This window comes from Campylobacter fetus subsp. fetus, assembly GCF_900475935.1.
Lineage (GTDB): Bacteria > Campylobacterota > Campylobacteria > Campylobacterales > Campylobacteraceae > Campylobacter > Campylobacter fetus.
In genome coordinates this window covers 631,478-746,820 of the sequence record NZ_LS483431.1, presented here as the reverse complement: position 1 = coordinate 746,820, position 115,343 = coordinate 631,478, and the positions used below count along the sequence as shown (strand labels likewise).

The 115,343-nt window shown below is 32.7% G+C and carries 114 protein-coding genes, 1 tRNA gene and 4 CRISPR repeat arrays (1 of these 119 cut by a window edge); of the genes, 29 read left to right on the top strand and 86 right to left on the bottom strand.

The window, feature by feature from the left end; all coding sequences use genetic code 11:
• The 18 genes from DQN38_RS03680 to yajC all read right to left on the bottom strand — a co-directional run.
• A protein-coding gene (locus tag DQN38_RS03680) for a two-partner secretion domain-containing protein (RefSeq protein WP_065843978.1) crosses the window boundary here: on the bottom strand, positions 1–488 show its 5' end (the start). The gene continues 4,750 nt to the left of window position 1, outside the view; 488 of the gene's 5,238 nt are visible here — the first part of the coding sequence; it begins with the start codon at positions 486–488; its stop codon lies off the left edge, out of view.
• Positions 489–750: 262 nt separating this feature from the next.
• On the bottom strand, positions 751–1,962 hold the full coding sequence (gene ilvA / locus DQN38_RS03675) for a threonine ammonia-lyase (protein WP_038453267.1): 1,212 nt from the start codon (positions 1,960–1,962) through the stop codon (positions 751–753).
• Complete coding sequence (locus DQN38_RS03670) at positions 1,946–2,344, bottom strand: CoA-binding protein (protein WP_182995123.1); 399 nt, start codon at positions 2,342–2,344, stop codon at positions 1,946–1,948. The genes ilvA and DQN38_RS03670 overlap by 17 nt, the downstream gene beginning before the upstream one ends.
• Positions 2,345–2,494: 150 nt before the next feature.
• On the bottom strand, positions 2,495–2,896 hold the full coding sequence (locus DQN38_RS03665) for a YgiW/YdeI family stress tolerance OB fold protein (RefSeq protein WP_065843976.1): 402 nt from the start codon (positions 2,894–2,896) through the stop codon (positions 2,495–2,497).
• Between the two features lie 56 nt (positions 2,897–2,952).
• Positions 2,953–3,624 (bottom strand): 3-methyladenine DNA glycosylase, encoded by a 672-nt coding sequence (locus tag DQN38_RS03660; RefSeq protein WP_392389625.1) that lies wholly within the window; start codon positions 3,622–3,624, stop codon positions 2,953–2,955.
• Positions 3,608–4,348 (bottom strand): DUF815 domain-containing protein, encoded by a 741-nt coding sequence (locus tag DQN38_RS03655; protein ID WP_225893283.1) that lies wholly within the window; start codon positions 4,346–4,348, stop codon positions 3,608–3,610. The genes DQN38_RS03660 and DQN38_RS03655 overlap by 17 nt, the downstream gene beginning before the upstream one ends.
• Before the next feature lie 27 nt (positions 4,349–4,375).
• A complete protein-coding gene (locus DQN38_RS03650; protein ID WP_011731931.1) occupies positions 4,376–4,981 on the bottom strand; it encodes a putative metalloprotease CJM1_0395 family protein in 606 nt (201 codons plus the stop codon).
• Complete coding sequence (gene mfd / locus DQN38_RS03645) at positions 4,978–7,935, bottom strand: transcription-repair coupling factor (protein ID WP_065844495.1); 2,958 nt, start codon at positions 7,933–7,935, stop codon at positions 4,978–4,980. The genes DQN38_RS03650 and mfd overlap by 4 nt, the downstream gene beginning before the upstream one ends.
• Entirely contained in the window at positions 7,916–8,329 is a 414-nt protein-coding gene (locus DQN38_RS03640; protein WP_002849161.1) for a bactofilin family protein, read from the bottom strand. Before DQN38_RS03640 ends, mfd begins: the two co-directional genes overlap by 20 nt.
• Positions 8,278–9,168: a peptidoglycan DD-metalloendopeptidase family protein gene (locus DQN38_RS03635; RefSeq protein WP_002849160.1), complete on the bottom strand. Its 891-nt coding sequence runs from the start codon at positions 9,166–9,168 to the stop codon at positions 8,278–8,280. The genes DQN38_RS03640 and DQN38_RS03635 overlap by 52 nt, the downstream gene beginning before the upstream one ends.
• Positions 9,158–10,327 carry a bifunctional folylpolyglutamate synthase/dihydrofolate synthase gene (locus DQN38_RS03630; RefSeq protein WP_065843715.1) on the bottom strand — a complete coding sequence of 390 codons (1,170 nt, stop codon included), beginning with the start codon at positions 10,325–10,327 and terminating at the stop codon, positions 9,158–9,160. The genes DQN38_RS03635 and DQN38_RS03630 overlap by 11 nt, the downstream gene beginning before the upstream one ends.
• Positions 10,327–11,871: a GGDEF domain-containing protein gene (locus tag DQN38_RS03625; RefSeq protein WP_065843716.1), complete on the bottom strand. Its 1,545-nt coding sequence runs from the start codon at positions 11,869–11,871 to the stop codon at positions 10,327–10,329. The genes DQN38_RS03630 and DQN38_RS03625 overlap by 1 nt, the downstream gene beginning before the upstream one ends.
• Positions 11,852–12,391 (bottom strand): LPS assembly lipoprotein LptE, encoded by a 540-nt coding sequence (gene lptE / locus DQN38_RS03620; protein ID WP_002849158.1) that lies wholly within the window; start codon positions 12,389–12,391, stop codon positions 11,852–11,854. Before lptE ends, DQN38_RS03625 begins: the two co-directional genes overlap by 20 nt.
• A gap of 1 nt (position 12,392) precedes the next feature.
• Positions 12,393–14,828: a leucine--tRNA ligase gene (gene leuS, locus DQN38_RS03615; protein ID WP_002849157.1), complete on the bottom strand. Its 2,436-nt coding sequence runs from the start codon at positions 14,826–14,828 to the stop codon at positions 12,393–12,395.
• A gap of 8 nt (positions 14,829–14,836) precedes the next feature.
• Positions 14,837–15,175, bottom strand: coding sequence for a DUF6394 family protein (locus DQN38_RS03610; protein WP_002849155.1), 339 nt, complete (start codon positions 15,173–15,175; stop codon positions 14,837–14,839).
• A gap of 9 nt (positions 15,176–15,184) precedes the next feature.
• Positions 15,185–16,156, bottom strand: coding sequence for a protein translocase subunit SecF (secF, locus tag DQN38_RS03605; protein WP_065843717.1), 972 nt, complete (start codon positions 16,154–16,156; stop codon positions 15,185–15,187).
• Positions 16,156–17,745 (bottom strand): protein translocase subunit SecD, encoded by a 1,590-nt coding sequence (secD, locus tag DQN38_RS03600; protein ID WP_038453241.1) that lies wholly within the window; start codon positions 17,743–17,745, stop codon positions 16,156–16,158. Before secD ends, secF begins: the two co-directional genes overlap by 1 nt.
• The gene (gene yajC / locus DQN38_RS03595; protein ID WP_002849151.1) at positions 17,738–18,019 is read right to left on the bottom strand and encodes a preprotein translocase subunit YajC; all 282 of its coding nucleotides are present in this window, start codon (positions 18,017–18,019) and stop codon (positions 17,738–17,740) included. The genes secD and yajC overlap by 8 nt, the downstream gene beginning before the upstream one ends.
• Between yajC and DQN38_RS03590 the strand changes: the two genes are divergently transcribed.
• On the top strand, positions 17,998–19,257 hold the full coding sequence (locus DQN38_RS03590; RefSeq protein ID WP_038453239.1) for an apolipoprotein N-acyltransferase: 1,260 nt from the start codon (positions 17,998–18,000) through the stop codon (positions 19,255–19,257). The genes yajC and DQN38_RS03590 overlap by 22 nt on opposite strands.
• Here DQN38_RS03590 and DQN38_RS03585 read toward each other — a convergent pair.
• The 5 genes from DQN38_RS03585 to metK form a co-directional block, all read right to left on the bottom strand.
• Positions 19,244–20,059, bottom strand: a complete 816-nt coding sequence (locus tag DQN38_RS03585; protein ID WP_065843718.1) for a metal ABC transporter permease — start codon at positions 20,057–20,059, stop codon at positions 19,244–19,246. The two genes, DQN38_RS03590 and DQN38_RS03585, sit on opposite strands and share 14 nt — an antisense overlap.
• Complete coding sequence (locus DQN38_RS03580) at positions 20,040–20,864, bottom strand: metal ABC transporter permease (protein WP_002849148.1); 825 nt, start codon at positions 20,862–20,864, stop codon at positions 20,040–20,042. The genes DQN38_RS03585 and DQN38_RS03580 overlap by 20 nt, the downstream gene beginning before the upstream one ends.
• Positions 20,839–21,681, bottom strand: coding sequence for a metal ABC transporter ATP-binding protein (locus DQN38_RS03575; RefSeq protein WP_038453236.1), 843 nt, complete (start codon positions 21,679–21,681; stop codon positions 20,839–20,841). The genes DQN38_RS03580 and DQN38_RS03575 overlap by 26 nt, the downstream gene beginning before the upstream one ends.
• Positions 21,668–22,540 (bottom strand): metal ABC transporter substrate-binding protein, encoded by an 873-nt coding sequence (locus DQN38_RS03570; protein ID WP_065843719.1) that lies wholly within the window; start codon positions 22,538–22,540, stop codon positions 21,668–21,670. Before DQN38_RS03570 ends, DQN38_RS03575 begins: the two co-directional genes overlap by 14 nt.
• A 271-nt stretch (positions 22,541–22,811) precedes the next feature.
• Positions 22,812–24,008, bottom strand: a complete 1,197-nt coding sequence (gene metK, locus DQN38_RS03565) for a methionine adenosyltransferase (protein WP_038453232.1) — start codon at positions 24,006–24,008, stop codon at positions 22,812–22,814.
• A 159-nt stretch (positions 24,009–24,167) separates the two neighbouring features.
• On the opposite strand from metK, the gene sstT reads away from it, so the two are divergent.
• The 3 genes from sstT (at position 24,168) to DQN38_RS03550 (ending at position 27,649) form a co-directional block, all read left to right on the top strand.
• Positions 24,168–25,397, top strand: coding sequence for a serine/threonine transporter SstT (sstT, locus tag DQN38_RS03560; RefSeq protein WP_002849141.1), 1,230 nt, complete (start codon positions 24,168–24,170; stop codon positions 25,395–25,397).
• A gap of 86 nt (positions 25,398–25,483) precedes the next feature.
• A complete protein-coding gene (locus tag DQN38_RS03555; protein ID WP_024305247.1) occupies positions 25,484–27,196 on the top strand; it encodes a M3 family oligoendopeptidase in 1,713 nt (570 codons plus the stop codon).
• 9 nt (positions 27,197–27,205) lie between these two features.
• A complete protein-coding gene (locus DQN38_RS03550) occupies positions 27,206–27,649 on the top strand; it encodes a hypothetical protein (protein ID WP_002849139.1) in 444 nt (147 codons plus the stop codon).
• On the opposite strand, the gene DQN38_RS03545 is transcribed toward DQN38_RS03550, so the two are convergent.
• Positions 27,639–28,511 carry a LysR family transcriptional regulator gene (locus tag DQN38_RS03545; protein WP_002849134.1) on the bottom strand — a complete coding sequence of 291 codons (873 nt, stop codon included), beginning with the start codon at positions 28,509–28,511 and terminating at the stop codon, positions 27,639–27,641. The two genes, DQN38_RS03550 and DQN38_RS03545, sit on opposite strands and share 11 nt — an antisense overlap.
• A 233-nt stretch (positions 28,512–28,744) precedes the next feature.
• Between DQN38_RS03545 and DQN38_RS03540 the strand changes: the two genes are divergently transcribed.
• The 14 genes from DQN38_RS03540 to DQN38_RS03475 all read left to right on the top strand — a co-directional run bounded on the left by DQN38_RS03540 (position 28,745) and on the right by DQN38_RS03475 (position 40,963).
• Positions 28,745–30,802: a UvrD-helicase domain-containing protein gene (locus DQN38_RS03540; RefSeq protein WP_002849133.1), complete on the top strand. Its 2,058-nt coding sequence runs from the start codon at positions 28,745–28,747 to the stop codon at positions 30,800–30,802.
• Complete coding sequence (gene truB / locus DQN38_RS03535) at positions 30,799–31,635, top strand: tRNA pseudouridine(55) synthase TruB (RefSeq protein WP_042960616.1); 837 nt, start codon at positions 30,799–30,801, stop codon at positions 31,633–31,635. Before DQN38_RS03540 ends, truB begins: the two co-directional genes overlap by 4 nt.
• Complete coding sequence (csrA, locus tag DQN38_RS03530; protein ID WP_002849131.1) at positions 31,619–31,846, top strand: carbon storage regulator CsrA; 228 nt, start codon at positions 31,619–31,621, stop codon at positions 31,844–31,846. Before truB ends, csrA begins: the two co-directional genes overlap by 17 nt.
• Complete coding sequence (locus DQN38_RS03525) at positions 31,843–32,583, top strand: 4-(cytidine 5'-diphospho)-2-C-methyl-D-erythritol kinase (RefSeq protein WP_065843720.1); 741 nt, start codon at positions 31,843–31,845, stop codon at positions 32,581–32,583. Before csrA ends, DQN38_RS03525 begins: the two co-directional genes overlap by 4 nt.
• Positions 32,584–32,795: 212 nt before the next feature.
• Positions 32,796–33,251 carry an SsrA-binding protein SmpB gene (gene smpB / locus DQN38_RS03520; RefSeq protein WP_002849128.1) on the top strand — a complete coding sequence of 152 codons (456 nt, stop codon included), beginning with the start codon at positions 32,796–32,798 and terminating at the stop codon, positions 33,249–33,251.
• 17 nt (positions 33,252–33,268) lie between these two features.
• Entirely contained in the window at positions 33,269–33,865 is a 597-nt protein-coding gene (locus tag DQN38_RS03515) for a thioredoxin domain-containing protein (protein WP_065843721.1), read from the top strand.
• Positions 33,855–34,154 (top strand): ATP-dependent Clp protease adaptor ClpS, encoded by a 300-nt coding sequence (locus tag DQN38_RS03510; protein WP_011731924.1) that lies wholly within the window; start codon positions 33,855–33,857, stop codon positions 34,152–34,154. Before DQN38_RS03515 ends, DQN38_RS03510 begins: the two co-directional genes overlap by 11 nt.
• On the top strand, positions 34,154–36,352 hold the full coding sequence (locus DQN38_RS03505; protein ID WP_065843722.1) for an AAA family ATPase: 2,199 nt from the start codon (positions 34,154–34,156) through the stop codon (positions 36,350–36,352). Before DQN38_RS03510 ends, DQN38_RS03505 begins: the two co-directional genes overlap by 1 nt.
• Complete coding sequence (locus tag DQN38_RS03500; protein WP_011731923.1) at positions 36,349–37,203, top strand: RsiV family protein; 855 nt, start codon at positions 36,349–36,351, stop codon at positions 37,201–37,203. The genes DQN38_RS03505 and DQN38_RS03500 overlap by 4 nt, the downstream gene beginning before the upstream one ends.
• Positions 37,200–37,862, top strand: coding sequence for a leucyl/phenylalanyl-tRNA--protein transferase (gene aat, locus DQN38_RS03495; RefSeq protein WP_002849121.1), 663 nt, complete (start codon positions 37,200–37,202; stop codon positions 37,860–37,862). Before DQN38_RS03500 ends, aat begins: the two co-directional genes overlap by 4 nt.
• 45 nt (positions 37,863–37,907) lie before the next feature.
• Positions 37,908–38,348 (top strand): flagellar basal body rod protein FlgB, encoded by a 441-nt coding sequence (gene flgB / locus DQN38_RS03490; protein ID WP_042960060.1) that lies wholly within the window; start codon positions 37,908–37,910, stop codon positions 38,346–38,348.
• A 9-nt stretch (positions 38,349–38,357) separates the two neighbouring features.
• Positions 38,358–38,852, top strand: a complete 495-nt coding sequence (gene flgC / locus DQN38_RS03485; protein ID WP_002849120.1) for a flagellar basal body rod protein FlgC — start codon at positions 38,358–38,360, stop codon at positions 38,850–38,852.
• Positions 38,853–38,855: 3 nt separating this feature from the next.
• The gene (gene fliE / locus DQN38_RS03480) at positions 38,856–39,143 is read left to right on the top strand and encodes a flagellar hook-basal body complex protein FliE (RefSeq protein WP_011731921.1); all 288 of its coding nucleotides are present in this window, start codon (positions 38,856–38,858) and stop codon (positions 39,141–39,143) included.
• Positions 39,143–40,963, top strand: coding sequence for a peptidoglycan D,D-transpeptidase FtsI family protein (locus tag DQN38_RS03475; RefSeq protein WP_024305147.1), 1,821 nt, complete (start codon positions 39,143–39,145; stop codon positions 40,961–40,963). The genes fliE and DQN38_RS03475 overlap by 1 nt, the downstream gene beginning before the upstream one ends.
• Here DQN38_RS03475 and hemH read toward each other — a convergent pair.
• The 3 genes from hemH to groES form a co-directional block, all read right to left on the bottom strand.
• A complete protein-coding gene (gene hemH / locus DQN38_RS03470) occupies positions 40,955–41,899 on the bottom strand; it encodes a ferrochelatase (RefSeq protein ID WP_002849117.1) in 945 nt (314 codons plus the stop codon). The two genes, DQN38_RS03475 and hemH, sit on opposite strands and share 9 nt — an antisense overlap.
• Before the next feature lie 157 nt (positions 41,900–42,056).
• Positions 42,057–43,694 carry a chaperonin GroEL gene (gene groL / locus DQN38_RS03465; protein WP_011731919.1) on the bottom strand — a complete coding sequence of 546 codons (1,638 nt, stop codon included), beginning with the start codon at positions 43,692–43,694 and terminating at the stop codon, positions 42,057–42,059.
• A 17-nt stretch (positions 43,695–43,711) separates the two neighbouring features.
• Entirely contained in the window at positions 43,712–43,975 is a 264-nt protein-coding gene (gene groES / locus DQN38_RS03460) for a co-chaperone GroES (RefSeq protein ID WP_002849112.1), read from the bottom strand.
• A 216-nt stretch (positions 43,976–44,191) separates the two neighbouring features.
• Between groES and DQN38_RS03455 the strand changes: the two genes are divergently transcribed.
• On the top strand, positions 44,192–46,741 hold the full coding sequence (locus tag DQN38_RS03455) for a translocation/assembly module TamB domain-containing protein (protein ID WP_111738181.1): 2,550 nt from the start codon (positions 44,192–44,194) through the stop codon (positions 46,739–46,741).
• Positions 46,742–46,748: 7 nt separating this feature from the next.
• Here the strand turns inward: DQN38_RS03455 and DQN38_RS03450 are convergent, their stop codons facing one another.
• Genes DQN38_RS03450 through DQN38_RS03440 form a run of 3 tightly spaced genes read right to left on the bottom strand, consistent with a single transcriptional unit; the run spans position 46,749 to position 49,854 of the window.
• Entirely contained in the window at positions 46,749–47,333 is a 585-nt protein-coding gene (locus tag DQN38_RS03450) for an NUDIX domain-containing protein (protein ID WP_002849107.1), read from the bottom strand.
• Positions 47,318–48,679: a magnesium transporter gene (gene mgtE / locus DQN38_RS03445; protein ID WP_002849105.1), complete on the bottom strand. Its 1,362-nt coding sequence runs from the start codon at positions 48,677–48,679 to the stop codon at positions 47,318–47,320. The genes DQN38_RS03450 and mgtE overlap by 16 nt, the downstream gene beginning before the upstream one ends.
• An 8-nt stretch (positions 48,680–48,687) precedes the next feature.
• On the bottom strand, positions 48,688–49,854 hold the full coding sequence (locus tag DQN38_RS03440) for a peptidoglycan DD-metalloendopeptidase family protein (RefSeq protein WP_002849103.1): 1,167 nt from the start codon (positions 49,852–49,854) through the stop codon (positions 48,688–48,690).
• A 747-nt stretch (positions 49,855–50,601) separates the two neighbouring features.
• On the opposite strand from DQN38_RS03440, the gene DQN38_RS03435 reads away from it, so the two are divergent.
• From DQN38_RS03435 to DQN38_RS03425, 3 genes are read left to right on the top strand one after another with little or no spacing between them, the layout of a single operon-like run.
• Positions 50,602–51,318, top strand: a complete 717-nt coding sequence (locus tag DQN38_RS03435) for a plasminogen-binding N-terminal domain-containing protein (protein WP_011731916.1) — start codon at positions 50,602–50,604, stop codon at positions 51,316–51,318.
• A 1-nt stretch (position 51,319) separates the two neighbouring features.
• Positions 51,320–52,699, top strand: coding sequence for an FAD-linked oxidase C-terminal domain-containing protein (locus DQN38_RS03430; RefSeq protein WP_065844098.1), 1,380 nt, complete (start codon positions 51,320–51,322; stop codon positions 52,697–52,699).
• Positions 52,700–52,708: 9 nt separating this feature from the next.
• Positions 52,709–53,509, top strand: coding sequence for a YihY family inner membrane protein (locus tag DQN38_RS03425; RefSeq protein ID WP_002849097.1), 801 nt, complete (start codon positions 52,709–52,711; stop codon positions 53,507–53,509).
• A gap of 5 nt (positions 53,510–53,514) precedes the next feature.
• Here DQN38_RS03425 and hemC read toward each other — a convergent pair whose 3' ends face one another.
• The 19 genes from hemC to DQN38_RS03325 all read right to left on the bottom strand — a co-directional run bounded on the left by hemC (position 53,515) and on the right by DQN38_RS03325 (position 73,289).
• A complete protein-coding gene (gene hemC / locus DQN38_RS03420; protein WP_011731915.1) occupies positions 53,515–54,426 on the bottom strand; it encodes a hydroxymethylbilane synthase in 912 nt (303 codons plus the stop codon).
• Positions 54,427–54,438: 12 nt separating this feature from the next.
• On the bottom strand, positions 54,439–54,831 hold the full coding sequence (locus DQN38_RS03415) for an FxsA family protein (RefSeq protein WP_002849094.1): 393 nt from the start codon (positions 54,829–54,831) through the stop codon (positions 54,439–54,441).
• Positions 54,828–56,531 carry a proline--tRNA ligase gene (locus DQN38_RS03410; protein WP_065844097.1) on the bottom strand — a complete coding sequence of 568 codons (1,704 nt, stop codon included), beginning with the start codon at positions 56,529–56,531 and terminating at the stop codon, positions 54,828–54,830. The genes DQN38_RS03415 and DQN38_RS03410 overlap by 4 nt, the downstream gene beginning before the upstream one ends.
• Positions 56,528–57,796 carry a glutamyl-tRNA reductase gene (gene hemA, locus DQN38_RS03405; protein WP_002849091.1) on the bottom strand — a complete coding sequence of 423 codons (1,269 nt, stop codon included), beginning with the start codon at positions 57,794–57,796 and terminating at the stop codon, positions 56,528–56,530. Before hemA ends, DQN38_RS03410 begins: the two co-directional genes overlap by 4 nt.
• Complete coding sequence (locus DQN38_RS03400; RefSeq protein WP_038453204.1) at positions 57,796–58,680, bottom strand: polyprenyl synthetase family protein; 885 nt, start codon at positions 58,678–58,680, stop codon at positions 57,796–57,798. The genes hemA and DQN38_RS03400 overlap by 1 nt, the downstream gene beginning before the upstream one ends.
• A complete protein-coding gene (locus DQN38_RS03395) occupies positions 58,681–59,106 on the bottom strand; it encodes a hypothetical protein (protein ID WP_002849086.1) in 426 nt (141 codons plus the stop codon).
• Positions 59,099–59,362, bottom strand: a complete 264-nt coding sequence (locus DQN38_RS03390) for a DUF2018 family protein (protein ID WP_002849084.1) — start codon at positions 59,360–59,362, stop codon at positions 59,099–59,101. Before DQN38_RS03390 ends, DQN38_RS03395 begins: the two co-directional genes overlap by 8 nt.
• A gap of 66 nt (positions 59,363–59,428) precedes the next feature.
• Positions 59,429–61,507, bottom strand: coding sequence for an FtsK/SpoIIIE family DNA translocase (locus tag DQN38_RS03385; RefSeq protein WP_238551711.1), 2,079 nt, complete (start codon positions 61,505–61,507; stop codon positions 59,429–59,431).
• A gap of 130 nt (positions 61,508–61,637) precedes the next feature.
• Positions 61,638–64,481 carry a flagellin N-terminal helical domain-containing protein gene (locus tag DQN38_RS03380; protein ID WP_111738180.1) on the bottom strand — a complete coding sequence of 948 codons (2,844 nt, stop codon included), beginning with the start codon at positions 64,479–64,481 and terminating at the stop codon, positions 61,638–61,640.
• A 71-nt stretch (positions 64,482–64,552) separates the two neighbouring features.
• Positions 64,553–66,034, bottom strand: a complete 1,482-nt coding sequence (locus tag DQN38_RS03375; RefSeq protein ID WP_046037358.1) for an inorganic phosphate transporter — start codon at positions 66,032–66,034, stop codon at positions 64,553–64,555.
• A 134-nt stretch (positions 66,035–66,168) separates the two neighbouring features.
• The gene (gene pdxA, locus DQN38_RS03370) at positions 66,169–67,092 is read right to left on the bottom strand and encodes a 4-hydroxythreonine-4-phosphate dehydrogenase (RefSeq protein ID WP_065844077.1); all 924 of its coding nucleotides are present in this window, start codon (positions 67,090–67,092) and stop codon (positions 66,169–66,171) included.
• On the bottom strand, positions 67,089–67,862 hold the full coding sequence (locus DQN38_RS03365) for a pyridoxine 5'-phosphate synthase (RefSeq protein WP_011731911.1): 774 nt from the start codon (positions 67,860–67,862) through the stop codon (positions 67,089–67,091). Before DQN38_RS03365 ends, pdxA begins: the two co-directional genes overlap by 4 nt.
• Positions 67,863–67,906: 44 nt before the next feature.
• The gene (locus DQN38_RS03360) at positions 67,907–68,731 is read right to left on the bottom strand and encodes an adenylosuccinate lyase (protein ID WP_011731910.1); all 825 of its coding nucleotides are present in this window, start codon (positions 68,729–68,731) and stop codon (positions 67,907–67,909) included.
• A gap of 56 nt (positions 68,732–68,787) precedes the next feature.
• Complete coding sequence (locus DQN38_RS03355; RefSeq protein WP_002849077.1) at positions 68,788–69,504, bottom strand: arginyltransferase; 717 nt, start codon at positions 69,502–69,504, stop codon at positions 68,788–68,790.
• Positions 69,491–69,727, bottom strand: coding sequence for a hypothetical protein (locus tag DQN38_RS03350; RefSeq protein ID WP_002849076.1), 237 nt, complete (start codon positions 69,725–69,727; stop codon positions 69,491–69,493). The genes DQN38_RS03355 and DQN38_RS03350 overlap by 14 nt, the downstream gene beginning before the upstream one ends.
• Before the next feature lie 6 nt (positions 69,728–69,733).
• Positions 69,734–71,179, bottom strand: a complete 1,446-nt coding sequence (locus tag DQN38_RS03345) for an acetyl-CoA carboxylase subunit A (protein WP_002849074.1) — start codon at positions 71,177–71,179, stop codon at positions 69,734–69,736.
• Positions 71,180–71,891: 712 nt separating this feature from the next.
• Positions 71,892–72,107, bottom strand: a complete 216-nt coding sequence (locus DQN38_RS03335) for a hypothetical protein (protein ID WP_002850371.1) — start codon at positions 72,105–72,107, stop codon at positions 71,892–71,894.
• A 29-nt stretch (positions 72,108–72,136) separates the two neighbouring features.
• Positions 72,137–72,601, bottom strand: a complete 465-nt coding sequence (locus DQN38_RS03330; RefSeq protein ID WP_065844128.1) for a hypothetical protein — start codon at positions 72,599–72,601, stop codon at positions 72,137–72,139.
• Positions 72,591–73,289, bottom strand: coding sequence for a hypothetical protein (locus tag DQN38_RS03325; protein ID WP_002849064.1), 699 nt, complete (start codon positions 73,287–73,289; stop codon positions 72,591–72,593). The genes DQN38_RS03330 and DQN38_RS03325 overlap by 11 nt, the downstream gene beginning before the upstream one ends.
• Before the next feature lie 117 nt (positions 73,290–73,406).
• Between DQN38_RS03325 and DQN38_RS08910 the strand changes: the two genes are divergently transcribed.
• Positions 73,407–73,562 (top strand): hypothetical protein, encoded by a 156-nt coding sequence (locus DQN38_RS08910; protein ID WP_162167551.1) that lies wholly within the window; start codon positions 73,407–73,409, stop codon positions 73,560–73,562.
• A 68-nt stretch (positions 73,563–73,630) separates the two neighbouring features.
• Here DQN38_RS08910 and DQN38_RS03320 read toward each other — a convergent pair whose 3' ends face one another.
• Genes DQN38_RS03320 through DQN38_RS08890 form a run of 5 tightly spaced genes read right to left on the bottom strand, consistent with a single transcriptional unit; the run spans position 73,631 to position 75,588 of the window.
• Positions 73,631–73,930, bottom strand: a complete 300-nt coding sequence (locus DQN38_RS03320) for a hypothetical protein (RefSeq protein ID WP_002849063.1) — start codon at positions 73,928–73,930, stop codon at positions 73,631–73,633.
• Complete coding sequence (locus tag DQN38_RS08905; RefSeq protein WP_170117938.1) at positions 73,920–74,372, bottom strand: hypothetical protein; 453 nt, start codon at positions 74,370–74,372, stop codon at positions 73,920–73,922. The genes DQN38_RS03320 and DQN38_RS08905 overlap by 11 nt, the downstream gene beginning before the upstream one ends.
• Positions 74,323–74,856 carry a P2 family phage major capsid protein gene (locus tag DQN38_RS08900; protein ID WP_170117937.1) on the bottom strand — a complete coding sequence of 178 codons (534 nt, stop codon included), beginning with the start codon at positions 74,854–74,856 and terminating at the stop codon, positions 74,323–74,325. Before DQN38_RS08900 ends, DQN38_RS08905 begins: the two co-directional genes overlap by 50 nt.
• Entirely contained in the window at positions 74,856–75,146 is a 291-nt protein-coding gene (locus tag DQN38_RS08895) for a hypothetical protein (protein WP_170117936.1), read from the bottom strand. The genes DQN38_RS08900 and DQN38_RS08895 overlap by 1 nt, the downstream gene beginning before the upstream one ends.
• Positions 75,147–75,204: 58 nt before the next feature.
• A complete protein-coding gene (locus tag DQN38_RS08890; protein WP_170117935.1) occupies positions 75,205–75,588 on the bottom strand; it encodes an XkdF-like putative serine protease domain-containing protein in 384 nt (127 codons plus the stop codon).
• Positions 75,589–75,719: 131 nt separating this feature from the next.
• Here DQN38_RS08890 and DQN38_RS03305 point away from each other — a divergent pair, with 131 nt between their 5' ends.
• From DQN38_RS03305 to DQN38_RS03295, 3 genes are all read left to right on the top strand, one after another.
• Positions 75,720–76,781, top strand: a complete 1,062-nt coding sequence (locus DQN38_RS03305; RefSeq protein ID WP_065844127.1) for a phage portal protein — start codon at positions 75,720–75,722, stop codon at positions 76,779–76,781.
• Between the two features lie 103 nt (positions 76,782–76,884).
• Positions 76,885–78,459: a terminase large subunit domain-containing protein gene (locus DQN38_RS03300; protein WP_111738178.1), complete on the top strand. Its 1,575-nt coding sequence runs from the start codon at positions 76,885–76,887 to the stop codon at positions 78,457–78,459.
• Positions 78,456–78,872, top strand: a complete 417-nt coding sequence (locus DQN38_RS03295; RefSeq protein ID WP_081303794.1) for an HK97-gp10 family putative phage morphogenesis protein — start codon at positions 78,456–78,458, stop codon at positions 78,870–78,872. The genes DQN38_RS03300 and DQN38_RS03295 overlap by 4 nt, the downstream gene beginning before the upstream one ends.
• 160 nt (positions 78,873–79,032) lie before the next feature.
• Here DQN38_RS03295 and DQN38_RS03290 read toward each other — a convergent pair whose 3' ends face one another.
• The 3 genes from DQN38_RS03290 to DQN38_RS03280 are packed head-to-tail and all read right to left on the bottom strand — an operon-like array spanning position 79,033 to position 80,340.
• Positions 79,033–79,239 (bottom strand): hypothetical protein, encoded by a 207-nt coding sequence (locus tag DQN38_RS03290; RefSeq protein ID WP_002850361.1) that lies wholly within the window; start codon positions 79,237–79,239, stop codon positions 79,033–79,035.
• A gap of 40 nt (positions 79,240–79,279) precedes the next feature.
• A complete protein-coding gene (locus DQN38_RS03285) occupies positions 79,280–79,597 on the bottom strand; it encodes a hypothetical protein (protein WP_002849067.1) in 318 nt (105 codons plus the stop codon).
• Complete coding sequence (locus DQN38_RS03280; protein WP_111738177.1) at positions 79,573–80,340, bottom strand: structural protein; 768 nt, start codon at positions 80,338–80,340, stop codon at positions 79,573–79,575. The genes DQN38_RS03285 and DQN38_RS03280 overlap by 25 nt, the downstream gene beginning before the upstream one ends.
• A 41-nt stretch (positions 80,341–80,381) precedes the next feature.
• Here DQN38_RS03280 and DQN38_RS03275 point away from each other — a divergent pair, with 41 nt between their 5' ends.
• Entirely contained in the window at positions 80,382–81,023 is a 642-nt protein-coding gene (locus tag DQN38_RS03275; RefSeq protein WP_081303791.1) for a DNA adenine methylase, read from the top strand.
• Between the two features lie 134 nt (positions 81,024–81,157).
• Here DQN38_RS03275 and DQN38_RS03270 read toward each other — a convergent pair whose 3' ends face one another.
• The 9 genes from DQN38_RS03270 to cas6 all read right to left on the bottom strand — a co-directional run bounded on the left by DQN38_RS03270 (position 81,158) and on the right by cas6 (position 93,868).
• The gene (locus tag DQN38_RS03270; protein WP_065844241.1) at positions 81,158–81,628 is read right to left on the bottom strand and encodes a hypothetical protein; all 471 of its coding nucleotides are present in this window, start codon (positions 81,626–81,628) and stop codon (positions 81,158–81,160) included.
• A 132-nt stretch (positions 81,629–81,760) separates the two neighbouring features.
• Positions 81,761–82,183: direct repeats of the CRISPR family, unit length 30 nt; unit sequence GTTTCAACACAAACATTGTCATTAGCAAAC.
• Positions 82,184–82,284: 101 nt separating this feature from the next.
• Positions 82,285–82,644: direct repeats of the CRISPR family, unit length 30 nt; unit sequence GTTTCAACACAAACATTGTCATTAGCAAAC.
• Between the two features lie 101 nt (positions 82,645–82,745).
• Positions 82,746–85,272: direct repeats of the CRISPR family, unit length 30 nt; unit sequence GTTTCAACACAAACATTGTCATTAGCAAAC.
• Positions 85,273–85,615: 343 nt separating this feature from the next.
• Entirely contained in the window at positions 85,616–85,915 is a 300-nt protein-coding gene (cas2, locus tag DQN38_RS03265; protein WP_011731902.1) for a CRISPR-associated endonuclease Cas2, read from the bottom strand.
• The gene (gene cas1b / locus DQN38_RS03260; protein ID WP_065844200.1) at positions 85,912–86,913 is read right to left on the bottom strand and encodes a type I-B CRISPR-associated endonuclease Cas1b; all 1,002 of its coding nucleotides are present in this window, start codon (positions 86,911–86,913) and stop codon (positions 85,912–85,914) included. The genes cas2 and cas1b overlap by 4 nt, the downstream gene beginning before the upstream one ends.
• An 8-nt stretch (positions 86,914–86,921) precedes the next feature.
• Positions 86,922–87,407 (bottom strand): CRISPR-associated protein Cas4, encoded by a 486-nt coding sequence (locus DQN38_RS03255; RefSeq protein ID WP_065844199.1) that lies wholly within the window; start codon positions 87,405–87,407, stop codon positions 86,922–86,924.
• On the bottom strand, positions 87,404–89,785 hold the full coding sequence (gene cas3 / locus DQN38_RS03250) for a CRISPR-associated helicase Cas3' (RefSeq protein WP_170117934.1): 2,382 nt from the start codon (positions 89,783–89,785) through the stop codon (positions 87,404–87,406). The genes DQN38_RS03255 and cas3 overlap by 4 nt, the downstream gene beginning before the upstream one ends.
• Positions 89,773–90,534 (bottom strand): type I-B CRISPR-associated protein Cas5b, encoded by a 762-nt coding sequence (cas5b, locus tag DQN38_RS03245; RefSeq protein WP_011731898.1) that lies wholly within the window; start codon positions 90,532–90,534, stop codon positions 89,773–89,775. Before cas5b ends, cas3 begins: the two co-directional genes overlap by 13 nt.
• Entirely contained in the window at positions 90,531–91,475 is a 945-nt protein-coding gene (locus tag DQN38_RS03240) for a type I CRISPR-associated protein Cas7 (protein ID WP_111738176.1), read from the bottom strand. Before DQN38_RS03240 ends, cas5b begins: the two co-directional genes overlap by 4 nt.
• The gene (locus DQN38_RS03235; RefSeq protein ID WP_065844232.1) at positions 91,459–93,162 is read right to left on the bottom strand and encodes a hypothetical protein; all 1,704 of its coding nucleotides are present in this window, start codon (positions 93,160–93,162) and stop codon (positions 91,459–91,461) included. The genes DQN38_RS03240 and DQN38_RS03235 overlap by 17 nt, the downstream gene beginning before the upstream one ends.
• Positions 93,152–93,868 carry a CRISPR-associated endoribonuclease Cas6 gene (gene cas6 / locus DQN38_RS03230; RefSeq protein WP_011731895.1) on the bottom strand — a complete coding sequence of 239 codons (717 nt, stop codon included), beginning with the start codon at positions 93,866–93,868 and terminating at the stop codon, positions 93,152–93,154. Before cas6 ends, DQN38_RS03235 begins: the two co-directional genes overlap by 11 nt.
• 610 nt (positions 93,869–94,478) lie before the next feature.
• Between cas6 and DQN38_RS03225 the strand changes: the two genes are divergently transcribed.
• Positions 94,479–94,724, top strand: coding sequence for a hypothetical protein (locus DQN38_RS03225; RefSeq protein WP_065844215.1), 246 nt, complete (start codon positions 94,479–94,481; stop codon positions 94,722–94,724).
• An 81-nt stretch (positions 94,725–94,805) separates the two neighbouring features.
• On the opposite strand, the gene DQN38_RS08885 is transcribed toward DQN38_RS03225, so the two are convergent.
• The 14 genes from DQN38_RS08885 to DQN38_RS03160 all read right to left on the bottom strand — a co-directional run bounded on the left by DQN38_RS08885 (position 94,806) and on the right by DQN38_RS03160 (position 105,653).
• On the bottom strand, positions 94,806–94,976 hold the full coding sequence (locus DQN38_RS08885) for a hypothetical protein (protein ID WP_158004964.1): 171 nt from the start codon (positions 94,974–94,976) through the stop codon (positions 94,806–94,808).
• Entirely contained in the window at positions 94,973–95,602 is a 630-nt protein-coding gene (locus DQN38_RS03220) for a Rha family transcriptional regulator (protein WP_065844216.1), read from the bottom strand. The genes DQN38_RS08885 and DQN38_RS03220 overlap by 4 nt, the downstream gene beginning before the upstream one ends.
• A gap of 410 nt (positions 95,603–96,012) precedes the next feature.
• Entirely contained in the window at positions 96,013–96,246 is a 234-nt protein-coding gene (locus tag DQN38_RS03215) for a hypothetical protein (RefSeq protein WP_038453194.1), read from the bottom strand.
• 20 nt (positions 96,247–96,266) lie between these two features.
• A complete protein-coding gene (locus DQN38_RS03210; RefSeq protein WP_065844217.1) occupies positions 96,267–96,566 on the bottom strand; it encodes a hypothetical protein in 300 nt (99 codons plus the stop codon).
• Positions 96,542–97,309 carry a structural protein gene (locus DQN38_RS03205; RefSeq protein ID WP_111738175.1) on the bottom strand — a complete coding sequence of 256 codons (768 nt, stop codon included), beginning with the start codon at positions 97,307–97,309 and terminating at the stop codon, positions 96,542–96,544. The genes DQN38_RS03210 and DQN38_RS03205 overlap by 25 nt, the downstream gene beginning before the upstream one ends.
• 10 nt (positions 97,310–97,319) lie before the next feature.
• A CRISPR array of direct repeats spans positions 97,320–97,872; the repeat unit is 30 nt; unit sequence GTTTCAACACAAACATTGTCATTAGCAAAC.
• A gap of 359 nt (positions 97,873–98,231) precedes the next feature.
• Positions 98,232–98,318: transfer RNA gene (locus tag DQN38_RS03200), tRNA-Leu, on the bottom strand.
• 108 nt (positions 98,319–98,426) lie between these two features.
• A complete protein-coding gene (locus DQN38_RS03195) occupies positions 98,427–99,164 on the bottom strand; it encodes a YaaA family protein (protein WP_011731891.1) in 738 nt (245 codons plus the stop codon).
• A complete protein-coding gene (locus DQN38_RS03190; protein ID WP_011731890.1) occupies positions 99,161–99,667 on the bottom strand; it encodes an HIT family protein in 507 nt (168 codons plus the stop codon). Before DQN38_RS03190 ends, DQN38_RS03195 begins: the two co-directional genes overlap by 4 nt.
• A complete protein-coding gene (trpC, locus tag DQN38_RS03185; RefSeq protein WP_065844171.1) occupies positions 99,667–100,443 on the bottom strand; it encodes an indole-3-glycerol phosphate synthase TrpC in 777 nt (258 codons plus the stop codon). The genes DQN38_RS03190 and trpC overlap by 1 nt, the downstream gene beginning before the upstream one ends.
• Positions 100,440–101,735 carry a tetratricopeptide repeat protein gene (locus DQN38_RS03180; RefSeq protein WP_042960227.1) on the bottom strand — a complete coding sequence of 432 codons (1,296 nt, stop codon included), beginning with the start codon at positions 101,733–101,735 and terminating at the stop codon, positions 100,440–100,442. Before DQN38_RS03180 ends, trpC begins: the two co-directional genes overlap by 4 nt.
• The gene (locus tag DQN38_RS03175) at positions 101,711–102,082 is read right to left on the bottom strand and encodes a YkgJ family cysteine cluster protein (RefSeq protein WP_002849046.1); all 372 of its coding nucleotides are present in this window, start codon (positions 102,080–102,082) and stop codon (positions 101,711–101,713) included. Before DQN38_RS03175 ends, DQN38_RS03180 begins: the two co-directional genes overlap by 25 nt.
• A complete protein-coding gene (locus DQN38_RS03170; RefSeq protein ID WP_065844170.1) occupies positions 102,076–102,771 on the bottom strand; it encodes a tRNA1(Val) (adenine(37)-N6)-methyltransferase in 696 nt (231 codons plus the stop codon). Before DQN38_RS03170 ends, DQN38_RS03175 begins: the two co-directional genes overlap by 7 nt.
• On the bottom strand, positions 102,768–104,690 hold the full coding sequence (locus tag DQN38_RS03165; protein ID WP_111738174.1) for a coiled-coil domain-containing protein: 1,923 nt from the start codon (positions 104,688–104,690) through the stop codon (positions 102,768–102,770). Before DQN38_RS03165 ends, DQN38_RS03170 begins: the two co-directional genes overlap by 4 nt.
• A gap of 9 nt (positions 104,691–104,699) precedes the next feature.
• The gene (locus tag DQN38_RS03160; protein WP_002849044.1) at positions 104,700–105,653 is read right to left on the bottom strand and encodes an NAD(P)-binding domain-containing protein; all 954 of its coding nucleotides are present in this window, start codon (positions 105,651–105,653) and stop codon (positions 104,700–104,702) included.
• Positions 105,654–105,731: 78 nt separating this feature from the next.
• Here DQN38_RS03160 and DQN38_RS03155 point away from each other — a divergent pair, with 78 nt between their 5' ends.
• Positions 105,732–106,955, top strand: a complete 1,224-nt coding sequence (locus DQN38_RS03155) for a glutamate-5-semialdehyde dehydrogenase (RefSeq protein ID WP_065844205.1) — start codon at positions 105,732–105,734, stop codon at positions 106,953–106,955.
• Between the two features lie 161 nt (positions 106,956–107,116).
• On the opposite strand, the gene DQN38_RS03150 is transcribed toward DQN38_RS03155, so the two are convergent.
• The 6 genes from DQN38_RS03150 to DQN38_RS03125 all read right to left on the bottom strand — a co-directional run bounded on the left by DQN38_RS03150 (position 107,117) and on the right by DQN38_RS03125 (position 115,318).
• The gene (locus DQN38_RS03150; protein ID WP_111738173.1) at positions 107,117–108,460 is read right to left on the bottom strand and encodes a class II 3-deoxy-7-phosphoheptulonate synthase; all 1,344 of its coding nucleotides are present in this window, start codon (positions 108,458–108,460) and stop codon (positions 107,117–107,119) included.
• A 258-nt stretch (positions 108,461–108,718) separates the two neighbouring features.
• Positions 108,719–110,527, bottom strand: coding sequence for an ATP-dependent DNA helicase RecG (gene recG / locus DQN38_RS03145; protein WP_010404052.1), 1,809 nt, complete (start codon positions 110,525–110,527; stop codon positions 108,719–108,721).
• The gene (locus DQN38_RS03140; protein ID WP_065844088.1) at positions 110,517–111,740 is read right to left on the bottom strand and encodes a M16 family metallopeptidase; all 1,224 of its coding nucleotides are present in this window, start codon (positions 111,738–111,740) and stop codon (positions 110,517–110,519) included. Before DQN38_RS03140 ends, recG begins: the two co-directional genes overlap by 11 nt.
• A gap of 15 nt (positions 111,741–111,755) precedes the next feature.
• Positions 111,756–113,201 carry a pyruvate kinase gene (gene pyk / locus DQN38_RS03135; protein WP_065844089.1) on the bottom strand — a complete coding sequence of 482 codons (1,446 nt, stop codon included), beginning with the start codon at positions 113,199–113,201 and terminating at the stop codon, positions 111,756–111,758.
• Between the two features lie 61 nt (positions 113,202–113,262).
• Complete coding sequence (locus DQN38_RS03130; protein ID WP_041738332.1) at positions 113,263–114,006, bottom strand: class I SAM-dependent DNA methyltransferase; 744 nt, start codon at positions 114,004–114,006, stop codon at positions 113,263–113,265.
• Complete coding sequence (locus DQN38_RS03125; protein ID WP_065844087.1) at positions 113,966–115,318, bottom strand: FAD-dependent oxidoreductase; 1,353 nt, start codon at positions 115,316–115,318, stop codon at positions 113,966–113,968. The genes DQN38_RS03130 and DQN38_RS03125 overlap by 41 nt, the downstream gene beginning before the upstream one ends.
• Positions 115,319–115,343 lie beyond the last annotated feature (25 nt).

The window sequence follows — 115,343 nt, the reverse complement described above, 5'->3', positions numbered from 1 at the left end:
TCATTAAACTTACCTGTGCTAAGCGTTACACCTTCGGTATTTAAAAAAGCTGCTCCATTAACGCTAAAACCGTTTTCATTTGCAAATACTAAATTAGCTTTTTTTCCAAAAACTTCTAAAATTCCATTAATTTGTGAAGCTTGTTTACTTGTAATCTCGCTCACTATAACACTAGCATTTTTTGTTAAATTAGGATTTTTTTCAATCGAACCGCCAATTTTTGAAATTCCGTCTTCTAGACTATTATTGAAAACAACGCCTTTGTGAATGTCAAAGGCATCAAATTGATTATGCGAAATTCCATTTTGACTCGGATTATTAATATTAATCACATCGGTATTATTGCTAGATAATGCCGTATTTTTAGATTTTGAAATAATAATATTTCTTTGTCTTAAATCCGCTGAAACTAGCAAACAAGGAAATAACACGTTAATAAGTGTTAAACTTAACGATAAACGAAATAATTTATTTGTACTTAATCTCATATTATTTTTCCTAAATTAAGATATTTGTAAAATAATCTTAATTTGCTTTAATAAATAAATTTAAAAAATTTAAAAAATGAAGTATGAATTTATATTTTATTCTGCAATATTCTTATTATTGTGTTTCATTTTTACACATTGCTACCTAATATCTGAGAATAATTTTAATTTTTTTTAGTTAGTAATTATAAAAGTTGTTTAAATATCTTTATAAAGAAAACATTTTAGCTTAGATTTTGATAATCCAAGCTAATTTTTCGTATTAGAATTCTTGAGTAAATTCGTATCCTGCTGATTTTAAAGCGTAAGCTACTTTTTCTTGATGATCCTTACCTTTAGTCTCAAGCGTGATGGTTATGGATGCGTCACCGTAACTTAGCTTTGTTGAAAATCTATCGTAGTCTATTTTTACGATATTTGCTCCGGAGCTTCTAAGAACATCTGTAAGTCCCATAAGTGCGCCCGGTTTATCGATCAAAGTAACGTTTATGATCATCTTTCTACAGCTTCTTATAAGACCTTTTTCGATGATAACGTTTAGCATTTGTACATCGATATTTCCACCGCTTAAGATGGCTCCTATTTTAGCACCTTTTTTAAATTTAAACTTATTTTCCAGCAAAGCCGCAACAGATACAGCTCCTGCACCTTCAACAACTATCTTTTGCTGCTCCAAAAGATATAGTATGGCGTTTGCTATCTCATCATCTCCTACTTGAACCATCTCATCGACGCTCTCGATGATATTTGCCAAAGTTATAGGACTAGCATCACGTACGGCGATACCATCGGCTATGGTTCTAACCGATTTTGAATTATGCTGTTTTTTATCTTTAAAACTATCAAACATAGCAGGAGCGCCTTTTGCGCTTACGCCGATAATTTTTATATTTGGATTTATCTGTTTAGCGCAGCTTGCCACGCCGCTTATCAGTCCACCTCCACCAACAGGAGCTACTATATAGTCTAAATCCGCCACTTCATCAAGCATTTCTAAAGCGATCGTTCCTTGTCCTGCTTGAACCAATTCATCATCGAATGGATGAACAAAAGTCATAGAGTTATCTTTTGCATATTTTAGAGCAAATTCATAAGCTTCATCAAAGTTATCACCGCTTAAAATGACCTCAGCACCCAAAGATTTTGTGCCAGATACCTTTGAAAGCGGAGCCGCTTCAGGCATAATTATAACTGCTCTAACGCCAAAATGTCTTGCACTGATAGCTACTCCTTGAGCGTGATTTCCGGCACTCGCCGCTACTACTCCGCACTTTTTGGAGTCATCACTTAAATTAGCAATTTTATTAAATGCTCCTCTAACTTTGTAAGCCCCTGTTATCTGTAAATTTTCTTTTTTTAGATAAATATCGGCTCCGCTTATTTTGCTAAGACGAGGAGCTAAAGCAAATGGGGTTTTAGAAATAAATCCGTCAACTGTTCTTTTTGCTTGAATTATTTTATTTAAGCTTACCATTGTTTTCCTTTTTGTGTTCGACCATAATGCATGCATTTTGAATGAAATTTATACCTAGAATCTCAGCTTTAGCCATAACTTCATCATTTTCAATACCAAGCTGAAGCCAGAGATTTTTCGCTCCTATATCATAGGCTTCATCAAGCAAACTAGAAGCAAACTCGCTCTTCCTAAACATTACAACAGTGTCTATAGGATCGTTTATATCTCTTAAACTTTTGTATATTTTTCTGCCATAAATTTCGCCCTCTTTTGGATACACCGGATATACATTAAAACCCTGCTTTATAAGATAATGACCAACCATATTGCTGGCTTTGGCAGGTTCTGGACTAAATCCTATAACGGCTATATTTTTCATACTATTTAGAATGTGCTGCATAGATCTCTTTTGAAGTAAATTTAAAAAATTGTAGCTAAAAAAAGGTAAAAGAATTATAAAAATATCGACATTTGGAAGCATTTAAAATAGTTTAAGCAGATAATTTTAAGCTTAAACTATTTTTAAAATTATATATATCTAAATTTCAAATTATTGATTAACTTTTGTAATAGTTTTTACATCTATTTCATTTTTTTTGAACATATCACTATCGACTTTGCCATAGATCGAAACAGTATCATTAGGACCTACAACCAATCCACGCCAGTCATCATCGTCTATCTCAACTATGATAGTATCTTTTCCATCTGTAAATTCATACTTATCGTGCTGAACTTGTCTTGTAAGCTTTCCTGTTAAATTCACTAAAGTATCATCTCTAGCACTAAGAGCAGCCGATACCGTAGTTACGCCATAAGCGCCTCCTGTATAACCACCACGGTACTGATTTGCAGGTTTATTGATCTGAGTATCGCTAAATCCTCCGTTAGTATTGTTGCTATTTGCAAAAGCAGCAACAACAACTGCTAAAGATATTAATATTTTTTTCATTTTAATTCCTTTTGACTTAATTTATGAAATAATAATAAAACTTTGTTAAAAGAATGTTAATAGATACTTCTTAAAAGTAAAGTCGCCTTATCATCAAATTTTCCACTTTTAAAATGAGCTTTACAAAACTCGACTATAAGCCCGTGATAACGAGCAAAAAGCTCATTGTCGCTTACTAGGCATATTGCTTTATAAACAGCGTTTCTATCGATATCTTCTAGCCACTGTCTAGCTTCATCGTAACTCTCAAAAGTAAAATCCAAAAACTCAAATATCCTAAGCGTGTATTTATCCACCACCATGATGTCACGCGAACAAGCATAACAAAGTATACTATCAACGCTCTCAAAACCCAAACCTTTTTGAGAGATCAGCCACTTTCTGCTGGCATTTTTTGCAAACTCTTCAAATGAGCCGAATTTATCCAAAATATTTTTACAAAGCATACTTAGTCTTTTGGCTTTCGTATTATAAAATCCGCTTGGCTTTATTAAATTCGCTAAGCCTGACTCGCTTAAATTTGCCACATCTTCAAGGCTTTGCACGTCTGCATTTTTTAAATTTACAAAAGATTTCTCTACATTTTCCCATTTCGTATTTTGAGTTAAAATAGCTCCGATGACGACCCAAAACGTACCAAACTCTGGCCACCAAAATGGGTTTGCCTTGAAGTCAAATGCTACTCCTTTATTTAGAGCTAAAAACAGATCTTCACTTCTCAAACTCACTCCTAACAGACAACCAAAACTGCTTTGCACTTCTAGCGCTTCTTACACCTTTTGATGAAGCGTAAATAAGAGCTTCTTTTCTTAACCACTCTTTATCTACATCTAGATCCTTAAAATAGCTATCAACTACGTCAAGATACTCAGATACCTCCATCTCATAAAAGCTTATATGCAGACCAAATCTATCTGCTAAGCTTAAGCTTTCTCTATTATGCTCTTTTTCTATTATATAATTTTCGTGATTTTTTTCGCTTTTTACAATGTGTTTTCTGTTGCTTGTAGCATAAAAAATCGCATTTTTTGGTGGAGCTTGAATGCTTCCTTCAAGCAATTTTTTAAGCTCGCATAGAGTTTTATCGCTAGCTTCAAAGCTAAAATCATCGCAAAATATTATAAATTTAAAACGTTTTTTATCTCTTATCTTATCTAAAACCTTATATAAATTTACGAGTTCAAACTTGCTTATCTCTATCAACCTTAAATTTCTATCTATAAATTTACAAAATACAGCCCTAACAAGGCTTGATTTTCCGCAACCCATTTCACCCCATAAAAGAGCGTGGTTAGCACCTTTATCGTTTATAAAATTTAAGGTATTTCTGATCAGCTCGTCTTTTTGTCTATCTATGCTTACAAGCTCGTCTAAATCACTGATCAATATATCTTTTATAGGTTTTAATTTTCCGTCTCTTAAAGTGGCGGCTTTGGTCTTTTTCCAGTCTATCTTCAAAATATCTCCTTTGCTTTAAATTTAAAACAGCCCGATAGTACTTGGGATATATGTATCTTGCTTATATGGATTTTTGGTGTTATTTTTATTAGTTGAGTTGGGTAAGGCGGAGTTATTATCTTCGCCCTTACTATCATCTTGTTGTTCTTGTTGCATCTGAGCTTTTGCTGAAACTTCCATGCTAGCCGCATTTGCCGCTATCTTGAGATCTGCTGGACTAGGACTCGATGGAGCTAGAGCGGCACGTTTTATCTGCTGAGCTTTTTGGATAGTTTCTTCTGGAGTACTGCCAGGACTAGTATCTATCCCAACTTCACCGCCTATAGCATACATTTTCGAGTCAGGACCTCTTTGATAAGTATAGTTAGTCCCGCTAGTTAGTCCGGCACCTGCTGCCATATGGGCTGCTTCGTGAGTTCTTACTTCTGCATCTCTTTTTTGCAACTTAGCTACTTGAAGCTTCTCTTTATCACTTAGCTGAGTTACGTTTTTTTCATCTTTTTTGCTATTGTTATTTTTATCTTCACTATTTTGACTAGTTTTTAGAGTATCTTCTTTACTATCGCTATTTTTAATACCGTAATCGCCATATGGGCTGATAGTAGAAAGAGAATTCCCTATAGTCATGATGAATTCTTTCTTAAATATGCCAGAGTTTGTGCAAGTACGTCATCATCATCTTTACTCCTTGACTTTAAAATAACCTTCGTATCGTCAATTTTAGTTAAGCTTATATTTTGTTCATAATTACTCACAGATTTAAACCCTTGTTCGCAGGCCAAAATCTTTATGACTATAATATCTAAAAATTGCTTAGTGTAAGCATCAAGTTTGCCAAATCTATCTTCAATTTCTGCTCCTAGCTCATAAACTTCACTTACATTTTGGCATTTGCTAAGACGTCTGTATAGTTCAAGCCTGATTCTATCTTCATTTATGAGATCAGTATTTAAAAATGCATTTACGCTAAGTTTTATATCTATTTGAGTCATCTCTTTTGTTTGATGATTTAAAAGCAAGTTTATCTCATCTTCAAGCATTTTTAGATAAAGCGTATATCCGATAGCTTCTATATGACCGCTTTGAGCCTCTCCGAGCAAATTCCCGCCACCTCTAATTTCTAAATCATGATAAGCAAGAAGTGCTCCGGAGCCCAAAAACGAATTACTTTCAAGAGCAATAAGCCTTTTTACGGCTTCACTACTAAGCTCATTTTTATCGCCGACCAAAAAGTAGCAATAGCCTTGTTTATTGCTCCTACCGACTCTTCCTCTTAACTGATGCAAATCCGCAATCCCAAATTTATTTGCGTCATCGATTATAATAGTATTAGCATTTGGCAAATGAATACCGCTTTCTATGATACTTGTGCAAAGAAGCAGATCATACTCTTTATTTGCAAACTTCATCATCTCATCTTCGGTAGTTTTTGCGTCTATCTTACTATGAAGCGTTAAAACTTTTAAATTCGGTATCAAAGCTTTTAATTCTCGCTCCATACTTGGCATATCAGATATTAAATTATGCACGTAAAATATCTGACCTCCTCTTCTAATCTCTCTTAATATAACCTCTTTTATAAGCTTCTCATCCCACTCTTTGACAAATGTTCTTACATCCATTCTATCAAGCGGCGGCGTTAAAAGAGTGCTATAACTTTTAACTTTACTTAAAGCCATATTTAAACTTCTTGGAATAGGAGTAGCCGACATAGAAAGTATATGAGAGTGTTCGCTTATCTCTTTTAGTTTTTCTTTTTGTTTAACACCGAATTTATGCTCTTCGTCTATAATTATAAGTCCCAAATTCGCCGCTTTTAAAGATAAAAGAGAATGAGTGCCGATGACAACCATCGGTTTTGCATCATTTAAATTTTTTATAATATTTGATTTTTCTTTTGTGCTAGTAAATCTATCTAGTCTGCGTACATCTATGTTAAATTTATCAAAACGCTCTTTTAAACTTTTGAAATGCTGAGAGCTAAGCAAAGTAGTTGGTACAAAAAATAGAGCCTGATAGCCGCTTTTTACGCATAAAAATATGGCGTTCATAGCAACTTCGGTTTTACCAAAACCTACATCGCCGCTTAAAAGCATATCCATAACTCGTCCGCTCTTTAGATGATTTTGTATATCATTTACTGCTTTTTCTTGGTCATCCGTGTATATAAATCCGGCGCTGGATTTAAACTTAGCATACTGACTATCCGCGTTTAATCTTATACCTTCTATCAACTCTCTTTTTGCAGCTAGAGCTATGATTTTATTAGCTATAACAAATAGCTTTTCTCTAACTTTTTCTTTGATTTTCGCGAAACTAGCCTTGCCGAGCCTATCTACGCTAACTACGGCGCCGCTTCCTGCTATATAACGATCTATCATATTTAGATGTTCAACCGGCAAAAGAAGTTTATCGTTATTTTGATAAGCGATAACTACAAACTCTTTTTTACTACCTAAAACCGTGATAAGCTCAAGTCCTAAAAATTTACCTATACCATAATCACTATGTACGACAAAATCACCGGTTTTCAATTCATCTATAACTAAACTTGCTTTTTTAACTCTTTGTTTTTTGACTCTTTTATTTAAAGATAGTATCAATTCGTCTTTACTAGCTATATTTAATATCAGATTGCTTATGACAAGCTCTACGTTTGAACTATTTTCTAAATTTAAAGCATTAAAACTACTCTCGTTTGAGCTCAAAATTTGAATTTTTTTACTGCCGTGAAATTTGATAAGATCACTATTTACACTAACTTCTAAATCTTTATAAATTTTTGGTTCTGGTAAAATAGGAACAGCTTTTAAAAAACTTAGATCTCTATTAGAAACGATATCATCTATGTCTATTTGCATTGCCAAAACAGTTTTAAAACTCTCAAAATAATCGCTAAATCCGTCTATAACCCAAAAACCAAATGAGTTGATATCTTTTATCAAAGCATTTGAATCGATATTTTCTAATTTATCATTTACATCTTTTAATTCATCACTATTTAATGAAGCCAAAAACGGAGTTATAATAACTGAAGTAAGCTCGTTTTTGTCTGATTTTTGAGTATCAAGATCAAAGTATCTTATACTACAAACAGTATCTATATCCAGCAAAATTCTAATTGGCTTATCTTCTGAGACGCTAAATATATCGATAATTTCGCCGCTTATTCTTATTTCGCCTCTGCCTTCTACGATATCTACGAAATTATATCCGAAACCGAGCATTTCTTCTTTAAACTCAGTTAGATTTAACGTATCTGCGTAACTTATAGTTTTGGTTTTTAAATTTGAGCTAGTTGGAAGTTTATTTAAAAGCGTACGAATAGGAGATATAAGCAGCTTATTTTTTGAATCACTTTTATAAAATTCAGTTAGAACTTTACTTATTTCTAAAAGTTCTGCATTAAAAGCTCTTAAATCATCACCTTGTATAGCTCTAAAATCCGGTAAAACAAAACAAGTGAGTCCGGCGTAAGAAGCACTATCATAAGCTTCTCTTGCCTCTTTATCGTCATTTGTTACTAAGATGTCGTATATATTTTTATTAAATTTAAAAAACTCATAAATCCTTGCTTGCACTACTAGCCTCAGCATCTATAATCTCTAAATTTTCTAAACTTTTAACTACATTTTTCGTACTGCTTTTTCCGTTGAATTTAGCACCGCTTTCTATGCTTAAATTTGCCGCTAATATATCTCCTGATACAAAGCTACCATTTAAAATATCTACGAATTCAGCATCTATATTACCTTCAAAAATACCGTTAATAACAACTTTTTGTGCAAAAATCACACCTTTGATATTACCGTTTTTACCTATAACTACTGTATTATCGCTTCTTATAGCTCCATCAACTTTACCATCTACATACAACATAGATTTTAAGGTAAGCTCACCTTGTATATAAGCACCTTCTGAAATTATTGTTGTTTGGGCGTTAAATCTGCTAGGGTTCTTACTAAAGACTGCCATGATACTCTTTGCTCCTTCTTAAAGATTTCTTCATAATTTTTACTATTCCATTTTATAAAATTTATAGGATCTAAAGGACGTTGGATAAATCTAATCTCATAATGTAAATGAGGTCCGGTGCTAAGTCCAGTGTTTCCGCTATATCCTATAAGAGTTCCTTTTTTTATAAACTCTCCTTCTTTTACTACGTCTTTTCTGCTCATATGGGCAAAGCGACTTTTAAAACCAAAATTGTGTTCTATTATAACAACATAACCAAATCCATTTGTAGCATTATATCCGGCAAACTCAACAACACCGTCGGCCGGAGCATATATAGGCGTACCCACAGGAGCTCTTAGATCAACTCCTGGATGAAACTGCTTTCTATGTAGTATAGGATGAGTTCTCCAACCAAACGTAGCACTCACACCATTATGTTTTATGACATCTCCGTTCGGTATCATAGAAAAAATAATCTGTTGTTGAAATCCAGTAAGCTCTATATTTTCTAATCTCTCATCTATCGTTGTGTTATTATCGGTATTAAGACCTAACTGCTCTTCAAGAGCCGCTATCTTATCTTCTATAGAAGCAAACTCTTCACTGCTAGCTTTTATCTTTTTTTGCATCTTTTCATTTTCTATAAATAACTCATTTTTTACCTTTAAAAGCTCATCCCTTTTATCTTTTAATGCACTAGTTTTATTTTCAAGATAAGTGATATAAAATACCCCCAAAATAAAACTACAAAATGTAAAAATAACAACGTAAATAACGATTTTCTTGATTAATTGATGTAAAAGATAGTTTTTTGAGCCGTTTATATCTGTGATAGTAATTAAAAATTTATTTTTCAACTGTATCCTTTAAAAAGTTTTCTACAAGCACAAATGAGCCAAATACAAGGTAGTCTTTATCGTCTTCTAAATTTGAAAATTTATCGCATGGTATACCAAAATCTTTTGCGATTGTTAATATTTTTTCACCTGCCAATTTTCTATTATCACTGTCATATTCGTATATTAAAATTTTAGAAACAATATGCTTTAACTCATTTAAAACAGCTTTTATATCTTTATCATCAAATGCATTATATATAAGGTATACTTTATTAGTAAAGTTTTTTGCTATCTCTTTTGCCGCGTGAGCATTATGTCCAACATCTATCGTTATGTTTTTTGCTACTTTCTCTAAACGTCCTCTAAGGCTCAATTTATCTAAATGAGAAACTATTTCATCTATATTTTTTATTCCAAGCTCTTTTGCGCTAAATACGGCTAAATTAAGATTGTCTACTAAAAAACTAGGTAATTTAAATTTAAAAGCGTACCGAGTAGTCTCACTGCTAATCTCTTTTGGAGCAATCAAAATATTGCAACCGCGTTTCTTTGCGATATTCTTTGCAAGATCCATGAGAGAAAAATCACTGCAAATAACAGCGAACTTATCCATAGAATTTAGCTTTGTTGTAGCAATATCTTCTAAGCTATCTCCAAGCATATGGGCGTGATCAAGCGCAACTGGGGTAAATATACTAAGTTTTTTAGGAAAAACATTTGTAGCATCAAACTCTCCACCCATTCCAGCTTCAAGCACAACTTCATCAAGATCGCGAAATAAAACAGCCCCTAACAGAGTTGCCCATTCAAAATAGCTTAAAGTTTCTATAAAATTTTCACCGAATTTAGTAGTTTTTTGATATTCATCAAAATATATAAGAAGTTGTTTGTGCGCTTTTTCAAGCTCATCGTCACTAACGTCTTTGCCATCTATCCAAAATCTTTCATTAAATTTAAATATATGAGGACTTGTGTAATGACCAACTTTTTTACCGCTTGATTTTAAAATTTGCGCTAAAAATCTTCCGGTACTTCCTTTGCCGTTTGTGCCTACTACATGCACTACTTTTGGCAGGCTTAATCTATGTTTTATACAAGCATAAGCTCTAGGAAATCTAGTATAATCAATCTGATCATAATACATCGGTTTTGTACTTAAAAAATCGTTTAGTCTCATTAAACACTTGGCCTTACGCAATTTCTACCACTATTTTTAGCTTCATATAGATGAGAATCTGCTCTTTCAAGAGTATCTCTGTCGCTTTTACTATCTTTTCTTGAAGCCACTCCGCAACTAATTGTTATGTCTATATCTTCACCTCTATATAAAAATTTAAAATTCGATATATTTGATAAGATATTTTTTGCAAACAAAATCGCATTGTCTTTTGATGTTTCTGGCATAATAACAACAAACTCTTCTCCTCCGTATCTACCTACAAAATCAATATCTCTTGACTGTTTTTTGAGTATTTTGCCAACAGTAGATAAGATAGTATCACCTGCTTCATGACCATAATTATCATTTACTATCTTAAAATGATCTATGTCGAAAAAGCATATAGAGTAGTCTATTTTATATCTTTTATATACATCTTCTATATTAGCCAATTCGATTTCAAAAGCTCTTTTTGTTCCTACGTTTGTAAGATAATCGCTGCTTATCTCTTCTTTTGCTTGCAAAAGCATATCTTCTAACTCTTTTACTCTAGCTTTTAGGTTAGAAATAGTTTTTTTATCCTCTATAAGTTTAGCTAAAAAATCTTTTATCTCAAACTCAAGCGAATTAGATACATGCAAAAGCTTCTCTTTAACAACAATATAATCATCATTAGACCTTATATTATCTAAATCCGTTTTTATACTGCTTATACCGTTTTCATTTTGAGCAACTCTTGATATAAAATACTTTATTTGCTCATTGATATCATCTAAAATTCTATCTAAAATAACGATCTTTTGCTTTACTTCGCTTTTATCTAAATCAACTCTTTTCAAAATAAATTTTTTAATATCGCTTTGCATTCCATCGCTTTGCAAAAGCTCCGGTTTGGCTCTTATCTCATCGCTTATAGCTGCTAATTCATCGTTCATACTAGAAGCTATCGACGGTACTAAAGCAGCTATCATAAGCTCGGCAAGTTTTGTGTAATCCTTATCTTCACTGCTTGGAGTAAATTTAGCATTTAAAAGTTTGCTTACAATACCTTCTAAGTCATCGCTATTTTTTATACCGTACTGTTCTAGTTTTTTTAGATAATCATCATTATAGTCGCTTAAAAAGTTAAACCACTTATCTTTTATAATATTGATATTTTCTATGCTAATTTTTTTATCAATAGTCTGTACGCTTATATTTGCCAGGTTTCTTGCTTGCTTGTTATGAAGTAAGCTTATACTCTGCAAAATACGCTTTGTAAGCAGAGTAAAAGCTTGAGTAAGTTTAGTAAAATCGCTTGGATTTATACGATTTAATCGTGAACTAATAAATGCAAAAAGCTCGTCTAAATTTCTCACATTCATCTTTTTTAGCTCATCTTGATACATTTTATCAAGCTTTGAAATATATTTTTCTAGTTTTTTACAGTCTTCTACCGATACGCCTCTTCTTCTAGCTGCTTCACAAAAAAGCATATGATAATTATCTGGAGTTAGAACTATCTTTTTTGAATTTGCCTCTAAAATAACATCTTTTATAACTTCACTTACTATACTTGCCATCTCTTAAACCTTCAATAGCTAACCTAGAAATAAACTCGTCAAACGACTGTAAAGATGCATTTTTGATCGCCTCAAATCTATCCTTGTCACTTATAACGCTATCCGTAAATCTAGTATTATTTATACGTTTTGTAATCCTAAAATCATAGTCTCCGCTTGTAGTTATGTATTTGATATCTCCGTTTTTTAATTTCACTTTATAATCAACAATCAAATTTGTTTTATAAGCAGTAACATAACCAAATTGATCATATAAAATAGCATTAAAAGTAAGTGATTTTATACTGGCTATAATAATGCTATTGGCTTCTTCTTTTGTAGTTAAATTTCTACCTAGCCTTTTTATCATAGCTTCTCTTACGCTGTCTTTGATAGCAACCGTATTTTCAGGATCTGTTTTACTCATTATCACGTCTACCCAAACCGACTCATCTAAAACATTTGCAGTTATAACAGAAACTGGTTTATAACCACATCCTAGAAAAAACAGAACGACTATCAAATTTAAAAGCGTCTTCATTCTAGCCCTTTATAACTAAATTTACAAGCTTATTAGGCACATATATTTCTTTTAATATCTCTTTACCTTCTATCCATTTAGAAACCTCTTGTTTAGCTATCTCTAAAATTTTATCATCGCTTTCAAAGGCAGACACTTCTATTTCCGAGCGACGTTTGCCATTTACTGTTATGGCTAAATTTAAGCTATCTTTTACAAAAACTTCATCTTTTAAACTTAATTTCGTGAAATTTTTAAGACCAAACAGCTCATTACTAAGCTCATGGCAAGCATGAGGAATAATAGGCTCAAGTAAATTTAAAATAATAAAGTAACCCTCGGTCCATATATCTTTATTATTTTGAGCGTTCAAACCGTTTAAAGCCTCCATACAAGCTGCTATAAGCGTGTTAAAAGCAAAGCTATTTTCAAAAACATCGGTTGATTTTTTGAGAGCTTCATAAACTTTTAATCTAGCATATTTTTCGTCTTTATTTAAATTTGAATGGTTGATTTGCGGTAAAATTTCAGTTTTATAAGCATTATCGCTTCTATCATAAAGTCTATTTATAAATTTAAATGCTCCTTCTACTGCGCTATCATTCCACTCAAGCTCTTTTTGAGGAGGTGCTGCAAAAAGTATAAATAGCCTTGCCGTATCGGCTCCAAATTTATTTATAATATCATCTGGATCTACGGTATTTCCTTTGCTTTTGCTCATTTTAGAACCGTCTTTTAGCACCATTCCTTGAGTTAAAAGACTGTCAAACGGTTCGCAATCCCTTAAATACCCAAGATCTCTCAAAGCTTTTTGAAAAAATCTAGCATATAAAAGATGCAATATAGCATGCTCAATTCCTCCGATATACTGATCAACGCTCATCCAGTAATCGACGCTTTTTTTATCAAAAGCTACATCTTCCCATGTTTTTTCATCACTTGCAAACCTTGCAAAATACCATGAACTTTCAAAAAACGTATCCATAGTATCCGTTTCTCTTGTAGCTTGACTACCGCATTTTGGACATTTACAGTTTTTAAACTCGCTATGCTTATCAAGAGGATTTCCCTCTCCAGTTATGACTACATCATCAGGCAATTTAACAGGAAGATTTGATATATTTTCAGGTACTACGCCGCATTTTTTACAGTGTATCATCGGTATAGGGGCTCCCCAGTATCTTTGACGAGAAATTCCCCAGTCACGAAGCTTATAATTTGTAACTCTATTTCCCCAGCCCTCTTTTTCAAATTTAGAGATTATCTTCTCTCTAGCTTCCTCATACGCAAGTCCGTTTATAAGTTCTGAGTTTATATAAACTCCACTTTTTTCGCAGTATGGAAGAGTATCTGATTTTATAATTTGCTTGATATTTAGATTAAATTTGCTAGCAAACTCAAAATCCCTCTCATCATGAGCAGGCACAGACATAACGGCTCCGCCGCCATATTCAGCAAGTACAAAATTTGCACACCAAACAGGTATAAGTTCGTTAGTTAGCGGATGAATTACGTTTAATCCTAAACTAACACCGTCTTTATCGATAGATTGTCTCTGCTTTGGACTTTGATTTAATATAAATTTTAACTTAGCAGATGTGGCGTCATCAAGTATGTTTTTTTCAAGCAACTTTTTTACAACTATATGTTCAGGAGCTATAGCGGCGTAACTAACTCCATATATGGTATCAGGACGAGTTGTAAATACTTTAAATCCATCCATACCATCAAGCAAAATTTTACTACTGCTATCGAATTTAAACTCAAACTCAAGTCCATAACTTTTACCTATCCAGTTTTCTTGCATAGTTAAAACTTGATTTGGCCATTTACCCTCTAAATCTTTTAAACACTCTAATAGCTCATTTGCATAGTCTGTAATTTTTAGATAATACCCCGGCATCTCTTTTTGTATAACTTCATGCCCGCATCTCCAGCATTTTCCATCTTCTACTTGTTCATTAGCTAAAACAGTTTGATCATTTTCACACCAATTTACGACAGCTGATTTTCTATATACAAGCCCTTTTTCATACATTCTAATAAAAAATTCCTGCTCCCATCTAGTATATAGAGGATCACTAGTAGCAAAAAGTCTCTTTTTAGAAAAACTAAAACCTAGAGCGTCAAGCTCTTTTGTCATATAATCTATATTATCATAAGTCCAAATTTTAGGGTGAATTTTATGCTTTATAGCTGCATTTTCCGCCGGCATACCAAAACTATCAAATCCTATTGGTTGTAAAACATTATAGCCTCTATTTCTGTAGTACCGAGAAAGAGCGTCTCCTATACTATAGTTTCTAACATGACCCATATGAAGCCTACCGCTAGGATAGGGAAACATAGAAAGAATATATTTTTTAGGCAGTGAATAGTCGTCTTTTGGCTCACTATAACCATTTTTTTTCCAAATTTGTTGCCATTTGTATTCAATATTTTTAGCATTATATTCCATAATATTCCTTAAAATTCATCTCTTATTTTGCTAGCTTCAGTTAGAAGTAAAAACATAGAAAATATATTTGCTATTACTCCGCCGATAACTAAAGAATATACTATAACTTCATTAGCTCCTATAACTAAAAGAACAAAAGCCGGAATTAAATGCAAATCAGCCACAAGGGAGCTAGCAAATAGCTCGGCAGAGAGCATATTTCTAACTCCTATTTTAAGTAAAGTAGAAATCAAATTTATACTAGCTGCTATAAATAACGTAATCTCACTCTTATCATATAAAAATCCGGCAGTCGTGGTCAAGCTCATAAGAGCAAAAAACGTGTATATAACCTTACCCCAATTCATACTAGCTCCTTAAATAGTTCCTTTTTCATACATAGCACGAATTCTCTCTTTTTCTTTTCTCTTAACCTCTTTAGCTGCAAGATGAGATCTATAATGATCAACGCTAAATTTAAACCAGCCAAGCATAGGAGAAGCTATAAATACCGAACTAATGGTACCTATGATGATACCTATAAGCATAATAATAGAAAATCCATTTATCATATCTCCACCAAAGAAAAATAGCACTAAAACCGCTAATAATGTAGTAATCGAAGTCATAATAGTTCTTGACAAAGTTAGCGAAACAGACTCATTTATAACATCGTTTAGTTTTATAAATTTACTCTCTTTTACTCTTTCTCTAATTCTATCAAATATAATAATAGTATCATTTAGCGAGTATCCAAGTACTGTTAATACGGCAGCTAACGTGTCTAAATTTACGTCTATACTAAGTAAGCTTATAGCTCCTATCGTTATTACCACGTCATGAATTTCACTGATAATAGCAGACAAAGCAAATCTCCACTCAAATCTCACCCCAATATAAATAAGTATTAAAATAAGAGAAACGCCTATCGCCATTAAACCTTTTTGTCTAAGCTCACTACCTACTTTTGGACCTACGACATCTACTCTTCTTATCTCAAATTTGCCGGTGCCTTCAAGGATACTTGTTACTACGGCTCCTGGATCACTTCCTAAGCTATCGCTACTTCCTGAGTATCTAATCGTGATCTCTTCATCTGAACCAAACTCTGTTACATTCGCATTTTTAAGGACTTCATTTGCGGCAAGCTTATCTCTTATATCATCAAGAGGTGCTTTTCCTTCGTATTTTACTTGTATAAGAGTACCGCCGGAAAAATCAATTCCATAGTTTAATCCTTTAGTACAAATAAGTACGATAGAACCAAAAAATAGTATAAAAGAAAAGCAAAAAAATAGCCATCTCTTGCCCATAAAATCATAAATTCTACCATTATCGAATATCTGCATTAAGCTACCTTCCTTATCTTATATCCAAACCACAGCACGCTGTTTTTATTATTTTCTATCTTTTTACCTAAAAACTCAAACATACCATGAGTTCCTAATATAGCAGTTAACATAGATGCCAAAATACCTATACTCATAGTAACGGCAAATCCTTTAACTGGACCTGTTCCATAAGCATATAAAGCAGCTGAAGTTATGAGCGTGGTTAAATTTGAATCGATTATCGCGCTCATGGCGTTTTCATAACCTTTTTCTATACTAACGTGAACGCTCTGACCGGCTTTTAAAAGTTCTCGTATCCGTTCATTTATGATAACATTAGCATCTACTGCCATACCTATAGTAAGCAAAATTCCAGCCATACCCGGCAAAGTCAAAGTAGCTCCAAAAAGAGCCATCACGGCCACTAAAAGTAATATGTTTACTACTAAAGCTATATTTGCCAAAACTCCGGCAAGTCCATAAATAAGCACCATAAATAAAACAACCAAAATAGCTCCGCCAGCTAGCGCTACCATACTTTGATCTATGCTTTGTTGTCCTAAACTAGGTCCTATACTTCTTTTTTCTAGCATATTAACAGGAGCTAAAAGTGCACCGCTTCTAAGAGCTATGGCAACATCGTGAGCCTCTTCTACGCTAAATCCTCCACTTATCTGACCGCTTCCACCGCCAATTCTTTCATTTATAACCGGAGCTGAATATACCTTACCATCAAGCACTATAGCAAGACGTTTTCCAACATTTGATCCTGTAAAATCACCGAATATTCTAGCACCTTCAGCATTTAAAGTAAAACTTATGATGGGAGAATTCGTCTGATTATCAAATGCAACTCTTGCATCAACTAACATATTTCCATCAAGCACAGGAATATCTTTTATGAGATATTTAAATTTAGGATTTTTTACATCGGGGTAAAGTACATCTCCATAAGCAGTCGCTTCGGCTTCAGTCATTTTATTTGCTTGATCTTGCCTCTTTTCATCAAGAGCCATAAGCTGAAGATGTGCTGATTTAGCTATAAGATCTTTAGCTCTTTGTTCATCGGCGGCAGTTTTTATACCGGGAAGCTCGACTAAGATCTGATTTTCACCTTGTTTTGCTACGGTAGGCTCGGCAAGACCGAATTGATCTAATCTATTTCTTATGGTTTCAACAGCTTGATCTACTGCATATTTAGCCGTATCTATCTTTTCAGCCGCTGTTAAAGAAATTCTATAATTTAAACCATCTTTTTTAATATCTAAGCCTTTAATACCTTTTAGCATTTCATCTATTTTTTTAGCTTCATCGCTATCTAAGATAGTTAAATGAACAGTATCGGTATCGGTTTTTAAATTTTCTACTAAGATATCGTTTTTATTTGTAAAATATCTGATACTAGAAGCAATTGATTTTATTTTTGAAGTAATGGCTTCATCTGTTTGTACGCCAAGTAGCATATGTAAGCCGCCTTGCAAGTCAAGACCTAAGCTTATTTTATATCCCTTTTCGCTCTGTAAAAAGCTTGGCATCGAAAAGCCAAGCCCAAATATAAGAGCTAAGATAAAAATAACTAGTCTATAAGTTACTCTACCTTTAAGCATCGCTTTTCTCGATTTTGTCTATTTTTTTAGCTACGAAGTTGCGATCGATTCTTACGATTACCTCATCATTAAGCTTAACTTTGATAAAATCATCCTCAGGTTTTACGACCTCGCAAAACAAGCCTCCATTTGTAACGATCTTATCGCCTTTTTGAAGATTTGATAGCATATTTCTATGCTCTTTTTGCTGCTTTTGCTGCGGTCTTATAACCAAAAAATAAAAAATTGCAAATAATACAATTAGAGGTAATAATGAAGATACAATCTCTGGCATGGGTGTCCTTTAGTAAAAATTTAAGTACATATTTTACCTTAAATTTTATAAGAAATGGCTTTGAAATAGCAATTTTAATATCAAATTTTATATTTCTATCTCTTTTAGAACTTAAAATTTTTATATACATAGGAATGATTTCAGCCGTTATCGGACTCTATTTTATATTAAAATCAACTAAACAAGTATGGTTTTGGAGCGGATTTTTTATCGGCATGTTTTGGTTTTATTGGATAAGTTTTAGCCTTTTTTACTATGGATTTTGGTATCTTATCCCACTTGGGATAGTAGGCATATCTACTATTTATGCGTTTTTATTTTTAGTTAGCGGATATTTTTCAAATTTAATATTAAGATCTATTATGTTAATGGCTCTTGGGTATTTTTATCCGTTTGATTTTAACTGGTTTAATCTTGAATTAATATTTGTAGATACTATTTTTAAGCCACAAATTTGGACTCTTGGAGCAGTTTTAGTTGCCATTATATGCTATATCAAATTTGGATTGAAAGCAGGATTTCCTATTTTGATTATACTTCTTTTTTTAAATTTAAATAGCAAAACTAGTCCAAATTTACTGCCTTTTAATGTAGAACTAGTACATACGAATGTTCCTCAAAGTAAAAAATGGGAGCGAAGTTTAAGATCTAAATTTATAGATGAAAATCTGCTGTTAATAGACAAAGCTATAGAAAAAAACGCTAGTTTAATCGTATTTCCAGAAAGTGCGTTTCCTCTATTTTTGGATCATCAGCCCGAGCTACTAGATATTTTAAAACAAAAATCAAATAATATAGCCATAGTAGCAGGAGCTCTAGGATATGAAAATAATATGTCGTATAATGCAGCTTACGTGCTTCAAAACGGGAATGTACAAAGACTTGATAAAGTAGTTTTAGTGCCTTTTGGTGAGGAAATTCCACTTCCTGAGTTTTTCAAAAATTTAATAAATAATATATTTTTTGAAGGCAAAAAAGACTTCGAAAGAGCTACTAGCGTAAGCGACTACGAGATATTGGGAGTGAAAATAAGAAGCGCAATATGTTATGAGGCTAGTAGAGATGAATTATACGAAAACTCGCCTAAATTTATGATAGCAATTACGAATAACGGTTGGTTTGTCCCCTCAACAGAGCCAAAACTGCAGGAAAAACTACTAAAATACTATTCTTTTAAGCATAAAACTACTATTTATCACAGTGTAAATGGTAGCAAAAGTGAAATCATAACGCCTTAATCTTTGAATACGCAAGACAAAATACAAATATCAAAGTCTGAGCTAAAACTATAAGAGCTTGAGTACTAGAGTCCATATGAAAGCTCACTATAATACCAAAAAGTGAACTAAAAATAGCAAAACTAACCGCACAAATTTGCATCATCCAAAATTTACTAGTTACTAAAAATGCAGCAGCTCCAGGTAAAATCAGCATAGCCACAACTAGTATAATTCCAACCGCACTAAAACCAAAAACAACTACAAAGCTAAGTATCAAAAGCATTAAATAGTAGTAATTTTTTGGATTTAATCCAACTAATCTCGCATTTACTTCATCAAAAAAAACAGTAAAAAATCTTCTAAAAAATAGAAGAATCACAATCAAAACCATTGCAAAAACTACAAGTGAATTTTGCATACTACTAGCACTAACTCCGAGCAAATTTCCAAATAAAATCTCATTTATATGCAAAGGACTCTCTACTTTACTATAAAGCAAAAGTCCAAAAGCAAAAAATCCGGTAAAACTCATACCTATGATAGCATCATTTTTAAGACCGCTTCTTTGTTTTAAAAACTCAATTATCCACAAGCAGCCAAGGCTAGATATAAACGCCCCTACTCCAAGAGGAAGACCAGCAGCGTAAGATAGTATCATTCCTGGCATTACAGAGTGAGAGAGTGCATCTCCTAGTAAGGAGTAGGACTTTAAAACCAAGAAACAAGACAAAACTGCGCATACAATGCTTACTCCAAATGCCATAAAAAGGGCTATTTGCATAAAATCATATCTTAAAGGTTCAAGCAAAAACTCTATCATAAACTATCCTTTTATATAAAAAACAGACGATAAAAATCAAAATCTGAGTTAAAACTATCATAGCAGAGGCGTAAGTATCTAAAAAATAGCTGATATAAACTCCAAAAAATCCACTAAATCCGGCAAATAATGTAGCTAAAATCACTCTTTGGTTAAATTTAAAACTAATCATAGAAGCGCTCGCAGCAGGAGTGATTAACATAGCAGTTACCAAAATAGCTCCAACCGTTTTTAAACTAGCAACGGTACAAAAACAAAGTAACATAAAAAATAAAATCTTATAAAATTTAACATTTATACCAACACTACTAGCACCTAGCTCATCAAAAAATATAAATTTAATCTTTTGATAACTAAAAATAAGAAATAAAAATAGTATAAATATAAGAAATATAAGCTCATAAACTTCGCTATCATTTAAACTCAAAACATCGCCTAAAAATACGGTTTCGAGCTTTATAGAAACCGGATAAATCGAAACCAAAAATAGACTAAGAGCAAAAAACGATGAGAAAGTCACTCCTATTATCGTATCTGTTTTTAGCTTTGAACTGCGCGACACTAAACCCATACTACAAAGTGCAAACAAACCGCATATAAAGCTAGAAATAGTATAAGAAAAACTCATCATATATGCTATAACTACTCCTGGTGTTACGCTGTGAGAGAGAGCGTCAGCTAATAGAGAATAGGACTTTAAGATCAAAAAACAAGATAAAAACCCACAAAAAGCGCATAAAAACAGACTTACGATGTGCGCTTTTACTATATATGAGTAATTAAAAGGCTCTATTAACCATTCCATCTTGCACCTTTTCATCTACCACTATAAGCGGTTTTTCATCGTCGCTTATAAGAGCTATATTACAACTCATATCGTCGACTTCTATCTTAAAATGTCTTAAACTTCCGCCAAAAACCTGACTGAGATTTTCAGGAGTTAAAACATCGTTCGTAAATCCGTAAGCCAAGATCTTATGTTTAAGAAGTATCGCTCTATTGCAATACTGAGCAGCCATTCCAAGATTATGAGTAGATATAAGAATAAGATTTCCACTTGAACGAAGTTTTATAAGAAGATCTAGTATCATACTCTCGGTTTTTGCATCAACTCCATTAAAAGGTTCGTCTAAAAGTATGATTTTAGCATCGCTGGCCAAAGATCTTGCTATAAATATACGCTTTTTTTGACCACCGCTTAATTTAGAAATTTGACGATCTTTAAACTCATACATATCTACTTTTTTCAAAGCATCTTCTACTGCTATTTTATCACTCTGTTTTGGATTTTTAAAAAATCCCATATGAGCATATCTGCCCATCATTACAAGCTCCCATACGCTTATAGGAAAGTCAAAGTCTATCTCTTCATTTTGAGGAACGTATGTTATGAGACTATTTTTTATCGCATCATTAAGACTTAAACCGCATATTTTTATAACTGAGCCTTTTGGCTTTATTACTCCCATTATAGACTTAAAAAGAGTTGATTTACCGCTTCCGTTTGTACCGATAAGAGCGCATATGTTTCCACCTTCTAAACTAAAGTTTATATCTTCTAAAGCCACTACATCAGCATATCTGACATTCAAATTTGAAACATCTAAGCTAATTTTTTCCATTATTTAATCCGTTTATAATAGTCGAAACCGTAGTTTTCATAAGATCTACATAAGTAGGAATTTCTTTACTTAGACTATCTACATAAAGCACTCCGCCGTATCTAATTCCACTCTCGTTTGCTATAGTCATAGCAGGTTTTGGACTAATAGTGCTCTCACTAAAAATCACCTTCGCTTCAGAATTTTTTATCTTATCAACTAAGTTTTTTATCTGTTTAGTAGTGCCTTGCTCATCGCTATTTACACTCCATATATAAAGTTCTTTTAAATCATACTCCTTAGTTAAATAACTAAAAGCGCCTTCACTTGTTATAAGATATCTTTGTTCAAGCGGAACTTTGGCAAACTCGGCTTTAAATTTAGAGTCTAAATCATTTAAAATTTTTATATACTCATCTGCGTTTTTAGCATAGATATCAGCATTTTTTGGATCATGCCTACTAAAAATTTCTACGATATTTTTAATGTAAATTTGAACATTTTTGATACTCATCCACGCATGAGGGTTTGGTTTGCCTTTGTATCCTCCATCGCTTATCAAAATAGGAGTGACACCATCACTTAGATTATAACTAGGTTTTTTTGCATTGCTCAAAAACTTATCCATCCAAAGCTCTAAATTTAAACCATTATAAAGAATGATATCAGCTTTTTTAGCTTTTAAAATATCTTTTGGAGTTGCTTCATATCCATGTATCTCTGTGCCCATTTTTGTCAAACTATTTACATTAGCACTATCTTTTGCAACATTTTTTGCGATATCTGCTAGTATCGTAAAACTAGTTAAAACCTCAAGCTTTTGTGCATTTAAAGAACCAATCATTGCTATTACAAATATAAAAATAGATATTTTTTTCATATTTAGCCTTTATTTTTTCGATGTATTATAGGATAGTTTTCTTTAAAGTTAGCTAAGTAATTGATAAATTTTATCAAATAAAATTTATTATTTTTAAATCTAAATTTAAAACTTATTGATTTATAAATTCTATAAATAATAAGCCGCACTGAAAATTACAACATAAATTTACAATAAAAAAATATAATATTTTCAAAGAAACAATTAGCTAGAAAGTTTTAAATTTGAGCCGTTTTATAAATTTAGGTCTCAAATTTAAAACCGGAATTGTTTATTTTAATTTTTTAAAAATTTCAACCGCGTCCAACTTCTCCCACGGATAACTAGCAACTCCAACTTGTCCATTAGCAGCCACTTTAGCATATAAAAAAGTATCTGCGCTAGGTTTATCTAGTCCGAATTTCTCCGTTATCCATCTAGGAGTTAGAGCAAAACTCTCATGTACAAACTCTGATAATTTCTCATCATCTATACTGCTATTTGTACCCATACAATCTACTGAGATACTAACTGGTTTTGCTACACCTATAGCGTAACTTAGCTGAACGATGCATTTTTTAGCAAGTCCTGCGGCGACTATATTTTTTGCTATCCATCTTGCTGCGTAAAGTCCACTACGATCGACTTTCGTATAGTCTTTGCTACTTTGAGCGCCGCCGCCTATAGGAGAGTATCCGCCAAAGCTATCTACTATTAGCTTTCTTCCGGTTAATCCGCTGTCATGAAGCGAACTATGATTCACATAACGTCCGGTTGGATTTATATAAATAATCGTTTTTTCTTTATTGTAAAGCTCTTTTGGAAGCCCTGCATCATCTATCAAGCCTTGGATCAAAGTTCTAACTTCTTCTATTTGCAAATTTTCAACGCTTGGAGCGCTTACTACTATCGTATGTATGGATTGAGGTTTGCAGTTTTCGAAATTTGATTTTGAACCATAATCGATTGTAACTTGAGTTTTGATATCAACGCCTAATTTATCCGGATTTTTAAGAGCGTAATCATAAACTTTATCGCAAAGTATTCTAGCGTAAGTTATCGCTGATGGCATAAAATTTTCTGTTTCGCTAGATGCAAATCCAAACATAATTCCTTGATCCCCGGCACCTATTTCACCGCTGCTTTGATCTACGCCTTGATTTATATCCGGACTTTGCTGATTTAAAAACACATCAACCTCAAGATCATCAGGATGTAGGCATTGAGATCTTGTAAAATGTGGATTTCCGTTATAACCGATATCTTTTAAAGTATTTTTTACTATATTTCTATAATCTTGATGAGTAAAATCAACCTTAGCATTTACTTCGCCGCCTATTACAATGTGTTTTCCAGCGACGAAAACTTCACTTGCAACGCGACCATTTGGATCTTGTTTAAGGATCGCATCAACTATACTATCTGCTATGATATCGGCACATTTATCAGGATGACCCGGACTTACTACTTCACTTGTAAATAGGTACATTATTTATATTCCTTATTCAATTTAATTTGGGATTGATTTTAGCATACATAATTTGAAATAAACATTAATCTATATTTCGCTTAAAACAGTATAAATTTAATTTTGCTTTAATAACAATGTAAATATAATAGCCATTTATTTCAAATCAAAGGTTTAATAATGGGAATGTTCACAAAACTAACCAAAAGTTATACAGATGGAAATTTAATAATTCAAATATTGATAGGAATAACAATTGGAGGAATTTTAGGATTTATAGCTCACAAAAGTAGTGTAGAAGCCGCGATAGTGGTAAATGCAGCATCTATGTTAGGCAATTTATTTGTAGGAGCTTTAAAAGCCGTAGCGCCTATTTTGGTATTTATACTTGTTGCTTCGTCGATAATAATAAAAGAATTTGGGCAAGCAAATGGGCTTAAAAATATTATTATTTTATATCTTGTTGGCACGTTTTTAGCTTCTCTCTCAGCAGTCGTGGTTAGTTTTATATTTCCAACAACTCTAGTTTTGCAAAACACTAGCAACGCCTTAGCATCAGCACCCCAAAGCATAATAGTAGTTTTAAAAGATCTAGTATTTAAGATGGTAGATAATCCAGTTCACGCTATATCTAGCGGAAATTATATAGGGATACTTACATGGGCAATCGGTACTGGTATAGCTCTTAGACACTCTTCTATAGAGACTAAAAAGATATTTAAAGATATAAGTGAAGGCATAACAAGAATAGTTAAATTTATAATAAAATTAGCACCGTTTGGTATATTTGGACTTGTTGCTACAAGCGTTGCAGAAGCAGGATTTGAAGCTATAGGCGGATATGCAAAACTACTTTTAGTCTTAGTAGGAACTATGCTTTTTGTAGCATTTGTAGTAAATGCGGCTATAGTATATTTTGTAACAAAACAAAATCCATATCCACTCATAATGACTTGCATAAAAGAGAGTGCAGTTACTGCATTTTTTACTAGAAGCAGCGCGGCAAATATACCTGTAAATATGAGCCTTTGTAAAAAGCTAAATTTAGATGAAAAACTCTACTCTATATCGATTCCTTTGGGCGCAACTATAAATATGGCGGGAGCTGCCGTGACCATAGCTGTTTTATCGCTAAGCGCAGTAAATACGCTAAATATCCAAGTAGGCTTTCTAGACGCGCTTCTTCTTAGCATAATCGCTGCTATAGGAGCGTGCGGAGCTAGCGGAGTTGCTGGGGGATCGCTTATGCTTATTCCGCTTGCTTGTTCTTTGTTTGGCATAAGCAACGACATAGCTATGCAAGTAGTAGCAGTCGGCTTTATAATAGGAGTCGTTCAAGACTCTATCGAAACTGCATTAAATAGTTCAACAGACGTGCTATTTACAGCTATTGCATCTCAAAAATCATAAAAATAGTCCCAAATTTATGTATCTGGTTGCACAAATTTCTATTATTAGATTTTTTTTGTTATAATTTTACTTTTTAAAAAAGGATAATTATGCAATGGGATTTAACTCTATTTTTCAAAAATAGTGATGAGCTTGATAAGTTCAGCAAAAATTTAGAGAAAAAAGCAAAGAACTTTAATCAAAAATATAGTAAAAATTTAGAACAATTGAACGATAGCGAGTTCCTAGCCTCTATACAAGAATATGAGAATATTTTAGCTGGTATAAATAAGATTATGAGCTATGCTTATTTGAAATTTGCTAAAGATACTACAAACGGCTCTTTTTTAGCAAAATATGAAGAAATTTGTACAAAAATAGAAGAAAATTTGCTATTTTTTACTATTGAGTTCAACGAGATATCAAAAGAGCAGCAAGACAGTTTTATAGCTTATTCAAGACCTTATAGTTACTATCTTAGTCTTATAGCAAAGCAGAAATCGCATCAATTAAGTTTTCTTGAAGAAAGGGTTCTTTTAAGAACAGCAAATACCGGAGCAAATGCATTTTCAAGGCTTTTTGATGAAAGTATGGCAAGGCTTAAGTTTGATTTTAGAGGTTTAGTCTTAAGCGAAGAAGAAATTCTATCGAAAATGCTAGACAGCGATAGAAGCGTAAGAAAAGACGCGGCCTTATCTCTTAGCAAAACTCTTGAGCAAAATAAACACATTCTAACATATATTTATAATATGATAAAAACAGATCTAAAAAACGAGTGTGAGCTAAGAAATTATGAACTTGCAGAATCAAGCAGACACGAGAGCAATCAAATAGAAAAGCAAAGCGTAGATGCTCTCATAAAAGCAACTGAATCTAGCTTTGATCTTGTTTCTAAATTTTATCATAAAAAAAGAGAGCTTCTAGGATACGAGAAGCTTTATGATTATGATAGGTATGCGCCTCTTAACAATGAGAGCGAATTTAACTATGAAGAGGCAAAAGAGATAATTTTAAAAGCTTTTAACTCTTTTAATCCACTTTTCGCAAAACTTGCAAAAAGAGCTTTTGATGAAAACTGGTGTGACGTATATCCGGCTAAAAATAAACAAAGCGGCGCTTTTTCGCATTCAGCCTCAAGCGACACTCATCCATTTGTACTACTAAATTATACAAACAAAAGACGCGATCTTTTTACCGTAGCTCATGAGTTAGGGCACGCAATACATCAGTTTTTAAGCTACAAAGTTGGATTTTTGAACTCAAACACTCCTCTTACTACAGCCGAAACTGCTTCCGTATTTTGTGAAATGCTAGTGTTTGAATATGTAAAAAACAGAACCAGCGATACAAAACTATCTGGATTGTTGGCAGGTAAAATAGAAGATATTTTTTCTACTTTATATCGTCAAATAAATTTTACCACATTCGAAAGACGAGTTCATGCTTTTGAAGGTGAAATTTCTAATGAAAATTTAAATGATATTTGGTATGAAGAGTCTAAAAAAATGTTTGGCGATAGTCTGGTTTTAAACGATTATTATAAAATTTGGTGGAGTTATATACCTCATTTTATACATTCTCCGTTTTATTGTTATGCATACAGCTATGCTCAGTTGCTTGTGCTTGCTCTATTTGGACTATATAAAAGCGGAAAATGTGAAAACTTTGTAGAAATTTATACTGAGTTTTTGAGCCTTGGCGGAAGCAGAAGTCCAAAAGATATGGTAGCAATGTTTGGATTTGATATAAATAAAGAGGAATTCTGGCAAATAGGACTTGATGAAGTTAGGAATTTAGTAAATGAGTTTATATCTATTTAGGGGAAAAATATGATCGAAAATATTTTAAAAGACGAGAAATTCGGCACTCTTATGAAAACTCACGTTTATGAGTGTCTTGAGTATCTTCTTAGCAAAGATACGGAGTTTTGCATACTTGCGAATTTAAAATACACTTCATTTGATCCGGAACTTCCAAAAGAGATTAGTTCTAATTTTAAATCTCCAGTTATACTATTTTGTCTTGGCGGATACACACTTTCAAGCGCTATACTAACAAAAACCAATCTTAGTTTTGAAGCCGGATTCGGAGCTAATGATTTTGCTAGCTTAGTTAGTGTTCCTATAGGAGCTATAGTACAAATAACAATTGATGAAAATCCTCTTTTAATTAACTTTTCAGTATATAAAGAGGATTTAAACGAGAGTAGAAAACAAAAATCAAAACAAATTTTTATGTCAAATCCAAAAAATAAAGATATATTTAAGAAATAACGTTAAAATTTATTTTTCCTAATCTATCGAGCATATCTTCGCTGTCGCTTAATCCAGCTATAAATAGCTGTCTGATAATCTTAATGCCGTCTATATTTACTAAAAACAACTCTTCGTTTTCTAAATCATTTTCTATCATAAATTTAGGCAAAAAAGCATAATACTCTCTTGTTTTATTATGAAGCATGGCACACCTTGTAGCTACAGATCCATCTAGATTATAAATAGTGTCAAACTCATCATATTTTATACCAAATTGATCAAAATACGAGCTTAGAAACGTTTTTGTCTTATCTTTTATAAATTTATGCTTACTAAGATCATTTACGCCGATATGTGAATCTGTTTTTAAATTTGAAACCAAAACTATCTCGTACTCCAAAAGTTTCTTAAAAATGAGTTGATCATTATAAATTCTCTCTTGCATCATACAAAAATCACATCTTCTATCTAGTAGATAAGATAGTAGATTACTATGATCTGTTATCTTAACGTCTAGTTCGCTATCTACAACTTCGCATATCTGATCTAACATTATAGGCAAGATTGTTTCACCTATAAGTGCGTTTGTAGCAACTACAATAGGCGTTTTCTCGTCCTTTATATGGTTAGCTTCTTCTTTAAACCTAAACATAGAACCTTCAAACTTTAAACAGAGTTTGTAGAATTTTTCACCTTCTTTTGTAAGTATTATTCCATTCTTTTTTCTCATGATCAAAGTTGCTTGAAGTATCTCTTCTAGCTTTTTGATCTGAAGCGTGACGGCCGGTTGGGATATACCTAGCACCTTGGAAGCTTTAGAAAAACTTCTTTCTTTAACTATAGCCATAAAAGTATAGATTTTATTAAAATCACTAACCATAAAAAACCCCTTCAGATGTTGTTGTAGTAACATTATATTACACCAATCTGAATTTATTTTTAAATTTAATCTTTTTTAGTTTAATCATTATTATTAATTAATTTATTTACCAATTTGTGTATCTTAATGTAACAAATATATACAAAATGAATTAGATTTATATCCGAATTCATTAAAAACTTTAAAAGTTTTAGTATGATATAATGATTAATTAAATTAGATAAAGCGATACTATGGATAATCTACTAGACTCTTTAAACAAAAGCCAAAAAGAAGCAGCCTCACATATCGATGGCGCTATGTTAATATTAGCAGGAGCTGGAAGCGGCAAAACTAAGACTATTACAACTAGACTAGCTTACTTAATCAGCGTAGTTGGCATAGACCCGTTAAATACATTAACACTAACATTTACAAATAAAGCAGCAAGCACTATGAAACACCGCGCCTTGTCTATGTTAAACTCAAATATCAGCTCATCTCCGCTTCTTTGTACTTTTCATAAATTCGGTCTTTTGTTTTTAAAATTTTATATAAATGAGCTAGGTAGAAAAAATAGCTTTGTCATTATAGATACGGATGACAAAAAAAAGATTATAAAAGAGTTTGAAAGTAGTGTTGCCGCCTCAGTTATATCAAACGAAATTTCAAAATACAAAAATCTGCTTTTAAGCGTAGAAGATGTTATAAGTAGCTCAAAACTAAACGCAGAAAATCAGTTTATGAAAACAAATTACGAAAAAATAGCAAAAGCATACAAACTATATGAAGAGTATTTAGCCGCAAACAATCTTGTGGATTTTGACGATCTTTTAGCTCTTACATATAAAATTTTACTAAATAATAACGACCTTGCAAATGAGATTTCAAATAGATATAAATATATAATGGTAGATGAGTATCAAGACACAAACGACCTTCAGTATAAACTACTAAGAAAATTATGCGAGTGTCATGAAAATCTAGTAGTAGTAGGCGATGATGATCAAAGCATATATGGCTGGCGCGGTGCAAAAATAGAAAATATTTTAAATTTCAAAGATCAATTTAATAACGTGAAATTAATCAAACTTGAAGAAAACTACCGCTCTACTCCGTCCATCTTAAAAGCTGCAAATGAGCTTATAGATCATAATCGCTCAAGGTTGGGAAAGCAGCTATTTAGTACTAAAAAAGACGAATATCCGATTCAAATCATAGAAAACGGCGATGAAAATATAGAAGCAAGAGTTATAGCGGGTCAAATTCAAAAATTATTAGGATCTGGTGTTAAAGCAGATGAAATAGCAATATTGTATAGAGTAAATGCTTTGTCTCGTAGCCTTGAAGATGGTTTAAATAAAGCTAGAATTCCATATAAAATGGTGGGCGGAGTTAAATTCTATGAGAGAATGGAGATAAAAGATATAATTAGCTATTTAAGACTTATATTAAATCCAAACGATGATTTTTCTTTAAACCGCATAATAAACCGACCAAAAAGAGGTCTTGGGAAAGTAAGCCTTGCAAAGCTTGAAAAATTTGCTTATGAAAATAAAACGTCTATTTATAACGCTATATATATGATAGATGATGATACGATAGGAAAAAAATTGAGAGTCGTTTTATTGGATTTTGCAAATGAGTTAAAAGAGTTAAGCTCATTAGCTCCAAACAATCTGCTAGCAAATTTAGAAAAAAGTTTTGGTATAAAAGAGTATTATAAAAATTTACCCGACGGGGTAGATAGAGTAGCAAATATAGACGAGTTTTATGCGCTTATAAAAGATCAAATACAAAATGATGAGAGTTTTGCTTTAGAAGAGTTTTTGAATGAGCTAGCTTTAGAAAGTGAGCAAGATAGAATAAGCGATGATGCGATATCTATTATGAGCGTGCATGCGAGCAAAGGACTTGAGTTTGAACATCTTTTTGTTATAGGGCTTGAAGAGGGATTTTTTCCACTTATTGGCGATGGAAGCGATATAGAAGAAGAGAGAAGGCTTGCTTATGTAGCTATAACTAGAGCAAAAAGCGGATTAAATCTTTCATTTTCAAACTCAAGATTTTACAAAGGTCAAAGAGCAAGACTAAATAAATCGAGATTCTTAAGTGAAACAGGACTTTGTGAAGGTTCGCTTAAACTTGAAACTAGTAATGAGTTCAAAAAAGGCGATCTCATCAAACATAAAATTTTTGGTATCGGCAGAGTTATGGAGATAACAAAAATAAAATCTGAATTTAAATTAAAAATCAACTTCGCAGGAAATATAAAAGAGATAATGTCGAGTTTCGTGGAAAAAGTCGTATGAAAGATAATCGTCTTTTTGTAGCAAATAAGCCTTCTGGAATTTCAAGCAACCACTTTTTAAGCAGATTAAAACGCAAATACGGCATAAAAAAAGCAGGATTTTCAGGTACGCTTGATCCTTTTGCAAATGGAGCTCTTATCATAGCTTTTGGAGCTTATACAAAACTGTTTAACTATCTAGAAAAAACTCCAAAAACTTACGTTGCCACTCTTTGGCTAGGAGCAAACTCGCAAAGCTTAGATAATGAAAATATAAGAAGCGTATGTAAATTAAAGCCATTTGCTATGGATAGTATTGATATTGTAATGAAAGATTTACAAGGCAAAATCACCTACGTACCTCCTAAATTTAGTGCTAAAAAAATAGACGGGAAAAGAGCCTACGCCCTTGCTAGAAACGGTGAGGAATTTGAAATGAAAAGTTCTGTTATGGAAATTTTTAACGTAAAACTTATACATTATTGTCACCCGTTTTTAAGTTTTGAAATTTCACTTAGCGAGGGCGCTTATGTTAGATCTTGGGCAAATTTATTTGCTAAAAGACTCGGAGTAGATGGCACTCTAAGCGCATTAAGAAGAGTTAGCGAAGGACGATTTAAATTTGAAAATGAAAAAGCTTTAGATCCGCTTGAGTTTTTAAATTTAGCACAAAATAGTTATCTTGGAAATGAAGATAATATAAAAGACGGCAAGAAACTGGATATAAACGAGTTTCAAATAAAAACAGATGGCACTTATTACTTAATTTTTGATAATTTTTTTAGCATAATAAAGATAGAAAATGGTGCTGTTTCTTACTGTTTAAATAAGGTAGAATATGCTTATACTAACTAGAAAAGACGGCGAAAGTATCAAAATAGAAGGCAACATAGAGATAAAAGTAATCCAAACGCTAAAAAATGGTGTAAAAATCGGTATAGAAGCGCCAAAAAATGTTATGATACTAAGAAGCGAACTTATAAATGAAATAGCAAATTCAAATTTAAAAGCTAGTTTGGTAAATAAAAACTCACTAAACGAACTTAGCAAAAAGTTTCAAAAATGAGAAGTTACGCTAAATTAAATATATTTCTAAAAATAACTGGTTTTAGAGGAAATTACCATGAAATTCGATCAAGATTTATACTGTTTAAAGGTATTTTCGATGAGATTGAATTCGTAAAAAAAACCAGCGATGAGTTTATACAAAATGACAAAATACAAAACAATATTATTAAAAAAGCAAGAATGGAGCTAGAAAAACTCGGATTTAAAAACGAGCTTGACGAGTTTTTCAAATTTAATCAGGTAAAACTGACAAAAAACATTCCTATCGGCGGCGGACTTGGAGGCGGAAGCGGAAACGCCGCAGCGTTTTTAAATTTAGCAAATGATAATTTAAATTTAAATATACCAAAAGAAAAGCTAATCCAAATAAGTAAAAATATAGGAGCGGACGTACCATTTTTCTTAAGCGGATTTAACAGTGCAAATGTAAGCGGAATCGGTGAAATAGTGTCTGTATTTGATGATGATATCCCAAAAATAGACATCATAAAAAGTAAAATATTCTGCTCTACTAAAGACGTTTTTAGCAGATACAAAAAGTACTTTTCTAAATTTGATACTGATTTAGCACTAAATTTAGAAAAACTAAGCTCAAAAGAGATATTAAATTCATATAAAAATTATGAGTTAAACGATCTATTAAAGCCATGCATTAAATTATATCCGGATTTAAAAATATCTCAAAACGAATTTCTTAGCGGAAGTGGAAGTACAAAATTTAGGCTATCTATATAGATATATTTTTGAGCTTTTGTTTTAAATTTAAAATATTATTTTGATATACTCATTAAACTGTAATAATATATGAGTATTATACTTAATAAACAGCTGAAAATATCGTTTTATAGAGTTTAAATCAGCTTGAATCATATATTTTATTTAACAAAATTTTAGACTAATCTGCTATAATTATAATAATTTAAAAGAAAATTATCAAAGAGAGTTTTATGTCCAAAGATCTAGCGAGAAATAAAAAAGCATTCCACGACTACGCCATATTAGAGACGTTTGAAGCAGGGATAGCATTAAAAGGTAGTGAAGTAAAAGCTCTTAGAGCAGGCAGAGCGAATCTTAAAGATAGCTTTGTGCGCATCATAAGAGGAGAACTGTTTTTACTAAATGCTCATATAAGCTATCTAGATACGACAAACTCATACTTCAGACCAGATGAAAGAGCTCCTAGAAAACTGCTTATGCATAGACGCCAGATAGATAAATTATTTGGAAAAGTCAGCACCGATGGACTTACTATGGTTGCTTTATCGCTGTATCTAAACAGCAAAAATATAGTAAAAGCCAACATTGCTCTTGCAAAAGGTAAAAATCTGCACGATAAAAGAGAAGCCTTAAAACAAAAAGAGGCAAATATCGAAGCAAGATCTGCTTTAAAAAAATATATTTAAATTTAAAAGGAATATAAATGAAGAAATTAACACTTATACTTACATTTTTAACACTGTTTTTAGTCGGCTGCTCTACTCAAAAAGAGGAAGAAACAACTAGTTTTACTCCATACAAAACAGGAGATAAGATAGAGCTAACTAGCGTAATAGGATCAAAAACGACTCTAGTTAGAACGCAAAACGGATTTAAGTTAAAAGATAGCGATAAAATAGTAATGATAGATATCTTTGGTACTTACTGCGTTCCTTGCCAAAAAGAAGCGCCGCATCTTATGGATTATCAGCTTAAAAACAGCGATGATTTTATGATTATCGGACTTATATATTTTGAAAATATCGATGATAAAGGCATTGTAGAAAACTTCTCTAAAAAATACAATGCGTACTATTTTATATCAAATTCAAAAGAAAACCCTAGAATTGTTGATCAAATTTTACATGATATAGATTATAAAAGAGCGCTTCAAATTCCATTTAAAGTAGTATTAAAAAATGGAGTATATCAGACTTTAAGCGACACTTTAGGAGATAGCAAAACAAATAAATTCTACCTAGGTGAAGTTTCTACTGCAGTTATCAGCAAAGATGTAAGCAGGATAAAAAGTGCAAACTAAAAAAAGCAGTATCACAAAGACTAAAATAAAAGATTTTAAGCCTAACTTGTTTAAAGTAATGCTTTTAAACGATGAAGTTACGACTATGGACTTTGTTGTTATGATACTTATAGATATTTTTAATAAAAGTAAAAATGAAGCTATAGAATTGATGTTAAAAATCCACCAAAGCGGCAGAGCAATATGCGGTATATACACAAAAGAGATAGCACAAACTAAACAGATGGAAGTTTTAAACCTTGCAAAAGCAAACGGTTTTCCACTAAAATGCGTTATAGAAGAAGAGTAATGATACAAAACAACTTAGCAAAATCAATAAAACAAGCAAATGAGCTTGCCATTTCAAAATCTCACGAATATATAGGAGTTGAGCATATACTTTACGCTCTTACTTTTGATACGGAGTTTTTAAAAACTCTTTCGTCTTTAGGAGTTAGCGATCCAGTAGCTCTGAGAAATGATTTAGTAGGACTTATAGACCAGTTTCCAAGACTAGAATCTCCAAAGCCTCCTGTTTTAACATATAAGTTAAGCGAAATTTTAAGCAGCATAAAAGAAGAGGAAATTTTTGACGCCGAGGACTTTTTAGAGGAAATTTTAGAAGATAAAAGCTCAAGCGCATATCAAGTACTTAAATTTCATGGTTTAAATGATGAACAAAACGATACAAGTCAATTCGTTTCGAATTTAAACGATATGGTAAAAAACTCAAAGATAGATCCTGTTATAGGACGCGAAGAGGAGATACAAAAAGCTCTTGAAATACTATGCCGCCACAAAAAAAATAATCCGATTTTCGTAGGAGAAGCAGGAGTAGGTAAAACAGCAATAGTGCAAGGAATAGTTCAAAAAATAGTAAACGGCAAAGTTCCGGACAGACTAAAAAATAGCATTATATTTAATCTCGACGTTAGTTCTTTGATAGCCGGCGCAAAGTATAGAGGAGAGTTTGAAGAGAGATTAAAAAGTATAATTTCCAAACTCAAAGAGAACAAAAATCATATAATATTTATAGATGAAATTCACTCGATAATGTCTCAAAATAGTTCAAATGAAAATAGTCTGGATGTAGCAAATATATTAAAACCGCATCTTGCAAACGGCGATATAAGATGTATAGGAGCTACAACTTATAGCGAGTTTAGAAATTTTAACAAGGATAAAGCCTTACTTAGAAGATTTAATAAAATCGATGTTAGCGAGCCAAATCCAGATGAGTGTTTTTTGATACTAAAAGGGCTTAAGTCTACTTACGAAAAGTTTCACAACGTAACTTATAGCGATGAAATTTTAAAGCTTAGCATAGAGCTTGCAAAAAGGTACTTAAGTGATAAATTTCTACCAGACAGCGCTATAGATATCATAGATGAAACCGGAGCCAAACTAAGCATAGCTAATCCAAATAAATTGAACCTAAAAGATGAAACGGTGTGGAGCTACGCGATTAACGTTGATGATGAATTTGATAACTTAGAAGCCATAAAAAATGAAGCAGAGAAAAATAATTCTAAAAAAAGAGTTTTAAAATCTGACATACTAAATACCGTATCAAAAATGGCAAATATATCAAATTTAAATGAAAATAGCGACAACACTAAAATCTTAAAAAATTTAAAAGCAAATTTAAAAGCAAAAATATTTGGTCAAGATAGCGCTATAGATGCGTTAAACGATGCTCTTATCTCATCTTACGCCGGATTAAACGAACCAAATAAACCAATTGGAATATTTTTATTTACAGGAAGTAGCGGTGTAGGAAAAAGCGAGTTGGCAAATGAGTTGGCAAACTCATTAAATGTCCATTTTGAGAGATACGATATGAGCGAATATATGGAAAAACACAGCGTTTCAAGGCTCATAGGAGCACCTCCTGGATATATAGGATTTGAGAGCGGCGGATTACTAACAAATATGGTAAAAAAACATCCTTACAGCGTTATACTATTTGATGAAATAGAAAAAGCTAATGATGAGATGATAAATATATTCTTACAAATTTTTGATAGTGCAAGTCTCACTGACAATAGTGGAAATAAAAGCGATTTTAAAAATACTATTATTATAATGACATCGAATTTAGGCACAAAAGAGCCAAATACTCTTGGGTTTAACAAAAATTTAAGCGATAAAACAGATAAGGCCGTAAAGGGATTTTTTAGCTCTGAGTTTAGAAATCGTATAGATAAAATAATACGATTTAATGATCTCAGCAAAGATATTTTAGAAAAAATAGTTGAAAAAGAAATTTCAAATTTAGAAAAAATGGCTAAAAAAATAAAAATAAATTTAAGTAAAAAAGCATTAAATGAGATTATAAATCAAGGATTTAGTGACGAATACGGAGCTAGAAATTTAAAGAGAGTTATCAAAGATAGTATAAATAGTTCTATCTCAAAAGAGCTATTATTTGGTAGTTTAAAACGCGGTGGAGAAGTATATATCGAGTTTGATGGAGAGTTTAAATTTGATTTCAAGGCAAACAAATGAGACTACTTTTACTTTTGTCTGTTATGTTTGGCTTGATTTTTGGAGTGAATTTTAACGGCGAGTTTATATATGCGGCAAATAAAAATTATCAAATTTATATACATGATTTTGGTATAAACGGTTTGGTAAAAGGGTGCGGAGATGATAATGACGACGAAAAGATAGATCTAAACAGTTACATTTTTTACGTAGGCAACAAAAAATATTACGGTAAAAAAGAAGGTAGAGAGATACATTTTGCACCTATAGCAGTAGTTAGCTATAATGACTCAAACGTAACTGTAAAGATGTTATTGAAAAAAACGGATATTCCTATTATCAAAAAGATGGATATAGATGCGATTAGTTATTATGATGAAAATACGTGCTATATAAAAAGCGAATTTCGAACAGATAAAGATACAAATGAAACAGAGTTAAGTGCACAAAAACAAGCAAATTTTTCATCTCTTAGTTATATTATCTATCTTGATGAAAATATAACGACATATCAAACTTTTGTGTCAAATTTCAACGGAGTCCATCCAACTTTTCATATTATAAATAGAGTTGTTGATGCAAACGCGAGTGCATTTGATATAAGAAGTGTTTATGATCTAAACAAAACTGAACTTATAGAAAAGCTAAAAAATAGACTACTTACTAAATTTAAAATAGACAATAATATCACAAATGACGACGATGCAAAAGCTGAATTTTTTGATTTTGACGCAATAGAATTCAACGATAATTTTGCTATAACAAAAAACGAAATTAGCTTTTATTACTCGCAATGCGAACTTTTACCGTGTATAAATGATGGAATAAGCGTATCTTTTGATTTTAAAGAATTAGAGAACTACAAAAAATGAAATCAAAATTTCCAAATCCAAAACAAGCACCCAAAGACGCTCCTTTGGCATTAGGTGGCGATCTTAGCGCAGATACTTTATTAGACGCATATAAAAACGGTATTTTTCCTTGGTTTATGAATGGTGAGAACATACTTTGGTGGTCACCAGATCCTAGGGCTGTATTTTATCCAGATAGTGTAAAAATACATAAGAGTATAAAGCCGTTTTTAAGAGATTATAAGGTTAAATTTGATACCGACTTTAAGAAACTCATAACTCTTTGTAAAACACAAAGAGAGAAAACGGAGCCGACATGGATAAGTCAAGATATCATAACAGCATACTCAAATTTATATGATTTAGGATGGGCGCATAGCGTAGAAGTATATAAAAATGATGAATTAATAGGTGGATTGTATGGAATCATCATAGGTAAAATATTTTGCGGAGAGAGTATGATAAGTATCAAACCAAATGCTTCTAAAGTAGGTCTGATAAAACTTTGTGAAGCATTAAGACCGTTTGACTTTCTTATAGACGCTCAAGTTATGAACTCTCATCTTAAATTTATGGGGGCCAAAAGTTTGGCAAGAGAGAGATTTTTAGATGAATTAAAAGAAAAGATATCAAAAAAATCCGGATTTAATTCATTTAAAGATCTAAATTTAGAAAATTAGGAATAAATTTTGCTTATTAAAGACTATAAGTTCAAGGAGATATAGATGTATGCAGGTTTTTCGACAAGCAAATCAAAACAGCTAGTAGAAGCTGCTCTAGAAGGCAGAGTACTTCGCCAAAAGCTTATAGCTAGCAACATAGCAAACATTGACACTCCGTTTTATAAATCTAAAGATGTTGATTTTGAATCAGCGTTGATAGCTAAAAAAAATGAAATTTATAACAAAAACTCAGGAGAGCCAAAACTTGAACTTGCAGTAACAAACGAAAAACATTTTCCGGCTTTAGATTTTCCTAGCAACAAACAAGCAACAATCTATTTAAGAGACGGTCATACAGCAAGAAATGATGCGAATACCGTCGATCTTGATGTTGAAACAACAGAGCTTGGAAAAAATGCTCTAATGGTTCAAGCGCTTGATTCAGCAAGTAAAAAACACGGTGAGATATTTAAAAGCGTAATTGACGCAAGCGGTAAATTATAAGGATAAACGATGGCATATTTAAGTGATTTTGATATAAGCGGATACGGTCTTAGCGCACAACGTTTTAGAATGAATGTTATAAGTTCAAACATTGCAAATGCTAATACGACAAGAACTGCTGAAGGAGGTCCTTATCGTCGCAGAGAAGTTATATTTAAAGCTATAGAATTTGATAAAGAGTTAAACAAATCTATAAATTCAAAAAATGACTTTTTAAAAAATGAAAATCCATTAAATGATCCAGATGCTCCGGAATTTCCAAAACCGGCTCTTATGAGTGTCGTAGTAGATAAAATTGTTCGAGATGATAAGGACTTTAAACTAAAATATGATCCGACTCACCCAGACGCAGACGCAAAAGGTTATATAATGCTGCCAAATATTAATCCCGTTATAGAAATGGCCGATTTAATAGAAGCAACAAGAGCTTATCAAGCAAATGTTTCAGCATTTCAAAGCGCAAAGAGTATAGCAACTAGCGCAATAGAGTTACTAAAAGGATAATTTATGAATATATCTGAGATTTCAAATTTAAATCAAACAACAGAGCAGACTAAGCAAAAAGATGGTGCTGGTAGCGGCTTTTCAGATATGCTAAATAAAGCTTTAAGCGACTTAAATGATGTTCAAGAAAAAGCAGATAAAGCAGTAGCAGACTTAGCCACAGGAGAGGTAAAAGATCTTCATCAAGCAGCTATAGCTATAGGAAAAGCGGAAACTAGTATGAAATTGATGTTAGAAGTAAGAAATAAAGCTATAAATGCATATAAAGAAATCTCAAGAACACAGTTGTAATGAGCGGATATCAAAGCCAAAGCAAGATCTATGTAATCTTCAGCTTTATAGTTTTAGGAATTATACTATTTTTATTTGTAATATTTTATAGAGCTTTGTTAGATAGAAAGCTGCCAAAGCTACAAAGTAGTGATTTTGATAGCGCTCTTAGGGGCTCAATCATATCAAAAGACGGTTTTAGTATAGCTAGTAGTCAAAAATTATACAAAGCTATGGTGGATACTAGAAACATAGATCCAAACAAAAAAGAGCTTTTTATAAAATTATACACACTCTACAGCGGTGATGATCCAACCAAAATCAGAAAAATACTTAGCAAAAAAGGCGTAGTAACCTTATCGTATGAAATAGACGCAAAAGGTGCAGCGTATCTCAAGGAGCTAGCTAGAAAATTATACAAAAAAAAGGTATTCATAGCATATCAAGATCCAAAAACAGGAATAGTCGCAACTCAAGGTATGAGCATCGTAGAAAGTGGTGAAAAACGTATATATATGGCAGAAGATACTCTTACTCCAGCCATCGGCTACATAAAAAAGATAGAACAAGACGGTATAACCAAAGTAGAAGGAGTAAAAGGTATAGAAAAAGTATATGACAACCTGCTCTCATCTACGCAAGATGCGATTACAAAAGGTCCAAGAGATCTGTCAAACACTATTATACTATCTGGTGACGCAGAACTCTCAAAACGAATTGACGGGTATAATGTGGTTTTAAATACTCCATTGAAACTCCAAAAAGTAATAGAACAGATGGCAACACAAAAGCTAAACGATCTCATAGCAAAAGAGGTTGTTATAGGAGTTATGGAGAGCAAAACAGGAAAAATCATCGCATTAGTTTCCACTTCAAGATATAATCCATCAAATATCACAATAAATGATTACCAATCATTAAATTCAACCGCAAGCGAATACGCTTATGAAGTAGGTTCGGTCATGAAACCAGTCATTTTCTCTTTGTTACTTAGAGAAAATAAAGTAAATCCGCTAGAGATCATAAATACATATGGCGGAAAGTATAAACTCGGCCAAAGAACAATAACAGATAGTCATAAAAATGATTTTTTAAGTGCTGAAGATATAATAGTAGAATCATCAAATGTGGGTATGATACAGCTAGTTGAGAGATTAAGTGAAATAGATCTATATAATGGGCTTTTGGATTTTGGATTTTCTAAAAAAACAGGAGTTGATCTAAGCTATGAACAAGTTGGATTACTTCCATCTATAAACGAACTTAGAAATAAAACATACAAATCTACTGTTAGTTATGGATATGGACTTCAAGCCACATTTATGCAACTTTTAAATGCTTATAACACTATAAATAATAATGGAGTTATGATAACACCGCAAATCGCAAGTCACCTAGAAAAAAACGGTAAAATATATGCTATAAAGGAGCAAGATATCAAAACTATTTTACCTATAGAAACTGCTAAAATTATGAAAAGAATACTTATAAAAGTAGTCGAAAGCAACAAAGGCACAGCTAGAAAAGCGCGTATACAAGGACTTAGTATAGGTGGAAAAACCGGAACCGCTCACATAGCTACAAGTGGAGGCTATAGCGATAAACGATATAATGCAAGCTTTTTTGGATTTGTTAATGATATAAGCGGAAATAACTATACAATAGGCGTATTAGTAAGAGAGCCTATGAAACCATATCCTTACTATTACGCCTCATGGAGCGCTTTACCGATTTTTAAAAACACCGTTGAATTAATGGTAGAAAATGGTTATTTAAAACCGGCTATAGCATCTCCTAAAATAGATCAAAACGAGCAAGATAACAGAGATATATTAGACTAACTCTTTAACTTTATAAGCTATATAATCAACAAAAGCTTCACTATCATCAGGAGCTTTCACAACTTCATAGTAGTCAAACTCTTTTTGATCTGCTATTTTTCTATACTCGATATCTAGTTCAAAATCCGTTTCTGAGTTATCTATACAAAAACTAATCGGATAAATAAGTGCTTTTTTGCTTTTTAAATTTGATAAAACTTCGCTTAAATTCGGACCCAGCCATTCAACAGGCCCCAATCTTGATTGATAAGCTAAACTAATAGAATTAAACTTAACTCCATCTTTAGCCAACATATCTGAAATTATTTTTACATGTTCATTAGTATGAGTTTCATACAAGTCGCCTTTTTCGATTATTTTTTTCGGAAGTGAATGAGATGAAAATATCAGATCGATTTGACTTGAATTCATTTCAGCAATCTTTTCTTTTATACTACTTGTTATAATTTTATTATATCTTTCATCCTTATAAAAATAGTTTATAACTTTTATATTAGATTTTATACTAAGCTCTTTTATAGCTCTGTTTGCGGAATCCAAACTAGATACTATAGTAGTTCTTGAATGATGAGGATATAATGGAAATAGCAGTATTTCATCGGCGTATTTATACTTTTTTAAACTATCTATAGCAAAAGGAGGTGTATAGTTCATAGCATAATCAAAAGTAAGATTTTCATTTCCGAATTTAATATTTAATTTATCAATCAAAGATCTAGTGATATCTCCTATAGGAGATTTGCCGCCTAACTCCGTATAGTTGCGTGTTGCACTTTTTAGTCTCATTTTAGTTATAAGCCAAGCTAGCACTGAGCGAATTTTTCTATTTTTTATACCCAAAATATATGGATCGTTAAACATATTTTTCAAAAATAGCTCAACTTGACTTAAATCATCAGCTCCGCCCATATTTAGTAGTATTACAACTTTTTTCATATATTCTCCTTGAATCGTATTTTATCATAAATGTTCAAAATAAATATAAAATTGTGTTAAATAAAAGTAGCATAAAATAGTAAAAATAGCATAAATTTAAAAGTATAAAAATAAAAAAGTATAAAAGCAAACCCCAAAAAGGAGTCTGCTTTAGGGCTTACATCATTCCGCCCATTCCACCCATACCGCCCATGTCTGGCATCGGAGGCATAGCAGGTTTATCCTCTTTTATCTCACTAACCGTAGCTTCAGTAGTAAGAAGTAAGCTTGCTACGCTAACTGCGTTTTGTAAAGCTATTCTTTCTACTTTAACAGGATCTATAATTCCAGCTTCAAACATATCAACATATTCGCCGCTAGCTGCGTTAAATCCATAATTAGGGCAATCTGCGCATGATACAGAATTTGCCACTACTCCAGCGTCGAATCCGGCATTTTCAGCTATCTGACGAAGAGGGGCAAAAAGCGCACGTTTAACTATCTCAGCGCCAATTAACTCATCACCTTTTAAGCTTAGATTTACTCTATTTCCGGCTTTGATAAGCGCTGCACCGCCTCCGACTACGATGCCCTCTTCTACTGCTGCTTTTGTAGCATTTAGAGCGTCGTCTACTCTATCTTTTTTTTCTTTCATTTCTGTTTCTGTCGCAGCTCCTACTTTGATAACAGCAACACCGCCGCTTAATTTAGCTAGTCTTTCTTGCAACTTTTCTTTATCATAATCGCTTGTAGTCTCAGCTATTTGAGCTTTTATTTGATTAATTCTAGCTTCTATCGAATCTTTATCTCCGGCACCATTTACTATAGTAGTGTTATCTTTATCTATAACAACTCTATCTGCTTGACCAAGATCTTGTAAGCTAGCACTCTCTAAAGTTCTGCCTAACTCTTCGCTGATCACTTCACCGCCGGTTAAAATAGCTATATCTTCAAGCATAGCTTTTCTTCTATCTCCAAATCCAGGAGCTTTTACTGCTGAAATATTTAAAACGCCTCTTAATTTATTTACAACTAAAGTTGCAAGAGCTTCACCCTCGATATCCTCAGCAACGATAAGAAGAGGTTTTCCTGTTTTTTGAATTTGTTCTAAAACCGGAAGTAGATCTTTTAAATTTGTAATTTTCTTATCAAATAAAAGTATAAATGGACTACTTAATTCGACTTGCATTTTTTCAGCGTTTGTGATGAAATACGGACTTAAATATCCACGATCAAACTGCATACCTTCAACGACATTTAACTCGTCATTTATAGATTTTGCTTCTTCTACTGTGATGACACCGTCTTTACCAACTTTTTCCATAGCTTCGGCTATAAGATCACCGATTGAGCTATCGCTATTTGCTGAAATAGTAGCTACTTGAGCTATCTCTTTTTTACCGTCTACTTTTTTAGCGGCTGATTTTAACTCGCTTGTAACAGCCTCAACGAATTTATCCATTCCGCGTTTTACTTCGATAGGATTTGCGCCGGCAGTTATGTTCCTAAGTCCTTCTTTAAATATAGCGTGAGCTAAAACTGTAGCAGTTGTAGTACCGTCTCCTGCTTCATCGTTTGTTTTGCTAGCAACTTCTCTGACTAAACCTGCACCCATATTTTCTATAGTATCTTTAAGTTCTATCTCTTTTGCAACGCTTACGCCGTCTTTTGTGATAGAAGGTGCACCAAAGCTTTTTTGGATAAGTACATTACGACCTCTTGGTCCCATAGTAACTTTTACCGCATCGTTTAATTTTTTTACACCGCTATATAATCTATTTCTTGCATCATCTGCGAAAATAATTTCTTTTGCCATTGTTTTGCTCCTTTAATTTACTTAATTACGCCTAAAATATCTTCTAAATTTAAAACTAGATATTTTTTATCTTCTAAGCTGATCTCGCTGCCAGCATACTTTGCAAATACAACGATATCACCTACGCTAACACCCTCAGCCTCTTTGCTAGCTGCTACTACTTTTCCTTTTGAAGGTTTTTCTTTTGAAGCATTATCTGGTATAATAATACCGCTAGCAGTTGTCTTAACTTCCTCTTCTCGCTCTACTAAAACACGTTTTCCAAGTGGCTCAAATTTCATCTCTTGTCCTTTCGTTTATCAAATTTTTCTCTAAATAATTAGCACTCTTACCTTTTGAGTGACGAAAATATAGCATAATTTTAGTTAAAAGTCAAGATTTAAAGCCAAATTTATCATAAAATTTTAGTCTAATTGGCTCAAGTTTAAATACTTTCTCTAAATATTTCGTTTCTTTACAAATATATTGTATAATTATAAGAAAATACGGAGCAAAATATGAGAGTTTTACTATGGATTTTAGGCATTATTGCAGTATTATTTATATCTGCTTATACCATATTATTTACTAGTTTTGGGAATAGTCTCATGAAGCCGTACGTAGAAAAAATAGCAACGCAAAAAAGCGGTATGAAAATAGAATTAAAAAAGTTTAAAGTCGGTTTATCCAAAGCAGATATACAAGCCGCGATAAACTCCGAGCTAAACCTAACAGTTACAGGAAGCTATAATCTGATTAAAAAAAACTTTGATCTAAACTATACCGCACAAACCAGAAGCTTAAACAGTTTTGGTATAGATATAAAAGATAATATATCTTTAAATGGAGATATGATTGGAAATTTAAATAATTTTGTAGTAAATGGAGCGGGAATTCTTGTAGGCTCAAATATGAGATTTGCCATTAGAGTTGTAAATTTAAAACCTCTTGAGTTAAAACTAGACGCAAAATCTCTAAATTTGGCACAGATATCGACTATAGCGCTTCATAAACCATATATAATAGGACATTTAGATGCTACGGCCGATATATCGTATGCAAATAACGGTTATCAAGGAGATGCAAATTTAAATATAAAAAAAGCAAACACAAACAATGAGCTTATACAAAACGACTTCAATATTTCACTTCCGAGTAATTTTTTCATAACTGCAAAATCAGATATAAAACTATCGGGCGATATAGCTACTGCAAAAACCGTGATAAAATCTCCGATAGCGGTTGCGGCGGCACTAAACTCCGTATATAATATCTCAAACAATAAACTAAATACCGATTTAAATTTAAACATTCCAGATCTGCTAAAACTAGAACCTTTGATCAAACAGTCTTTAAAAGGCGAGATAACACTAAATGCAAATACTCAAATAGACGCAAACAAACTATCGTTTTTAGACGCACAAATAAAAGGTCTTGGAGGAATTGTAATAGCAAAATTAAAAGACAATAAAATAGACGCCGATATAAAAAATATAAAACTTGATGAACTGCTTAAAATAGCGTCTTTGCCGGCAATTGCCGATGGAAGCATAAACGGTATCGCCGACATAAACGATATAAATATTCCATCAAAAACAAACGGAAGTGCAAATTTAAAAATCACAAACTCAAAACTCAAAAGTAATGAACTAAACAAACTAATAAATACTGAAATTAAAAAAGATATACCATTTACGGGAGACGCCAAAGCAATTTTTCAAGATGGAATTTTAAACTTAAATTCTATATTAAGCTCAGAAATTTTAAGGGTAGATAAGTTTCATAGTATTTACAATCTTGATAGCAAAGATGCAAATGCTAGTTTGCAAATGAGTATTCCGAGCTTAAATGCTCTTGGAAACTTAACAGGCAAAACACTAAACGGTTCAGCTGAACTAAACGCTGAAGCTGTCATAAAAGCTACCAAATTAGATAATCTAAGCTTAAATATAAAAGCTATGGATGGAGTTATAAATGCGAATTTAAAAAACAACACATTAAAAGCAAATATCAAAGATATTTTAGCTGAAAATTTGTTTGTATTGATCGGTCAAAAACCGCTATTTGATGGAGTTATAAATGCGGAATTAAACTTAGATTCCATAGATATAAAAAATCTAAACGGAAAAGGAGTTATAGATTTAAATAACGCGACGCTAAATGCAGCCAATTTAAAAGAAATGACAAAAAAAGATTTTCCAAACAATATTAAATTTAGAGCAGAGTTTAAACCTACTTTCACAAATTCAATTGCATATTTTATGTCAAATTTAAGTTCAAATTTAATAAACATAGACAAATTTGAAGGAAGTTTTGATATAAATAAATTAGCTTTGGATGCAACGTATTTGGCTAATATAAACGATATTTCAAAATTTGAATTTTTAATCGGTAAAAAATTAATAGGAAGTCTAAACGCAAACGGTAAAGCACAGTACAAAGACACTCTTTATCTAACTTTAAACTCTGATCTGCTTAAAAGCAAACTAAAATCAGAGTTAAAAAATGGTATCTTAACCTTAAATTTAGATAAATTTTCGGTACAAGAACTTCTAAAAATGGCTGATTATGATCCATTTTATGAAGGTATTTCGAATTTAAATGCTAAATATGACCTGAATGGAGCAAAAGGTAATTTTAAAATTGATCTTTTAGAAGGAAAACTAGCTAAAAGCGGACTTACAAATGCCATTAGCATAGCATTGAACCAAGATATAACAGAAGAAGTCTTTAAAGACGGCTATGTAAAAGGAGATATAAACAAAGATATAATAACCTTTAATGCCCAAATGAGCTCTCCAAAATCAGATGTAAATGTTACAAAAGGAAGTATAAATATGCTAAACTCAAAGATATTTATACCTATTGATACGAATATAGAAAAAACGGATCTACAAATAGAAGTTTCTGGAACTACAAAAGAGCCTAAATATGCATTTAAATCCAGCTATTTAAAGACAAAGATAGAAAAAGAGATGGATAGAGGCTTAAAGAAACTATTTAACTCGGATGAAAATAAAACAAATGATGCGAAAGATATTATAAAAGGGCTGAAAAATCTTTTTTAGCCCTTAGCTAGAACATATTTTGTAGATACCAAAGTACGGAAAATTGCAAATTTGGGGCTTTGACCATATTTTCATCATAAATAAAATCTAGAATATCAGATTTTTTGATAAATACGATCTCGATTTTCTCATCATCAACTCCACCACCAGCTGTTTTTTTCATACTTTCATCAATAGTAGTACAAAAAAGAGTTTGTCTATTGGCTCCAAAGCCTAATGCCGTGTAACTGCTAGTTATCTTTTTTACCTCTTGAACGGCGTATCCCGTCTCTTCTAATATCTCTTCTATCATCGTTTCTTCGGCGCTCAAACCTTTATCCATGATACCGGCGCAAAGCTCATGCGTAACTCCTGGTTCATCTGAACTTATACTATTTTTTGTCTGATAATACCAAAGAGATGGACGAAACTGCTTTACAAACAAAAACGCATCAAAATCTTTATGATACATTATACAAGATACGCTATCATGAGCTTCTACGCAGTCCCAGCGCTTGTTTTTATTATCTTGAGTATATAAAATACTAAATGGCTTTACAAACTTTGAGTTCTCAAGCGGTACAATCTTTAAATCTTTTATAATAGTATCCATGTAGCAAGTCCTAAAAATACGAAAAATCCCATCATATCAGTTATCATAGTTAAAAATACAGAGCTACCAACTGCTGGATCTAGCCCTATTCTTTTAAATGTTAGAGGTATAAATGTTCCGAAAAAAGCGGCTAAAAGCAAATTTATAATCATAGCCACACCTATTACTACTCCAAGTAGAGGCATATTAAACCAAAGTCCAACCAAAAATCCGACAAAAGAAGCAAATATTATAGAATTAACAGAAGCCATTATAAGTTCTTTTTTTAAAACGCTCCAAAAACTATCAAATTGTATCTCTCCTAATGCGAGACGTCTTACATTTACGGCTAATGTTTGATTACCGGCGTTCCCTCCGATACCCGCTACAATCGGCATAAGCATAGCAAGAGCAACTAAAGACTCTATAGATTTATCAAATAACCCTATCACGCTTACGCTAAATATAGCAGTTATCAAATTTACAAATAGCCAAATAGCACGCGCACGACCTGTTTTAACTAGTCCTTCTTCTTCGGCTTCATCATTAACACCTGCTAAATTATAAATTTGTTCAGTAGCGCTCTCTTCTAAAAAGTCGTGTATATCATCGGTGGTGATACGACCTATCAAAACTCCTGCTTTATTTACAACAGCTATAGCACTTAAATCATAGTCCATAACAGTAGCCGCAACTTCGCTTATATCATCTGTATCAGTAGCAAAATGCGGCTTATATTTATCTACACCGCCATTTTTTATAATATTTTCTAAATTTAAATCAAAATCATATATTATAAGATCTTCTAAAGGTATAACGTATTTTAAAACACCATCTTTATCAACTACAAAGAGTTGAAATACGTTTTCTATCTCATCTCTTTTTTTCATTACCCTAAAACGAGATATCGCAGAACTTAGTCTTTCATCAAGTCTAGCTGAAAAAAGCTCCGTTTGCATATAAGCACCGGCTTCATTGTCTTCGTAATTTATAAGTTTGCTTATCTCTTTTTGGCTATCTAATTCAAGAGAGCTAAAAAGCTCTTTAGCTTTTTCCTCATCTATATCTTCTATATTTTGTAAAAGGTCGGTGGCGTCATCGCTTTCTAGCTCTTCTAAGGCTTCTACTATCTTATTATTAGGAACATTTTCAATCACATCCTTAAGCATGTGATCCGGCATTTCCATAGCGACTTCGCCAAGACTTTGAGAGTCTAATTTTTCAAGGTAAGTAGCGTATTCATCTTCATCATGGCTTTTCAATACCTTTAGATGCGACGCGATATCTGATGGGCTTAATTCGCCACCGACGCCATCATCGAGATGTTTTTCTAACTGCTCTTTTACTTCATCTAAATCTTTATTCATAACTTTACCTAAAATGCGATTACGCTATCAAATCCCTCTTCTTTTGGAGCATTTGTATGGGCATTTAAACTAACTTCAAAATCTCTGTTTATACCGCCAACAAGCGCACTAAACTCTTTTTTCTGTGTGCCACTTAGGCTACTTTTTGTTATTTTTACCACTGATTCTGGATTGATAGCTTGATTGTTTTTATAAAGTCCAAAATGCAGGTGCGGACCTGTACTCATACCGGTACTTCCCACATAGGCTATGACATCACCCTTTTTTATCCTTTTACCGCTTTTAACACCGCTTGCAAAACCGTTTAAATGAGCATAAAGGGTCATATAATTATCTGTATGATTTAACATAATTACATTTCCGTAACCGCCTTTTTGCCCTACGAATGATATTCGTCCATCTCCCGCAGCATATATTTTCGTGCCTTTTGGAGCAGCGTAGTCAATCCCCAAATGAGCCCTATATCTTTTTAAGATCGGATGCCATCTTTTTGGAGTAAATCTTGAGCTTATTCTAGCATTTTTGACAGGTTTTATCAAAAAGAAATTTTCAAGCTCTTTTCCGGTTTCATCGTAAAATCTATCATCATACTGATAAACATATTTAGCATTTCCTCTTATTTCTATCATAGCAGCTTTGATATTTGGCATACCAAAAACTCTTCCTAACCGTCTTTTTTGAGTATATATAATGACTAATTTATCACCCTTTTTAAGCCCTTTATAATCTACACTTCCTTTAAAGGCGTTTAAAAAAGCACTCGCTAAAGCAACATTTCCGCTATGTTCTATGATATCTTGATATGGTGATCTTTGCACATCGATACTAAGAATTCTATCTTCGTTTTCATATATTATCGGTATAAAATCAATAACATACTTTCCAACTATATCTTTATGAATATGAATTTGCAACTCTTCACTTATAGGTATAAGAACTTGTGAAACTCTATCATTTTCATCTCTTAAAATTTGAAATCTCGTGCCGCTTGTTATCTCAGTAGCTAGCTCTTGATCTTCTTTTTCCAGGTTATAATATAAAGATAATGGTATTTTATTATTTTCTAAAAATGTTAAAAAACTCTCGCCATTTGGCCATGTTAGCTCCTCAACACTAGGCTTGATAGCGTATAAATTTATAGTGATAAATAAAAATAGTATTATTTTTTTGATCATAAAATCGCCTTAAAATAAAATCTCGTAATTGTATCGTAATCTTACTTACATAATGCTTCTATTTATCAAAAAATATCATATTATTTCCGATATAATTTATATAGTATTAAAATAATTTTAAGCAAAATATATAGTTAAACACAGGATAAAGTTTTTAAATTTAGATATAAATTTATATTTTATCTCTAAAGGCACTTTTAAATATATAGTTTTTATGGATATTTGGGTTTTGCAAAAAAGTAATCCAGTCTATATAAGGTAATCTATTATTATAAAAAGTATCACCTTTGTTTAAAGCGATATTTGCATTTTGATATCTAATGTTATCAACACCTTTTTATTATATTTATATGCAGTTTCAAAAGCTTTTTTAATCTGCAAGCTGTTTAATTATGCTAAAGTTACTTAATTTAAAAAAACCTATTTGTAATTTTATACTCAATATTATTATACGATTGTCAATAAATCCATCTTTATTTGCAAAAGCAGATAAAATAGCTTCATTGTTTTCGCATAAATTTTATAGATCCTAATATACTTAAACATATTTTTCGTTGCATTATTATCTATAGCTTTCATTTATTTCCTTATTATTTTTTGATATATTTATCTTAAAAATTTAAGATTATAATTCATTATCCAAAAAATACGGATCTAAAAGTTTTATCTCCAAAACTTCTCGTTTGCAAAAATTCAAAAAAAATTAGCTATAATGATTTTAAATTTTTGCCCATATAGGAGATACTTTTGAAAAAAATTGCAATTATGCTTTTATTACTATGCAGTTTTGTTTTTGGTGCTGAGTTTAATATGAAAACCAACTATAGTCTGCTTTTAAACGTTCATGATGGTATCGGCGAGATAACAGATAGTCCAGATATCGTTGTCAATAGTAGCGGCGTTGTTATGCATAAATTCAAAGATGGCAGCAAATCAATAATTGCTAGAGCAGTAGTCACCGAAAAAAAAGACGGTTTTGCTAAAGTTAGGTTTGAAGTATTTGACTCTTTAAAACAGCAAGCACTTCCGATACCAAAGATTTTACCGTCTGCAGGAGATGAAATAGTCTTAAATTTCTTATATGACAGATCTCTAATAGTAGTTCCAAATAAAGAAATTTACAAAGAGATAACAGACAACTTTAAAAATATCACTTTTATACATCCAGACATTGTAGGAGCATATCTAAACTACGAATACAAACCAAATCCAAGCAGAGACGACTTTCGTAAAATGTGCGCTCAAAGTGCGGCAGGGCTTATATTTGTAGCATTAGATAACGAAGCCGTGTTTGCTGATTGCGGTAGTTTTGCCGTGCTTAAAAAGTTCAAAAGCGGAAGTGTGGATTATTACCAGCTTCCATTTTATACAAGAGTTAAAGGCATAGATACTATATTTTGGAAACTTGATGGCGCAAAAATAAACAACTATGACGAATACTATAAAAGACTTTTAGGAAACTAAAATGGATGCTAAACATATAAAATATTTTGAAAAGCTTCTAGGTGAAGATAATGCTAAATTTGATAAAGCTCATCAAATAGCCTACTGCTATGATGCTACGAAAAAGCGTTTTGAGCCTGATGGAGTGCTATTTCCACGAGATGAAACAGATGTAAGCAATATACTAAAATACTGCAATGAAAACAAAATCGTTATAGTCCCAAGAGGCGCTGGAAGCGGATTTACCGGCGGAGCTTTAGCAGCGAGCGGCGGAGTCGTTTTGTCATTTGAAAAACATATGAATAAAATATTAGAAATAGATATGCAAAATATGGTAGCAGTCGTAGAACCCGGACTTATAAATATGAAACTACAAAAAGCAGTAGAAGAAGTAGGACTTTTCTATCCGCCAGATCCTGCTAGTGAAAATTACAGTACAATAGGCGGAAACGTGAGCGAAAATGCAGGCGGTATGCGTGCTGCAAAATATGGTATAACCAAAGACTATGTTATGGCTTTAAGAGCGGTGTTGCCAAACGGAGATATTATAAGAGCCGGAAAACGCACTATAAAAGATGTTGCAGGGTATAATATCGCAGGAATTCTCATAGCAAGCGAAGGAAGTTTAGCCGTTATCACACAAATCACATTAAAACTCATTGCAAAACCTAAATTTAAAAAAACCGCAATGGGAGTATTTCCTAACGTAAATGCCGCTATGAATGCTGTTTATAAAACTATGGCAGCAGGAGTAACTCCTGTAGCTATGGAGTTTTTGGATAATCTTAGCATAAAAGCAGTCGAAACAAAATTTAAAAAAGGTCTGCCTATATCGGCCGGGGCTATCCTTATAAGCGATGTCGATGGATCAAATTTAGATGTTTTAGATAGCGAGCTAGAGATCATCAAAAACGTTTTTGAGCAAAACGGCGCAACTGAGTTTAGAGTAGCAAAAAATGAAAACGAATCTGCTGATATATGGCTTGCAAGGCGCAACTGCTCTCAAGCTATCACATGTTATGGTAGTTTAAAACTCAATGAAGATATAACTGTTCCTAGATCCGAACTTCCGAATTTACTCGAAAAAATAGCTGAAATTTCTCAAAAATACGGCGTTACTACACCATGTTTTGGTCATACCGGAGATGGAAACGTACATACAAATGTTATGGTAGATCGTGACGACCCTGACGCGGTAAAAAGAGGTCACGAAGCTATAACTGAAATTTTTAAAGCTACCGTCGAGCTTGGAGGAACTTTATCTGGAGAGCACGGTATAGGACTTAGCAAAGCACCTTTTATGGGTCTTGCATTTAGTTCTGAAGAGATGAACCTTTTTAGAACTATAAAAAAAGCATTTGATCCAAATAATATCTTAAACCCAAATAAAATGGGACTTTAAAGAAATTTCATGCGTAAAATATGGGAAAAACTAGTACTGATCTATAAAGTGTTAGAAGATAAACAGCTTTTACATTTTGCTGCAAGTCTTAGTTTTCACACTCTTTTATCCATCATTCCTGTTTTATTTATATCTCTATCTATCTTTACACAACTCCCTAGTTTTAGCGGTTATTACGCTAAGATTAAAGATTTTATATTTTCAAATTTACTTCCTAGTCAAAGCATAACTGAATATATAGATCAGTTTTTATCTAATTCAAGTAGCCTTGGTATAATAGGTCTTATAGCGGTATTTTTTACCAGTATAATGTTTTTTAGCGACTATGAATTTGTTATTTCAAAATTAACAGGAGCTAAAAGTCGTGGATTTTGGAGAAGTCTTAGTAACTACTGGACTTTGATAACTCTTATGCCTCTTGGTCTTGGAATGTCGTTTTGGCTCTCAAATTTAATCCAAACAATGCTTAGCCAAAGCGAATATACAAGCGGTATAAACTTCTTAGCTATATTTCCATATATAATTATCTGGGCTATATTTGCAGTAACTTATCTCATATCTATAAATAGAGATTTTTCTATAAAAAATATATTGATCAGCTCTTTTGCCAGTTCGCTTGCATGGTCCATATCAAAGTGGATATTTGTAGGATATAGCTTCTATAATAAAACATACTCTAGTATATACGGATCATTTTCGATACTATTATTTTTCTTTATTTGGATATATATTTCGTGGATTATATTTTTATATGGTATAAAACTATGCGTAGCCTTAGATGGATTAAGTAGAGATAAGCCAGTTATCTAGCTTATCTAAACCATCTCTTCTGCCCTCTTTAAAAGCTCTTTTGCGCCGCGCGCTATGAACTCATCAGCAAAATTTTTACCGGCTATTTTATATGCTAATTTCGGATAAGTTTTGCTATCTCTTAGAATTTCGCTTCCATCTACAAGACCCAATATCGCCTCAACTTCTATCTTGTCGCCTTTTAATTTTGCATTTATTCCGATCGGCGCTTGACATCCTCCGTTTAACGTATGCACGAAATCTCTCTCTATAGTAGTTTCAACTACGCTTTTTTCATCATTTAAAAACTCGATAGCATCCAAAATTTCTTTTTTATCTATAGCCTCGATTCCTAAAGCTCCTTGTCCCATAGCAGGAATTGTATCTATAGCTGATGTAAATTTAACTTCCTTAGAAAGATTTAATCGATTAATTCCAGCCATAGCCAAAATAATAGCGTCAAACTCGCCATTTTTAAGCTTAGCTATTCGTGAGTTTACATTTCCTCTAAGAGATATGATATCAAGATCAGCCCTATGAGCTAAAATCTGCATTTTTCTACGAAGCGAAGTTGTTCCTACTTTGGCACCTTGTGGTAATTCATCCAAATTTTTGTACTTCATGCTAAGCATCGCGTCTCTCACGTCTTCTCTACTGCACACGCAAGCCAGTTTTAATCCATCTGGAAAAGTAGTCGGAACATCTTTTAAGCTATGAACCGCTATATCTGCACTACCTTCAAGCATAGAGTTTTCAAGCTCTTTTGTAAAAAGCCCTTTGCCGCCTATCTTTGCGAGCGGAGTATCAAGGATAACATCGCCTTTTGTCTTCATAGTAATTATCTCAACGCTATGACCTTGAGCAATCAATAAATCTCTTATATGATGAGTTTGCCAAAGCGCAAGAGCGCTATTTCTACTTGCTATTTTGATATTCATTTCTTATCCTTTTCATCTCTTATTTTCATCTATTATCTCAACATCTATTATATCATCCCTAAACCTATCATTATCGTTATAAGTATTAGTACTAAACCTAACAAATATCTTTAGTATTAAAGATATAACTATGATAAAAACAGCAAAAATATCACTCAAAATACCAGGCACTATAAGTAGCATTCCGCCAAACGCAATCCCCATAGAGCCAAATATATCTTTTAAATTTATACTAACTATATTAGAGTATAAATTTAAAAATCCATAACTAAATATAAGTATTATCCCTATAATTCCACTAAGAAAAACTTCACCTAAAAAATTTAAAAATCCATAATTTATAATATAAATAAAAACACAGACAATCTCGATAACAAAATACGGAAATAGAGAAATTTTTATCATATTATCTCTTTTAATTTACCTAATATCTCATCTGAGCTTACTTTAACTTTTTCTAGCCCGTCTCTTTTTATAAACTCAACTTCTGCGTTTTGCAAACCTTTACCAACGACCACGCCAAAAGGTACGCCTATAAGCTCAAAGTCCGCCATTTTCACGCCAAATCTTTCGTTTCTATCATCAAGCAAAACTTCGACCCCGCTACTTTCTAGATTGGATTCTAAATTTAGAGCAAATTGCATCTGCTCGGTGTCTTTGATATTTGAAACTATTATATGCACCATAAAAGGAGCGCACTCTTTTTTCCAAATGCAGCCTTTTTCATCATGACTGGCTTCTACCATAACAGCTACAAGTCTGCTTACGCCTATACCATAGCAACCCATAAAAAACGGTTTTGATTTACCGTTTTCATCTAAAAATGTAGCGCCCATGGTCTCAGAATATCTTACTCCAAGTTGGAATATATGCCCTACTTCTATGCCTTTAGTGACAGATAAAACTCCACCGTCAAGCGCTTTGTCTCCGGCTTTGACTTCTGCTAGATCCTTAAATCTATCTTTATTGAAATTTATAATATTTACTCCAATAGCGTGATAATCCTTTTCATTTGCGCCGCATATCATCTCTTTTTCATTTTCTAATTCATTATCTATATAAAAATCTATATTTTCATGAAGTCCGACTGGACCGCAGTATCCAGGAACTAACCCTGCGGCTATAACTTCTTCTTCGCTAGCGTCGCTTAGCTCAAGAGCGGAGCAAGCATTGCAAGCTTTTACTTCTTGAAGCTCGTCGTCTCCACGCACGAAAAATATTACTATTTTTTCGCTATCTTCATAGATAGCCTTTTTCATCACGGCTTTTATAGTATAAAACGGATCTACCTTAAAAAACTCGGCAACTTTAGCTATGCTAGAGCAACCAGGAGTAAAAAATTTCTGCATAGAGTTGCTCTGAGGTCGCTCAGCCTTGCAAACTCTTTTTGCTCTTTTTGCGGCTTCTATATTTGCCGCGTAGTTTGAAGCGTCACTTATCAAGATATCGTCTTCGCCGTTTTTTGCTAGCACCATAAATTCTTTGCTACCACTTCCTCCGATAGCTCCACTATCAGCTTCAACGGCGCGGAAATTCAGCCCCAAACGACTAAATATCTTAGTGTAGGTTGTCTCCATAAGATCAAACTCACGCTTTAGATCAGCTTCACTTGCATGAAAACTATAACCGTCTTTCATTATAAACTCACGACATCTCAAAAGTCCAAATCTAGGTCTTGCCTCATCTCTAAATTTAAGTCCTATTTGGTATAAATGAAGCGGCAGTTGCTTGTAACTAGTGACTTTATCGCGCACTAGATCCACTATAGATTCTTCGTGAGTCGGAGCTAGTAAAAAATCGTTGTCTTTTCTATCTTTTAGGCGCAAAAGCTCTTTTCCGAATTTAAAATATCTCCGGCTTTGCTTCCAAAGCTCACCGGGAACCACAAAGCTTAAAGCTACTTCATTTGCTCCTGCTTTGTCCATTTCATCTCTTACGATATTTTCAACTTTTCTTAAAACTCTCTTTCCAAGAGGCAAAAAGTTATATAGTCCGCTTCCTATCTGCGCTACAAATCCGGCTCTTATAAGAAACTGATGACTAGGTAAAGTGGCGTCTTTTGGAGCTTCTTTTGTAGTAGGTACATATAATTTTGTAAATTTCACTTTAAATTCCCTTCTAAATTCTCATCTTTTTGTATTTTTATGTCAAATAAATATTCGAGTGCTTTTAGTATATCATCACTATTTTTCTCTTTCAAGCGCACACTAGGCGTATGTAAAAAAGCTTTAAAAACCTGGTGTACGAGCTTACTTGCCTCATCTTGATCACTACACTTTAAATACCCTTTTTTTACCGCTTTTTCTATCTCTTTACAGGCGATATCTTTAGCTTTTAAACGCAAAGCTTTAATAGCTGGAGTACTTCCTTCAGAAAGTCTCCATTTGAAAAATGAAGTTGTGGATTTGCCGACTATAGAGTAAGCGATACTTGCTTGCTCCTCTCTTAGAGCTAAATTTGTTCTTACTATCTCTTCAAGATCATCTACTGCATAAACATGTATATACTCGTCTTCTTCTATATCTATATCTCTAGGAACCGCTATATCAAAAAAATATCTATGGAAATCTTTTTGTTCTATTATCTCATTAGTAATTATAGCATTAGGAGCACCAGTAGCACTAAAAATAAGCCTATATCTATTAATATACTCGCTAAGCTTATCAAAACTAGCATAACTCGCTAACTCGCCTAGCTCTTTTGCTAAAGTTTGCGCTTTTATCTCATCTCTGTTTATAATTATAACATTTACTTCCGCGTTTATAAGATGCTGGGCTGCTAAACGACTCATCTCTCCAGCGCCTATGACTACTGCGCTCATACCACCTATATTGCCATAAATTTCTTTAGCTTTAGCTACGGCTACGCTTGAAACCGAAACTGGATTTTTACTAATAGTAGTTAATGCTCTAACTTCAGCTGCGCATTTAAAAGCGAAATGCATAGCGCTGCTGATATTTACACCGCAATCCTCATTATCATATGCAAATTTAAAAGCCTCTTTCAACTGTCCTGCTATTTGAGTTTCACCCACTACTAAGCTATCAAGAGAACTTGCAACGGCAAAAAGATGGTGTATAGCACCTTGATCTTCATATATATCGGCTCTTAATTCTAAAGCTTCAAACGGTACCAAAGTAAGGATAGAAATAGAGTTTAAAATATGTCTAATAGAACTTTGCGTGTCTAAAACATAAGCAAATATCTCCACTCTGTTACAAGTACTAAGCGCCATAGACTCGGCAATACTATCATTTGCTCCTATAAGACGCAAAATCTCCCTTCGTCTATTATTATCACTAAAAGAGAGTTTTTCTCTAACTCCGATATCTGTATTTTTATGAGTAAAACTAATACTTACATAATGCATTAAAAATCCCTATCTATCATACTAGAAACTATCATTTTAAGTTCAGTATTTTGTGAACTTTCTATAGCTTTAGCACCAAAATCTTTTGCTTTTTTTATACTTAAATTTATAATATCAAACTCTTTAAATTTAGATTTAATCCATAAAATTTCATCATCGTCAAGCTCTTTTTTAAATAAATTTTTTAAAATCGCTTTATCTTCATTTTCTAATTTTTCATATAGATAAATATATGGAAGAGTGGTTTTCCCCTCTTTAAAATCATTCATAGCAGGTTTTCCTAGTGTCTTTTCATCGCTTGTTATATCAAGTATATCGTCTACTATTTGAAATGCCAATCCAAGATTTTTACCATAATCGCCGTATTTTTGCTCATCAAAGCCAGCTAAAATTGCAGCAGATTTTGCAGCAGCTTCTATGAGAACCGCAGTTTTAAAATATATCATTTTCAGATACTTTTCTTTATCTGCATTAAAAGAGCTACCAAGTTCTACATCCATAAGCTCACCGATACTTAGCTTGCAAACGGCATCCGAGATAATATCTGCTATTTTCATGTCGAATTTAACTATCTCGTTAAAACCTTTAGAATAAAGAATATCACCTAACATTATAGAATTTTTTGTACCGAATATTGCATTTATGCTAGGTTTTCCTCGTCTTATTAAAGAGTCATCTATCACATCATCATGAAGCAAACTTGCTAAATGAATAATCTCTACGACGCTACTTAGCTTAAAACTAGCTTCACTCGCTCCTGCTATTTTTAATATAAGCTTGCTTCTTAGCTTTTTTCCTGAGCTTACTTGGCTAAACATCTCACTAGCAAGAGGGTAATTTAGTGAATCTACAAACTCTTTTAAGATATCATCAATCCTCTCCATCTAATCCCCTTTATCTGGCTTATATTCGACTTCTATACGCTTTGCATTATCATATGTATAAGCTTTAAAAACAGCTATTCCTTTTTTGAACTCGGCAAACTCAAGATACAAAGCAACCTCATCTTGTTTTTCTAATCTAGTATTAGCTAATATAATTTGTTTATAAAGCTCCAACCCACGCCTAAGACTAAGCATTATCTGGCGAGGATAATTTCTAAATTTAGTATGCAAAACCATATTTGTATTATCATATAAAGTCCATGAAAACTCGAAAATATCTTTTGTACCGTCTTTTCTATCGGTATATATAATCCAAGCTTTCTCATCTTTTTTCAGCTCAAACTGTTTTACATACTCAAATTTAGGAGCAGCGGCATTTAAATTTAAAAAAATACCTATAATCAAAAATAGAGATATTTTACTCATTTTGACTTAGAATTTCGCCTGTTACACCTATATAAATATCATTTAATCCGTCTTGCACAACGTCAGTATTTAACGCTTCAAATGACTTTATATCCATATCGGATATACCTTTTTGCTCAGCTAATTCACGTAAAATAGCAAGCTCAATAAGAACTTTTTCTAATTCGTTTTCCACTAAATTTCTATTTGCATTAAAAATTATATCAAAAAACTTATCCTTAGGATCACCGCCAAAAATATCATCTTCAAAACTCAATTTAATATCCTTAATCTAAAATAAAGTTTAATTGTATAACAAAATATGTAAAAAGCTGATTAAATTTCATCTTATAATATCCCTTTGACCCTTAGCATTTACAGGCGTTAGAACTCCTGCTATTTCAAGCTGTTCGATTATGCTTGCAGCTCTGTTGTATCCTATTTTTAAACGTCTTTGAAGATAACTTATAGATGTCTTTTCTTCACTTAAAATAATACTTTTTGCTTCTTCATATAACTCGTCTGTTTCGCCTGTATTTAATCCATTTTCACTAGATCCAACAGCGCTAGACTCATCTTTTAAAAAACTCTCCTCATATACGACGTCTTGCTGTTCTTTCAAGAAGTCCACTATTTCTTCTATCTCTTTTTCACTAGCAAATGGAGCGTGCAAACGCACTATACCAGGACTTCCAGGAGGTGTAAAAAGCATATCGCCGCGTCCTAACAAACTCTCGGCACCCATTTGGTCAAGTATAACTTTACTATCTATTTTCTGCCCTACTCTATAACTTATACGGCTTGGTAAATTTGCTTTTATGAGTCCTGTTACTACATCTACGCTTGGGCGCTGGGTAGCTACAATGAGATGAATTCCGCTAGCTCTTGCCATTTGGGCAAGGCGTCCGATATGAAACTCAACTTCTTTTCCGCTCGTCATCATAAGATCCGCAAGTTCATCGATGATAACAACGATAAACGGCAATGTTTCGCCGCCATCTTTTTTTATTTTTTCATTATATGTTTCTATATTTTTTGTTTTTGTTTCACTCATTATTTTATAGCGTCTCTCCATCTCTGCAACTAAATTTGAGAGTACAGAAATAGCTTTTTTAGGCTCAGTTATAACAGGAGTTAATAGATGAGGGATATCATTATACATACTAAACTCAAGCATTTTGGGATCTATCATTATAAGGCGTAAGGTTTTTGGAGAGTTTCTATAAAGCAGGCTTAAAAGCATAGCGTTTATTCCCACGCTTTTTCCGCTTCCAGTAGTTCCTGCGATAAGAAGATGGGGGAGTTTTTTCAAATCAGTTATAAAAGGATCTCCGACTATATCCTTGCCAAGAGCCAAAGTAAGTTCGCTTTTAGCATTTTTATAAATGTCGCTTTCTAAAATCTCTTTTAGATAGATTGTTTCTATATTTTTATTTGGTATTTCTATACCTACTACATCTTTTCCAGGAATAGGCGCTTGAATACGTATAGTTTGAGCTTTAAGAGCCATAGCAAGATCGTCTTGCAAAGTTAAAATTTTACTAACCTTTACATGAGCTGCTGGTTTAAACTCAAATGTAGTCACGACAGGTCCTGAATACGTCCTAACAACATCTCCATCTATCTTAAAACGACGCAATTTATCTAACAAATCAGCAATTTTTTGATCAATTTCGGATTCATTTATATTTTTTGAGCGTTTAGGAGGATCATTTAAAAAACTAAGAGGAGGCAGCTTAAAATCTTTTGGTTTTTCTACTTTACCTTTTTCTATCTGATTTAAAAGCTCTCTATTTTCAGCTACTTCATTTAATATCTCGACACCGCCTATAGTAGTCATAGGATTTGTATTATTGTCGTCTTTTAAACTATTTGCTTCTTTAATATCTATGATATTTTCAGTTGGCTCAAGACTGCTTACATCATTTTTAATTTCTAGTTTATCGTCTATAATTTTACTATTTATAGCAAGATCAACCTCGATTTTTTTTACATCATTTTTCTGTTTTTTAGGAATATAATGCGCTTTTAAATTTAAATTATCCGAAGCAGATACCCTATCAACAAAAGCTTTTTTAAGAACGATATCAAGTCTATCATCAAAAACAAGTCCAAATGATATAAAAAATATCATTAATATAAAAACAGCACTTCCGACACTTCCTATAACAGATCTTAAAGCTTCTATACAAAACGTTCCTATAGCTCCTCCGTAACTCTTATCAAACATTGAAATAAGCAACAAAATAGCAAAAAACAGAAGCAATGCGCCGATTATATTTCCTAAAAGTTTAATATTAAATTTCTTAAAATTCTTGTAGTTCAAAATAGCCGGATAAAGAAGTAAAAATGGGTAAATATAAGCCAAAAAACCGAATAATTTATAATTAAAACTACCTAAAATATTACCAAATGTCCCCACAAAGGAGGCATTTGGAACGATAGTCGCAACTCCAAAAAATATTAAAATACAAACGCTTATAATAAGCAAACTTTCTCTTAAAATATCAAAGTCCTTGAGTAAATTTAGCTTTATTATAGCAAAACTAAATTTATATATAGTTTAACAGACTTATCTGACTTGTTTTTGCAGTAGCTTGGAGCATAGCTTGATACGCCATAAGTCTTTGCTGAAACATAAGATACGTCTCTCCGATATCTGCTTCCATTATCTCAGACTTTACAGAAGATACATTGACTTTAAGGATAGTAGCGCGATCACCAGTAGCCGTTAAAGAGTTTGTATACGAACCGATTTGGGTGTGTTGTTTATTTATGTGATCCATCAAGTGATCTATTTTTTTCAAAGCACCTTGGATACCGGTAGTTCGAGGATCACTAGCATCTGGATCTCCTCTATAACTGCCATCTCTAACAGATTGTATCATATCATCTAAATCTTTAAATATATCAACACTTGGCTCATCTATAGCAATAGCATTATTTGAAGTAAAACTAAATAACGAACCGGTGGTTGATTGATAGGTATCTATTATTCTATTTCCTGCAGCATCTAATTCTATATTTCCGGCTGCGTCTCTTTTATACATATCGGTAAATTCAATATTTCCTCTGCCTCGGTCTTCAAAAAGAGTAACTTCTATATCTGTTTTTGAAGCTGTTTTATCTGTAACAACCATATTCCCACGATAATCCAAAGTAGTATTTATCGTACTGCTTGCACTTTTAATAGCCGTATTGTACTCATTATATCTTGATGTAACGTAGTCTTGATCGCCTAATATAGCGTCTTTTATATCTCTTAGAGCGTTGCCATTAGCAGTAAAATCTATAGGATAAGCGATACCAGAAGCATCTACTACTCTATCTATAATTCCTTGAGCTTGAACATCGGTAACACCGTTTTTTAAAGCTGTTTTCAAAGCATTTGCATCGGCATACGTATTTCTAGAAGCCGTATCAATGTTTGCAATAACATTAGTATTTGGTTGTCCGCTTGGAAGATTTCCAGCTGCTACCATAGATACTATATCATTTAATTGTTGATAAGTCATATCATCAGCCGGAGTCATAACTCCATCGGTAGTTTTTGTGGCTTCGTTATATTTACCAGAATATACATTTCCATAATATACAGGAGTAGCAGTAGCTGGCTTCTCCCAGTTATCGTCTAGCGGAGTTACTGTGATAGTAGGATATCTTTCGGTAGTATTCGAGTTTGTATCTGTAAAATTTAGTTTTACTTCATAATTTGTTCCGTCTTTTGACTTTATATTCATAGTTATATTGCTATTTGGATTAGCTTGCAAAGCTTGACCGGCAACGGCACTTAGCTTTGTAGAGTTTGTAGCATACTCATTTGTGCCTTTTATTACTTGAGAGACGTTGCTTGATAATTTATTGTCTGTTTTTTCAAATTGAAGTTTATTGTAGTCTATGGCGTCGCTTTTATTTCCTAATACGTCTTCAAAGCCGCTTTTTATAAATTCAGTTAAATATACATTTCCCTTCTCAACATTTTGGGTAATTGTTTTAGTATCCGTTAAATTTGCCGAAGAAACCCAGTTGCTATTTTCATCTCTAGCGCCTCTATCTGACAATGCTTCTATATTCGCTGGATCATAAGCTCTAAAATCAGCTGCGGTTATACCTCCGGTTAAATCAGCAGGATTTAAAACAAGTTTTCCGGCCACAGGAGTTACATTTGTAGCGGCTCCTATATTTGCTCCGGTAGTTTTATCGACTTGTTGAATAGACAAATCTCCGCCTGCGACTTGTGTTATCTCATATTTGTTTCCAGCTGGATTTACACTATCTACGATCAAAACATCGGTAGAAACGCCGCCAACGGTTCTTTTTTCTGTAGTGACTCTAAAATCCGTATGAGTAGCAGGATCAATGACTATATCTCTATCGCCGACTTTAAAAGTCTCTGGTCCTCGCACGTCGGTAAGCCCAAATAGATGAAGTTCGGTCATTTGATTTCCACTTTTAAGATCAGTTACTTCTATTTGACCACTGTTATTTATAGCAACGCTAACAACGTTGTTTTTACCGTTTTTATCATTACCGAGCGCGTATCCTATATTATCTAATAAATTTTGAATACTAGAATCTGCAGTAACTTTAAATTTGGTACTAAAAGTTTCGCCGTTAGGCTTTCTGCCTTGCATATAAAACGTAGTATCGGCTAGCGCAGCAGGATCAGCAAAATCAAGCTCCGGATTCATTTTGCCTATTTGTGCGACCAGCTCTTCTGAACGATAATTTCCACCTATTAAATCCAATATCTTATTTGCAGCATTAAGATAATTTGCTGCATCGCTAGTTAATTTTGTTTTATTATCTATCAAACTAACATTTGTAGTAAGTATCTTTTTATAATCGTTATCCTTACCTAAAAATAGAGTCTGTCCATCTATATTATAAGCAGTAGTTTGGTTGGCTCCTATGGCTGCATTTATCAACTGATTGTTACCGTGATAGTTTCCGGCGCTATCGATAGGTTTTGTATCAAGAGCGGTTCCAGAAAACAGAAACTGGCCGTTTATAGAGCTATTTGCTATATCTATAAGATGTTTTTTTAAACCTTCTAGGTCATTAGCAATCGCATTTCTTGAGGTTTCATTATGTATATCGTTACCTGCTTGTATAAGTTTGGTTTTAAACTCAGTTAGTTTAGAAACAAAATCATTTAGAGCCTTATCAGAGTTTTTAGAAAATTCAGTAGCTTTTGTGCTAGTTTGCTTTACTTGATCAAGTAAATTTATCTCATATTCAAGTCTGGTTCCATCTACGTAAATACTGCTATTATCGTATGAATTTTGAATTTTTAATCCACTATCATATCTTTGGTTTATATCATAAATGCTTTTTGCGCTTGCTTGATAGTTAGAAAGATTATTGAAGTTTATAAGCTGATTTGTAATTCTCATGATTTAGCTCCCAAATGGATTTGAATTATAAATAAGCAATTTAAGTTCCATTTGAGAGTATGTTTTAAAATTTATAGACCCATGATATTTTTGATAACCAAAAATCCTATAGCCGATCCTATCATCGATATAGGAAGTGTTATGATCCATGCTAAGCCAATAGGTTTAAGCATTCCCCAATTCGCATTTCTATTATACACGCCGATACCTAAAACCGCACCTATCAAAACATGAGTAGAGCTTATAGGAAGTCCCATTTTTGTAGCTATGAGTATAACTATACTAGCTGCAAGCTCTGCACTAAATCCAGTTGTAGGAAGTATCTCTGCAAGCTTTGTACCGACTGTAGCTATAACTTCTTTACCTAAAAACCAAAGCCCAACAACAAGAGCTATACCAAAAGTAGCCATAGCGATACCTGGTATCGGAGTAGTTTCGTTTATTGTATTATTTTTCAAAACATCTAAAATAGCAGCAAACGGTCCAACCGCATTTGCTATATCGTTTGCACCGTGAGAAAAAGCAAAAGATGAAGCGGTAAAAATTTGGAACCAGCCAAATATTCTATTTATACCTTTTTGCGGATTATCTTTCTTCATCAAATTTACTATAGCAAAACTAGCCAAATAAGCCGCAATACCTATAACAAATATAATCCAAATAGTCTGTATAATACTTAGATTAAAATCCATATGCTTAAGACCTTTAAATAGCATACTTCCGGCTATGATCATAGCAGCAACTCCAGCAACCATAGGGATATGCGTACGCATAAATACCATACCGTCTATATTTTTTTCTTGCTCTTTCATAGCTTTTATCTTATCTCTAAAATCACAATTTTCACCTTCACACTCATCTTCATCGATGATAGCTATGCGTCTTAGCTCTTTTATCTGCTCGGCTTCGCTTTTGTTCGATAACTCTTTTATGTATTGGTCTTTATATGTCTTTCTAGCTCTTTTTAAAGATTTTATCTCACTTTGAATTCTAGAAGAAGGAATAATAATTTTTGATTTTATATATCCAAAAATCAGATAAGCCATAACTCCGCCCATAACAGGAGATATCACCCAGCTTAACGCTATTCTGCCTATTTCGCCCCACTGAACCATATCGAAAGTTTTAGAACCGTTGTAATATATAAATCCCATCATCATACCAGCACCGACTATGCCGCCTACTATAGAGTGAGTAGTTGATACTGGAAGTCCTTTTTTAGTAGCTATAAAAAGCCACGCACCAGAACTAAATAGCGCTGAAATCATGATAATAACAAAAACCATAGGATTTACATCGCCTCTTGGCAATGAAACAATACCGCTTCTAATAGTATTTGTAACCTCAGCTCCGGCAAATACAGCTCCGCTTAGCTCAAATACCGCAGCTATAATCAAAGCTTGTTTTAATGTAAGAGTCTTTGCTCCTACGCTAGTACCAAATGAATTTGCAACGTCATTTCCACCTATATTAAACGCCATAAATAGACCAAAAATACTAGCTAATATAAAAAGTAAAAGATGATTACTAGGTATATAATTATAACCCCACATAAAAAAAGCAACAACTGATATTATAAAAAATATGAGTGCAAAAAGATTATCCCTATTATCCTTAGACAAAAAACACCTCCAAATAATTTTTTATAATTATAACTACTTTGTTCTTATTTGTTCTTAAATTTAAACTAATAATCACACAATTTTATAGCAAATTTAATGGCTTCTATATAGCTTTTAGTTTCGGCTTTTCCTTTATACGCTATATCAAAAGCAGTACCGTGATCAACACTAGTACGAACTATGGGCAAATTTAAGCTTACGTTTATAGATTTATCAAAATACAAAGCTTTTAACGGAGCAAGACCTACGTCGTGATACATACTTACTAGCCTATTACATCGCTTTAAAGAACTTTTTGTAAATGCGGCGTCCGGCACAAGCGGTCCTGTAAAAATCTCTTTTTTTAAACGATTATTTGCCGACTTTATAGCTTTTATTATCTCTTTTTCTTCTTTGCCACCTATGGTTTCATTATCGCTTGCATGGGGATTAAATCCCAAAACTCCTATATTTTCAAATTTAGAAGAGTTGTAAAAATCAACCAAAAATAGAGCCAAATTCTTAGCTTTTATCTTAGCACTAACATCTTTTAAGGCCAAATGATCCGTATATAAAGCAACAAACAGCTCTTCGCAGCCAAGCATCATAATAGCATTCTTACCAAAATATTTACCAAGAGCGTCCGTATGCCCGACATATGGAACTCCGGCTTTTTTCCAAGACTCTTTATTTATAGGCATGGTAACAAGAGCTTGCGCGCGCTTATTTTGAGTATATAAAATAGCATTTTCAAAACTTACGAATGAAAATTTGCCGCTTTTTTTACTCACGCGACCCGGTTTTATATTAAAACTACTGCCGCATTCAAAAATCTCAAAATCATTAGGAACGGTAAATTTAAGTATATTCGCAGCGCTATTTAAAAGTTCATTGTTTATAAAATATATAGGAGAGCAGATATTTTTTATCTCATCGTGAGATTTTAGAGCTATTTCTATTCCAACACCGTTTATATCGCCCACGCTTATTGCAATCTTTGGCAAACTCATTTTACAAGCTCCATCATCTCTTTAACGGCGTTTTTTAGCCCTACAAAAACACTTTTCGCAACTATGCTCTGTCCTATGTTTAACTCAAATATATCTTTTATAGAAGATATAGCAGTCACATTTTGATAATTAAGCCCATGCCCTGCAGCAACTTCTAAACCAAGATTTGTACTTATATTAGCAGCTTCTTTTATCCTTGTTAATTCCGAATTTAACAGTATTTCCAACTCGCCTCTTTTTAAATTTAGATTATCAATTTTGTATTTTGTATGATTTAAATTTGAGTTTAACATCAAAAACGTGTTTGCATAAGCTCCGGTATGAAGCTCCACGCAAGTAGCTCCAAGCTCTTTAGACATGATTACATCGTTTTTTTTAGGATTTATAAAAAGCGAAACCTTAATATCGTTATCATTTAATTTTGATATGACGTTTTTTAAATTTAACGAGTCTAAACTTAATCCTCCCTCAGTCGTTAATTCTTCTCTTTTTTCAGGAACTATAGTTGCTCTATGAGGTTTTAATTCGCACACGATATCTATAATCTCACTATTGATCGAGCATTCTAAATTTACTGGAATCGGGCTTAAATTTATAATATTTTTAACATCATCTTCATTTATATGACGACGATCTTCTCTTAAATGTATAGTGATCTGATCGGCTCCGCCGCTCACAGCCTCAAACATAGCATGAATAATTTGTGGATCATTTACCGCTCTAGCTTCTCTTAAAACAGCTACATGATCTATATTTACACCAAGTTTCATAGATAATCCTTTGAAATTTAGTGTAAATTATACATCAAAATTATTTAAGCACTTATAAAGCTTTTTTGCTCTTTAAAGTATGGTTTTAGCGCTTCGTACGCAAGTCCGATTTTTTGGAATTTGTCTATATAACTTTTTTGTACTTCATTTGGTTTGCCGGCATGTTTGTCTGGATGATAAACTTTTGTAAGATTTAAATAATTAGTCCTAACAGTCTCAAAGTCGTCCGTAGCCTTACATCCAAGAGTTTCAAAATGCTCTTCTAAAAGATTTGCGAGCATAGAAAATCTTCTTATATAAGCTTTTGAAGTTAAAATTTTCGCTCTTTTTTTAAACTCATCGTAAGCTTTTTTATCATAATTAAAATTTACAATATACTTAAGATGCTCTCTGAAATTTAATATATTATCCAAAAGCTCAACATCTTCGGTTGTTTTTGGACTGATAACCAAGATATTTTTTGACTCAAAATACTCATGGCGAGTATCTCCTAAACCCCTAATAAGATATTTAGTAAATAACTCTTCGCTATTTTTAAGATCAAGAACGACTCTGCTATTTTCAAATTTAACATCAACATTTATTAAAATTTGAAGTGAATTGGGCTTCTTATAAACAAGTTTTATGTTTTTATGATGCGTTAGCAAAAAGTCTATACCTTTTCCAACGCTATTTGCGTAAATTTTTCCGATAAGTTTTAGAAAATATTTACGCTGAACAAGCTCATTTTCGTTATAAAAAATTATAACTTTGTCCCTATTTCCTATTGCATTAGCAAAACTCTGCCTGATTTTATTACTCAAATTTAAAAATAGATCACAATCATCGGTTGTTATCGTTATTGATTCTAAAGTCTGGGTAATTTGCATATCAAACCTCACAATATTTTAGCTATTTGCAAAAAATTAAGCAAAGTTCGTTCCAATTAAAATTCCCAAATTGGTTTTTCGTCTATATCACAATATGTTTTTAAAGTTTCATATGGTTTGTATTCGCCTTTATAAGCTAAACTAGCACAATCTTTTACATAAAATCCTAAATATATCCATCGCAAATCATTTTTCAGAGCTATTGTTATTTGATTTAAAAGCGAAAATTTACCTAAGCTAAGATGGGCAAAATCAATATCCCAGTAACAGTAAATAGAGCTTATTCCATCATCTACGATATCTACAAGATCAACGCACACAAGCTCATCATTAACAAAATAGTCAATCTCATATCCAAAATCTCCGGCTCCTTCTACATATACACTATAATAACGTCTAAAATCAAGGTTATAATACTCCCAGCCTCGCTTTTCATGCATAAATTTATGATATTTTTCATATAAATCAATATGCCTTTGGCTGATATACGGCTTTGAAACTACTATTTTCGTGTTGGAGTTTTTATTGATTATGCGTCTGTGGCTTTTTGTAAATTTGAAATTAAATGCATCTATACGTATGCTTTTACATTCATCGCAACCATCGCAAATCGGTTTGGAAAAATAGCTTCCAAACCGTCTATATCCATGCTTTACTAAATTTGAATTATAATCAAAACTACACTGTGAAACATATCTATACATAGTCCTTGAGTTTCTGTCTTCTAGATATGGGCAAAGTGTATCTAAAGTACAAAAATCAATCTCTCTCAAGCTTTTTTACGTCCGAGTGCTTTATAAACTCTAAAAACTCATCTTTTAATCTATGCTCTTTTGCATCAGGCATTTCTATCTCGTTTGGTTCAGCAAAAATATCTTTAAATTCATCTCTATTTGGATTTGGTTTTGGTTTTTTAGGAACTTTAATCTCTTGACTTTTTTGCTCTTTTACAAGCTCGTTTTTAATATTTTTTAAACTATCGAAAAAATCATTCACTTTGGTCTACTCCTTAGCTCTATCTTCTTTTACTTTTTTAATAGCTGCGGCGATGGCGGCTATTACCTCTTCTTTATTTTCTTGATGATGATCTTGAGTATTTTCCAAAATATCTTGAAGGCGCTCTTCGATATAGCTAGTATCAAAAAATCCACGTCTAAAATGACGTCGTTTTGAAATAGCTAATAAAAAAGGAAGAGTTGTTCTAACTCCTTCTATTTTAAACTCATCCAAAGCACGCTCTAGCTTACTTACGGCTAGATCATAACTTGTACCTTTTACTATCAGTTTTGCTACTAACGAATCATAAAAAGGCGGAATAACATAGTCTTGATACATATGACTATCAACTCTTACTCCAGGACCTAAAGCCGGAAAATATCCGGTGATTCTTCCCGGACTCGGCGCAAAGTTCTTCCAAACATTTTCAGCGGTAATTCTAGCTTCTATCGATACTCCTTGAGGTCTTACTTCGTTTTGTTCGATATCTAGTATCTCTCCAGCAGCGATTCTTATCTGACGACTTATAAGATCAACTCCGGTTATCTCCTCGGTAACACCGTGTTCAACTTGGATACGAGTATTCATTTCCATAAAATAAAAGTTGTTATAATCATCTAATAAAAACTCGATAGTGCCGGCGTTTGTATATCCAACGGCTTTTGCTGCTGCGACTGCTGCGACTCCCATTCTTTTTCTTAAGTCTTCGCTAATAGTTGGGCAAGGAGCTATCTCGATAACTTTTTGGTGACGACGCTGAATAGAACAGTCTCTTTCGCAAAGATGAATTAAATTTCCATAATTATCACCTAAAATTTGAAACTCGATATGGCGTGGTTTTTCGATATATTTTTCCATGAAAACTTCATCGTTATTGAAAAAAGCCTTAGCTTCTCTTTTGCAGCTTTCGTAGCTACTTTCTAACTCATCTTCTTTCCATACAACACGAATTCCGCGTCCACCGCCTCCGCCGCTTGCTTTTAGTATAACCGGGTAGCCTATTCTAACGGCGTAATTTTTGATAGCTTCGATAGTTTCGCTATTTAATTTCTCAGTACCAGGAACCACTGGAATACCGTTTTTCTTCATCAAAAATCTAGCTATATTTTTATTTCCCATTTTACGTATAATATCTGAGTTCGGTCCTATAAATATAAGTCCTGCGTCTTCTACTTCTTTTGAAAATTCATAATTTTCGCTTAAAAATCCATATCCAGGATGTATAGCGTCTGCGCCGCATGCTTTGGCTACTTCGACTATCCTTTTAGAATCCAGATAACCTTTTATAGGATCTTTGCCTATCTGATATGCTTCATCAGCCACTTTTACATGCAAGCACTCACGATCTGGTTCTGTATAAATCGCAACATTTTTAATATGCAAATCTTTACATGCCCTAACTATACGCACAGCGATCTCGCCACGGTTGGCTATTAGAATCTTATGTATCATCAACTCACCTTTGTAAAAATCTTTCGTATAATGATAGCTAAATTTCATTACGTTTAGCTAAAAATTTCTATTATTTGGAATTAAAAATTGCTTTATTGTTACTGCAAGTAATTTATATAATATTTTATATCAGACCAAAGATATAAAAAATATAATTTTAGTTAATTAGTATCTTGAGCCGTTTGTTTTAGAATTACTGTTTATAACAGCTCTTTCAAATTTATGAAAATACTCAAAAACATAAAATGATGCTGCAAAACTGCTATTCAAAATTTAATAATTATATATTTTGAACTAGCAGTAGCGAGCATATTTCAACACAAAAATTGTCATTAGCAAACAAGTTTGTACGTTAAGTACCTTTAAAATATTCAATCATTTAAGCACGGCAATTGTCAATAAAATATATAAGATATTATTGTGAAATACTATTTATGATATATAAATTTAAAATAGTAGTGATGCTAATTACCGTCATTTACACAATTATATTTTTAAATCATCATTTGCCATTTTTTAGCCTAAAATGTGGTATAATGATAAAAAAGGATATTAAAAAATTTCTTTGGATTATTTTTTTGATAACTCTAGCTATTTTCGTAATGGCGAATATAGAAGAAATGTACATACAACTTATATCTTTCATCGTTTTATTCCCTTTTTATATCTGGCTTGATTATAAACTCAATCCCCATAAGTACAAAAAAGACTCTTAGTCTTCAACCCTATTTAAAACATTAGCGTATCTTTTAAAGACGCTATAAGCCCATAAAAAATCAATTCCGCAATTCTTGCAGTACTCTTTTAAGACCAGGCTATCGCATTTGCAATAGCTAGCCCCAAATCCCACTTCAAATCCAGCGCTTAAATTTAGCCCACCAAGAAGCATACTTTCATACTCACTTAAGCCAAACTCAGCTGGGCTCATCTTAGCTTCCACGCAAGCAAGAATTCGTTCTACTTTTTTTCCTTGCTCCTCGCGACCTCTTCATCGATCGCGCTCATAACTGCGCTATAGCTTATTCCAAGACTATCTAAGTCGGTTTTTAGCTTATTAGCACTCTCTCCTGCAATGCAAAAACCAAAACGCTTTTTAGCAAGTTCATCTATGGAAATTTCTTTAGCTTCTGCAGCCTTTAGAGCTTTGTTTTTGTTTTCAAGGATTTTTAAAAGCTCTTTATTCTCTTTTAAAATTTCTATCTTTTCTGAGCCTATAAGTGAGTTTGCAAGCTCTTTATTTATCTCTATAGTTGCTTTTGTGTGTTCTATCTCATCTCTTATAATCTCTATTTTTTCTATCTCATCACTAAATTTTTTTATCTCTTTAGCTAACTCTTTGGCACTGCTTTTATTAATCTCAACAAACTCCAAAGCATATGTTTTATCATCTATTTTTAGCTCAAACGGATATCTAGTTTTCATCGTTTTCTCCATCTATTAAAGTAAATAACTCTTGTCCTTCTAGTCTTAAAACCTTGCCTTTTAAAGATAGCTTCGCAAAATCATCTCCAACGATGGTAAAATCGCCGTCGAATTTTAAATTTATTTTTGGGATTATAAGAATTTGCAGCTTTCCTGTGCTTAGGTTTTTCCCATCAAATATCAGCCTACCGACGTTGTTTGTCTTTTTTTCTGGTTTTATGAAGCTTGAGCTTGCTTTATAGACTTTGTTTGCGGTTTTTATATCTGCAAATTCAGTCGAGCTTGTTATAGCTTCTGCAATAGTGTAAATTTTAGAGTCTTTGATAACCAAATCCCCGACTTTTGCGCTAGTTATAGCGCTAGATCCATCTAGCAAAGTTTTACCATTCCAAAAAATATCACCAGGGGCGTAATTTTTAGTCTCTACAAGACCTTTAAATGCTATAGCTATGTTCTTAAGGCTAAGATCTCCTATCTCTGTGCTAAACTCGTAAGTAACCTTAGTTTCTAGCTCTGCTACGCTTTGCCCTAAACTCTCGTCGTTACTTAGCAATTCTTTGGTCTCTGCGGTGCGGCTTAGAGTGGCTCTTTGGTTGTAGCCTAAGACTATCTCTTCTCCTAAAGTCCCGTCATTTAAGTAGGGTGCAAATCTTATCTCTCCTGCTGCTAATCTTGTTGTTTTACTCATTTTTTTTCTCCATTTAAATTTATGGTAAAGTTTATAGCGTACGTATAAAGGCTTGAGTCTTTATTTGCTATAAGCTCACAATTTTTAAAGAGGTTCTCGCCTAAATTAGCTCCAAGCTTGAACACCTTTTCTCTAAGCTCATCTATCTGGGTAAGTGCTGCAAAGTTATCATTTTCTAGACTGTTTGCGCAAAAATATATACTAAAATGCGCACTATCGCCTAACGCGGATAAAGGCGTTAAGCCATTAAAGCTTAGATATAGACCGGCTTGATTTATATACCCATTAGCGCTTATAAACTTAACGCCGGTAAACGTTTTTTTATAAGCTCAACTGTTTTTTTAAACCGCCGCCCATAGTAACCCGCCGCCTTTGCCTTCTATAATCTTAGAAGCATCTATCTCTTTACAAGCATTTTTTAGCAAGATAATGTCTGCCTCACTTAGCTCTATTTTTAGATAAATTTTTAGTCTAGTCATAGCAAAATCCATAACCGCCCAGCTTTGCACTTCTTTGCCTTTGCAAAACTCTAGTGTTTCATTTGTGCTAAACTCTAGCGCTTCAGCGGTTATTTCATTTGGATTTAGTAAAGAAGCTTTAGCTCTAGCTTCTAAACTCTCTTTTAGTTTTTCAAACTCCATCGCCGTCGTTGTCTGCTTCGTTTGTAGTACTTAATACAACCCATTCTGGTACGCCTATTTGGTAGTCGCAGAACACTTCAAATTTATATTTTAAAGAGCTCTCTTCGTTGTCGTACCAGCGTTGGCGACGTATATCAAGCCCGATTGAAAAAATAAGATTTTTAAGTGGAGTTAACATGTATTCGCCGCTTTTTACAAAACTTGCGCCAATTAGCGGTACGCCAAGGATATTGTCTGCGCCTTTATTTAGCAAAATTGATAATCCGCCATTTTTACCGCCAATCTCTTTATTGTAAGCTATTAGATCTTTCTTGCTTACTATTATCACGCTTTGGTTTAGCACGTCTTCGTTTGCGTTTTCTACCATGGCAATTAGCCTATCTGTTATTTTACTAGCTGCTTTGTGTTCTAGTTTTTTTTGTTTTAGTGCTCTCTTTTGCAAGCGTAAACCAGCCCTTGTTTAGATTTTCAAATTTAGACTCTGCGTAATCGTCTTTTGATCCTATCATCCCTAGATTTTGCAAATCGTTACTAAATGCGGTCGCAAAACTATCAAATGTTTCGTTTTCGAAATTTGGATTTTCTGCGTTATCTTCTAGTGTATCTTGCGTAATTTTTGCAAAAAGCTGAACAACTTTATTTTCTATTAAAACGGAGCTTACGCCGATTTTTTGGCGTTGCGCGTTAGTTGGCTTGTCACCAGAATTCACGCGGACTAGTATCCCACTAGCTAAATTCCAAGTATCAAAACTCTTACTTAGCTTCTTTGTTTTATCCAAAGTCACCTTGCTTAAAAAGTCTGATTTGTCGATTATGGTCTTAATTATCTTGTTTGAAACCTCTGGACGCAAAGTAGAGGTAGAATACATATCTACAGCGTTTATAGTTCCTGTAGCTTTTAGCAATTCTCTTAAGTTTTTAGCCATTAAAGTAGTCCTCCTATATCGTTTTCGTTTGTTTGTGTAGCATTTTCTTGTTTGCTTTTTTTAAGCTCATTTTTAAGCTCATTCATGTCTTTCTTTAAAGAGTCTAGTTCATCTAGCTTTTCTTTTATGCTGCTTAAACCTTTAATCACCTCTGCTACTTCTTTTTCTCTCTCCAACTGCTCTCCTTCTTTTATATTTTTTTCTGCATTAAAACCTTTTAAAATAGCTTCAAATCCCTTTAATATGCTTTTTAAAAGACCATCTTCTTCTTTTATAGCCGTCCCAGCCATAGATAGTGCTTTTAAATCTCTTTTTTTACCGCCTCTTTAAGCTCGTCGCTTTCTAGCTTTATGTCACCGCCCAGCTTCCTTCTTTTTCGTTTGGAAATAGCGGATCACCACTTTTAACTATCCAGCTTTCACAAATGTAGGCGCCCTCTGGTTTAAAGTTGTGGTCTCTGTCTACGTTTTTTATATTTAACCCCTTCATAAAAGAAAATGCTGCTTTTTCTATCTCCGCTGCACTAGCTGCGTCTCCTTGCGTGTCGATCTCGTCTGGGCTATAGACAATGCCATAAACAATACCTTTTTCTGTATCGTTTTTAGCTATTTTTACGCTTCTAAAATAGTCTTCTAGCGCGTCTTTGCTCTTATAAATTACACTCTTGCCATTTGCACCTTCTTTTACTAAAGAAATATGCGTTATAGCTATATCTTTAAGCCTTTTAGCCATGTTTATCCTCCAAAAATTATTGCGTGCATTTTAAAAGTTTTTATAAATTTAGTCACTCTATATAGCTATATATAGATATTTTTAAATCTTTTTTTGTGCTAACTTTGCTTTTTTACTTTGCAGGAGACATTATGAATAGATTTTTTATAGAAAAAGACGCAAAACAAAGTTTGCAAATAGGAGAAGAGACTACCTCCACAAGCGGGATTATAGAGCCATTTTTTAGTTTTAACCAACTTTTAGAAGCATATTACGCAAATGTTTATCACAGGCGTGCTATAAAGATAAAAGCAGGTCTTTTAAGCCAAATAGAAACAGAAGAAAGCGACTTAGAAAAGTTCTTACCTGCAGGTGTAAGCCCTAAAAACTTCCTAAACACATTTGCTTTTAACTTAGAACTCTATGGAAACGCCGCCATAGAAAAAGCAGGCGGGAGTACCAGCTACCTTTTTTACAATCTCCCAGCAAACCAAATGCGGCTTAAAAAAGATAGGCGCCTATTTCAAAAAGTGAATGAAAAGATTGTGGAACTAGAGGGATACCATTTTTTTTACTACAGTCCAAATAGCAGGTATTATGGCGAACCAGACTACCTAGCAGCTTTACAACAAATCCTAATAAACCAAAAAGCAGATCTGTATAATGATAAGTTTTTTGATAATGGAGCAAGACCAGACCTTGCCATAATTTATGAAAATGCAGAGCCTAGCAGTGAGCAAATAACAGCATTTAAAGAGTTTTTTGGCAATAGCTTTAGAGGCTACAATAATTCGCATAAAACTTTGATAATTTACGGCGAAAATGGTGCCTCAGATAAGGATGCTAAAATAAGGTTTGAAGACCTTGGCAAGGTTACAGACTTAAGCTTCAAAGAGCTAAAAAGCGTAAGCCGTGATGAGATAGCTTCAGCCCATGGAGTACCACCAAGGCTTATTGGGGTTATTCAAGGCTCAGCCCTTGGTGGTAGTGGTGAGCTAAGCGGTCAGCTCCAAATGTTTAACGAGCTAGAAATTAAACCAAAAATAGAGATGATAGAGAGCTTTTTTACAAACATAGGAGTAAAAGTAACGCTTAAAGCTATGGATACAACTAGCTTTAAAGATGATGGGGAGATAATGACAACCCTTGTAGGAAGTGGGATATTAAGCGTTGAAGAAGCTAGAAGTATATTAGGGTGGCAAAAGAACATTTAAAACATACTTTTAAACGCTTTTAAAAGGCGTTTAAAAACGTTTAAAAGGCTTTTATGCTTATCGGTATAAGTATTAAGGTAAAAAATGCAAAAAAAGGCGAATTGTGACATATACAAAAGAGTTTAAAGAAGAGTGCGTAAATTTGCTAAAAAGCGGAGTAAGCGCATTAGCACTAACAAGGCAAACAGGAGTAAGCAGACCAACACTTGCCAAATGGCAAAAAGACTATGAAAAAGAGAACTTTAGCATAGAAAATGCCATTAAATTCACAAAACAAAAGATAGAAGAATTAAGCAAAAAAGCTAGTCCAACTAGCGACGACGTCGTTATGCTAAGCGAACTCATATCAGCTCTAGCCAAGCTTGAAAATGGTGTAAAAAAAGTAAAAAGTATCAAAGACAATCCACGCCCAATCATTAGTATGAACTCGCCTACTGCTTTAGAGCTAAAAAAACGCATACTTGAAAAGGGCAATCTATACGCCTACCAAAAGGAATTTTTACAAAGCGATGATAGTTTTAGAATAGTGTTAAAATCACGCCAAATAGGATTTTCTTATGTCAGTAGTGCAGACGCTCTTATTGGCGCTGTAGCTGGTCGCAATCAGCTATTTTTATCTGCAAGTGAAGAGCAAGCGCTTATCTTAATGCGTTATCTTAGAAAATGGGCCAGTGAGTTTGGAGTGGAGTTTGCCAAAGATAGCGAGTATGAAATAACCTTGCCAAATGGCGCTATCATTAAAGCTCTTGCTCACAACTTTAGAACCGTGCAAGGATTTACTGGCGATATTTGGATGGATGAGTTTGCTTGGTATCCAAATCCTAAAAAGATTTGGCATGCATTTGTGCCTAGTATCGGAGCTATTAAAGGTCGTTTAACGATACTTTCAACGCCGTTTGAAGAGCGAAGTTTATTTCATGAGCTTTATAGTGATGAGAGTAAATACTATATGTTTAAACGCTTTTGCGTTAGCATTTATAGAGCAACCCAAGATGGGCTTGATTTTGACCTTGAGACTATGCGAAATCTCTTTGACGCTGATACTTGGGCTAGTGCTTATGAGTGTCAGTTTGTCGATGATGAGAGTAGTTTGCTTTCAATCGCTCTTATCAAGTCTTGCGTAGATGACAAGTCTCACTACTATACGCCAAAAAGCAATGAGACGATTTATGCAGGATATGACATAGGTAGAGTAAGTGATAGGTCTACATTAGCTGGAGTTATTTTGGAAAATGGTGTTTATAAAACAGCAATCATGGACGTACTAGCTAAAGCTAAATTTGACGAGCAAAAAGAGCATTTAAGCGCATTTCTAAGAACCTACCCAATGAGTGTTTTAAGGATTGATAAAACTGGTATTGGTCTAAATTTAGCTGAAAATATCCACGATAAATTTAAAAGTAGAGTGACTGGTGTGTGGTTTTCAAACACTCGCAAAGAAGAGATGGCACTAAATCTTAAAAAGGCATTTGAAGATAAACTTATAAGCATTCCAAACGATCCGCTTCTTATAGCTGACATTCACGCCATCAAGCGGACAATTGGGGCTAAAAGCTTTAAATATGACGCCAAACGCAACGAATACGGCCACGCAGATAGGTTTTGGGCTTTAGCTTTGGCTTTATCTCATGTTAGCGTGGTTAAGGCTAAAAAAAGCGGCGGAGCGATAATAATATGAATAAGATTTTTAAAAACTTTATGTTTAAAGTAGGTGCAGAGGTTGTAAATGATAGCAAGGCTATAGCGCCGTTTAAAACAGGTAATTTAAAAAAAGATATACAAGTATTTAAAGCAGATCAAACAAGCGTAACTATCGGGAATTCTAAACTTGCGCCTTACGCTAAATTCGTACATTTTGGAACAAAGCCGCATATTATCAGAGTTAAAAAAGCAAAAGCTTTGGCAAATAAAAAAGCGGGGTTGTGTTTTGGTAAGCAAGTAAATCATCCAGGCACTAAGGCTCAGCCTTACCTAGAAGATGGTTTAAATAATTATATAAGTAGCTCGGGGCTTGCAAGGGCTAAAGAAGACCTTGCAAAAGATATAAGGGATAAGATTTTAAATGACGTTAAGAAGGCTTTGAAATTATAGCAATAATCAAAGGCTCTAAACGAGCGTTTGACGCCTTTAGTTTGGAAGTATTGCGTAAATTGAAAAGCTTTTAAAAACTAGTTAAAAATATATAAATTTCTAAAAACATTTATATATTTAGTTTAAGCTAAATGCGATATAATTCAGATTAATCGCACTATTATTTTCCATATTTTGCATTCACATTCGCCATAAAGCTATTTGCATTTTGAGATATCATTTCTAAAGAGTTTTTAATAACAGTAAGCTCTACTGGCTCTATTTGAACATCATACCCACTATAATTTTTTTTCACTATTTTAACTACTGCGTTGCGATTTTGATTTTGCAATGTTTTTGTTTTGCTAAATGCTTCTATTATAGTCATATTTCGCCCCTAATATTTAGTCTAAATAAACTTATAAATTTTACTTGCCGAAATTTGCTTTGATATATTCTAAAGCGTCTATAAAAGTACCTGTGAAGTTAACTTTTTTGGTCCAGCCCTCATCATTATCATCAGAGATATACACATTAAACTCGCACATTTGCTTAAAAATAGCTATCTTTTCACACTCTTTTATTGTCTCATCGCTTGGTGTGCAGATGTCATAAATCCATGCAATCTGACCGTAAAACACATCGAACTGAGCAAAAAGATCATATTTTGCATTTTCTCCAAAGTTGCCATTTTTAACGCTCTCAATCGCCCAGCCGTGTGCTAGGCAAATATTGAAAATTTCCATTTTATTATCTCCACTTTATTTAAAACTGCACTGTCTTTAAAATACTTTTCCAAATTTCTGCTTGGCTTAAAAATATTATACAAATAATCTCCGTTAAAAATCATAAAATACCCATTTTGACTGATAGCCACGCTTCGATTTTGATAATCCTTGTGCGGCGCTATTTTTAAAATAGAGTTAAGTGCTTTTACGCTATCGCTACTTGAAATTTTTCGCTTATTTGAGCTTATGCTGTGATTAAAAGTCTTTTTATTAGCATATCTCTCAACCCCAGTTTTATCTATATGCTTTACTACTTCATCTTTGCTAAGCGGGCTTGTATTTTTCATCTTTACTCCATCGATCTCTTCTTCATTTATCCACACCGGTACTAGCTCGGTTCTACAACGAAAATGATATGGTGGAAGCCCGAAGTTACTAGGGAGTATTTTACCAAAAAAAGGCTCATTTCTCCAAATAGCAGCTGCTTTTTTCTCGTTTATATCTTTAGCGTTTTGGATATTGTTGCTTTGAGTTTCTATATGCGAGGCTGGGATTATACGTCCATTCATACTTCTACAGATATCACTTGTGCGGTTATCAATCCTAGCTACCACTTTGTAGTGTTTTACGCCATATTTGCTAGCTTGATTTACTCTTGCGATATTTTGCATTTGGCTTATAATATGATCGCTCACTCCTTCAAAATAGCTAGTATTTGCACTTAGTACGCCTTTAAACTTCTCTTTTAAGGTCTCTGCCATGTTTGCTCTTGTTTCAACACAAACATTGTCATTAGCAAACGATAGCAAACTTTTACCAAAAAGAGCCTTCAAAAATTGAGGTTGTAAATGATATCAACTCAGATCTTATCAATCTACACAGGATAATCAGGAACCGCCCTGCAAGCTTGCAAGCCGAAATGAACTTACTATTTAGAAGTCGCGAGTTGTTTTTGGACATCAAAAACGGCAAATTAAAGCCAAAAAACGATATCCAAAAAGCTGCATTTTATTTCTATCTTCTTGCCACTAGCTTTGGGGCAAAAGGTGATAATTTTGCAATAGGCAATAGTAAAAGTGCTAAAAACATACACAGAGACTTTTTTGCCAATTCAAAGCGTCTTAAAAGGGCTTTTATTGAGAATATGAGCTATGAAAAACTCATTAAGGGGTATGATAGCAGTGATACTCTTTTTTACGTAGATCCGCCTTATGTAGGCGCAGAAAATTACTATAAAATGGTACGCGGATTTGGCATAAACGAGCATGAAAATCTAGCCAAAATACTTGCAAACGTTAAAGGTAAATTTATGCTTAGCTACAACGACTGTGAGATGGTTAGAAGTCTTTATAAGGATTTCAAATTCAAAGAGCTAAAGGTAAATTATAGTCTTAATAGTAAATATAGAAGTGTTAAAAATGAGCTTTTGATCATGAATTTTTAAAGATTTTAAAGGCTCTTTAATAAGCCTTTAAATAGCGTTATAATCCACTATACACACCTATAAAATTCTTTAAATGCTAATGCAAGATTATAGTTAGGTTTTTAGGCGTTTTTAGAGCAGAAAATAAGCCCTTTTTAACTAAAAAACGAAGATAGCTCCTCTTGTGTAAAACTTTTTAAAAGTTTATATAAAACTTGTCTATCTTCGTATTTTTTCCATCCCTGCAGCGTTTGGTATGGAATTTTAGTTATTTTTGAGAGCGTTTTATCATTTATGCTATCTTTTTCTTTTGCACAGATATCTAAAATCTCTTTTGCGCTAAATTGCGCTATAAAATCATATAGCTTTTTTCTATGCCCCTTCCCATTTTTCCAGCCATACAGGGTGCCTTGCGAAATACCTATTGCGCCTACTACTTCTTTATCTAGCAAAGGAATTATAGGAGTTTTGGCCCCAAAATTCTCTATTAAAAATTCCGGGTCTAGGTTTTTAAAGAAAAGATATATATCTTTTTTGTAACCATCAGACCTCTTCCAACCGGCTATCGTCCCGCAAGGGATTTTTGTTATTTCAGATAGCCGTTTATCTGTTAATTTTTTTATCATTTTAATCCTTTTTTAAGTTTATTTTAAAAGTTTGCAGATATAATGCAAATATTAAATATATTGCTACAGACAATTTTGTGTTAAAAATTAGCAAACAACAACGTTATTAATTTTTATACTTCCAATACCGCCGTTTCAACACAAACATTGTCATTAGCAAACGCTTTTATATAAGTAGCCATTTCGTTTTCATTAACGTTTCAACACAAACATTGTCATTAGCAAACGTAGGACAAAGTTCCAACTCCGCGAATCACTATCCCGTTTCAACACAAACATTGTCATTAGCAAACTCTTGTTTTAAATTTGCTAAAACTTCTAACCCTTTTGTTTCAACACAAACATTGTCATTAGCAAACTTTTTTGAAAACTCTTTTGCTTCTAAAAAATCAACTGTTTCAACACAAACATTGTCATTAGCAAACCACACCACAAAACGCTACAAAGAGCTAAAAGAAAAGTTTCAACACAAACATTGTCATTAGCAAACTTTAGGCAGCCTTTTTTATAATACCCTGCGTAGTTGTTTCAACACAAACATTGTCATTAGCAAACGTTAAAGCTTGAGCTATCAAAAACGGCAAACAACAAGTTTCAACACAAACATGTCATTAGCAAACAAACTAGAGCTAAAGTTGAAGTAAACAGCTATTCAGAGTTTCAACACAAACATTGTCATTAGCAAACGCCATAAAATTTTTTGATAGCGTCTTTTGATATGATTGTTTCAACACAAACATTGTCATTAGCAAACGTAGGACAAAGTTCCAACTCCGCGAATCAATATCCCGTTTCAACACAAACATTGTCATTAGCAAACTCTTGTTTTAAATTTGCTAAAACTTCTAACCCTTTTGTTTCAACACAAACATTGTCATTAGCAAACCACACCACAAAACGCTACAAAGAGCTAAAAGAAAAGTTTCAACACAAACATTGTCATTAGCAAACTTTAGGCAGCCTTTTTTATAATACCCTGCGTAGTTGTTTCAACACAAACATTGTCATTAGCAAACGTTAAAGCTTGAGCTATCAAAAACGGCAAACAACAAGTTTCAACACAAACATGTCATTAGCAAACAAACTAGAGCTAAAGTTGAAGTAAACAGCTATTCAGAGTTTCAACACAAACATTGTCATTAGCAAACGCCATAAAATTTTTTGATAGCGTCTTTTGATATGATTGTTTCAACACAAACATTGTCATTAGCAAACGTAGGACAAAGTTCCAACTCCGCGAATCACTATCCCGTTTCAACACAAACATTGTCATTAGCAAACGTGCAATAAAGTACAACGCTATCAGAACCAGAAAAGTTTCAACACAAACATTGTCATTAGCAAACAGGTCTGGATAGCGTAAATAAGCTCTAAAACAGGAGTTTCAACACAAACATTGTCATTAGCAAACATTTGCTTTTTTTGCTGGAGAAAAAAATATTTTTGTGTTTCAACACAAACATTGTCATTAGCAAACAGATATATTTTTGTTTTTGAAAATTAGTTATTTATAGTTTCAACACAAACATTGTCATTAGCAAACACATTTTTTAGTTTTACAATTAGCCAATTTATGTTTTGTTTCAACACAAACATTGTCATTAGCAAACCCCATCTGCCTAAAAGCGTTGCTCAAAGATGTTGTTGTTTCAACACAAACATTGTCATTAGCAAACTTTTTAGCGGCTTGATTTAGAGCGTCGTCTAAATTGTTTCAACACAAACATTGTCATTAGCAAACGCCTAGTTAAAATACTTTTAGCCAAAGACTGGATATGTTTCAACACAAACATTGTCATTAGCAAACGAATTTAATCGGAGTTTACAGGCCGGATCTAATTTCGTTTCAACACAAACATTGTCATTAGCAAACCTTGGGAAAACCCCAAAAAACATAAAAAAACACATGTTTCAACACAAACATTGTCATTAGCAAACGTTTGGCGGTGGCAAATGAGTGGCGTTATGATAAAGTTTCAACACAAACATTGTCATTAGCAAACCGTTTATAGTTCTTTGTATGGCTGGAAGTATCCTATGTTTCAACACAAACATTGTCATTAGCAAACTAAAGAACCTGATTTTAAGCCACTAGAAGCTGGGCTGTTTCAACACAAACATTGTCATTAGCAAACAAAAAGTTGTTGTGAGCTTTGTAAAAGGTTAAAGAGTTTCAACACAAACATTGTCATTAGCAAACAAACAAAACACGGCGAAGACTACATTTATGCACTTGGTTTCAACACAAACATTGTCATTAGCAAACAATAAATAGCCCTATAACTGTAATATCTAAAACAAAGTTTCAACACAAACATTGTCATTAGCAAACAATAAATAGCCCTATAACTGTAATATCTAAAACAAAGTTTCAACACAAACATTGTCATTAGCAAACTAGCAAACCACAAACCGCCAGTAGAGCTAAAAGACGGTTTCAACACAAACATTGTCATTAGCAAACACAAGACCTAGAACTATCAGGGATATGGACGGAAAGTTTCAACACAAACATTGTCATTAGCAAACAGCTAATTCGGGATACAAGCCCGTTTAAAACACTTCTGTTTCAACACAAACATTGTCATTAGCAAACGATAAATATAATAAGAATATTGCTAGCTGCAAGATAGTTTCAACACAAACATTGTCATTAGCAAACGACGTACAAAAAGATGGTTACGTGCTAATACCAGAGTTTCAACACAAACATTGTCATTAGCAAACCTTTTAAATTTAGCTTTTCCTTCTTTTTTATTTTGGTTTCAACACAAACATTGTCATTAGCAAACATACTTCTTATATCTAAAAAAGGTTAGAATCTTAATGTTTCAACACAAACATTGTCATTAGCAAACGATAATAGATAATAGCAGTATTTTTAAAGAGTGTAAGTTTCAACACAAACATTGTCATTAGCAAACCGTATTTACCAGATTTAATAGCCCAGTCTAAGGCTAGTTTCAACACAAACATTGTCATTAGCAAACTAACCCACTCTCCGCCTTGACTTTTTTTTCTGGTTCGTTTCAACACAAACATTGTCATTAGCAAACCCGGTAAGGTAGTAGACTACGTAAGGGGCTAAAAGTTTCAACACAAACATTGTCATTAGCAAACTAGAGATTAGACTACCTTGGATTAAATTTGCAATTGTTTCAACACAAACATTGTCATTAGCAAACAGCACCGAATTTGCTAAGTGCTAAAGACGTATCATTGTTTCAACACAAACATTGTCATTAGCAAACGGGCTTGGGCTGAATTATGCGTTTTGCAAGGATTGTGGTTTCAACACAAACATTGTCATTAGCAAACAGATAAAGGAAGTGTATTGGACTGCACAGGAGAATTGTTTCAACACAAACATTGTCATTAGCAAACTTTATATGTTTATTGTTAATGGTCATTTAGCTTCGTTTCAACACAAACATTGTCATTAGCAAACGATAAATGGCAAAAGTATCAGCATAGATGATATGGTGTTTCAACACAAACATTGTCATTAGCAAACGGAGAGAGCATGGCGCCAGAGGTAGATAACGGAGAGTTTCAACACAAACATTGTCATTAGCAAACATAAATAGCCCTATAACTGTAATATCTAAAACAAAGTTTCAACACAAACATTGTCATTAGCAAACTATAATAAACTCATCATCTAAGTAAATTTAAAAAAGCAATTAAGATAAAAAATAAATTAAAAGATATTATCTAAAACTATTAAAAATAGATTATTTGTTATATATATAATATAGCTATAAATAATGAGAATAAATTTATTTTCCAATCTAAATTAAAAAAATAACAATAATAAGTTAAATATCATAAGAACATTAAATTTAAACTATTTATCTATGTTTTTAAAAGTTTAACTAAAATTAGGTTGGAAAAAGCTTAATGCAGTATAAAATATAAATTTGTAGTTAGTGGTATATAAATATTATTATTGCTATAAATTAAAACTAACATTAAAATTGAGTTGGGTTATAAAAACATCTCATTTTTGACAAAATCAAGACCGCCTATACTTATCTCATCTACGTCATCTTTTCTTATAAGCCTTAAAACGGTAATAACATCGATATTTTTGTCAATTAATTTTTCTATCGCGGATTTAAATTTAATAAAATTTGCAGGAGTTATTTCTCCTTTAAAAACAGACTTTTGATGATGCAAAAAATACTTCTTACATAGCTTAAAAACCTTTGTTACTCGACGTTTGCCGGCTTCACTCTCTTTATCGCTAATGTCATAAAAAACATAAGCATAATTGTAATTTTTCATTGCTTATCTTTTAAACTAAATGGTACAAATTCACGAGATTCACATATAAATTTAATAAGCTTATAACCTTCTAATTTCAAAGCTGTTTTATAAGAAATCTTTCTATTTAGTTTAGAATGTAAAAACGGTTCGTTTAATCTCTCTTCAAAACTTTCTACAAAAATTTTCCGTCCCGATTCATTTAATAGGCAAAAATCTATCTTTTTTTCAAAATGTTTTTTGATATTTATCTTTTTTAAATTTACAAGCTCAAATACTGTTTTAAATACGATAATAGGCTTAAAAACTTCGCTTAAATCCAGACTAAGACTAAATCTAGCATCGCTACTCTCGTGCAGATAACTAATACTTTGTTCGAGATGAGTTTGATAAATTGCGCTTATAGTTTTTGTATAAAGAAGCGAATTGCCAAAACTTATCATAGCGTTCATAGGATTATCCGGTGGGCGTTTAACACGTTTTCCTAAGCTAAAACTCTCATCTAAAAACAGCTCAAAACTATCATAAAATTTACTCCAAATTTGACCTTCTATAAACATAATTTGAGGAATTGTATTTGCATTTATCAGCATATTTGAAACTCTAAATTTGAGATAATCCAAAAGAGGTTTAAGCTCTGTTTTTCCATGCCTGTAATAGTGATATAAGACCTCATGCATATTTAATGCGATGCCTTTTACTATGCTTTTTACTACTATCATTCTATTCGCAAGAGCTTCTACTTGTGATATAATTACTCGACCGCTTATAAGATGCTTTTTAGGATAAAAACTACCGCTATAATTCCCGTAATAGTTAAAAAAATGAATCGTAATTCCGTTTTTGGCAAGAAAATCAAGCAATTTTGAGTTTATGCTAACTTCATTCATACAATAAATTTCTCTTATGCCGGCTATAGGAATATATATCGTACCTTTTTCATTTTTAAAAGCCAAAGAGTTATCTTTGCGACTCAGCTCACCCATAGAAAAAATATACCGAGTATGAAGTTTTGACATCTATTTTCTTATATAAAACAGTAGCTAAAATAAGCACATTTTTTACATTTCAATGAGCTTTTTAAAGGATCTGGCGGAGTTTTTAAACTCATAAGTTCAGAAATTTGACTATAAATTTGCTCAAGCTCAAGCTCTTTATCGTCGGTTAATTCTACTTTTAAACGCTTTGTCGGTAGCTTTTTGTTTTCGCCGAATTCAAGCAGACCTTTTCTAAGTATTCCGATCTCTTTTAACTTTTTAAGATAAAAAAGCAGCTGCCACATTGAAGCCGTTTCATCGCTATCGCTTTTTTTGAACTCAATAACGTATTCATCAGTTATCTTATCTAAAGCAATATTTTCAAATTTTATATCATCTTCAAATTTAATTTCGTGTAAAACCCTTCCTATCTTTACGTCTTCACTGTTGTCTTCTAAATTTATACGATTATAAAACAGATAACACTGTCTTTTACAGTGAAAAAAGTAGTTTATAAGTGTACCGGTTATCTTCACAGTATTAAATCTTCATTTTTATATTTTTTTGCCAAAGCAGTTCTATCTAGTTTGCTCTCTTCATCTATAAGCCCGTCATAATCCTCTATATAGACGTATCCGTACTCTATTTTTACGTTCGGTAATTTTTTTGCTTCCGAAGATAAAATATTAAAACAAAAAATATCGGCTAAAGAATTTAAACTCAAAGCCTCTATCTTTCTTTTACCGTACTCTTTGACTTCATTTAAGCAAATTATCGCTTCCCAGATCTTTTTTCCGTCTAAAAAATCACCATCCATAAAATGTTCTATGTTACCGTATTCGCTCATATCAAAACTGCTTACGTCTATCTTAAACGGTAGAAAAATTCTGATTCTATCATCATTGATAAGCTGCATATTTTTTGAAATTTGGATAAAATTCAGATTGCCTATATCGTCTTGAAAATTCTCTCTAATATTGTTAAATCCACTATTTACTCTTGAGTTTTCGCTTTTTAACTCCTTAAGCAATTTATCATAGTAGGGGATAAAATTTTTATCTATTAAACATTTTTTTAATTCATTATCTTTTAGGCTAAATTTGATTCTACTATCTTGTTTATATATCGCACTAGCGTCATCGTAATCAAAAAAGTACGCCAAAGAACCGGGTTTTAAAGCACTTCTATTTATCCTTCCCATAAACTGCTCTTCGCTCTCAAATGTCGCTATATCTTTAAATCCGATATCCATATCTATATCAACCCCGGCTTCTATAACTTGAGTTGCAACTAGGATAGCTTTTGTATTTGAACCCTTTAACTTTGCTATAACTTTTTTTTGATAAAGCTTATTATCATCACCACTAAGCTCAAAAATATCGTAATCGTCAAATTTAAAACGTATAAAATTATAAAACTCTCTAGCACTAGGTTTTTTTATAAATTCGACTAAAATTTTATCTTTTTTACTCTCCGTGATTTTGCCTACGATGCTATCAAATAAATCGTTTTTTCCTATATTTAAAAGAGAAAAATCGGCTTTAACCCTATCTTTGAAAAGCGTATTTTGAAAATAATTAGAGTTCGGCAGTAGATCACACCATTTATCGTCGCTATTTTTTAGTAAATTTGAAATTTTCGGTAGAGTTGCGGACATAATTATAAATTTTATATTTAAATGTTTTGCGAAACTATCAAAAAACAGAGCCATAAACTCCCATAAATTTGATCTATAGCTCTGAATTTCATCAAGAATTATAACCGAGTTCGCAAGAGAAAATAGACCGTAATTCTCCTCTTTACTAATCCCGAATAACGTCTTAAAAAGCGCAACATGACTGGTTAAAATAAAAGGATGATTATAAAATACTCTATTTATATATGTTTTATCATAGTTACTCTCGGAATTCTCTTGTTCGTTTTCCGTGCTAAATTTAGGAGGAGTTATACTATTTATAATAGAAATATCAAACTCGTCTCCAAAAATAGTTTCAAATATAGATTTACTCTGCGATATCAGAGTATTAAATGGAAAAACATAAAATATTTTATTAAGATTTGAATTTAAATTTAGTAGATTTAAAGCCAAATTTAAAGATGTTAAAGTTTTACCGCTTCCGGTTGGAGCTTCAAGATAAAAGATATTTTTATCTAAATTATCGTATAGTGTTTCACTAGTATTTTTAAATATCTCGGATCTTAGACTATCTATATCGCTTCTTGGCTTTAATGAGCTATAAAATTCTCTAAATTTAGAGTAAATTTTTTCTTTTTTATCTTTATCAAAAACACCTAAATCATCTATTTTTATATCATTCATATATTCGCTTGTAGCGTAAAAATCACTTGCGATAAGAAGAGAAAAATGCAATTTAATAAAAATAAAAAGTTCAATATCAAAATTAACTCTTTTTTCGGCGTTGCAAAATTTTTTATCCAATTTATCGCTATCTTTATTTAAATACTTATCGTCAAAACCGTCTTTTAAATGCCCATGGTGATTTAAAACGTTTGATAATAAATAGTAAAAAACACAAACCGTCTCGCGTATATTTTCATCCTTATAATTTAGAATAAAATCCTTGTATTTATCTTTTAGCATATAAAATGACTGCTTTGAATGCGTGGTTTCACCGTCGGCTTTACTAAATTTTGGATTTTCATTTTTCATTTTTAATTTTTGAAAAGCGGGATTCGTTTTACCTAAATCGTGATAGACGATAAAATCATCAAAAAACTCTAAAATCACGTCATCATCTAAAATTTTATTTGCAAGATTTTTTATAATATTATTTAGATTTTTACCGTTTTTTATTTTTTGTAGATACTCTTTTGCAAGATCGCAATGGGCCTGAAGAGTTTCAGGATCTTTATGCGGCGACGTATGTGCCAGGTAATCACCTAAAAGAAACATATAGTTCCGTCTTTGAACTCATACCATTTCCCGTCTATTGCTCGGCAAATTTGATTTGTAAAGGCGACTTTTTTAAGCTCATAAAACATAAGCTCATTAAAACTAATAGGATAAAATTCGTTAAAAAGATATGATATCTCATCATCGGGATCATCTACCTGCTCTGCCAAATCATCCAAAAACAGCGATTTTATCGAAATTCTATCTTTTTTAGACTCTGCAAGATCTATTTTCTCCACTTCGCTTATATCGGCAAAATGGTCATTTTTACCTAGATAGGGTATAAACTTAGCTTTTTTATCAAATAGATACCGTGAAACAGTCTCAAACTCTGCACTACCGTCATCTTCTATGAGTATTTGCCAAGAAGGATTTTCAAGCCATTGTTCTCTAACAATCAAATTTCCACCGTCTTCACCACTTGCGTATCCTACGCCGTTATTAAAAATTTGAATTTTTTTAGAAAATCTACCATATTTAACAAGAGGAATAATACAAATTTTAAGATGCTTTAAACGCTCATAAAATTCCGGCTCATTACTGCTATTCTCATTGTTAAAAAGTGATTTTTTATCTTTTTTATCTTTATAAGTTTTTTGCGCGTATCCTTTGAGTCCTATAATAGCTCCCAAAAGTCCTAATAAAGTCGGTTTCGGGATATTATTATAAGTAAAATACGCGTACTCGTTTACATCGGGTTTTTTGAAATGTGCAAACTTTCCGCTAAGCTTAAAACTTACGGCTCTCATTGTATTTTATTTCCGCTATAAATATCAAATTTATCAAATTTAGTTTCTACGTCCAAAGATAAAGGATTATAATAAATTTCTACTTTTTTTACATCTGAACTTTCTAGCATTTTTTCGATTTTTTCTAAATTTACTATTCTATCTTTACCTTGAGAAATAAAATCCATATACGCACTAAGATCCGGTAAATACGCGTCTGAGTCGGTTTCTATAAACATTGCAAACTCATTTTCGCAGCCGAATTTCGAGTTGGAATTAAAATAGGTAGCACAAAATCTAGCGGCCTTTTTGAACTCGGCGTAATCATCTTCATCATAGCCGAAATCATCGCCTAAAATCTCTTTATAATCATTATAAGCCAACGGATTTATACAAAATCCGTAAAAATAGTGGGCCTCATCCGTAACTATCTTTGTACCAAGAGTGCTTTGGCTCGCATCTTCACCGTCTTTGTTTTTCTCGTTAGCTCTTGAATCGGCAAACGGAGATAAGATGTTTTGAACTTCTATATTTATATCTTCAAATTTATTAAATCCTTGTCCTATCTGAACTGCACCGGTTATTGATAGATTATAACCATTTTCAGGGAATGTAGCACCGAAATTTTTAACATCAATGCAGTTAAAGAGGTTGGCTAAAACCTCTTTTGTAGATTTTACTTCTTTGATATCGCCGAAGAGCAAACTATATCTTTCTCCTAGGGTATTAGGTACGAGCTTACTTTTGCCGTCTTTATCCTTGACTTGTTTTAGGGATTTGACAAAAAGAATATTTTTTCCGTAGCTCTCCCACATCTTTTTCATAGGATATTTTAAAGCCTTATCACTAGCAAAGATATCACCGTTTCCGGTGCTTTTAGGTCTGCCAGTAAAATCCGCATTCCAGTTAGCCATGGTTGATTTTATACCGATTATTCCATAAACTCTACTCGTTAACTTCATCTTTTTCTCCTGATTTTTTGATTATACTTTTTGCGACAATACCGATTAAGACCATCTGCTGATCGCTGTTTGACATAACTAAATCTTCACAATTTTGAGCCAATAAAAATGCTTTTCTTAATATTTCGTCTCCTATAAAAATATCATATTTATATCTATCGAAATCAGAAAATAAAATCATTTTTAGCTTTTTCGTATTTCTAGCCTTTGTATATGACTCAGTTAATGCAAACGTCTTTTTCCAGCCCTTGCTTTTATTAACCAAACGCATTGCTAAATTGCCTACTAAAAAGTAGTACTCATTTCCGTTTAATTTAGTTATATTGTCATCCGTAAGTGCCGATATAACTCTATTTTTTATCTCGTCTATATCCACTTTTTCTCCTTTAGTTTCTTTTATACTTAATAACAAATTTATAGACTTTTTAGCATTTAATCTACCAAATTCACCGTCTTGCATAGCTACTTTAATAAAATCATTAGAATATTTTTGTATAACATAGTAGAATTCATTACTATTAAATTTTTCAAAATACTCTATCATAGAGTGTCTAGTCTGATAAAGTATATTTTGCATATCTTCACTTAATAATTTACTAACTTTTATCTTGTCCTTATATAGATTGCTAAAAAGACGCTTTTGATAGAGCTGCTCATCGATAACTTGCTTAAAATCATCGAAACTAAGTATCTCCCTCTCACCGTTTTCAATATCCATAAAATTTTTAATTCTAAACGTATCAAATTTAAATTTACTTTTACTCACGGGAACGTACTCAAAATCTTTTATTAAAGCTTTTGAATCTTTATTTGATTTATACATAAAGATTGAGTCAAAATCACAAATATCATTTTTATTTTGCGAACCGAGCCAATCAAAAAGCATTTTAATGCTAAGGGCATCTTTTTGACTTATGGCATGAGGTATTTCATGTGGTCTAGTTTTATGTCTCAAAAAAGGCTTGTTATTATTCATTCCCATATTAAAATTTGAAAGACCTAAAATTTCATTGTTATATTTTATGTTATATTCATTTTTATTAAAAATTTTTAGGTCAATATAAATTCTCGACTCTTTTTCATAAAGCTTAAGATCTTCATTGATAAAAAATTTGATATAGCACTTTTTAAAGTTATTTTGTCCGGCAAAATGAATTATATCGTTAAAGTATTTTTGACATAAAACTACTGAATTCGCGATCAAGCTTTGCCTATTTTCATCTTTTATATAATCTGAATGAAAAGATAAAATTTCTTTATTTTTTTCTTTATCTTTTGATGTTTTGAATTTGCCGTAATCTATAAAAACATTAAGATACTTTTCTAAATTTTCTCTAACATGCTCGGGCTTTTCAAGCTTAAAAAATAGAGATAAAAAGTTAATGCTATGAAACTTTTTGTTAGGCAAAATGGCCTTATCCATATCCCATAAAGAACTTAAATAATCCGCTTGCTCAAACCAGTCTCTATCATCATACGAAGCGATATCTCCGTTTTGTTTGTATAAATTAGTTTTTCTATGAGGTTTGCCGTCTATTTTTTCAATAGTAGTTTTTACATAGAAAATTTCACATTTCTCACCGGAAATTCTCGCATAAACTCCGTCTTTTAAAACGTGATTTTGTGTAACGATATCCTTGTTTTTTTCAAGTCGTTTTTTAAACTCGTCAAGCAATTCAAACAACATTTTTGCTCCTCATACAAAAGCCAAATCCCAGTGTATTTTTAACTCCCACACCAAGTATCATTGCGATATTTGCAAACTCCTGAGCCGTTTTATTTCCTGAAAAATGAATTTGATATCTATAAGCATAGATTTTGCCGTTTTTATATTTAAATGCAAATGCTCTATTTGTTTTTATCTCTATAAGCTCAATAATATCGTCCGTTATCTCAATTTTTTTGTCTAAAAAATACTCATATTTGTTTTTTAAATTTAAAATTAAAGCGTCTTTAAGTGCTGCTATATCACTATTTTCACGTCTCCAAGGTATAGTTTTATCGCCTTCTTTAAGCACTACGGTCGCCGGACTCATAGTGTATAGACAATCAATTCGCTTTGAATCTAAAACCTCTAATTTGGATGCATACACGTTAAACCCAAGATTTTTAGAGTTTTCTAAGCAGATTCTTAGCTTAGATATAAAGCTCTCATCAATACTTCTTACGTAAAAATACATATCTTCACCGCTCGTAAAACCGTCTTTTTTGCCTTTCATACCGTATAAAAAACCGATACTATAAGGCTTTAGATATCTTTGCATATGGATAGATCTTAGAGCTTCATCTCCCAACATAGATTTATGTAAATTCGAGCTTAAAAACTCAGGGCTATTTACAAAATCTACATTTTGATTTAACTTCAAAAATACTTTCAGCTGATATATTTTCACATCTATTCCTTTATAAACATTGAGTTCATTTTTAAACAACTATTAAATAAATTAAATTTTTGATATCTTAGCCAAATATAGCTAATTACATAATAAAATAGCCGAAGTATCCGTAAAATTTTATATTAAAAACAATATTTAGCTATTAATGTTACTATCAGTAACATTAATATTAAACTATTATATTTTTATAGGTGATAAATAGCTATTTTTAATTATATTTTTAAATCATCATTTGCCATTTTTTAGCCTAAAATGTGGTATAATGATAAAAAAGGATATTAAAATGGAAGATATTAAAAAATTTCTTTGGATTATTTTTTTGATAACTCTAGCTATTTTCGTAATGGCGAATATAGAAGAAATGTACATACAACTTATATCTTTCATCGTTTTATTCCCTTTTTATATCTGGCTTGATTATAAACTCAATCCCCATAAGTACAAAAAAGACTCTTAGTCTTCAACCCTATTTAAAACATTAGCGTATCTTTTAAAGACGCTATAAGCCCATAAAAAGTTTAGAGCAAATCTTTTTATAGATAAACATGTTAAATTCGTACATTTTGGAACAAAGCCGCATATTATCAGAGTTAAAAAAGCAAAAGCTTTGGCATGGACCCGGTCGGGGCACCCCGTAAGCGGGGCTTTAGTAGGCGGCGGAGGGCGGACGGGTTCGCGCACCGCAAAAGCATTTGCAAAGCAAATAAATCATCCAGGCACTAAAGCTCAGCCTTACCTAGAAGATGGTTTGAATAATTATATAAGTAGTTCAGGGCTTGCAAGGGCTAAAGAAGCCCTTGCAAAAGATGTAAGAAATAAGGTCTTAAACGATATTAAGAAGGCTTTGAAATAAAGCTATTTTCTGTCATTTTAAATTTTAACCGCAAATCCCTACAGATTTACTTTTGAGAAAATTTCCTACTGCTTCTAGGCTTTATATATGCTCATAACTAAGTAACCATAAGTCGCCGCAAGCAGACTTTAGATACTCTATATCTATCTCATCTGCTCCTTTATGCCAACCCATAAGTATGGTATTTATCATTATCAAAAATGCTCGAGCGTGGTCTATATTATCCACATCATATATACTTATGCTTTTCATAATGCACCCCTTATGGCGTTTCTTACTGCAGTGTCGCTCCTGCTAGTTTGACGGCAAATTTCTGCTTGAGATAGACCGCTTTTATAAAGCTTTATGATGTTTGCTCTTTCATTTGGGCTCAGCTTTGTGCCTATTTTAGATTTGCTATCTTCTAAAACTACTCTTAAAAGCTCGTTTTCACGCTCAAGAGTTTCGTAATATTTAGCTTTAAACTCATCTGCCTCTGTTGATTTTTCCGAAAGGGCAGTTATGACTTCGGTGAATTTTTCGTTCGCTATACCGCCGCTTTTTATCATCGCTTCCATTTTGTTAAAGGCGTTGATAAACTCAACTTTCCATCGATACGCTTTCTCGCCCGTAAAACCCATAACAAGTAAGCAAAATCCGTCGCGGGTAAGGTTGTAAAATTTTGTATCTTTGACAAAAAGCCCATTTAATCGTGGTTGGCTCGACGGCTGAAAATTAAGCTGTCGGAACTCATCGTTTGGTAAAGCCTCAATTTGTGCTATAATATTCTTATGCTCTTTTTCAAAAACTTGAGCTACATCCCTTGAGGTGGTGTAGGTTTGGTCGCCCACCACTTCAAAACTCACCTCTTGATTGTTAATCAAAACTACACTACTCATTTTTTATCCTTTAAATTTCTAATCTGAATGCTTAAACGCAAAACCTGCAAAGCCAAAACTACAAGTAAAACGCTCTGAATTACATCTGTCATAGCTGCTCCTTTTTATGATATAATTGTCGGACGAAACAATGGACGATAAGGGCTTTCGCCCTTATCTACCGCTTCCTTGCTTCGATTATTGCCGTAATCAAAGCGATAATGGCGGTCGCTAGGTTTAAAATAAGTGTTAGCGTTTCCATTGTTTCGTTCTCCTTTCTTAATTTATGTAAGCATTATAACGTATTTTATACTTATTGTCAATATTAAAGTATATTTTTTATTCTTTATTTTTCTTTTTTCTTTTTAAAAGTATTTTAAAGGCACTTAAAAGATATTTAAAAGGGTGTTTAAAACCCTTTTAAATGGTGTTTAAAGTGAGTTTATAAATTTCTTGATTGTGGCTTTTAGTTCGTTAAATTCGTTGTTTTGTAGTTGTAGTTCGTGATTTTTTAAAAGTAGTTCTAGCGATTTTGTTAATTGTTCGCTAATGTTGCCGCTACTTGAAGCAGCCTTTAAAGCACTTTCTGAGTATCCAACAAGTTCACCAAGCTCTCTATAGGTCAAGTTTAGCTTTTTTGCGGTATCTTTAACTAAATTTTCCATATTTTCCTTTCTTTCAAATTTTATTTGTCAAAATTATCTTTAATGTATTCTAAAGCGTCTATAAAAGTACCTATGAATTTATAACCGTTTGATAATACTTCAAAGTCGCAGATCTCATAGAATTCTTTATACTCTTTTGCTTCATCTATGTTTTCTTTGCTAGGAGTAAAGATATCAAATATACGAACTATTCTTTTATCTCTTATCCTTGTAATAGGCTGGATTATCTTTAGTCCGCTATCGCCATCATCTATGTGAGATGGAATGTCTATAAACCACTCTATACCATAAAATTCTATAACAAATTTGCGATTTTCCATTTTATCACCTCTTTTTTATCATATACTGAAACATTTTTAAAGTAATCAAATGCTCTTTTCTTGTTTTCATTAGGCTTATAACAAGTCACTATCTCATTACCGTTAAACACTATAAAATACCCATTATCGCTAAAAGCGTTTATATATCTATTGTCCTTATTTTTAGCCGTTGTATTTATAGAGTTTAAAGCCTTTACAACATTAGCACTAGTAGTCTCTTTATGTTTTTTGGCTATATGGTCGTTACTCTTTTTCCAAACTCTTTCCACGCCTGTTTTATCTATATGCTTTACTACTTCATCTTTGCTAAGCGGGCTTGTATTTTTCATCTTTACTCCATCGATCTCTTCTTCATTTATCCACACCGGTACTAGCTCGGTTCTACAACGAAAATGATATGGTGGAAGCCCGAAGTTACTAGGGAGTATTTTACCAAAAAAAGGCTCATTTCTCCAAATAGCAGCTGCTTTTTTCTCGTTTATATCTTTAGCGTTTTGGATATTGTTGCTTTGAGTTTCTATATGCGAGGCTGGGATTATACGTCCATTCATACTTCTACAGATATCACTTGTGCGGTTATCAATCCTAGCTACCACTTTGTAGTGTTTTACGCCATATTTGCTAGCTTGATTTACTCTTGCGATATTTTGCATTTGGCTTATAATATGATCGCTCACTCCTTCAAAATAGCTAGTATTTGCACTTAGTACGCCTTTAAACTTCTCTTTTAAGGTCTCTGCCATGTTTGCTCTTGTTTCAACACAAACATTGTCATTAGCAAACCCATCGGGAAATGTTCCGCCTGCAGTAGTTAGATGGGTTTCAACACAAACATTTTCATTAGCAAACAAAGATTTTGATTTAAGAGAATGCTTTGTACTGGGGTTTCAACACAAACATTGTCATTAGCAAACGCAAGTCTTTTGATATTTTATTTGCTACTTCATTCGGTTTCAACACAAACATTGTCATTAGCAAACCATAATTAGTAAGTTTTCTACCTTTAAATTTAGTAGTTTCAACACAAACATTGTCATTAGCAAACGGAGACGCTATGTTCTTTGCAGGGTACGCAAGAGAGTTTCAACACAAACATTGTCATTAGCAAACAGTATATCGTTTTGGCAAGAGCCAAGTGCTGTTGTGTTTCAACACAAACATTGTCATTAGCAAACACAAGGCTTAAATCTTGTGTAATAAAATATAATTCTGTTTCAACACAAACATTGTCATTAGCAAACATAAATAGCCCTATAACTGTAATATCTAAAACAAAGTTTCAACACAAACATTGTCATTAGCAAACTATAATAAACTCATCATCTAAGTAAATTTAAAAAAGCAATTAAGATAAAAAATAAATTAAAAGATATTATCTAAAACTATTAAAAATAGATTATTTGTTATATATATAATATAGCTATAAATAATGAGAATAAATTTATTTTCCAATCTAAATTAAAAAAATAACAATAATAAGTTAAATATCATAAGAACATTAAATTTAAACTATTTATCTATGTTTTTAAAAGTTTAACTAAAATTAGGTTGGAAAAAGCTTAATGCAGTATAAAATATAAATTTGTAGTTAGTGGTATATAAATATTATTATTGCTATAAATTAAAACTAACATTAAAATTGAGTTGGGTTATATACAAAACCCCTGGTGCCCAAAGTCGGACTCGAACCGACACACGGTTTCCCGTACCAGATTTTGAGTCTAGCGTGTCTACCAATTTCACCATTTAGGCTTAGAGTAATAAATAACTATAAAATAGAAGTTGGATTATACAAAAAATTATATTAAATTTAGTTTAAGTATAAAACATATCTGTTTTAAATTTAAAAATAGCTGAAACTTAGCCGATTATATCAACGACGATCTCTGTTTTTAATCTATTTTTAATAATTTTATTTATCTTTAGGTTAGGAATTTGCATATTATAAAATTCATCTAAACTAGATATCTGATTTAATGCGATACAGCGAAGCACGATCCCTCGATAAGCTTTTGCAAAATGACTTACGACCTTACCATTTTTTAAAAATTTAATAGTAGTATATGGCTTGGTTAGACTATAAAATTTTTCATAAAATCCAGCCCTAAGATCTAAAATATCAGAATCTAAAAAATCATCTAAAACACCACTAAAATACTTCTTATAAAAGACTTCGGTACGAAAACCACCTATGCTTTCACCTTGTTTTAACTTATAATCAAAAATCATATCTTTTGCTAAAATCACACCATATAAATTTGAAAAAATAATCGTATTTTCATCAATCATTTTTCTTGATCTTTCATCCAAATTTCTATAATTTAGATGCTCGTAAGCAACGCCATTATAACGTAAAATAGCCTTCATAAGTGGACGAGAAAACAGATCGCTAGAGTAATATTCAAGCTCATTATCTTTTTTCAAACCAAACAGAGCTTGCAGCTCATTTTTATTAGCTTTTTTTAAAAAACTGTTATACATCTCTAAAATTTCCAGACGTTTATCATTTAAATTTGGAAAAACCCATGAAAAATTTACCGATGCATCTCTAGATCCGCCAGACATCTTACTTTCACTTGGAGAAAATAGAATTTTCACTTAAAAACCTTTTGAAAAGCTTTCTTTAATGTGTGATATTGATCTAAAAACGGAACTCCATGCACTCTTGTATATGCTATGGTCGTGATAAAATTCGTATCTCTACTCCAGCGAGGAACTAAATGATAATGTATATGCTCAGCGATCCCAGCACCTGCTGCAGAGCCTAAATTCATACCTATATTTACACCATTTGCATTAAGACTTTCTTTTAAAACTCCGACTCCTAACTGAACAAGATCGCTCATTTCAGACCATATATTTTTGTCTAAATTCTCAATATTGTCGGTATGAATATAAGGTATTATCATAAATTCGCCCAAAGTATATGGATATCTGTTCATTACGGCGAAACAATTTTTAGCCCTAAAAAGCACAAAGTTTTCTTCGTCGTTTTGGATATTTTCAGCAATATCGCAAAAAACACAACTATGATCCGTTACTCCATCATCTTTTCTAGTCTTAAAATACTCAGCCCTCCAAGGAGAAAACTCATGTTCCATTACTCACCTTTCATATCTTTTACCGCATTATAAATACTTTCTTGACGCATAAAATGTTCACCTATTAAAAACGCATCAGCACCTTGTTTTTTTAAATTTATTAGTTCTGAATTGTTATATAATCCACTCTCCGCAACTATAATTTTGCCACTAGGGATAAGAGGTATAAGCTTTATGCAAAGCTCCATATCCATATCAAAAGTTTGTAGATTTCTGTGATTAATGCCTATTATATCGGCATCTACAAATAACGCTTTTTCAAGATCGGTCTCATCGTGAATTTCCATCAAAACTTCTAAATTTAAACTTTTTGCATATTCAAAAAGAGTTTTTAAGTAAAACTTATCAAGCGCTTTTGCTATAAGAAGTATAAAATCCGCCCCATACAACCTAGCTTCGACTATTTGATAAATATCAACTATAAAATCTTTTCTTAAAATAGGAGTATTAGTATATCTTCTAACTAGTGCCATATACTCCAAACTTCCTTGAAAATAAAAAGGCTCGGTCAATATAGAAAATGCGCTAACACCTGCTTTTTCATACTCAAAAGCTATTTTTAATGGATCAAAATCTTCTTTTATCACGCCTTTGCTCGGGCTTGCCTTTTTTATTTCAGCTATTATATTTATGCTATTTTTTTGCTTTAAAACCTGTTTTACATCTCTTGGTATATATGAGTTTGTAAGTGCATTTTCTAGCCTGCATAAGGGTAGATTCTCTTTTATGTTTTCTAAGTTTATCTTTGTTTTTGATATTATCTCATCAAGTATCACTTTGTTCCTTTATTAAAACATTTATCAATAGCAGTTTTATGGGCTTTTGCTTCGTCTTCTTTCATAAATTTAGTATCGCTTTGTATCTTGTCCATCCACATTTTAGCCTCCTTGCACTCGCCAAGCTTAAAATATCCCCATGCAATTGAATCTATAATATAAGGAGAATTCGGATCTAAAATATAAGCTTTTTTCGCAATATCAAGCCCTTTTTTCAAATCTATCTCATAATCAATCAATAAATAACCGTAATAATTAAAGTAAATAGGGCTATTTAAAGCATAAACAGAACCTTCAAATAACTTAACCACCATATCTAATTCAAATTTACTGATATTTTTAGAACTCTGTTCGTATTTATATATAGCCATTCTAGCCATATATTCTGGATTTTGCGATCTATTATATAGATCTTGAGCAACATTATAAGCTTTTTGAAACTCTTTTAACTCGGCATATATCTCCATCAAAATAGGCTCGTTAAAACTATACTTTTCTAAAAGTTCTTTAGCAGAGATAACATCTTTTTTATAAAGCAAAATTTCCAAAGCTCTGTTTAAAAAATCGCTCTCTTCGTAAGCTTCATATAGTTTTATATACACTTCAATCATCAAATCAAGCTCACCTTTAGCAGAGTAAATATTTAGCAGAGTAAAGCAGACCGGCTTAGAACAGCCGTTTTCCCCTATCCAATTATTAAGATATCTTATAGCCTCATTTGTTCTATCTAGCTTATTATCAAGCATATCTACAAGTTTTAATAAATTTTCTTCACTGCCCTCAATCTCATAAGCTTTTTTAAACTCTTTTAAAGCTCTTATAGGTTCATCATTAAAAAGATAAATAGTTGCTAAAATAGAGTGATTAATGCTATTATTGCTCTCTTTTTGTATTAAATTTAAAGCAAGATCTTTAGCATCTTTAATCTGTGATTTTAAAATATAATACCCTATTTCGATTCTTATAACATCATAATCAGCGTTTAAAATCTCTCTAGCATCTGTTATAAGCTCATCTAATCTATCATCTTTTATCACGAAAGCTATCTTAAGAGCCTCTTTTAAAAAAATAGGCTTTTTAGTCGTCTTGTAAAGCATATAAAATACTTCTAATGCATCTTTCGATTTTGCATCTCCAAGCAGATAAAACCCTTTCATAGCTTCTAAATCTATAGTTGTATTTATGTCAGAATACTTAAAAAAAGTTTCATTTTTCTTCGCGCCAACACTCTGTTTATCTGCACAACCGGCTAAAAATAAAGTGAAAATCAGAGCCGCTCTACACCAATACATTCTTTCTCCAATTCATTAAAATGCTTTTTAAAATAATCCCAAAACGGAAACGTCCTACACTGTTTTGGTCTAAATTCATAAACACTACAATTTTTATTATTTTCATCGAAAAATAAGCAAGCATACGCGCCATTATACTCTTTTTCCTTTAAACTAAATCTAACTCCTACGCGGTACGTAAAAAGTTTTTTGAACTCCGGTAAGCTAAGCTTTAAATGTGAGCTAAGAGACTCCATCTCGGCTTCGCTTATCCATATATATCCGCTATCTCCGGTGCAGCATTTAGCACCGCATACTTCACACTTTGAGCTATCAAAGCAGTAGTCAAAACCAAACTCTTTTAACACTCGTAAATCTCACTTTTTGTATCCGATTTTTTAAATATCTCTTTAACTTCACCGCTAAACTCATTTTCATCAAAAATTATAAGAGGAGGATAAATTTCGCATATAGATTTTGAACTTTTCTTTGCTTCAAACAGAGCTAATTTTGAACTTTCACTTATCCTTGAATGCACAAATCTAAGCTTTGTTAGCTTGAGTTTTAAACTGCTTAAAATAGGCAAAATTTCTCCTACTCTTCTAGCATCGTAGCAAAAATACAGGACTCCTTGAGGTTTTAAATTTGCATTTACGGACTTAAAAAAACTTAACGGATCAAGGCTAGAACTATATCTGCTAATACTTATATGTTCATTTTCGCTTTTTGTGATTTGACTGTTATAAAACGGCGGATTTGAAACTATAAAATCAAATTTAATCTCGCTTTTAAATTTAGAAAAATCGTCACAAATAACAGCTGCAACAAGATTATTAACATCCGCGTTTAGCTGCGTTATGGTGGAATTTATCTCTTGGATATCTATGGAACTAAGATTTAAATTTATAAAATCCCTTTTTAAAAGCAATCCTAAAATTCCGCAGCCGCAGCCCACATCGAGCACATTACCAAAAATCTGATTTTTAGATATGAAGTCATATAAAAACAGAGTATCGCTGTTATAACGATACCCTTCTTTTAGTTGAAATAGTTTCATTCATAAACTTTAATGACAAATCCATATCCGCTTTGCTCTAGTAAAACATCTTTAGAGTATGCTAACATCGGATCTTTAATCTTAGAATTTATGGCTTTTGAAGCTGCGTTTAACATATCTTTTGTCGATTTTAAATTTAAAAGATTTACGTTTTTTAGCTCACCGACTTTATCGTCTCCTAAAAATTTAAAATCGCTTATAACGGCTTTTATCTCATAAATACGGCTTTTGCCATACTTTTTTATCATATCGTTTAATTTATTTTCGCAATCTTTATCAAGCTTTGCACTTTTATCTAAACTCAAACAGCTAATTTCTGATAAAAATCTCTTTGAATCTACATTTATATCACTTAAAACCGGCTGATTATCTTGATTTTTTATATTTTTTATCAGTTCTTCATAATAGTTTTTTAGCTTATCGTTTTGTTCTTTTGCCTTATTTTCAGCTTCTAAAACCATTTTTTTAGCTTCATCTAAAGCCTTTTTAGCATAATTTTTGAGCTCTTCATTTTGCGCATTTAGCTTAGTTATCATGTTATTTAAAATTTCATAATTTTGAATTTTTTTGATATCGTTTTTCTCATTTTCCAGCTCTTTTATTTTAGAATCCAACTCTGATATTTGTATGTTTTTTAGCGTGATTTGCGATTTTAAAGATGTTATATTTTTATCAAATTCCGCTCTTAACCTATCTTCATCATTCTTTAAAAAAAGCGCTTTTTGTTTTAAATTCTCAAGCGTATTTACATAGTTTGCGTCCTTAGCTTCTAACTCTTTTTTAAATTTAAGCTCCAAATTTATCATTTTTCCTTCAAATGCGGCTATCGTTCTGTTTTGTTCAAAAATTATCCTCTCGTAATCACTTTTTATGGCATTTAACCTTTGAGTTTCTATCTTTTTATAATTTGTTAAAACCATATTTTCAGCATTTTTTAACTCTTCGTCTTTTTTTAGCTTATACTCTTTAAAATCGTTATTCAACTTTGCAAGCTCGATATTTTTTAAATTCAACTCTCCAAAATAGTCGTTTTTTTGTCTATCTAACTCATTTTTTATATCATATAAAGCTTTTGAATGCTTGTTTTGAAGCTCAATTATCTCATTTGTATGAGACGCTAAGAGATCGTTTATCTTATTATCTTTGGTCAAAATAGTCTGATTTAAAGTATCAATCTGAGTTTTTTTATCGGCTAATTTACTATCTAACTCTTTAGATAAAGTATCTACTTGTTTTTTAAGTACCTGAGTCTGCTCTAAAAGATAGCTATTTTTTTGTGAAAGCTCTTTGTTTTTTTCTAACTGATCTTTTGTAGCACTTGAAACTTTTTCGTTGAAATTTATATCTTTTTTGCTAAGCTCTTTTTCCAACTCATCGATCTTATTTTCAAGACCGATTATCTTTTGTTCATATGATTTTATACTTTGGATATTTTCTTTTTGAACTTCGTTTATCTTTTTAGTAAGATCGTTGATATTTTTATAGTGTTGCTTTTCGACCTCATTCATAGAATCAAGATATTTTGCTGAAATTAGTTTATTTTCAGACTCCCTAAGAGAATTTTGCTCTCTTAACTTTGTGATAATTTCTAAATTTTTCTTAGCTAATTCTTCATTATCTGCAAAAAGAAGTCTATTTTTTTGAATAAGTTCAGCAATTTTATCTCTTAACTCATCGACGCTTCCTGAGGGGATCTCATCACTATTTATATCAATATTTCTGTTATTTAAAAGAGTTAGATAACTACCTAATTTATCTAACTCGTCTTTACTGATATATCTGTCTTGCTCCGCCATAGAAAGGTCGCTAAATTTAAGTTTATCTTGATTTAGAGCTTTTTCATCTTTGGTCTCACAACCTAAAATGAAAAAAATAGTACCGACTAAAAATAAAATTTGAGCAAATTTTCTAAATTTCAACACGAAACCTTATTTTGATTTTATAATATAATCAATCACGGTATGAGCATCATTTAAAGCTACTACGATACTTCCGCCATTTTTACTAGCTATATCTCCTCCTACAAACAGCCTTGGAGTATTTGTTTGAAGATGCTCATCTACGATCGGCTCTCCATCTTTATTTAACTCTATACCGCATTTTTGTAAAAAATCAACCGGAGTAGAGCCGCCTATAGCATATATAATTCTATCGTAAATTTCACTAGAGTTATTACTAAAATTAACTTTTACCTTACCGTTTTCATTATCTAGACCAATAACGTCTATTCCAAGCTTTAAGTTTAGTTTTTTATCGTTAAAATATTCAAAAACTTGTGCTTCGTTTATCTCGTTTAATCTAGTAAATTTCTCTTTTCTATAGCAAAGCGTTACGGTGTTACATTTGCTAAGCTCTATAGCGTACTCTGCTGCGGAATTTCCGCCGCCTATGACTAGTATATTTTCACCGCAATTACAGCTATTTAGATTAAAATTTACTATTTGAGTTAGTGATGGCGGAATTTTATACTCAGGTTTGTTAGGTTTGCCCATTCTTCCTATTCCTATCATCACGTTTTTAGATTTATAGGTGTTTTTTGATGTTACTATATTGAATATATCGCCGTCTTTTTTTACGCTTTCAACTTCGATATTAAACACCGCGTCTATTTTGCCATTGTCAAGAAGATTATCAAAGTAATTTAAAGTACTCTCTTTTGTACCGTCAAAAAACTCGACATTTCCATGAGTCTGGCTATCTAGACCTTTATAAACTTTATCGACTCTCTTTCCGTCTTTGTAAAACTTTCGTATGGTTTGAGAGTGATTATCACCTTTTTCAAGCAGAAGAACATTCTTAAAGCCGTTGTATTTGGCTTCAACAACAGTGGCTATACCAAAAGGTCCGCCGCCTATAACGACCACATCGTATATATTTTCCATTTTTTCTCCGTATATTATTTGTTTTAAAGCTTATAAATCGTAAAATTTACCAAAATTCTCCTTAAAGAACAGGTAAAAATGGAAAAATTACTAAATAATTTAAAAAACTCATCAAAGTCACTGTCTATTCTAACTCAAACTCAAAGAGAAAATTTGATTATTAACATTGCAAACGAAATTATGAGTGCCAAAGATGAAATTTTATCTGCTAATAAGATTGATTTAGATCTTGCTCAAGATCTCAGCAGCGCATTAAAAGATAGATTAAAATTAACTAGTAAAAGCATAGAAAATCTATGCAACTCCATAAAAAATATAGCAAATTTAAAAGATGTTATAGGCGTAATAAAAGATGGTTGGCAGACAAAATCCGGACTAAAAATAGAAAAAATCACCATTCCGCTTGGTAATATAGCTACGATTTATGAGTCTCGCCCAAATGTCACGGCCGAAGTAGCCGCACTTTGTATAAAAAGTGCAAACGGATGCGCTCTAAAAGGCGGCAAAGAAGCTAAAAATACGAACTTAGCCATAATAAAAGCCATCCACAAAGCTTTACAAAAATGCGGTTTAGACAAAAACTGCGTTGTTTATCTAGATATCGATAGAAACGAAGTCAAGAAGCTTATAAATATGGATAAATATCTAGATCTTATAGTTCCTAGAGGTGGTGAAAACTTAGTTAAATTCGTAAGCCAAAATGCAACAATCCCGGTTTTAAAACACGATAAAGGACTATGTCATATCTATGTTGATGAGTTTGCGGATCTTGATAAAGCATTAAGTATTTGTGTAAATGCGAAATGCTCACGACCAGGAGTGTGCAACGCTGCTGAAACTATTTTGGTTCACGAAGAAGTGGCCAATGAGTTTATACCGAATTTAAAAAAGTCGCTAGATGAGTTTAATGTTATAATTTTTGGCTGCAAAAAAACAGCAAAAATCATAGATTGTGAGTTGGCAAACGAACAAAACTACTCTACTGAATACCTTGATTTTAAACTAAATTTAAAAATAGTAAAAAATTTGGAAGAATCTCTAGAACATATAAGCGAATTTAGCTCAGGACACTCTGAAGCAGTAATTAGTGAAAGCTACAGTATTTGTGAGAGATTTTTAAGCTTAGTAGATAGCGCTTGTGTTTATGCAAACGCATCTACTCGTTTTAGCGACGGCGGCGAGTTTGGATTTGGTGCAGAGATCGGTATAAGCACAAATAAACTTCACGCAAGAGGTCCGGTTGGATTAAATGAGCTCACTACTTATAAATACATAATCCGCGCAAATGGGCAGATAATATAATATACTTTTATAATATTTTTTTATTAATTTAAGTCAGACAATTAAAATATAAAAAATATAAATTTCAAAATTTAGTTGGATTATAAAATTTCATAATCCAACTAAATTTATTCTTTAAATTTATTAATTTAAATTTAAAAATGTATTAAAAACGGTTAAATTTAGCGCTTTTTAACTAAATCGGCTATCAAAAATGCAAGCTCTAAGGCTTGATCCGCATTCAACCTTGGATCGCATTGAGTTTCATACCTATTTCCTAATGAATCTTCAGTAACGTTAAACGCACCTCCAACACATTCTGTTACATCTTGACCGGTCATCTCAAGATGTACTCCGCCAGCTATTGTACCGCACGCTCTATGAATTTCAAAGAAACTCTTGACCTCTCTCATAACATTATTAAACTCACGTGTTTTAAATCCACTGCTAGCTTTTATAGTATTTCCATGCATAGGATCTATGCTCCAAAGGATATTAAGTCCTTCTTTTTTTACATCGTTCAATATAGCAGGAAGCCTGTCTTCTATCTTATCTGCTCCCATTCTAATAATGATATTTAGGCGTCCTGGTTCATTATCTGGATTTAGTTTCCCTGCTAAAGATATGATATCGCCCGGTTTGCCATCAGGTCCTATTTTGCACCCTATCGGATTTTTTATACCGCTTAAAAAATGCACGTGCGCATCATTGATTCCGCGTGTTCTTTCACCTATCCAAAGCATATGAGCCGAACAATCATACCATTCATTCGTAAGGCTATCTACTCTAGTTAAAGCCTCTTCATAAGGCAAAAGCAATGCCTCGTGAGACGTATATAGTTTTGTTTCGCTAAGCGTCGGAGTATTTTGAGTCGTCACACCGCACGCTTCCATAAATTTAAGCGCCCCGGTAAGTTCATCTGCTAATTTTTCAAACTTATTATCAAGTTCTGCTTTTTTTATAAATCCAAGATTCCATCTATGAACTTCATTTAAATTTGCAAGCCCTCCGCGCGAAAATGCTCTTAATAAATTTAGCGTAGAAGCACTTTGATAATAAGCATCTATCATTCTTTTTGGATCTGGTATTCTAGCCTCTTCCGTAAAATCAAAACCATTTATAATATCGCCTCTATAGCTTGGAAGTTTCACTCCGTCGATATCTTCAAAATCGCTACTTCTAGGCTTAGCAAATTGACCTGCGACGCGACCTACTTTGACTACAGGACAGCCTCCGGCAAATGTCAATACTATTGCCATTTGAAGCATTATTTTAAACATATCTCTTATACCGTTTGCACTAAAATTAGAGAAACTTTCAGCACAATCTCCGCCTTGCAACAAAAAGCTTTTTCCTAGCGTAACGTTTTTTAATTCATCTTTTAAATTTCTGACCTCTCCAGCAAAAACGAGCGGCGGTAGACTTTTTAGCTTATCTTCAGCATTTTTTAGTTCATTTTTATCCGGATAATGCGGTTGTTGCAAAATATTATAATCTCTCCAGCTGTCTCTATTCCACTTACTCATATTATACCTTTAATTTTATATAAAATAATGCTTAATTATATCTAAATTGTTCTTAATTTTTCTTTTACAATCAATAAATTTTATTTGTAACAATCAAAAATAGATCTTGGATATATCATATTCATGCATAAAAGGATATTAAGCAACCTAAAAAACTGAACTCTCACTAAGCAAGATAAAAGCTATAAATAGCGCAAACTATCTTATAAGCGAGATCCAAATGAAAACCACTTCTGTTAAATAATATTTAAAGCCTTTTTATGGGGCTTTAAATTTGCAAAGCCTATGGGTTGCTTCTTGAGTAATGTCTTCTTCCATATCATAATAATTGAATGTAGCTCCATGCTGTAAAGTTCCGTCTAAAACGTCTCCTGCTTGACGATTTTTGAGATCTAATTTTGCCACTAAAAATCCGTCCAAAGTCCTAGAAAACTCTAAAAGTCTATTTGGCGGATCTTTTAGTTTAGTGTATATATAGCACCAACCCTCGCCGCCGTTCCTACCGACTCTCCCTCTGAGCTGATGAAGAGTAGCAAGACCTAAACGCTCAGCACCTACTATAACTATTGTAGAGAGTTTTGGTAACGATATACCTACTTCTACGACAGTCGTCGTAAGTAAAATATTTCCATCGTAGGCAAATTTTTTTAAAGTATCTTCTTTATCTCTATCTTTTCCGTGAGTTAAATACACTTTTTCGAATCTAGATTCCCAAAAACCGCTAGCTTCACTTAAACTTTGATAACTGCTCATTTCGCTTTCTTCTACAAGTGGATATACTATTATAGCTTGTCTGTTTTTTTGAATTTCGTTTTTTAAATGCTCTAAAAGTCCACTGAATCCAGAGTTTTGCAGTATGATGGTATGAATATTTTTCTTATAGGGAATCTCTTTTAAAAAACTAAAACTAACAATCTGAGACTCTATAAGACTAAGCGTTCTTGGGATAGGAGTAGCGCTAAATTGCAAAAAATGAGCTCTTTTATCAAAATCCCTTGTAAGCTCATCTATTTTTTTGCGCTGATTTGAGCCAAATCTATGTTGTTCATCAACCATAACAAGTGGACTTTGCGGCAAGGATTGATACAATAAAACATGAGTTCCGATGATCAAATTTGCGTCACTAAAATCTACATTTTTAGCACCTTTTTTAACTAATACGGTATTATAAAAGCTAGGTAAAAGTCGCTTTGCTTCACTATATAACTGATCGGCCAATATACTAGTTGGCGCCATCAAAACCGCCGGTTTAGGATATATCATAAGAGCAGCTGCAAGCATAACAAGAGTCTTACCGCTGCCGACATCTCCCATTATAACTCTTTTTGCGGCTATATTTTGACTTATATCGTTTTTTATATCTTTTATTGCGGCTAATTGATCATTTGTCGGTTTAAATGGTAAACTTTCAAGCCAACTGTCGATATTAAAAGGCTTTATTCGTACTCCAGGAAATTGGGATTTTTTGCTGCTTAATTTTTTTATATAATTATAAATTTCTACAAATTTAAGAACTCTCAAAGTACTCGGATCGTTTTGCAAATTTGCAATTATTTTTGTGCTATTTTTACTATTTTCATGTATGCTAAGCAAGGTTTTAGCTTCTTTTAAATCAAGCCCTTCATCTGTAAGATTTTTTAAATTTAAATATTTTTTTATAAGTTTTTCTAGTTTTGCATCTGTAATATCTGTTTTATAATGCGGTATTATCGAGCCTACTTTTGTGACTACTTTGGGATTTATAAATTGCCATGATCCATAACTAAAGCTTGATTTTGCATGAATAAACATCGTCTTTCCGCTCTTAAAAGCCATATAGTGCCACGGTTTTGCATTAAATATAACTAATCTTATATCGCATTGCCATGTAATACAACATGCCGTAACAGTGAGCATAGAGCCTATTCTTTTACTAAATTTAGTCTCTATCTCAACGCTATTTTCACCTTCATTTGGGGTGTGTGAAATACTTAAATCATCATAGGATTTAGGCAACATCAAAGCTAAATCAAGAAGTGAGTTTATACCGATGCTTTTTAGATCTTTGGCGTCGCTGTCAAATTTCATTATAAATTACTGCAAAAGACTGTTTTAGTATCTCATCGTGAGATTTTATGAACTCATTTAATCTATCAAGCTTTAAGGCCTTTATCTTATTTAAATTTCTATCAAATTCACCAAGCTCATATCCAAAATAATACTCATTTTGCGCTATAGAAAGACGCTTAAATAGAGTTTCTTTAGACAAAGGCTCACTACCAAGCAAGAAATTTTTAGCCTGATCAAGCTCTTTTTGACTAACTCCGTCTCCTATAAATTTTTCAAACTCAGACTGAACTACGCTTATGGCCTCATCCTTGCTCTCATTTTTTGTCTGCAAATATCCACTAATCGCTTTATACGATAAATTTAGATCATTTCTAGCATATACAGAGTATGCAAGACCTCTTTTTACTCTAATTTCTTCCATAAGTCTGCTTCCAAAACCGCTGCTTCCAAGTATAAAAGTAGCCACACTAGCTAGATATTTTTCATCATCTTTTACACTAAATGGAGAGCCAAAATATATATATGCTTGTTCGCTTTGTTTTACAATAAACTCTTTTTTACATTCGTCGCTTGTATGAATTTCCTCAATCTCTCGTCGTTTTCCCTTTTTTAAAACATTTTTCAAAGCCTGAAAATCAACATTGCAAACCTCTATATCTCCGCCCAAAACTAAAAATAAATTTGATATATCAAGATTATGTATCAAAAAATTTCTAATATCCTCTATCTCTATGCTCTCTATACTAGATTTTGTACCGATAGAAGGCATACTTAAATTTGTTCCGTCAAATAAAATTTCATTTAACTTCACTTTTGCTTGATAGTCAAAATCGCTAGCGTTCGCCGCTATAGTTCCTAAAGCATTGATCTTTAACTTATTTAACGTATCTTCACTATAGTTTGGATCACTCAAAAGTTTAATCAACATATCAAAAGCAAATTTAAAATGCTCTTTTAAACAGTTTATCTCTATAGAAAAACTTTCAAATCCCGCGCTTGCATTTATATCTATAGCAAGCATTTCAAGGCGTTTGCTAAACTCATTTACTCCAAGTTGCTTTGTACCTTCATTAAGCAAAGCGGCACTTATCTTTGCAAGACCTGGTTTTATAGCATAAATGCTTCCTGCTACCTTAAACACAAGTTTTAAATTTACAATAGGCAAAGACGAACTATACTCGTAAATAAGCGAAGTTTTAATACCTTTTATATCTATGTCTAACTTTTCCAAATTTCCCCCATCACGCTACAAAGCAGCGTCTAAATAATAGTCTATCTGATCTTTTTTTAGTATTCTTATAAAATTTGTACTTCCAATGGCGCCAGTAGGATAACCGGCGGTCATTATATAAGTACATTCATCGCTTATAAGTCCTGCTCTATGCAGTCCTTGAATAGCGTTTGCAAGTAAGATATTTAACCTGCTTTTTTTTATAACAAGAGACGGTTTTACTCCCCAAACTATAGTCAAACTTCTAGCCGTTTCCTCGTCGTGAGCCACTGCTATGATATCCATATTTGGACGATTTCTAGCCATTTTCACCGCACTTTGACCAGAACTTGTTATAGAGATAATAGAACAAACCCCTATCCTAGTAGCTAGTCTTGAAGTTGAGCTTGCTACCATATCGGTTTCATCTACAAAAGAAAACTCATCGAATTTACCGTAAGGATAGATCTTTTCACTCTCTGCTATGGTTGCGCTCATCGCTCTTACAACCGCAACAGGATTTATACCCACAGCACTTTCTTCACTTAACATAACCGCGTCAGTTCCATCTAAAACGGCGTTTGCCACGTCGCTGATCTCGGCTCTTGTTGCGCTTTCGTTTTTTGCCATTGAAAGCATCATCTGAGTTGCGGTGATGACTGGTCTGTTTGCTTCATTTGCTTTTCTTATGATACTTTTTTGAATGGATGGTACTTTGTAATATGGAACTTCTATGCCAAGATCTCCACGAGCTACCATTATACCGTCACTCACGCGTACTATCTCATCTATATTTTCAACGGCGTCAAATTTTTCTATCTTTGCAAAAACTTTAGCGTGTCCGCCGAATTCTTTTATGAGATCTTTTGCTTTTTGCACGTCTTTCGCATTTTGTACAAAACTAACCGCAACAAAATCCACGCCGTTTTTCGCGCCCCATTCTAGATCTTTTTTATCTTTTTCTGTGATGACTTCGATATTTAGCTTAGTATTTGGAAAATTTACACCTTTATTTGAGTTTAAAACTCCATCATTTTCGATAATAGTTTCTATCCGATCTGCAACTTTTATGACTTTAGCTCTAATCATTCCATCATATAAATATATATATTCGCCCTCTTTTATAAGATTTGAAATTTCAGGATGATTTATACTAAGTTTATACTCATTTAGAGCAATTTGAACGCCGATTATATCGTCTTTGACGACTATGAGTTTATCTCCTGCTTTTAGCTCAAACGGATTTTGTAGCTTTCCTACCCTTATCTTTGGTCCGCAAATATCTTGCAAAACGCCCAATCTAAATCCTAATCTCTTTTCAATCTCCCTAACTTTATCTAATGTTGATTTATGATATTCATGCGTTCCGTGAGAAAAATTTAGTCTAAATACGTTCACGCCCTCTTTTGCTAAGGCTTCTATCGTCTCTATGCTATCACTAGCCGGTCCTACTGTGGCTACGATTTTTGTTCTTTTATCTATCATAGACTTACTCCTTATTTTTTATCTTAATTATAGCAAAAATTAAACTACAATTTGGCTACTAAGTCTGTTTTTGAAATATATAAATTTCTTTATCGGCTAAAGAGTCGCTAAAAAGCTCTATTTTCATAGTTTTTACAAGCTCTAATGGGCAATTATCTTTTATAAATTTATAAGAGTGATAGTACTGAGTAATTTCAAATTTAGATTTTTTATACAAATTATCTTGCTCTTCAAAATATATAAATTCAGTATTAAGACTTTTGTTTTCATAGTTTGAGTCTATTATTAAATCATTATTTTTATCTTTGATATATAAGCTTCCGCTAGCCACGCTATCAAAACCGAATTGCGTATTTAGATCAAAAATAAGATATCCGCCGGGTTTCAACTTATTGCTAGCAGAACTAAAAAACTTAAACAACTCATTTTGAGTCATATAGTTTAGCACGTCGCTAACTGCTGTTATAAGATCAAATTCCATATCAAGTTTGTCTATAGGACAAACAAGAGTTTTTATGCCTTTCAAGCTACAAATTTCGGCCATTTTAGGGCTAATATCTAGCCCTAAAACTTTAAATTTAGATGACAATAATAAACTAAATTTCCCATTTCCGCAGCCAAAATCAAGAGCCAAATCACCATTTTCAAATTTAAGCGATTCAATTAAATTTAGATATTTTTTATAGAGCTCATCGTAAGCTTCGTAAAATCCTAAAAGAGGTTCTATTTTTGCATAAAAATCCAGACTATCTATATTATCTTTACTCTTTATCGACAAGCTCTTCATTAAATTTATCTTCATAAAATGTACTGCCTAAAAACGCGCAAATCTCTTTAACGTCTCTCAAAGCATTTCCAAGGCAACTAGTTGCTCCAGGACTTGGGGTCATATTAAAAATAATTCCTTTTTTAGTATTTATACTAGCTTCGCCGAGCATTAATTTTTTCTCAGTTTTATTTAGAACTTGAGGTCTTACTCCGCCAAAACCTTTTGCATAATATATGTCGCCGATTTGTAAGCTAGGAACTATTTTTCTAGCATCTTTTACGAATAATTGTTTATTTAAAAGCGGAACTTCAAATAAAAAGTTTCTAAGTATATAATTTCTTATCTCAGAGTCTTTAAATAAATCGTAAAATATCTTAACTATATCACCGTCTAAATTTAAAGTTTTACAAAAATCCATAAAACTTCTATATGTTCCATGATATCTCTCAAGCTTTGGAAGAGCAAGTGCAGTTGGACCAAATCTCGTACAGCCATTAGCTAAAATATCAGGATCGCCGTGCAAAGCCGCAAAAGGAAGTTTTGGATTTTGCACCATATAAACTTTACCGTTTAAAAGTTTTTGTTTAGTAAGATAGAAACTTCCCGCTACTGGTAAACAACCAAAATCCAACCCATAGCCCATTTTATGGGCCAAAAATAGCGAATGCGCTCCGGCATTTACAACAACGAAATTTGCGCTAATAGACAGACCGTTTTTGGTTTCTATGAAGAATTTATCGCCGGCTTGAGTTATGTTTTGCACCTCGCTATTTAGGTATAAATCACACTCTTTTCCTTCATTTCTAGCATTATCAACAAAAGTAGTTGTAAAAGCTCCGTAATCCACAGTAGTATATTCACCGCTTTTAACGCCCATTCCGACTACGTTTTCATTTCTTGCAAAACCATTTGCATCATATATAATTTTCGGCTCTATTTTTGACAATTCGTCTTTATCGTAAAATTCTATATAAGGATAAAGAACTTTAAACTCTTCATAACGTTTTTTTATAAATTCAACTTCACTATCGCCTACGCCTATAGCCATCTTTTGACCATCAAACATATATTTGTTTTGGTAGCCGTGTTGAAGACCGTATTTTACGACCATTCTGGCTGTTTTTCTTACTTTGCTGGCTTTTTCAAATGTATAGTTTGTTTCTATATCACCGCAATGTACTGTTTGAGAATTTGCCGTACCTTTTGAGTTTAAAGTTGCTAGCCCGCCATATTTTTCTATTAAAACCATACTATTTATATCCGTATATCTTGCCAGTTCATATAGAAGCGCTCCACCGCTTATACCTCCACCGACAATGGCAACTTGATAATGCTTTTCTTTCATAGTCCAACTCCTAGATTTATTGTTC

Coding starts and splice junctions, on each gene's coding strand:
- DQN38_RS03290 (WP_002850361.1), bottom strand. CDS start 79,239: ATGACTATAATAGAAGCATTTAGCAAAACAAAAACATTGCAAAATCAA.
- leuS (WP_002849157.1), bottom strand. CDS start 14,828: ATGGAATATAATGCTAAAAATATTGAATACAAATGGCAACAAATTTGG.
- DQN38_RS03400 (WP_038453204.1), bottom strand. CDS start 58,680: ATGGAGAGGATTGATGATATCTTAAAAGAGTTTGTAGATTCACTAAAT.
- csrA (WP_002849131.1), top strand. CDS start 31,619: ATGCTTATACTAACTAGAAAAGACGGCGAAAGTATCAAAATAGAAGGC.
- hemH (WP_002849117.1), bottom strand. CDS start 41,899: ATGAAAAAAGTTGTAATACTACTAAATATGGGCGGAGCTGATGATTTA.
- DQN38_RS03335 (WP_002850371.1), bottom strand. CDS start 72,107: ATGAGCCCAGCTGAGTTTGGCTTAAGTGAGTATGAAAGTATGCTTCTT.
- DQN38_RS03610 (WP_002849155.1), bottom strand. CDS start 15,175: ATGAATTGGGGTAAGGTTATATACACGTTTTTTGCTCTTATGAGCTTG.
- DQN38_RS03270 (WP_065844241.1), bottom strand. CDS start 81,628: ATGATAAAAAAATTAACAGATAAACGGCTATCTGAAATAACAAAAATC.
- DQN38_RS03670 (WP_182995123.1), bottom strand. CDS start 2,344: ATGCAGCACATTCTAAATAGTATGAAAAATATAGCCGTTATAGGATTT.
- DQN38_RS03455 (WP_111738181.1), top strand. CDS start 44,192: ATGAGAGTTTTACTATGGATTTTAGGCATTATTGCAGTATTATTTATA.
- DQN38_RS03330 (WP_065844128.1), bottom strand. CDS start 72,601: ATGAAAACTAGATATCCGTTTGAGCTAAAAATAGATGATAAAACATAT.
- DQN38_RS03125 (WP_065844087.1), bottom strand. CDS start 115,318: ATGAAAGAAAAGCATTATCAAGTTGCCATTGTCGGTGGAGGTATAAGC.
- cas3 (WP_170117934.1), bottom strand. CDS start 89,785: ATGTTTCTTTTAGGTGATTACCTGGCACATACGTCGCCGCATAAAGAT.
- DQN38_RS03295 (WP_081303794.1), top strand. CDS start 78,456: ATGAATAAGATTTTTAAAAACTTTATGTTTAAAGTAGGTGCAGAGGTT.
- hemA (WP_002849091.1), bottom strand. CDS start 57,796: ATGCATTATGTAAGTATTAGTTTTACTCATAAAAATACAGATATCGGA.
- secF (WP_065843717.1), bottom strand. CDS start 16,156: ATGCAGATATTCGATAATGGTAGAATTTATGATTTTATGGGCAAGAGA.
- DQN38_RS03280 (WP_111738177.1), bottom strand. CDS start 80,340: ATGGCAGAGACCTTAAAAGAGAAGTTTAAAGGCGTACTAAGTGCAAAT.
- hemC (WP_011731915.1), bottom strand. CDS start 54,426: ATGAATATCAAAATAGCAAGTAGAAATAGCGCTCTTGCGCTTTGGCAA.
- DQN38_RS03190 (WP_011731890.1), bottom strand. CDS start 99,667: ATGGAACATGAGTTTTCTCCTTGGAGGGCTGAGTATTTTAAGACTAGA.
- DQN38_RS03625 (WP_065843716.1), bottom strand. CDS start 11,871: ATGGCAAGTATAGTAAGTGAAGTTATAAAAGATGTTATTTTAGAGGCA.
- mgtE (WP_002849105.1), bottom strand. CDS start 48,679: ATGAATAAAGATTTAGATGAAGTAAAAGAGCAGTTAGAAAAACATCTC.
- DQN38_RS03440 (WP_002849103.1), bottom strand. CDS start 49,854: ATGATCAAAAAAATAATACTATTTTTATTTATCACTATAAATTTATAC.
- DQN38_RS03170 (WP_065844170.1), bottom strand. CDS start 102,771: ATGAAACTATTTCAACTAAAAGAAGGGTATCGTTATAACAGCGATACT.
- DQN38_RS03425 (WP_002849097.1), top strand. CDS start 52,709: ATGCGTAAAATATGGGAAAAACTAGTACTGATCTATAAAGTGTTAGAA.
- DQN38_RS08900 (WP_170117937.1), bottom strand. CDS start 74,856: ATGGCTAAAAACTTAAGAGAATTGCTAAAAGCTACAGGAACTATAAAC.
- DQN38_RS03550 (WP_002849139.1), top strand. CDS start 27,206: ATGATCGAAAATATTTTAAAAGACGAGAAATTCGGCACTCTTATGAAA.
- sstT (WP_002849141.1), top strand. CDS start 24,168: ATGGGAATGTTCACAAAACTAACCAAAAGTTATACAGATGGAAATTTA.
- DQN38_RS03575 (WP_038453236.1), bottom strand. CDS start 21,681: ATGGAAAAAATTAGCTTAGATGTTTCAAATTTGAATGTCAGATATGCT.
- DQN38_RS03540 (WP_002849133.1), top strand. CDS start 28,745: ATGGATAATCTACTAGACTCTTTAAACAAAAGCCAAAAAGAAGCAGCC.
- fliE (WP_011731921.1), top strand. CDS start 38,856: ATGAATATATCTGAGATTTCAAATTTAAATCAAACAACAGAGCAGACT.
- DQN38_RS03500 (WP_011731923.1), top strand. CDS start 36,349: ATGAGACTACTTTTACTTTTGTCTGTTATGTTTGGCTTGATTTTTGGA.
- DQN38_RS03155 (WP_065844205.1), top strand. CDS start 105,732: ATGGAAAAATTACTAAATAATTTAAAAAACTCATCAAAGTCACTGTCT.
- DQN38_RS03525 (WP_065843720.1), top strand. CDS start 31,843: ATGAGAAGTTACGCTAAATTAAATATATTTCTAAAAATAACTGGTTTT.
- DQN38_RS03415 (WP_002849094.1), bottom strand. CDS start 54,831: ATGATAAAAATTTCTCTATTTCCGTATTTTGTTATCGAGATTGTCTGT.
- DQN38_RS03130 (WP_041738332.1), bottom strand. CDS start 114,006: ATGAAGATAAATTTAATGAAGAGCTTGTCGATAAAGAGTAAAGATAAT.
- DQN38_RS03240 (WP_111738176.1), bottom strand. CDS start 91,475: ATGAAGTTAACGAGTAGAGTTTATGGAATAATCGGTATAAAATCAACC.
- lptE (WP_002849158.1), bottom strand. CDS start 12,391: ATGAAGACGCTTTTAAATTTGATAGTCGTTCTGTTTTTTCTAGGATGT.
- DQN38_RS03160 (WP_002849044.1), bottom strand. CDS start 105,653: ATGGAAAATATATACGATGTGGTCGTTATAGGCGGCGGACCTTTTGGT.
- yajC (WP_002849151.1), bottom strand. CDS start 18,019: ATGCCAGAGATTGTATCTTCATTATTACCTCTAATTGTATTATTTGCA.
- DQN38_RS03360 (WP_011731910.1), bottom strand. CDS start 68,731: ATGCAAATTACCCAGACTTTAGAATCAATAACGATAACAACCGATGAT.
- DQN38_RS03630 (WP_065843715.1), bottom strand. CDS start 10,327: ATGAGACTAAACGATTTTTTAAGTACAAAACCGATGTATTATGATCAG.
- DQN38_RS03650 (WP_011731931.1), bottom strand. CDS start 4,981: ATGACTATAGGGAATTCTCTTTCTACTATCAGCCCATATGGCGATTAC.
- DQN38_RS03325 (WP_002849064.1), bottom strand. CDS start 73,289: ATGAGTAAAACAACAAGATTAGCAGCAGGAGAGATAAGATTTGCACCC.
- DQN38_RS03220 (WP_065844216.1), bottom strand. CDS start 95,602: ATGAGTAGTGTAGTTTTGATTAACAATCAAGAGGTGAGTTTTGAAGTG.
- DQN38_RS03285 (WP_002849067.1), bottom strand. CDS start 79,597: ATGGAAATTTTCAATATTTGCCTAGCACACGGCTGGGCGATTGAGAGC.
- DQN38_RS03395 (WP_002849086.1), bottom strand. CDS start 59,106: ATGAGTAAAATATCTCTATTTTTGATTATAGGTATTTTTTTAAATTTA.
- DQN38_RS03515 (WP_065843721.1), top strand. CDS start 33,269: ATGAAGAAATTAACACTTATACTTACATTTTTAACACTGTTTTTAGTC.
- groES (WP_002849112.1), bottom strand. CDS start 43,975: ATGAAATTTGAGCCACTTGGAAAACGTGTTTTAGTAGAGCGAGAAGAG.
- DQN38_RS08885 (WP_158004964.1), bottom strand. CDS start 94,976: ATGAAAAGCATAAGTATATATGATGTGGATAATATAGACCACGCTCGA.
- pdxA (WP_065844077.1), bottom strand. CDS start 67,092: ATGAGTTTGCCAAAGATTGCAATAAGCGTGGGCGATATAAACGGTGTT.
- DQN38_RS03205 (WP_111738175.1), bottom strand. CDS start 97,309: ATGGCAGAGACCTTAAAAGAGAAGTTTAAAGGCGTACTAAGTGCAAAT.
- DQN38_RS03450 (WP_002849107.1), bottom strand. CDS start 47,333: ATGGATACTATTATAAAAGATTTAAAGATTGTACCGCTTGAGAACTCA.
- DQN38_RS03150 (WP_111738173.1), bottom strand. CDS start 108,460: ATGAGTAAGTGGAATAGAGACAGCTGGAGAGATTATAATATTTTGCAA.
- DQN38_RS03580 (WP_002849148.1), bottom strand. CDS start 20,864: ATGGAATGGTTAATAGAGCCTTTTAATTACTCATATATAGTAAAAGCG.
- recG (WP_010404052.1), bottom strand. CDS start 110,527: ATGAAATTTGACAGCGACGCCAAAGATCTAAAAAGCATCGGTATAAAC.
- secD (WP_038453241.1), bottom strand. CDS start 17,745: ATGCTTAAAGGTAGAGTAACTTATAGACTAGTTATTTTTATCTTAGCT.
- DQN38_RS03475 (WP_024305147.1), top strand. CDS start 39,143: ATGAGCGGATATCAAAGCCAAAGCAAGATCTATGTAATCTTCAGCTTT.
- cas1b (WP_065844200.1), bottom strand. CDS start 86,913: ATGTCAAAACTTCATACTCGGTATATTTTTTCTATGGGTGAGCTGAGT.
- DQN38_RS03180 (WP_042960227.1), bottom strand. CDS start 101,735: ATGTATTGGTGTAGAGCGGCTCTGATTTTCACTTTATTTTTAGCCGGT.
- groL (WP_011731919.1), bottom strand. CDS start 43,694: ATGGCAAAAGAAATTATTTTCGCAGATGATGCAAGAAATAGATTATAT.
- DQN38_RS03585 (WP_065843718.1), bottom strand. CDS start 20,059: ATGATAGAGTTTTTGCTTGAACCTTTAAGATATGATTTTATGCAAATA.
- DQN38_RS03210 (WP_065844217.1), bottom strand. CDS start 96,566: ATGGAAAATCGCAAATTTGTTATAGAATTTTATGGTATAGAGTGGTTT.
- DQN38_RS03665 (WP_065843976.1), bottom strand. CDS start 2,896: ATGAAAAAAATATTAATATCTTTAGCAGTTGTTGTTGCTGCTTTTGCA.
- DQN38_RS03235 (WP_065844232.1), bottom strand. CDS start 93,162: ATGTTGTTTGAATTGCTTGACGAGTTTAAAAAACGACTTGAAAAAAAC.
- DQN38_RS03320 (WP_002849063.1), bottom strand. CDS start 73,930: ATGGAGTTTGAAAAACTAAAAGAGAGTTTAGAAGCTAGAGCTAAAGCT.
- DQN38_RS03345 (WP_002849074.1), bottom strand. CDS start 71,179: ATGATACATAAGATTCTAATAGCCAACCGTGGCGAGATCGCTGTGCGT.
- truB (WP_042960616.1), top strand. CDS start 30,799: ATGAAAGATAATCGTCTTTTTGTAGCAAATAAGCCTTCTGGAATTTCA.
- DQN38_RS03430 (WP_065844098.1), top strand. CDS start 51,320: ATGGATGCTAAACATATAAAATATTTTGAAAAGCTTCTAGGTGAAGAT.
- ilvA (WP_038453267.1), bottom strand. CDS start 1,962: ATGGTAAGCTTAAATAAAATAATTCAAGCAAAAAGAACAGTTGACGGA.
- DQN38_RS03570 (WP_065843719.1), bottom strand. CDS start 22,540: ATGAAAAAAATATCTATTTTTATATTTGTAATAGCAATGATTGGTTCT.
- flgB (WP_042960060.1), top strand. CDS start 37,908: ATGTATGCAGGTTTTTCGACAAGCAAATCAAAACAGCTAGTAGAAGCT.
- DQN38_RS03375 (WP_046037358.1), bottom strand. CDS start 66,034: ATGTGGGGTTATAATTATATACCTAGTAATCATCTTTTACTTTTTATA.
- cas2 (WP_011731902.1), bottom strand. CDS start 85,915: ATGAAAAATTACAATTATGCTTATGTTTTTTATGACATTAGCGATAAA.
- cas5b (WP_011731898.1), bottom strand. CDS start 90,534: ATGAGAGCCGTAAGTTTTAAGCTTAGCGGAAAGTTTGCACATTTCAAA.
- DQN38_RS03365 (WP_011731911.1), bottom strand. CDS start 67,862: ATGAAACTTGGTGTAAATATAGATCATGTAGCTGTTTTAAGAGAAGCT.
- DQN38_RS08895 (WP_170117936.1), bottom strand. CDS start 75,146: ATGGCTGGGACGGCTATAAAAGAAGAAGATGGTCTTTTAAAAAGCATA.
- aat (WP_002849121.1), top strand. CDS start 37,200: ATGAAATCAAAATTTCCAAATCCAAAACAAGCACCCAAAGACGCTCCT.
- DQN38_RS08890 (WP_170117935.1), bottom strand. CDS start 75,588: ATGGCTAAAAGGCTTAAAGATATAGCTATAACGCATATTTCTTTAGTA.
- flgC (WP_002849120.1), top strand. CDS start 38,358: ATGGCATATTTAAGTGATTTTGATATAAGCGGATACGGTCTTAGCGCA.
- DQN38_RS03215 (WP_038453194.1), bottom strand. CDS start 96,246: ATGGAAAATTTAGTTAAAGATACCGCAAAAAAGCTAAACTTGACCTAT.
- DQN38_RS03545 (WP_002849134.1), bottom strand. CDS start 28,511: ATGGTTAGTGATTTTAATAAAATCTATACTTTTATGGCTATAGTTAAA.
- smpB (WP_002849128.1), top strand. CDS start 32,796: ATGTCCAAAGATCTAGCGAGAAATAAAAAAGCATTCCACGACTACGCC.
- DQN38_RS03590 (WP_038453239.1), top strand. CDS start 17,998: ATGAAGATACAATCTCTGGCATGGGTGTCCTTTAGTAAAAATTTAAGT.
- DQN38_RS03505 (WP_065843722.1), top strand. CDS start 34,154: ATGATACAAAACAACTTAGCAAAATCAATAAAACAAGCAAATGAGCTT.
- DQN38_RS03305 (WP_065844127.1), top strand. CDS start 75,720: ATGAATAGATTTTTTATAGAAAAAGACGCAAAACAAAGTTTGCAAATA.
- metK (WP_038453232.1), bottom strand. CDS start 24,008: ATGTACCTATTTACAAGTGAAGTAGTAAGTCCGGGTCATCCTGATAAA.
- DQN38_RS03380 (WP_111738180.1), bottom strand. CDS start 64,481: ATGAGAATTACAAATCAGCTTATAAACTTCAATAATCTTTCTAACTAT.
- DQN38_RS03640 (WP_002849161.1), bottom strand. CDS start 8,329: ATGGCAGTCTTTAGTAAGAACCCTAGCAGATTTAACGCCCAAACAACA.